Source organism: Paraburkholderia diazotrophica, assembly GCF_038900755.1.
GTDB lineage: Bacteria > Pseudomonadota > Gammaproteobacteria > Burkholderiales > Burkholderiaceae > Paraburkholderia > Paraburkholderia diazotrophica_A.
In genome coordinates, this window is the sequence record NZ_JBBPEN010000005.1 from 340,709 (window position 1) to 456,051 (window position 115,343).

The 115,343-nt window shown below is 64.9% G+C and carries 92 protein-coding genes, 2 tRNA genes, 2 pseudogenes and 1 riboswitch (2 of these 97 running past the window's edge); of the genes and pseudogenes, 50 read left to right on the plus strand and 46 right to left on the minus strand.

Features of this window, described 5'->3' with window-relative positions; translation table 11 throughout:
* The 3 genes in view from AABE10_RS18505 to AABE10_RS18515 are tightly spaced (each overlapping or abutting the next) and all read right to left on the minus strand, a layout consistent with a single transcriptional unit that may run on beyond the window.
* A protein-coding gene (locus tag AABE10_RS18505) for a glycosyltransferase family 4 protein (RefSeq protein WP_342934706.1) crosses the window boundary here: on the minus strand, positions 1 to 397 show its beginning. The gene continues 788 nt to the left of window position 1, outside the view; 397 of the gene's 1,185 nt are visible here — the first part of the coding sequence; it begins with the start codon at positions 395 to 397; its stop codon lies off the left edge, out of view.
* Positions 394 to 2,019, minus strand: a complete 1,626-nt coding sequence (locus AABE10_RS18510) for a hypothetical protein (RefSeq protein ID WP_342934707.1) — start codon at positions 2,017 to 2,019, stop codon at positions 394 to 396. Before AABE10_RS18510 ends, AABE10_RS18505 begins: the two co-directional genes overlap by 4 nt.
* The gene (locus tag AABE10_RS18515) at positions 2,019 to 2,552 is read right to left on the minus strand and encodes a GNAT family N-acetyltransferase (protein ID WP_342934708.1); all 534 of its coding nucleotides are present in this window, start codon (positions 2,550 to 2,552) and stop codon (positions 2,019 to 2,021) included. The genes AABE10_RS18510 and AABE10_RS18515 overlap by 1 nt, the downstream gene beginning before the upstream one ends.
* A gap of 274 nt (positions 2,553 to 2,826) precedes the next feature.
* Here AABE10_RS18515 and AABE10_RS18520 point away from each other — a divergent pair, with 274 nt between their 5' ends.
* The 12 genes from AABE10_RS18520 to AABE10_RS18575 all read left to right on the plus strand — a co-directional run bounded on the left by AABE10_RS18520 (position 2,827) and on the right by AABE10_RS18575 (position 19,261).
* Complete coding sequence (locus AABE10_RS18520) at positions 2,827 to 3,078, plus strand: acyl carrier protein (protein WP_152762274.1); 252 nt, start codon at positions 2,827 to 2,829, stop codon at positions 3,076 to 3,078.
* Positions 3,075 to 4,346 (plus strand): acyl-CoA dehydrogenase family protein, encoded by a 1,272-nt coding sequence (locus AABE10_RS18525; protein ID WP_342934709.1) that lies wholly within the window; start codon positions 3,075 to 3,077, stop codon positions 4,344 to 4,346. The genes AABE10_RS18520 and AABE10_RS18525 overlap by 4 nt, the downstream gene beginning before the upstream one ends.
* A 1-nt stretch (position 4,347) precedes the next feature.
* The gene (locus AABE10_RS18530; RefSeq protein WP_342934710.1) at positions 4,348 to 5,379 is read left to right on the plus strand and encodes an amino acid--[acyl-carrier-protein] ligase; all 1,032 of its coding nucleotides are present in this window, start codon (positions 4,348 to 4,350) and stop codon (positions 5,377 to 5,379) included.
* Between the two features lie 86 nt (positions 5,380 to 5,465).
* Complete coding sequence (locus AABE10_RS18535; RefSeq protein ID WP_342934903.1) at positions 5,466 to 6,419, plus strand: DUF1839 family protein; 954 nt, start codon at positions 5,466 to 5,468, stop codon at positions 6,417 to 6,419.
* Positions 6,420 to 6,480: 61 nt separating this feature from the next.
* On the plus strand, positions 6,481 to 9,117 hold the full coding sequence (locus tag AABE10_RS18540) for a glycosyl hydrolase 2 galactose-binding domain-containing protein (protein ID WP_342934711.1): 2,637 nt from the start codon (positions 6,481 to 6,483) through the stop codon (positions 9,115 to 9,117).
* 630 nt (positions 9,118 to 9,747) lie between these two features.
* A complete protein-coding gene (locus tag AABE10_RS18545) occupies positions 9,748 to 10,479 on the plus strand; it encodes a Crp/Fnr family transcriptional regulator (protein ID WP_090861816.1) in 732 nt (243 codons plus the stop codon).
* A gap of 14 nt (positions 10,480 to 10,493) precedes the next feature.
* A complete protein-coding gene (locus tag AABE10_RS18550; RefSeq protein ID WP_342934712.1) occupies positions 10,494 to 11,891 on the plus strand; it encodes an undecaprenyl-phosphate glucose phosphotransferase in 1,398 nt (465 codons plus the stop codon).
* Between the two features lie 20 nt (positions 11,892 to 11,911).
* Positions 11,912 to 12,853, plus strand: coding sequence for a glycosyltransferase family 2 protein (locus tag AABE10_RS18555; protein WP_342934713.1), 942 nt, complete (start codon positions 11,912 to 11,914; stop codon positions 12,851 to 12,853).
* A gap of 33 nt (positions 12,854 to 12,886) precedes the next feature.
* The gene (locus AABE10_RS18560; RefSeq protein ID WP_342934714.1) at positions 12,887 to 14,113 is read left to right on the plus strand and encodes a polysaccharide biosynthesis/export family protein; all 1,227 of its coding nucleotides are present in this window, start codon (positions 12,887 to 12,889) and stop codon (positions 14,111 to 14,113) included.
* A gap of 25 nt (positions 14,114 to 14,138) precedes the next feature.
* On the plus strand, positions 14,139 to 16,508 hold the full coding sequence (locus AABE10_RS18565) for a polysaccharide biosynthesis tyrosine autokinase (RefSeq protein WP_342934715.1): 2,370 nt from the start codon (positions 14,139 to 14,141) through the stop codon (positions 16,506 to 16,508).
* A 213-nt stretch (positions 16,509 to 16,721) separates the two neighbouring features.
* A complete protein-coding gene (locus tag AABE10_RS18570) occupies positions 16,722 to 17,891 on the plus strand; it encodes a glycosyltransferase family 4 protein (RefSeq protein ID WP_342934716.1) in 1,170 nt (389 codons plus the stop codon).
* 110 nt (positions 17,892 to 18,001) lie between these two features.
* A complete protein-coding gene (locus tag AABE10_RS18575; RefSeq protein WP_342934717.1) occupies positions 18,002 to 19,261 on the plus strand; it encodes a glycosyltransferase family 4 protein in 1,260 nt (419 codons plus the stop codon).
* Between the two features lie 149 nt (positions 19,262 to 19,410).
* Here the strand turns inward: AABE10_RS18575 and rpiA are convergent, their stop codons facing one another.
* From rpiA to rnr, 4 genes are all read right to left on the minus strand, one after another.
* Positions 19,411 to 20,106 (minus strand): ribose-5-phosphate isomerase RpiA, encoded by a 696-nt coding sequence (gene rpiA, locus AABE10_RS18580; RefSeq protein WP_342934718.1) that lies wholly within the window; start codon positions 20,104 to 20,106, stop codon positions 19,411 to 19,413.
* 127 nt (positions 20,107 to 20,233) lie between these two features.
* Positions 20,234 to 21,124 carry an N-acetylmuramoyl-L-alanine amidase gene (locus AABE10_RS18585; protein WP_342934719.1) on the minus strand — a complete coding sequence of 297 codons (891 nt, stop codon included), beginning with the start codon at positions 21,122 to 21,124 and terminating at the stop codon, positions 20,234 to 20,236.
* A 46-nt stretch (positions 21,125 to 21,170) separates the two neighbouring features.
* Entirely contained in the window at positions 21,171 to 21,914 is a 744-nt protein-coding gene (gene rlmB / locus AABE10_RS18590; RefSeq protein WP_342934720.1) for a 23S rRNA (guanosine(2251)-2'-O)-methyltransferase RlmB, read from the minus strand.
* A 118-nt stretch (positions 21,915 to 22,032) separates the two neighbouring features.
* Positions 22,033 to 24,489: a ribonuclease R gene (rnr, locus tag AABE10_RS18595; RefSeq protein ID WP_342934721.1), complete on the minus strand. Its 2,457-nt coding sequence runs from the start codon at positions 24,487 to 24,489 to the stop codon at positions 22,033 to 22,035.
* Between the two features lie 347 nt (positions 24,490 to 24,836).
* Between rnr and AABE10_RS18600 the strand changes: the two genes are divergently transcribed.
* The 11 genes from AABE10_RS18600 to AABE10_RS18650 all read left to right on the plus strand — a co-directional run bounded on the left by AABE10_RS18600 (position 24,837) and on the right by AABE10_RS18650 (position 39,681).
* A tRNA-Leu gene (locus AABE10_RS18600) sits at positions 24,837 to 24,923 on the plus strand.
* Positions 24,924 to 25,171: 248 nt separating this feature from the next.
* Positions 25,172 to 25,258: transfer RNA gene (locus tag AABE10_RS18605), tRNA-Leu, on the plus strand.
* A gap of 345 nt (positions 25,259 to 25,603) precedes the next feature.
* Complete coding sequence (locus tag AABE10_RS18610) at positions 25,604 to 26,803, plus strand: glycosyltransferase family 4 protein (protein WP_342934722.1); 1,200 nt, start codon at positions 25,604 to 25,606, stop codon at positions 26,801 to 26,803.
* A gap of 425 nt (positions 26,804 to 27,228) precedes the next feature.
* Complete coding sequence (locus AABE10_RS18615) at positions 27,229 to 28,452, plus strand: MFS transporter (protein ID WP_342934723.1); 1,224 nt, start codon at positions 27,229 to 27,231, stop codon at positions 28,450 to 28,452.
* Positions 28,453 to 28,732: 280 nt separating this feature from the next.
* The gene (locus tag AABE10_RS18620; RefSeq protein WP_342934724.1) at positions 28,733 to 29,662 is read left to right on the plus strand and encodes a TetR/AcrR family transcriptional regulator; all 930 of its coding nucleotides are present in this window, start codon (positions 28,733 to 28,735) and stop codon (positions 29,660 to 29,662) included.
* Between the two features lie 322 nt (positions 29,663 to 29,984).
* Positions 29,985 to 32,507, plus strand: coding sequence for an acyl-CoA dehydrogenase (locus AABE10_RS18625; RefSeq protein WP_342934725.1), 2,523 nt, complete (start codon positions 29,985 to 29,987; stop codon positions 32,505 to 32,507).
* A 163-nt stretch (positions 32,508 to 32,670) separates the two neighbouring features.
* Positions 32,671 to 34,146, plus strand: a complete 1,476-nt coding sequence (locus tag AABE10_RS18630) for a 3-oxoacyl-ACP reductase (protein WP_342934726.1) — start codon at positions 32,671 to 32,673, stop codon at positions 34,144 to 34,146.
* Positions 34,147 to 34,151: 5 nt separating this feature from the next.
* The gene (locus tag AABE10_RS18635; RefSeq protein ID WP_342934727.1) at positions 34,152 to 35,069 is read left to right on the plus strand and encodes a MaoC family dehydratase; all 918 of its coding nucleotides are present in this window, start codon (positions 34,152 to 34,154) and stop codon (positions 35,067 to 35,069) included.
* 278 nt (positions 35,070 to 35,347) lie between these two features.
* Positions 35,348 to 36,658, plus strand: coding sequence for an acetyl-CoA C-acetyltransferase (locus AABE10_RS18640; RefSeq protein WP_342934728.1), 1,311 nt, complete (start codon positions 35,348 to 35,350; stop codon positions 36,656 to 36,658).
* A 108-nt stretch (positions 36,659 to 36,766) separates the two neighbouring features.
* Positions 36,767 to 38,590: an AMP-binding protein gene (locus AABE10_RS18645; protein WP_342934729.1), complete on the plus strand. Its 1,824-nt coding sequence runs from the start codon at positions 36,767 to 36,769 to the stop codon at positions 38,588 to 38,590.
* A gap of 89 nt (positions 38,591 to 38,679) precedes the next feature.
* Positions 38,680 to 39,681: a DUF1571 domain-containing protein gene (locus AABE10_RS18650; RefSeq protein WP_428983348.1), complete on the plus strand. Its 1,002-nt coding sequence runs from the start codon at positions 38,680 to 38,682 to the stop codon at positions 39,679 to 39,681.
* Here AABE10_RS18650 and AABE10_RS18655 read toward each other — a convergent pair whose 3' ends face one another.
* From AABE10_RS18655 to AABE10_RS18680, 6 genes are all read right to left on the minus strand, one after another.
* Positions 39,682 to 40,086, minus strand: coding sequence for a hypothetical protein (locus tag AABE10_RS18655; protein ID WP_342934730.1), 405 nt, complete (start codon positions 40,084 to 40,086; stop codon positions 39,682 to 39,684).
* Between the two features lie 42 nt (positions 40,087 to 40,128).
* Positions 40,129 to 41,709: an FAD-binding oxidoreductase gene (locus AABE10_RS18660; RefSeq protein ID WP_342934731.1), complete on the minus strand. Its 1,581-nt coding sequence runs from the start codon at positions 41,707 to 41,709 to the stop codon at positions 40,129 to 40,131.
* A 135-nt stretch (positions 41,710 to 41,844) separates the two neighbouring features.
* Positions 41,845 to 42,384 (minus strand): hypothetical protein, encoded by a 540-nt coding sequence (locus tag AABE10_RS18665; protein ID WP_342934732.1) that lies wholly within the window; start codon positions 42,382 to 42,384, stop codon positions 41,845 to 41,847.
* A 268-nt stretch (positions 42,385 to 42,652) separates the two neighbouring features.
* On the minus strand, positions 42,653 to 43,453 hold the full coding sequence (locus AABE10_RS18670) for an anti-sigma factor (protein ID WP_342934733.1): 801 nt from the start codon (positions 43,451 to 43,453) through the stop codon (positions 42,653 to 42,655).
* Entirely contained in the window at positions 43,450 to 43,998 is a 549-nt protein-coding gene (locus AABE10_RS18675; RefSeq protein ID WP_342934734.1) for an RNA polymerase sigma factor, read from the minus strand. Before AABE10_RS18675 ends, AABE10_RS18670 begins: the two co-directional genes overlap by 4 nt.
* A 30-nt stretch (positions 43,999 to 44,028) precedes the next feature.
* On the minus strand, positions 44,029 to 44,178 hold the full coding sequence (locus AABE10_RS18680) for a hypothetical protein (RefSeq protein ID WP_342934735.1): 150 nt from the start codon (positions 44,176 to 44,178) through the stop codon (positions 44,029 to 44,031).
* A 467-nt stretch (positions 44,179 to 44,645) separates the two neighbouring features.
* On the opposite strand from AABE10_RS18680, the gene hfq reads away from it, so the two are divergent.
* A complete protein-coding gene (gene hfq / locus AABE10_RS18685; protein WP_342934736.1) occupies positions 44,646 to 45,086 on the plus strand; it encodes an RNA chaperone Hfq in 441 nt (146 codons plus the stop codon).
* A gap of 159 nt (positions 45,087 to 45,245) precedes the next feature.
* Here hfq and AABE10_RS18690 read toward each other — a convergent pair whose 3' ends face one another.
* On the minus strand, positions 45,246 to 45,482 hold the full coding sequence (locus AABE10_RS18690; protein WP_342934737.1) for a hypothetical protein: 237 nt from the start codon (positions 45,480 to 45,482) through the stop codon (positions 45,246 to 45,248).
* A 280-nt stretch (positions 45,483 to 45,762) separates the two neighbouring features.
* Between AABE10_RS18690 and AABE10_RS18695 the strand changes: the two genes are divergently transcribed.
* Entirely contained in the window at positions 45,763 to 45,933 is a 171-nt protein-coding gene (locus tag AABE10_RS18695; protein WP_342934738.1) for a hypothetical protein, read from the plus strand.
* A 288-nt stretch (positions 45,934 to 46,221) separates the two neighbouring features.
* Here the strand turns inward: AABE10_RS18695 and AABE10_RS18700 are convergent, their stop codons facing one another.
* Together AABE10_RS18700 and AABE10_RS18705 are read right to left on the minus strand one after the other, a co-directional pair.
* Positions 46,222 to 46,944 (minus strand): DUF2968 domain-containing protein, encoded by a 723-nt coding sequence (locus tag AABE10_RS18700; RefSeq protein WP_342934739.1) that lies wholly within the window; start codon positions 46,942 to 46,944, stop codon positions 46,222 to 46,224.
* A 159-nt stretch (positions 46,945 to 47,103) separates the two neighbouring features.
* Complete coding sequence (locus AABE10_RS18705; protein WP_428983349.1) at positions 47,104 to 47,643, minus strand: hypothetical protein; 540 nt, start codon at positions 47,641 to 47,643, stop codon at positions 47,104 to 47,106.
* Here AABE10_RS18705 and AABE10_RS18710 point away from each other — a divergent pair.
* A pseudogene (locus AABE10_RS18710) lies at positions 47,630 to 47,959 on the plus strand (ShlB/FhaC/HecB family hemolysin secretion/activation protein); the annotation flags it as partial. The gene AABE10_RS18705 and the pseudogene AABE10_RS18710 overlap by 14 nt on opposite strands.
* Positions 47,960 to 48,155: 196 nt before the next feature.
* Complete coding sequence (locus tag AABE10_RS18715; protein WP_342934740.1) at positions 48,156 to 48,641, plus strand: DUF2147 domain-containing protein; 486 nt, start codon at positions 48,156 to 48,158, stop codon at positions 48,639 to 48,641.
* A 118-nt stretch (positions 48,642 to 48,759) separates the two neighbouring features.
* Here AABE10_RS18715 and AABE10_RS18720 read toward each other — a convergent pair whose 3' ends face one another.
* The 6 genes from AABE10_RS18720 to typA all read right to left on the minus strand — a co-directional run bounded on the left by AABE10_RS18720 (position 48,760) and on the right by typA (position 58,615).
* The gene (locus AABE10_RS18720; RefSeq protein WP_342934741.1) at positions 48,760 to 49,221 is read right to left on the minus strand and encodes a transposase; all 462 of its coding nucleotides are present in this window, start codon (positions 49,219 to 49,221) and stop codon (positions 48,760 to 48,762) included.
* Between the two features lie 156 nt (positions 49,222 to 49,377).
* Positions 49,378 to 50,475: a cell division protein ZapE gene (gene zapE / locus AABE10_RS18725; protein WP_342934742.1), complete on the minus strand. Its 1,098-nt coding sequence runs from the start codon at positions 50,473 to 50,475 to the stop codon at positions 49,378 to 49,380.
* 96 nt (positions 50,476 to 50,571) lie between these two features.
* Positions 50,572 to 52,002 carry a dihydrolipoyl dehydrogenase gene (gene lpdA, locus AABE10_RS18730; RefSeq protein WP_342934743.1) on the minus strand — a complete coding sequence of 477 codons (1,431 nt, stop codon included), beginning with the start codon at positions 52,000 to 52,002 and terminating at the stop codon, positions 50,572 to 50,574.
* Positions 52,003 to 52,145: 143 nt separating this feature from the next.
* Positions 52,146 to 53,420: a 2-oxoglutarate dehydrogenase complex dihydrolipoyllysine-residue succinyltransferase gene (gene odhB, locus AABE10_RS18735; RefSeq protein ID WP_342934744.1), complete on the minus strand. Its 1,275-nt coding sequence runs from the start codon at positions 53,418 to 53,420 to the stop codon at positions 52,146 to 52,148.
* Between the two features lie 143 nt (positions 53,421 to 53,563).
* The gene (locus AABE10_RS18740) at positions 53,564 to 56,419 is read right to left on the minus strand and encodes a 2-oxoglutarate dehydrogenase E1 component (protein WP_342934745.1); all 2,856 of its coding nucleotides are present in this window, start codon (positions 56,417 to 56,419) and stop codon (positions 53,564 to 53,566) included.
* 369 nt (positions 56,420 to 56,788) lie between these two features.
* Positions 56,789 to 58,615, minus strand: coding sequence for a translational GTPase TypA (gene typA, locus AABE10_RS18745; RefSeq protein ID WP_342934746.1), 1,827 nt, complete (start codon positions 58,613 to 58,615; stop codon positions 56,789 to 56,791).
* A 311-nt stretch (positions 58,616 to 58,926) separates the two neighbouring features.
* Between typA and AABE10_RS18750 the strand changes: the two genes are divergently transcribed.
* The 4 genes from AABE10_RS18750 (at position 58,927) to AABE10_RS18765 (ending at position 63,925) form a co-directional block, all read left to right on the plus strand.
* The gene (locus AABE10_RS18750) at positions 58,927 to 59,442 is read left to right on the plus strand and encodes a MarR family winged helix-turn-helix transcriptional regulator (protein WP_342934747.1); all 516 of its coding nucleotides are present in this window, start codon (positions 58,927 to 58,929) and stop codon (positions 59,440 to 59,442) included.
* A gap of 58 nt (positions 59,443 to 59,500) precedes the next feature.
* Entirely contained in the window at positions 59,501 to 61,018 is a 1,518-nt protein-coding gene (locus AABE10_RS18755; protein ID WP_342934748.1) for an efflux transporter outer membrane subunit, read from the plus strand.
* Between the two features lie 82 nt (positions 61,019 to 61,100).
* The gene (locus tag AABE10_RS18760; RefSeq protein ID WP_342934749.1) at positions 61,101 to 62,321 is read left to right on the plus strand and encodes an EmrA/EmrK family multidrug efflux transporter periplasmic adaptor subunit; all 1,221 of its coding nucleotides are present in this window, start codon (positions 61,101 to 61,103) and stop codon (positions 62,319 to 62,321) included.
* A 38-nt stretch (positions 62,322 to 62,359) separates the two neighbouring features.
* Positions 62,360 to 63,925 (plus strand): DHA2 family efflux MFS transporter permease subunit, encoded by a 1,566-nt coding sequence (locus AABE10_RS18765; protein WP_342934750.1) that lies wholly within the window; start codon positions 62,360 to 62,362, stop codon positions 63,923 to 63,925.
* Between the two features lie 157 nt (positions 63,926 to 64,082).
* On the opposite strand, the gene truB is transcribed toward AABE10_RS18765, so the two are convergent.
* The 9 genes from truB to AABE10_RS18810 form a co-directional block, all read right to left on the minus strand.
* Entirely contained in the window at positions 64,083 to 65,012 is a 930-nt protein-coding gene (gene truB, locus AABE10_RS18770) for a tRNA pseudouridine(55) synthase TruB (RefSeq protein ID WP_342934751.1), read from the minus strand.
* A 24-nt stretch (positions 65,013 to 65,036) separates the two neighbouring features.
* The gene (gene rbfA / locus AABE10_RS18775) at positions 65,037 to 65,402 is read right to left on the minus strand and encodes a 30S ribosome-binding factor RbfA (RefSeq protein WP_087732733.1); all 366 of its coding nucleotides are present in this window, start codon (positions 65,400 to 65,402) and stop codon (positions 65,037 to 65,039) included.
* Positions 65,403 to 65,559: 157 nt separating this feature from the next.
* On the minus strand, positions 65,560 to 68,448 hold the full coding sequence (gene infB / locus AABE10_RS18780) for a translation initiation factor IF-2 (protein ID WP_342934752.1): 2,889 nt from the start codon (positions 68,446 to 68,448) through the stop codon (positions 65,560 to 65,562).
* 96 nt (positions 68,449 to 68,544) lie between these two features.
* Positions 68,545 to 70,020, minus strand: a complete 1,476-nt coding sequence (gene nusA, locus AABE10_RS18785) for a transcription termination factor NusA (protein WP_342934753.1) — start codon at positions 70,018 to 70,020, stop codon at positions 68,545 to 68,547.
* Positions 70,017 to 70,475, minus strand: a complete 459-nt coding sequence (rimP, locus tag AABE10_RS18790) for a ribosome maturation factor RimP (protein ID WP_342934754.1) — start codon at positions 70,473 to 70,475, stop codon at positions 70,017 to 70,019. The genes nusA and rimP overlap by 4 nt, the downstream gene beginning before the upstream one ends.
* Before the next feature lie 456 nt (positions 70,476 to 70,931).
* A complete protein-coding gene (gene rluB / locus AABE10_RS18795) occupies positions 70,932 to 72,692 on the minus strand; it encodes a 23S rRNA pseudouridine(2605) synthase RluB (RefSeq protein WP_342934755.1) in 1,761 nt (586 codons plus the stop codon).
* A 60-nt stretch (positions 72,693 to 72,752) separates the two neighbouring features.
* Positions 72,753 to 73,811 carry an SMC-Scp complex subunit ScpB gene (scpB, locus tag AABE10_RS18800; RefSeq protein WP_342934756.1) on the minus strand — a complete coding sequence of 353 codons (1,059 nt, stop codon included), beginning with the start codon at positions 73,809 to 73,811 and terminating at the stop codon, positions 72,753 to 72,755.
* 322 nt (positions 73,812 to 74,133) lie between these two features.
* Positions 74,134 to 75,321 carry a pyridoxal phosphate-dependent aminotransferase gene (locus AABE10_RS18805; protein WP_342934757.1) on the minus strand — a complete coding sequence of 396 codons (1,188 nt, stop codon included), beginning with the start codon at positions 75,319 to 75,321 and terminating at the stop codon, positions 74,134 to 74,136.
* Positions 75,322 to 75,411: 90 nt separating this feature from the next.
* Positions 75,412 to 76,314, minus strand: coding sequence for a LysR family transcriptional regulator (locus tag AABE10_RS18810; protein ID WP_342934758.1), 903 nt, complete (start codon positions 76,312 to 76,314; stop codon positions 75,412 to 75,414).
* A 421-nt stretch (positions 76,315 to 76,735) separates the two neighbouring features.
* Between AABE10_RS18810 and AABE10_RS18815 the strand changes: the two are divergent.
* Positions 76,736 to 77,131: pseudogene (locus tag AABE10_RS18815) on the plus strand (transposase); the annotation flags it as partial.
* A 410-nt stretch (positions 77,132 to 77,541) separates the two neighbouring features.
* Positions 77,542 to 77,814, plus strand: coding sequence for a hypothetical protein (locus tag AABE10_RS18820; RefSeq protein WP_342934759.1), 273 nt, complete (start codon positions 77,542 to 77,544; stop codon positions 77,812 to 77,814).
* Between the two features lie 352 nt (positions 77,815 to 78,166).
* Here AABE10_RS18820 and AABE10_RS18825 read toward each other — a convergent pair whose 3' ends face one another.
* On the minus strand, positions 78,167 to 78,481 hold the full coding sequence (locus AABE10_RS18825; RefSeq protein WP_342934760.1) for a hypothetical protein: 315 nt from the start codon (positions 78,479 to 78,481) through the stop codon (positions 78,167 to 78,169).
* A 251-nt stretch (positions 78,482 to 78,732) separates the two neighbouring features.
* Between AABE10_RS18825 and AABE10_RS18830 the strand changes: the two genes are divergently transcribed.
* The 3 genes from AABE10_RS18830 to AABE10_RS18840 all read left to right on the plus strand — a co-directional run bounded on the left by AABE10_RS18830 (position 78,733) and on the right by AABE10_RS18840 (position 80,578).
* Positions 78,733 to 79,464 (plus strand): YdcF family protein, encoded by a 732-nt coding sequence (locus tag AABE10_RS18830; RefSeq protein WP_428983350.1) that lies wholly within the window; start codon positions 78,733 to 78,735, stop codon positions 79,462 to 79,464.
* A 325-nt stretch (positions 79,465 to 79,789) separates the two neighbouring features.
* The gene (locus AABE10_RS18835; protein WP_342934762.1) at positions 79,790 to 80,029 is read left to right on the plus strand and encodes a hypothetical protein; all 240 of its coding nucleotides are present in this window, start codon (positions 79,790 to 79,792) and stop codon (positions 80,027 to 80,029) included.
* A 291-nt stretch (positions 80,030 to 80,320) separates the two neighbouring features.
* Complete coding sequence (locus AABE10_RS18840; RefSeq protein ID WP_152762150.1) at positions 80,321 to 80,578, plus strand: DNA-binding protein; 258 nt, start codon at positions 80,321 to 80,323, stop codon at positions 80,576 to 80,578.
* A 201-nt stretch (positions 80,579 to 80,779) separates the two neighbouring features.
* Here the strand turns inward: AABE10_RS18840 and AABE10_RS18845 are convergent, their stop codons facing one another.
* Complete coding sequence (locus AABE10_RS18845; RefSeq protein WP_342934763.1) at positions 80,780 to 81,070, minus strand: putative quinol monooxygenase; 291 nt, start codon at positions 81,068 to 81,070, stop codon at positions 80,780 to 80,782.
* Between the two features lie 325 nt (positions 81,071 to 81,395).
* Here AABE10_RS18845 and AABE10_RS18850 point away from each other — a divergent pair, with 325 nt between their 5' ends.
* A complete protein-coding gene (locus tag AABE10_RS18850) occupies positions 81,396 to 82,670 on the plus strand; it encodes an EAL domain-containing protein (protein ID WP_342934764.1) in 1,275 nt (424 codons plus the stop codon).
* Between the two features lie 87 nt (positions 82,671 to 82,757).
* Here AABE10_RS18850 and arfB read toward each other — a convergent pair whose 3' ends face one another.
* Positions 82,758 to 83,165, minus strand: a complete 408-nt coding sequence (gene arfB, locus AABE10_RS18855; protein WP_342934765.1) for an alternative ribosome rescue aminoacyl-tRNA hydrolase ArfB — start codon at positions 83,163 to 83,165, stop codon at positions 82,758 to 82,760.
* 231 nt (positions 83,166 to 83,396) lie between these two features.
* Here arfB and AABE10_RS18860 point away from each other — a divergent pair, with 231 nt between their 5' ends.
* A complete protein-coding gene (locus AABE10_RS18860; RefSeq protein WP_342934905.1) occupies positions 83,397 to 84,056 on the plus strand; it encodes a VC0807 family protein in 660 nt (219 codons plus the stop codon).
* 267 nt (positions 84,057 to 84,323) lie between these two features.
* Here AABE10_RS18860 and recD read toward each other — a convergent pair whose 3' ends face one another.
* From recD to recC, 3 genes are read right to left on the minus strand one after another with little or no spacing between them, the layout of a single operon-like run.
* Positions 84,324 to 86,348, minus strand: coding sequence for an exodeoxyribonuclease V subunit alpha (gene recD / locus AABE10_RS18865; RefSeq protein WP_342934766.1), 2,025 nt, complete (start codon positions 86,346 to 86,348; stop codon positions 84,324 to 84,326).
* Positions 86,345 to 90,073, minus strand: coding sequence for an exodeoxyribonuclease V subunit beta (gene recB, locus AABE10_RS18870; RefSeq protein ID WP_342934767.1), 3,729 nt, complete (start codon positions 90,071 to 90,073; stop codon positions 86,345 to 86,347). The genes recD and recB overlap by 4 nt, the downstream gene beginning before the upstream one ends.
* The gene (gene recC, locus AABE10_RS18875; protein WP_342934768.1) at positions 90,070 to 93,456 is read right to left on the minus strand and encodes an exodeoxyribonuclease V subunit gamma; all 3,387 of its coding nucleotides are present in this window, start codon (positions 93,454 to 93,456) and stop codon (positions 90,070 to 90,072) included. The genes recB and recC overlap by 4 nt, the downstream gene beginning before the upstream one ends.
* 224 nt (positions 93,457 to 93,680) lie before the next feature.
* Here recC and AABE10_RS18880 point away from each other — a divergent pair, with 224 nt between their 5' ends.
* A complete protein-coding gene (locus AABE10_RS18880) occupies positions 93,681 to 96,191 on the plus strand; it encodes an FUSC family protein (protein ID WP_342934769.1) in 2,511 nt (836 codons plus the stop codon).
* Positions 96,192 to 96,288: 97 nt separating this feature from the next.
* On the opposite strand, the gene AABE10_RS18885 is transcribed toward AABE10_RS18880, so the two are convergent.
* Complete coding sequence (locus AABE10_RS18885; RefSeq protein WP_342934770.1) at positions 96,289 to 96,492, minus strand: hypothetical protein; 204 nt, start codon at positions 96,490 to 96,492, stop codon at positions 96,289 to 96,291.
* 142 nt (positions 96,493 to 96,634) lie between these two features.
* Entirely contained in the window at positions 96,635 to 97,117 is a 483-nt protein-coding gene (locus tag AABE10_RS18890; protein ID WP_342934771.1) for an Lrp/AsnC family transcriptional regulator, read from the minus strand.
* A gap of 132 nt (positions 97,118 to 97,249) precedes the next feature.
* Here AABE10_RS18890 and AABE10_RS18895 point away from each other — a divergent pair, with 132 nt between their 5' ends.
* Positions 97,250 to 97,888, plus strand: a complete 639-nt coding sequence (locus tag AABE10_RS18895; protein WP_342934772.1) for a cysteine dioxygenase family protein — start codon at positions 97,250 to 97,252, stop codon at positions 97,886 to 97,888.
* An 86-nt stretch (positions 97,889 to 97,974) separates the two neighbouring features.
* On the opposite strand, the gene AABE10_RS18900 is transcribed toward AABE10_RS18895, so the two are convergent.
* The 4 genes from AABE10_RS18900 to AABE10_RS18915 form a co-directional block, all read right to left on the minus strand.
* The gene (locus AABE10_RS18900) at positions 97,975 to 100,611 is read right to left on the minus strand and encodes a mechanosensitive ion channel family protein (RefSeq protein ID WP_342934773.1); all 2,637 of its coding nucleotides are present in this window, start codon (positions 100,609 to 100,611) and stop codon (positions 97,975 to 97,977) included.
* A gap of 164 nt (positions 100,612 to 100,775) precedes the next feature.
* A complete protein-coding gene (locus AABE10_RS18905) occupies positions 100,776 to 101,420 on the minus strand; it encodes an NAD(P)-dependent oxidoreductase (protein ID WP_342934774.1) in 645 nt (214 codons plus the stop codon).
* Positions 101,421 to 101,515: 95 nt separating this feature from the next.
* Positions 101,516 to 101,974, minus strand: a complete 459-nt coding sequence (locus AABE10_RS18910) for an Rrf2 family transcriptional regulator (RefSeq protein WP_342934775.1) — start codon at positions 101,972 to 101,974, stop codon at positions 101,516 to 101,518.
* Between the two features lie 109 nt (positions 101,975 to 102,083).
* A complete protein-coding gene (locus AABE10_RS18915) occupies positions 102,084 to 102,557 on the minus strand; it encodes a hypothetical protein (RefSeq protein WP_428983351.1) in 474 nt (157 codons plus the stop codon).
* A gap of 180 nt (positions 102,558 to 102,737) precedes the next feature.
* On the opposite strand from AABE10_RS18915, the gene AABE10_RS18920 reads away from it, so the two are divergent.
* Positions 102,738 to 103,319, plus strand: coding sequence for a DJ-1/PfpI family protein (locus AABE10_RS18920; RefSeq protein WP_342934776.1), 582 nt, complete (start codon positions 102,738 to 102,740; stop codon positions 103,317 to 103,319).
* Positions 103,320 to 103,455: 136 nt separating this feature from the next.
* Positions 103,456 to 103,779, plus strand: coding sequence for a hypothetical protein (locus AABE10_RS18925; protein ID WP_342934777.1), 324 nt, complete (start codon positions 103,456 to 103,458; stop codon positions 103,777 to 103,779).
* Between the two features lie 22 nt (positions 103,780 to 103,801).
* Here the strand turns inward: AABE10_RS18925 and AABE10_RS18930 are convergent, their stop codons facing one another.
* Positions 103,802 to 105,460, minus strand: coding sequence for a sensor histidine kinase (locus tag AABE10_RS18930; RefSeq protein WP_342934778.1), 1,659 nt, complete (start codon positions 105,458 to 105,460; stop codon positions 103,802 to 103,804).
* 447 nt (positions 105,461 to 105,907) lie between these two features.
* Between AABE10_RS18930 and AABE10_RS18935 the strand changes: the two genes are divergently transcribed.
* From AABE10_RS18935 to AABE10_RS18950, 4 genes are all read left to right on the plus strand, one after another.
* A complete protein-coding gene (locus AABE10_RS18935) occupies positions 105,908 to 107,110 on the plus strand; it encodes an ammonium transporter (protein WP_342934779.1) in 1,203 nt (400 codons plus the stop codon).
* Between the two features lie 205 nt (positions 107,111 to 107,315).
* Positions 107,316 to 107,376, plus strand: a riboswitch (Fluoride riboswitch).
* Between the two features lie 74 nt (positions 107,377 to 107,450).
* Positions 107,451 to 107,831 carry a fluoride efflux transporter CrcB gene (crcB, locus tag AABE10_RS18940; protein WP_342934780.1) on the plus strand — a complete coding sequence of 127 codons (381 nt, stop codon included), beginning with the start codon at positions 107,451 to 107,453 and terminating at the stop codon, positions 107,829 to 107,831.
* Between the two features lie 206 nt (positions 107,832 to 108,037).
* Positions 108,038 to 108,289 carry a hypothetical protein gene (locus tag AABE10_RS18945; RefSeq protein ID WP_342934781.1) on the plus strand — a complete coding sequence of 84 codons (252 nt, stop codon included), beginning with the start codon at positions 108,038 to 108,040 and terminating at the stop codon, positions 108,287 to 108,289.
* A 14-nt stretch (positions 108,290 to 108,303) separates the two neighbouring features.
* Positions 108,304 to 108,570, plus strand: coding sequence for a hypothetical protein (locus AABE10_RS18950; protein ID WP_342934782.1), 267 nt, complete (start codon positions 108,304 to 108,306; stop codon positions 108,568 to 108,570).
* A gap of 26 nt (positions 108,571 to 108,596) precedes the next feature.
* On the opposite strand, the gene AABE10_RS18955 is transcribed toward AABE10_RS18950, so the two are convergent.
* Both AABE10_RS18955 and AABE10_RS18960 read right to left on the minus strand, forming a co-directional pair.
* Positions 108,597 to 109,262 carry a hypothetical protein gene (locus AABE10_RS18955; RefSeq protein WP_342934783.1) on the minus strand — a complete coding sequence of 222 codons (666 nt, stop codon included), beginning with the start codon at positions 109,260 to 109,262 and terminating at the stop codon, positions 108,597 to 108,599.
* A gap of 91 nt (positions 109,263 to 109,353) precedes the next feature.
* Positions 109,354 to 110,208 carry a CHAD domain-containing protein gene (locus AABE10_RS18960; protein ID WP_342934784.1) on the minus strand — a complete coding sequence of 285 codons (855 nt, stop codon included), beginning with the start codon at positions 110,206 to 110,208 and terminating at the stop codon, positions 109,354 to 109,356.
* 459 nt (positions 110,209 to 110,667) lie between these two features.
* Here AABE10_RS18960 and AABE10_RS18965 point away from each other — a divergent pair, with 459 nt between their 5' ends.
* From AABE10_RS18965 to AABE10_RS18980, 4 genes are all read left to right on the plus strand, one after another.
* Positions 110,668 to 111,135 (plus strand): PRC-barrel domain-containing protein, encoded by a 468-nt coding sequence (locus tag AABE10_RS18965; protein WP_342934785.1) that lies wholly within the window; start codon positions 110,668 to 110,670, stop codon positions 111,133 to 111,135.
* 569 nt (positions 111,136 to 111,704) lie between these two features.
* Complete coding sequence (locus AABE10_RS18970) at positions 111,705 to 112,541, plus strand: IclR family transcriptional regulator (protein WP_342934786.1); 837 nt, start codon at positions 111,705 to 111,707, stop codon at positions 112,539 to 112,541.
* Positions 112,542 to 113,165: 624 nt separating this feature from the next.
* Positions 113,166 to 114,596: an MdtA/MuxA family multidrug efflux RND transporter periplasmic adaptor subunit gene (locus tag AABE10_RS18975; RefSeq protein ID WP_342934787.1), complete on the plus strand. Its 1,431-nt coding sequence runs from the start codon at positions 113,166 to 113,168 to the stop codon at positions 114,594 to 114,596.
* Positions 114,597 to 114,611: 15 nt separating this feature from the next.
* Positions 114,612 to 115,343, plus strand: partial view of an MdtB/MuxB family multidrug efflux RND transporter permease subunit gene (locus AABE10_RS18980; RefSeq protein WP_342934788.1) — the beginning only. The gene runs 2,394 nt beyond the window's last position; the window shows 732 of its 3,126 coding nt (coding positions 1-732); it begins with the start codon at positions 114,612 to 114,614; its stop codon lies off the right edge, out of view.

Sequence of the window (115,343 nt, forward strand, 5' to 3'; positions counted from 1 at the left end):
TGAACATGACCTGATACGCGTCGTACGGACGGCGCCAGAAGCGAAACGGATAGTAGCCGCTGCGATACCAGCCGTCGTGAACGAAGTGAACCGAATTGACGTCGGCGCGCGCCCACGTGATGAAGCCGTTGACATGCACGATGTCGAATTCGTCGCGATGCGCGCGAATCCAGCGCGCGGTCTGCCATGCGAACGACTGGTACCGCAAGAGCCGCGTCCGCACGCGCGCTTCGGGCACGGGTACGAAACGCGCAAGCGTCTTCAGCTCCGGCGCGACGTGCGTCGCGAGCAGCGTCACGGCATGGCCCGCCGCCAGCGCCGCGCGCGCGATCTCGTAGTTGACGCGCCCCTGGCCGTCGTTCTTCGCGACGACGTGGGTCACGATCAGGATTCTCATAGCCTCACCTTGTACAGAGGTGTCGCGCCACCGCGCAGCGGCGCGCGCGGCCCTTGCGTGTACGGCCCTTGCGTGCGTGCCGTGCGCGCCATCGCTGCGGGAGGGGCCACGGATTCGGGCGTCCGCGCGGCGGCCTTTTTGGCCGCGTGCGCCGTGCGGCGCGCGTGACGCAGGCCGATCACGGGCAGCATCACGCCGATGAAATAGAACATGCCCGTCACACCGATCAGCGTGTTCGTCATCGTCATCATCGCGAAGATCGCGAGCGAGACGCCTGCCCCGCAGATCGCGAGGCGGTCTTTCGAGCGCACGATGCTCGCAAGAAACGCCCGCCACATCAGCATCAGAATGCCGCCGACATAGAGCAGCGAGCCGGGCCAGCCGAGCACCGTGGGTACTTCGAGAATGCCGCTGTCGACCGTCCCGGCGGGGGATGCCGCCTTGACCGGGTCAGACGAAAGCTTGGTGCCGAGCCCGGTCGAACCGAGACCGTCGCCGGAAATGTTCGAGAACGCCGTCGACAGCCAGGCTTCGTACAGCATCTGGCGCGACTGGAAGCTGTTGTCGTTGCTGATGTCGCTCATCGTCTGCATGCGTTTGAGCACGCCGTCCGACACCTGATCGAACATCATCACGGGCGAGCACAGCGCGGCGACGCCGACGACTGCGCACAGCAGCTTCAGGCGGCTCCTGCCGTCGAGCATCGCGACGGGATAGACCAGCCCGATCACGAGGCCGCCCCAACAGCTGCGCACCGACGTGAACAGCAGCGCGGACGCGGCCGACAGCATCATCGGAATACGCATGAACTCGCTTGAAGCAAGCGCTATCTGCAGCAGGTACATGATCGTGACGGCGAACGTGCCCGGCGCATTCATCGTGCTCCATACCCGCAAGCCGTAAGGCACCGGGTTGCCGAACGAGGAAATCTTGACCGAGATGATCCAGAACAGATCCCACGGCGGCACGACGACGTACTGGATCACGCCGTAGACGCCCATCACGAGTCCGCCATAGACGGCCGTTCTCAGCAGCACGCGCTGATAGTCCGGGTAATGCTGCCACGTGACGTTGAGATAGAACGCCACCAGCGGCGGAAACAGCCAGTTGACGAGCGTGTAGACGGCGGGCCCGAAGCCCGTCTGCGCGATGCCGACAATGAAGCCGTACGTGAGCCCGACCACGATCAGGATAAGCGGCGCGTTGCGGCGCTGGCCGAGCGTATTCGCGCTCGTGATCAGCGACAGGCCGCACAGCGCCACGGCGAGCAGCGGCGCCATCATGATGATGCTCTTGTCGCTGAACGAGCCGTTGACGAAATCGGCGAGACGCCGGATCCACGGCGAAAGAAAGAACAGCCAGCAGACGAATCCCACGTAATGCGGCGGCGACTTGCGATACAGCCAGTACGCGATCGCCAGCGAACCAAGCGGGAACAGAAACTCGACGGGCCGCGCCAGATGCACGGCGATCAGCACGATGCTGAATACAAACAGCGCGATGGGCGCCAGCACCGTCTTGCGCGGCGCGCGAACGCGCGCGGGCGCCCGCTTTTGCGGGGAACGCGGCGCCTCGCGCGGCACGCCGGGGGCGCGTCGCGTCGTCGGTGGCGACATCGCCATTACAGCAGCTCGAACGTGCTGCCGAACGCAACGCCGTGCCGCGCGCGGCGAGCGTCGCCCGATTGCGCGTGCTTCTGACGATGGCTGTACGACAGGCCGATATGCGGCGCGCCGTGCTCGAGGAACGGCCCTTCTGTCTTTCTGAAGCCGAACTGCTCGTAAAAGCTCTTGAGCCCCTCGGGCGCCGTCACCCGCACGGGACGCCCCGGCCAGCGCTGCGCAACGGCCTGCAGCGCGCGCTCGATGAGGATCTCGGCCGTGCCGTCGCCGCGCCGCCTCGGGCTCGTCATGATCTTGTCGATCACCACTTCGGGGTCTTCGTCGTCGCCCGGGCGCAGACGCGCATACGCGAGCACGGGCATCGGGCGCGACATGTCGTCCACGGCGAACACATGCAAGGCCTTCTCGTCATGGCCGTCCGCATCGAGACAGACGTGCGCCTGTTCGACGACGAACACTGCGCTGCGCGCGCGCATGACCAGATAAAGTTCGCGCGCAGTGAACTGTTCGAACTCGAGTGTTTTCCAGTTCATCATTACGTTTCCCCAGAACGTTTCGGGCGGCCGTCAAGCCCGTTGCCACGACGACACAGTACGCTGCGGACCCTTGTGTTTCCGTGCGGCAGCGCACCGACGTTGCTGCGTCGCAATCCGTTAAATACGGACAACCGGCGCGCTGGTCCGTCCCGCGCACGACTCTCGCTGACCGCGTGTCACAGGTGCATGCAAGCAGGTGAATGCAAGCGCGAACGCGCCGCCGGATTCGAAGCAACCCGCTCTCGCCAAAACACTCTGAGGGGCTCCGTTCATGAAAACAGCACTGCGACGCATTCTTTCCGAATCGGCACGGCTCGACGTACCCGCCGACACGCTTGCCGACGACGCGGACCTCTATGCAGCAGGCCTCTCGTCGCTCGCGACCGTGCATCTGATGCTCGCGATCGAAGACGAATTCGGCATCGAGATTCCGGACCGCATGCTCACGCGCCGGCTCTTTTCCAGCATCGATTCACTGGCGGCTGCCGTCACCGAACTGCAACTGGCAAAGGCGGCAGCATGAACGCGCCGCTGATGCAGGCAGAATCCGCCGCCGCGGCCGAAGCGTCGCAGGCGGACGCGGCAGCCGCGCTCGTCGCGATCGAACCGGAACCGGCCTGGCGCGCGGCCGCGCAGCGCGCCGCGCAGATCGCGGCGCAGCATGCCGACTCGGTCGATCGCGAAGCGCGCTTTCCTGTCGAGGCATTCGACGTGCTCCGGCGCGAGCGTCTGCTGTCCGCGATGGTGCCCGCGCGCTTCGGCGGCGCCGGACTGTCGCTCGCCGACGTGGCCGCGATCTGCGAGATCCTCGCGCAAGGCTGCGCGTCGACGGGGATGATCTACGCGATGCATCAGATCCAGGTCGCGTGCATCGAGGAACACGGCAGCGAGTCGGCGTGGCACCGGGATCTGCTCGCGCAGCTTGTCGAAAAGCAGTGGCTGCTCGCGTCCGCGACTTCGGAGGAGACGATCGGCGGCAATCTGCGCACGAGCGCGTGCGCCGTCGAAATCGATGGCGACATGTTCCGCATCGAGAAGCTCGCGCCCACGATCTCGTATGGCGCGCAGGCCGACGTGATTCTCGTGACGGCGCGCCGCACGGCGGAATCGGCGGCATCGGATCAGGTCATGATCGTCACGCTGCGCGACGAAACGCAGCTCGAAAAGCGCGGCGGCTGGGACTCGATGGGCATGCGCGGCACGTGCAGCGAGGGCTTCCGGCTCGTCGCCACGGGCCTCGCCGGACAGATTCTGCCGACGCCCTTCGCGATCATCGCCGACCAGACGATGCTGCCCGTATCGCATACGCTGTGGGCCTCGGTGTGGACGGGCATCGCCGCCGACGCCGTAAATCGCGCGAAGGCATTCTTCCGCGCGCAGACGCGCGGCAAGCCCGGTTTCGTGCCGCCGTCGGGCGTGCGTCTCGCGCAAGCCGTCGGGCTGCTGCAAATGATGCAGGCGCGCCTCTCGGTCGCGCTCGACGCCGCGCGCGCCGCGCATCAGACGAAGCTCGGCGCCTGCGAGGCCGATGCGCCGCTGTCCGCGATGCTCGGCTTCGCGTCCGACATGAATACGCTCAAGACCAGCATTTCGACGACGGCCCTTCAGGTCGTGCAGGAAGTGCTGCTGATCTGCGGGATGGCGGGCTACAAGAACGGCACCGAGTACAGCGTCGGGCGGCATCTGCGCGATCTGCATTCCGCGCCCCTGATGATCAACAACGACCGCATCGCGATGAACACGGCGAGCCTGCTGCTGGCGCAGCGTCCCGCCGCACCGGGGAGAGCCTGAGATGAACACGATGACCGATACGGCCGCGCTCACCGCCTCCGATGCGCAGGCCGCGGGGGCGGACCCGACGCTGCGCGAGCGCCTTCTCGCGAAGGGCATTCTGATCGACACGGGCGAAAACGGCCTGTATGGCCGCAGCCAGGTGTTCGAAGATGTCGTCGAGCGGTTGAACGTGGCGATCACGCATCTGGGCGCCGATCAGGACCCTGAAGCGCTGCGCTTTCCGCCCGCGATGCGCCGCACGGATTTCGAAGACAGCGAGTATCTGAAAAGCTTTCCGAATCTGGCAGGCACGATCCATTCGTTCTGCGGCACGGAAGCGGGCCAGCAGCGTCTGTTGCGCTGTCTCGACGACGCAATGAAGGAAAGCGACGACGACCGCGACACCGAATGGATGTCGCAGCAAAAGCCGACGCGCGTCGTGCTGACGCCCGCCGCCTGCTATCCGATCTATCCCGTGATGGCGCGGCGCGGCCCGCTGCCCGCCGGCGGCCGCACGATCGACGTGCTGTCGTATTGCTTCCGCCATGAGCCGTCGCTCGATCCCGCGCGCATGCAGATGTTCCGCCAGCGCGAGTACGTGCGCCTCGGCGACGCGCAACAGGTGATGGCGTTCCGCCAGATGTGGATCGAGCGCGGCTCGCTGCTGGTGTCGCTGCTCCAGTTGCCCGTCGATGTCGATCTCGCCAACGATCCGTTCTTCGGACGCGGCGGCAAGATCATCGCCGACAGCCAGCGCGCGCAGGCGTTGAAGTTCGAGCTGCTGATTCCCGTCGCGAATCCCGACAGCAAGACGGCCTGTCTGTCGTTCAACTATCACATGGATCACTTCGGCGCGATCTGGAAGATCGAATGCGAGGACGGATCGGTCGCGCATACGGGATGCGTGGGCTTCGGCATGGAGCGCATCACGCTCGCGCTCTTTCGCCATCACGGGCTCGACGTGAACGTGTGGCCCGACGACGTGCGCGCGCTGCTGTGGGGCGATACGAAGGCACGCGTCGAACAGGGTCTTGCAGGAGCGTGCGCATGAACCCGCCCGTCACGTCCGCGCTGACGGCCGTTGCCACGGGCGCTGCAACAGGTGCTGTCGCGGGCGCTTCCGATGCGCCCCGGCCAATGCGCAGCCATGCGTCGCATGCGCTGCATCAGGGCGAGCGCGTATGGCAGGAAACGAACTGCTACATCGACCTGTGGATCGAGCTGCTGCACGGCTTCGGCCTCGATCCGCGCGCCGCGTTCGCGTTCACGGTCACGCAGGATTTCGAAGGCGACCAGTTCACGTTCTTCAAGTTTCCGCTCGAAGACATCGAGCACCTGTATGGCACGCAGGTGCAGGAGCTGGCGATCTACGATTCGCTCGAAGACCGCGTGTTCGCGCAGACGCAGCGCGGACACACGGTGCTCGTCGAAGTCGACGGCTATTACCTGCCGAATACGCGCGCCACGTCGTATCGCCGCGAGCATCCGAAGACGACGATCGGCATCGATCATATCGATCCCGCCGCGCGCCGTCTCGGCTACTTCCACAACACGGGCTATCACACGCTCGACGGCGAGGACTACGACGGCGTGTTCCGCAAGCTGCCGCAGTTCGCGGGACAGCCCGACTATCTGTTCCCGTATGTCGAGTTCGCCAAGCAGGCGCGGCCCGCGCTGGAAGGCATGGCGCTCGCGCATGCATCGGCAGAGCTGCTGCGCGCGCATCTGGCGCGCAGGCCGCTGCGCAATCCCGTCAGCGAATGGCGCAAGGCGTTCCCCGCGCATCTCGAGATGCTGCTCGAGCGCGGCGAGCCTTTCTTCCATCCGTACTCGTTCAACCTGATGCGGCAGCTCGGGGCGAACTTCGAGTTCCTGTCGAAGTATCTGATCTGGCTGTCGGCGCAAGGCTTCGAGGTTCCGCAGCCGATCGCGGCGTCCGCGCAGAGAATCGCATCGGAAGCGATGGTGATGCAGTTCCGCCTCGTGCGCGCGATGGCGCGGGGCCGGCGCGACACCTGCGACGACTGCTTCGACGTGCTCGAAGCCGCTTACGAGCAGACCATCCCGCCGCTTGCGTCGCTGACGCTTTAACGGCTGCCGCGGCGAGCCGCGCGCCTCGGCGGGCGCGCTCGCCGCCTCAACGGAACACGCTGTGCGCGCCCTGCCAACCGACCTCCTGACGCTCGTGCCTCAAGGCGCGAGCGCCACTTCCACCCCCTCGGCCCACACGGGCGACGCCCTTCATGCATCCTGCTGGCCGCAGCCCCTCGCGCACGGCTGGCAATGCGTGACGACGACGCCCGGCGCATGCGCGACACCCGCCGACCTGCCCGAGTCGGGCTGGCTGCCCGCGCAGGTGCCCGGCACGGTCGCATCGGCATGGCGCGCGGCGGGCCTGCTCGACATCGAGCGCGCGCGCGCCTTCGCATACGACGATCACTGGTATCGCCTGCGGCTCGCGGGCCGTGGCGTGCAGCGCCTGCGCCTGCATGGACTCGCGACGCTCGCCGAAATCTGGCTCGACGGCGAACGGCTGCTCACGTCGGATTCGATGTTCGTCGCGCACGACATCGCGTTCGAACTGCACGAGGACGCGACGCTCGCGCTGTGCTTCCGCTCGCTCGCGCCCGCGCTCGGCGCGCGGCGCTCGCGCGCGCGCTGGCGGCCGCGTCTCGTCACGCCGCCAACGCTGCGCAACGTGCGCACCACGCTGCTCGGCTATATGCCGGGCTGGTGCCCGCAGGTGCAGCCTGTCGGTCCATGGCGCGCGATCGAGCTGCTCGGCAGCGCGCCGTTCGCGATCGATCGCGTCGACGTGAAAACCCGGCTCGACGGCGACGACGGCATCGTCACGCTGGCGCTCACGTTCGTGCATCCGCAGGCGCCCGATGCAATCGAAGCACGCGCATCGTTGATGTGCGCGGGCGTCGAGGCCCCGTTGCAATGGCGCGCCGGTCATCCGCGCGCGGACACGCCGGCGGACGCGTCAAAACGCACGCTGACGGGCTCGCTGCACATTCCGAAGGTGGAGCGCTGGTGGCCGCACACGCACGGCACGCCGAAGCTGCATGCGCTTGCCGTGCGGATCGGCGAGATGCAGGCCGATACGCAAACCGATACCCAGACCAATCCGCGCACCAACATGCAGATCGAACTGGGCCGCGTCGGCTTTCGCACGATCGACGTCACGCGCGGCGACGATGGCGAGGGCTTCGCGCTGAAGGTCAACGGTGTGCCCGTGTTTTGCCGCGGAGCGTGCTGGACGAGTGCCGACCTCGTCACGCTCGCCGGTTCGCCGCAACAGCTCGCGCGAGCGTTCGCACTCGTGCGCGAGTCGGGAATGAACATGCTGCGCGTGGCCGGCACGATGGTGTTCGAATCCGACGCGTTCTATCGTCTCGCGGACGAGCACGGCATCCTGATCTGGCAGGACTTCCCGTTCGCGAACTTCGACTATCCGAACGACGATGCCTTTACTGCAACCGTCGCGCGCGAAGCCACGCAGTTTCTCGCGCGCACGCGGCATGCCGCGTCGCTCGCGGTGCTGTGCGGCGGCAGCGAGATCGACCAGCAGGCGGCCATGTTCGGCCTGCCGGCTGCGCAGCGCGCGCAGCCGCTATTCACCGAACGGCTGCCCGCCATCGTCGCGACCGAGCGGCCCGACGTGCCCTACGTCGCGCATTCGCCGACGGGCGGCGCCTGGCCCTTCTCGACGCGCACGGGCATCACCCATTACTACGGCGTCGGCGCCTATCAGCGTCCGCTCGATGACGCGCGCCGCGCACAGGTCCGCTTCGCGGCCGAGTGCCTCGCCTTCGCGAACGTCCCCGACGACGCGACGCTGCACGATGCGCTCGGCACGATCCACACGCACGATCCGCGCTGGAAGAATGCGGTACCGCGCGACCCGGGCGCGGGCTGGGATTTTGACGACGTGCGCGATCACTATCTGCGCACGCTCTATGGCGTGCAACCTTCGCGGCTGCGCTACGACGACCCGCAGCGCTATCTCGATCTGTCGCGTGCCGTCGTCGCCGACCTTTTCGCCGACGTGTTCGTCGAATGGCGACGCGCGGGCTCGCCGTGCGGCGGCGCGCTCGTGTGGCAGCTGCAGGACCTTCGGGCAGGCGCGGGCTGGGGCGTGATCGATGCGACGGGCCGCCCTAAAAGCGCGTGGCATGCGCTCGCGGGCGTGCTGCAGCCCGTGCAGGCCGTCATCACCGACGAAGGGCTGAACGGCCTCGACGTGCATCTCATCAATGAGACAAATCAGGCGCTGGGCGTTCAGCTCGACATCGCTTGCCTGCGCGATGGCGCAGTCAGCGTCGCTCACGCGAGCCGCGCGCTGGAGTTGCCTGCGCGCCGCACCGAACGCATCGCCGCAGCGGATCTGCTCGGACAGTTCTTCGATTTCACGCACGCGTACCGCTTCGGCCCGCGCGCCCATGACGTGACCATCGTGACACTGCGCGATGCCGCGAGCGGCGCGGTGCTGTCCGAGGCTTTTCATGTGCCGGAGCGCAGCGCGCTCGAGCGGCACGATCTCGGCCTCACGGCGACGCCCGAAGCCTCGTCCGATGGCTGGCAGCTCGTGATCGAATCGCGCCGCTTCGCGCGCTTCGTCCATATCGTCGATTCGCACTTTCGCGCGCGGCGCGACTGGTTTCATCTCGCGCCGGGCCGGCCCGTGAGGGTTCCGCTGATCCCATTGCACGCAGGTGATACAAACCGGACACCCGATGGAGAAGTTCGCGCGATCAATGCATTGGACGCCGTCTACTACCGCTAAACGTTTTCGTCCCGCGGCAATAATCATCGCAATTCTTTTGACTGAAGTAATGGCGCCCCGCGCCGACACTTGCGCAGCGGGCGTTGGCTTTTGTCCGACACATTCGCGCCTTTAAAAAAAGCGGCTTTGATCAAAATCTCGATCAGTGCGCCAGCACACAAAAGGAACGGAACACATCTGAATCAAAACGCGTCCTATCCGGAAATCACTCATTAAAGGGCTTTCAGGCGTGAACACATTACTCGCATGCCTTTGTCGATATTTGCAACCCTCAATGAATCAGTGACTTACGATTCACAAGTTAATGCCGTTTCTCAAATCTTCTGAAAAATGCCATTGTGCAAATCTGAAACAAAACGATACGTTTTGCGGCGTGGGGTTTCATTATCTGCGTCGCTGCGCCGCATCAGTACTTGCTTTCAGGTCGATTGGCACAGTCCTCGCTAAATAGTCGGCGCAGTGATCACCAGCGTGAATGACAGAACTTGAACGGGCGCATTCGCGGATGGTTTGACGGGGCCGGTCTGTACGCTTCTTGCCGCGAGCCAGGCGGCAAACCAGAAAGAAGCACAGCGCCGGGTTAAAAAATAAGGGAGTCGTGCAGCGCGCGGCTTCTTGCGAGGACCGATCATGCTTACGCTTCAATCCGACCTGCACGGCAATCATTTGCTCGGCGCATTGCCATCCCATGAGTGGCAGGCCATTGCCCCTCACCTCGAACTCGTTCATCTGCGCACGGAACAACTGCTGTGCGATTCCGGCCAACGGATTCATCATGTCTACTTCCCGACCACGGCGATCATTTCGATGCTGTCGACGATGGAAGACGGCGGCTCCGTCGAGATCGCCGCGGTAGGCCGCGAAGGCATGACGGGCGTGCCCGTGCTCACGGGCGGCGAGACGATGCCGAACCGCGTTCAGGTGCAGTGCTCGGGATTCGCGTACCGGATGTCGGCACAGGCGCTGCGCCAGCACTTCGCGCGCTCCGATTTCCTGCGCCGCCTGATGCTGCTCTACATGCACGCGCTGCTCACGCAGGTCGCGCAGACGGCCGCCTGCAACCGCCATCATTCGTTGAGCAAACAGCTCTGCCGGTGGCTGCTGATCGAAGTCGACCGCGTCGCATCGGACGATCTCTCCGTCACGCAGCAACTGATTGCCGACATGCTCGGCGTGCGCCGCGAAGGCATCACGGAAGCGGCGGGCAAGCTGCACAACGACGGCCTGATCCATCACAGCCGCGGCCATATCCGCGTGCTGGACCGCAAGGGTCTCGAAGCCCGCGCATGCGAATGCTATGGCCTCGTGAAACGCGAATTCGACCGTCTGCTGCCGCGCCTGCATCAAGCAGAGACCGTGTGAGCTAAGGCTCCATTATGTTCAGGAACGTTGCGCGTTGCCTCGACGCGATCTTCGTGATTGCGGGCGCGCTCATCGCCCATTGGGCCCGCTTTCCCGCTTCGTACGAACTCGCGGACAACGAGAAGCTGCTGATCGCGTTCAATTGCGTGCTGGTGCTGCTGCTCTTTCCCGCGTTCGGCATCTACGAAACGTGGCGCGGAAAGCCGCTCGCCGTGATGCTCGGGCGCGTCGCGATGGCATGGCTCGTCGCGGTCGCGCTCGGGCTTGTCCTCGTGTTTACGCTGCACCGGATGGACGCCGTGTCGCGCCTCTGGTTCGGGTATGCGACGGTGATCTCCGGGGCGATGATTCTCGCGACGAAGTTCGGCGCGCATCTGGGATTGCGGATCGTCCGCCGGCGCGGGCTGAACTTTCGCACGGTCGCGCTGGTCGGCGCGCCCGGCTTTACCCGCACGCTGATGGCGCGCCTCGAGCGCGCGCCGCAGGCGGGGTTCAAGCCGGTGTGCCTGTTCGACACCAGCGCCGACATGGGCGACATCCTCGACACGGGCGAGCGAGCGCGCGCGGGACGGCTGCCGATGCTGCGCGACCTCGACGAGTTCGCGAAGAAGGTCCGCGACGAGCACATCAACGAGGTATGGCTCGCGTTGCCGCTTTCCGATGAGCATGTGATCTACCGGTTTCGCCGGACGTTCCAGCACGACTTCGTGAACTTGCGCTTCGTGCCCGACGTGCGCAGCCTGTCGCTGTTCAATCACGAGATCGTCAGCGTGGCCGGGCTGCCCACGATCAACCTCGATGCAACGCCCGTCTCCTCGATCCAGATGTGGCCGAAGCTGATATTCGATCGCCTGTTCGCGCTCGTCGTGCTCGTCGCGCTGGCGCCTGTCTTCGCGATTCTCGCGCTTGCCGTGCGGCTCAGTTCGCCGGGGCCCGTGTTCTTCACGCAGGAGCGCAAGGGCATCGACGGTCAGCCGTTCTCGATCTACAAGTTCCGTTCGATGACCGTGCATCACGAATCGCATGGACAACTGACACAGGCAGCGCGATTCGATGCGCGCGTGACGAAGATCGGCGCGTTCATGCGGCGCACGAGCCTCGATGAGCTGCCGCAATTCGTGAACGTGCTGCTCGGGCAAATGTCGGTGGTCGGGCCGCGCCCGCATGCGCTCGAACACGACGACCTCTACAAGGATCTGGTGTACGGCTACATGTCCCGGTATCGCATCAAGCCGGGCATCACCGGATGGGCGCAAGTGAACGGCTATCGCGGCAGTACCAGCAAGATCGAAAAAATGGAAGCGCGCGTGAAGTTCGACCTCTTCTATATCCACAACTGGTCGTTCTGGTTCGACATGCGCATCGTGATGATGACGATATTCAAGGGCTTTGTGGGCCACAACGCGTATTGAAAGAAGGTACGGGGTTCAACGTGAAAGTCTCTGTGGTCGTGCCGACGTATCGACGCGTAGGCGATCTCGCACGCTGCCTGGCCGCGCTCGACGCGCAGACGAGGCGGCCCGATCAGGTCGTGGTGATCGCGCGCGCCGACGATCGCCCGACGCTCGAATGGCTCGCGCGGCTCACGCGCGATGCCGGCACGCATCGCGGCATGCGCGTTGAAGTTGCGCACGTCACGGTCGCGGGCGTGGTAGCCGCGTACAACCGCGGCATCGAATCCGCAACGGGCGACATCGTCTGCTTCACCGACGACGATGCCGCGCCGCACGCCGACTGGATTGCGCGTATCGATGCCGCGTTTGCCGGGGATCGCGCGCTCGGCGGTATTGGCGGACGGGACATCGTTCACGAGCGCAACGCAGTTCTCACGGGGCAAAAGGAAGCGGTCGGTCTCGTGCGCTGGTACGGACGCGCGATCGGCAACCATCACATCGGTTGCGGCGCGCCGCGCGCCGTGCAGGTGCTCAAGGCCGTGAACATGGCGTTTCGCCGTGAAGCCATCGGCCCCGTGCGTTTCGACAAGCGTCTGCGCGGCAACGGCGCGCAGGTGCATTGCGAAATGGCTTTCTGTCTGGATGTAGTCCGGCGCGGATGGACGCTCGTCTACGACCCGGACCTGCTTGTCGAGCATTACCCGGCCGTGCGTGGCGACGAGGACCAGCGCCACATCTTCAATGCCACGGCTTTTTATAACGCGTCGTTCAACCTGCGGCTGATCATGTGCGAGCACCTGTCGTCGATCGGCCGTTGGGCATTCGTCGCCTACGTGACGCTCATCGGCAATCGCGCGGATCCCGGTCTCGTGCGCGCGCTGACGCTCGCGGCGGGCGGCGAAAGCATCACGCTTGCGTTGCGCAAATGGTGGGTCGGACTGCGTGCGATGCATCGCGCGTGGCACGAAGCCATCCGTTAGCGGAACGCCGGCACATACGGGGGAATTGCGATCATGACTATCAGAACATTGCTCGCGGGGCTGACCTGCCTGTCGTTGGGAGCGTGCGCGCTCGCGCCCGGACCGTTTCTCGATTCGGACCGGCTCGACACCAGCCGGCAGCCGCAGTACGCGGCGCCGAAGTACGAGGTCACGCCGATCGATATCGCTTACTTTGCTCAGGAGCGCGCGGCCGCGAAGCCTTCTGTCTGTCCGCTGAAGTGCCTCACGCCCGAGGAACGCGCCAGTTACGATTATCAGATCGGCGTCAACGACCAGTTGACCATCATCGTCTGGGACCATCCGGAACTGACAGGCGGCGGCGCCAATCTGCCGCCCATTCCGCAGGGCGCAGCGGGCGGCGCGACGCCGGGTAATCTGGCGTCTCCCCAGGGCAGCACGATAGCGGCGCTGTCGCCATCGACGGGCGGCGAAAGCGGCCTTGCCGTGCGCGTCGCGCGCGACGGCACGATCTTCTTCCCGCGCGCGGGCCGCGTAAAGGTACTCGGCAAGACGACGCGGCAAGTGCAGGAACTCTTGACGAAGGCGATCAGCAAGACCATTCGCGATCCGCAGATCGACGTGCGCGTGTCGGGCTTCAACAGCCAGATCGTGCAGGTGACGGGCAATGTCCGCAATCCGACGCCCGAATCGATCACCGATCTGCCGCTGTCCGTGCTCGACGCGATCAACCGCGCGGGCGGCGCGCAGGCGGACGCGGATCTGCAGGACGTCGGCATCACGCGCAACGGCGTGCGCTATCGCGTCGACGTCGCTTCGCTGCTCGAAACGGGCGACCCGAACCAGAACGTGATCCTGAAAGACGGCGATCTCGTCGACATCCCCGATCGCTCGAACAGCCGCGTGTTCGTGCTCGGCGAAGTCGCCAAGCCCACGTCGCTGCCGATGAACCGCGGGAAGCTCACACTCGCCGACGCGATCGCGGGCGTGAACAGTCTCGATGTACGCAACGCCGACCCCCGCTCGATCTACGTGATTCGCGGCGTCGACAAGTCACTGGGCACCGACAAGTCATCGGGTGTCGACAAGTCGTTGGCGCCCGATGTGTACAGGCTCGACATGACACAGGTCGACGCGATCATGTTGATGACGAAATTCGAACTGCAACCGAAGGACGTGGTGTACGTGCAAGTGGCGAGCGTCGCGCGCTTCAACCGCATCCTCGACACGATCACGCCGGCGCTGCAAACGCTCTTCTTCACGAAGGAACTGGCTCGCTGATCGTCGCCACGCGATGGAGAAAACAATGAGTACCTATGACATGATGGAAGACTCTCCGCCGGGCAACGACGAAGATGCGGTGATGCGCGATCTGCTGAGAATCATCATCGAGCAGATCTGGTGGGTCATCGGCATCGCGGCGCTGGTGATCGCGTGCTCGGTGCTCTACGCGCACATCCAGGTGCGCGTCTATTCGGCCGATGCGCTCGTGCAGGTCGATTCCGGCAACGGCGGTAATGCGGGCGGCGGCAATTCGAAGCTGGCGTCGCTCGTGCCGTCGGGCGGCATGCACACCGAGGCCGAAGTCGAGATCATGAAGAGCCGCGCGGTGGTCGAGCCCGTCGTCGAGCAGTTCAAGCTGAACTTCAGCGCGTGGCCGAACGCGATGCCGTTTCTCGGCAAGCTGACGTCGATGTTCGCGCGGCCTGGGCATCCCCTCGACGCGCTCTTCGGCATGCGCTCGTATGCGTGGGGCGGCGAGGTGTTCGCGGTCGATTCGCTCTCGGTTCCGAAGAACCTGGAAGGCGCGATGCTGACGGTGCGCGCGCTCGGCGACGGCCGCTATCAGCTGCTCGACCCGAACGGCGCAACGCTGCTGACGGGACAGGCCGGCACGCAGGCCGAGGCCAACGGCATCACGCTGAAGGTGACGAAGCTCGTCGCGCGTCCGGACACCGAGTTCCATGTGATGCGCTTCAATCAGCTCGACGCCGTCCTGGGGCTCGCCAACGGACTGCAAGTCACCGAGAAAGGTCACGACACGGGCATCGTGCAACTGGCGTACATGGGCACCGATCCGCGCCTGATCACGGCGATCACGAATGCCGTCGCCGCGTCCTACCTGAAGCACCGGCAAGAAAGCGCGCAGGAGGAAGCAAGCCACATGCTGTCGTTCCTCAACAGCGAAATGCCCCGTCTGCGCGAAGAGGTCACGCGCGCAGAGACAGCACTTTCCGAATACCAGCGCCGCAGCGGCTCGTTCCAGCCGACTCAGGAGGCGAGCATCTATCTGTCGGGCGGCATCGAGTACGAGAAGCAGATCGCGCAGTTGCGCATTGCGCGCGCGCAGCTTCTCACGCGCTTCACGGAAGACAGCCCGGAAGTGAAAACCGTCGACGCGCAGCTTTCGGCGATGACGCGCGAGCGCGGCCGCTTCGAGGATCAGTTCAAGACGCTGCCCGGCTCGGAGCGCGAAGCGATGTCGCTGCAACGTGACGCCAAGGTCGCCGAAGAAATCTACGTGCTGCTGCTCAACCGCATCCAGGAGCTGTCGATCACGCGCGCGGGCACGATGGGCAACGTGCATATCATCGACGAAGCGCTGGTGCCGTCGTCGCCCGTGCGTCCGAACCCTGCGCTGATCATCTCGGCGGGCACGGTGCTGGGCATTCTCGCCGGCATTCTGTTCGCGTTCTGCCGACGCACGTTCTTCCAGGGTATCGCCGACCCCGAGTTCGTCGAGCGGCGTTTTCAGTTGCCGATCTTCGGCGCGATCGCGATGAGCCAGCAGCAGTTGCGCGGCGACCGCATGCTGCTGTCCGGTTCGGCGAAGACATCGACGCTGCCGGGCGGCGATGCGCGCAAGTCGCCTGCGGGACTGACGCGCCTTGTGAAATCGTTCGCGCTGAAAACGGGCGCGCCCGTTCGCGAGCCTGTGAATACGCAGACCATCATTCCGTCGCCGTATGCTGCGACGCGCACGCTGCTGTCGAAGACACATCCGTTCGATATCGCCGTCGAAGGCCTGCGCGGCTTGCGCGCGTCGCTGCAATTCGGTCTGATCGATGCCGCGAACAGGATCGTCGCGTTCACGAGCCCTGCCCCTTCGGACGGCAAGAGCTTCCTGTGCGCCAATCTCGCGACGCTCTTCGCGGAGTCCGGCAAGCGCGTGCTGCTGATCGACGCCGACCTGCGGCGCGGACGTCTCGCGCACTACTTCGGACGCTCGCCCAGCGGCGGACTGACCGAACTGCTGACGGGCCAGGTCGATCTGAAAGTCGCGACGCGAGAAACGGGCGTGTCCGGTCTGCATTTCATCGCGGCGGGCGGCTATCCGCCGAATCCATCCGAGATCCTCACGTCGAACCGCTTTGCCGAGGTGCTCGATCTGTTGTCCGCGCAATTCGATCTCGTGATCGTCGATACCCCGCCGCTGCTCGCAGCCGCCGACGCAGCCATCATCTCGAACGTTGCGGGCGCCACCGTCCTCGTGATCCGCTCGGGCGCGCATACCGAGCGCGACATCCGCATATCGCTGAAGAAGCTGCGCCGCGCGCGTGCGCATGTGATCGGCGGCGTGATGAACGCGATTCCGCCGAAGCACAGCGGACGCTATGACGGCACCGAATACAAATATGCGTATACGGCGCTCGATATCAGCCACAAGCCGGACTAGCGTCAGCTGACCTTTCAGGTCTCCTGCAAACAGGCCGCGCATCTCGTCGTCCGACGAAATGCGCGGCCTGTTTCGTTGCGGACGCACTTTGCGTATTTGCATCTGGTGCACGCTGCGAGCGTGTCATGTGTGCTCGCCCGCACTTACGCGCGACCTGGAACCGGTTAATTTTTCTCAAAAGGCATCATGTGCGCTCAGCGAGGAGTCGCCATCATGAAAGTGGCTATCGTCCACGACTGGCTTGTCGTGTCCGGCGGTGCGGAAAAAGTACTGCAGCAGATCATCGAATGCTTCCCGGACGCCGACCTGTTCAGTCTGGTCGATTTTCTGGAGGACCGGTCGGTCGTGCGCGGCAAGTCCGTGCAGACGTCGTTCATCCAGAAGATGCCTTTCGCGCGGCGCCGCTATCGCGGCTATCTGCCGCTGATGCCGCTCGCGATCGAGCAGTTCGACCTGACCGCGTACGACCTCATCATCACCAGTTCCTATGCCGTCGCGAAGGGCGTGCTGGTCGGCCCGGACCAGACCCATGTGAGCTACGTGCATTCGCCGATCCGCTACGCGTGGGATCTGCAGCATCAATATCTGCGTGAAGCGCATCTGACGAGCGGCCCGCGTTCGTGGGCGGCTCGCGTGATGCTGCATCGTCTGCGCAACTGGGACGCACGCACCGCGAACGGCGTCGATCAGTTGATCGCCAATTCGCGCTTCGTCGCGCGGCGAATCATGAAGGCCTACCGGCGCGAGGCCGCCGTGGTGCCGCCGCCCGTCGACGTGCAGGCGTTCGAGATGCGCGCGAGCAAGGACGATTTCTATCTGACGGCTTCGCGGATGGTGCCGTACAAGCGGATGGACCTGATCGTCGAAGCGTTCGCGGCCACGCCCGAGCGGCGCCTCGTCGTGATAGGCGATGGTCCGCAGATGGCGGAGGTTCGCGCGAAGGCAAAGCCCAACATCACGATCATGGGCTATCAGCCGTTCGAAGTGCTGCGCGATCACATGCAGCGCGCCCGCGCGTTCGTATTCGCCGCCGAAGAGGACTTCGGGATTGCCGTCGTCGAAGCACAGGCATGCGGCACACCCGTGATCGCGTATGGCAAGGGCGGCGCGCTCGAAACGGTGATTCCGTATGGCGAGCCGCATCCGACGGGCGTGCACTTTCATGAACAGACGGTGGCTTCGATGCAAGCGGCCATTGCACTGTTCGAGAAGCACGACGCCGATATCACCGCGCAGGCGTGCCGCACGAATGCCGAGCGCTTTTCATCGGCGATCTTCCGGCGCGCGTTCATGATCGAAGTGATGCGAACGGTCGCCGCGCATGCGCAGCCCCAGCCGTTCGATCACGAAGCGGCGGACAGGCTGCGTCTGAAGGTCGGTTGAAGCGCGGTTGTCTCGATACCCCGCGCTGATGGGTGCCTGCGTGCGCCGTCCAACAGTGCCGCCGGAAAGCGCGGCAAATAATGACGCCACCACCTGTTTGCGCTTGCGAGATGACTCCCTCTGATCCGACTCACGCCGCCGTCATCGGCGACATCGTTGCGCAAGGCATCGCGCACGTCGAAACGCCGCATGCGGACGCGGCTTTCGGGAACACGTCACCCACTGTGCTATTCATCGATCAGAGCGGCGAACTCGGCGGCGCCGAATTCGCGCTGCTGCCGCTCGCGCGTCATTGGGCTTCGCGCGGCAAGGTGTTGCTGCTGTCGGATGGCCCGTTTCGCGAGCGCCTGGAAAGCGCGGGCGTATCCGTCGATGTGTCGGCTAACGCGCGTGTTTCCGGCGTGCGCCGCGACGCGCTCCGCTTCGCATGGTTAGGCGCGTTGCCTGCCATCGCTGGACAGGCGCTGTCGATCGCGCGCCAGGCTCGCCGTTACGATGTCGTGTTCCTCAACACGCAGAAAGCGCTCGTGCTGGGCGCGTTCGGCAAGCTGCTGCACGGGCGTCCCATCGTCTGGTATCTGCACGACATTCTGTCGCGCGCGCACTTCGGCCGGATGCAACTGGCCATCGTGCGCTGGCTCGCGCTGCATGCTGTCGATCACGTGATCGCCAACTCGCGCGCATCCGCCGATGCACTCGTTTCGCTGACGCTGCGTCCCGATTATCCCGTTCGCGTCGTGCACAACGGGATCGATGCGGCCGCCTTCTCGGTGTCCGATGCGCAAGACCGCGCGGCGCTGCGCCGACGTCTCGGCCTGCCGGAAGACGCATGGCTTGCCGGCCTGTTCGGGCGCCTCGCGCCCTGGAAAGGTCAACACGTCGCGCTGGCGGCGCTCGCGCAACTGCCCGGCGCGCATCTCGTGCTGGCGGGCGCGGCGCTCTTCGGCGAGCACGAATACGAGCGCGAACTGCATCGCCAGGCGCAAGCGCTGGGCGTCGCCAATCGCGTACACTTCGCGGGCTTCTGCGACGACGTTCCCGAGTGGATGAGCGCGATGGACGTGATCGTGCATACGTCGACGGAAGCGGAGCCGTTTGGACGCGTGATCGTCGAAGGCATGATGGCGGAACGCGCGGTCATTGCGACGGCGGCAGGCGGCGTGAAAGAGATCGTCACGCACGGAGAGAACGGATGGCTGGTCGAGCCGGGCAATGCCGACGAACTCGCCGCGGCGATGAGCGCATTGCGCGACGATCCGATGCTCGCACAACGACTCGCGGCGCAGGGACGCGCGGATGCGAAGCGGAATTTTTCGCTCGACGCGTATTTGCGGCAGATGTCTCGCGCGATCGGAGACGTTGCGCTTTGAGTTGTAGCGCGTTGCTGGCGAGTCGTGGGAGCGGCGCTGCCTCGCTCGAACGCGAGGCAGCGCGCGTGTCATGACCGCACTACGGGCGCATTATGGGCGCATCGCGTGCGCACCGTATGCGCACCGTATGCGTTATTCGTGCGTGCCGATCAGACTCGCGAATAGTCGATGGTCTCGACGCCCTTCTCCGTGCCGAGCAGGCACAGGTCCGCGCCGCGCGCGGCGAACAGACCCACCGTCACGACGCCGGGCCACGCGTTGATCCGCGCTTCGATCGCGCGCGGATCGCTGATCCGCAGCCCCTTCACGTCGATGATCTCGTTGCCGTTGTCGGTGATATAGGGCGAGCCGTCTTTCGTCACGCGCACGACGGGCACGCCGCCCATCGCCGTGATGCGTCGGCCGATCGCCGTGCGCGCCATCGGGACGACTTCGACGGGCAGCGGGAACTGGCCGAGCACATCGACGCGCTTGCTCGCGTCCGCGATGCACACGAATTTCTCCGACACCGACGCGACGATTTTTTCGCGCGTCAGCGCGCCGCCGCCGCCCTTGATCATCGCGCCGCCGTGATCGATTTCGTCGGCGCCGTCGATGTACACGGGCAGCGATTCGACGTCGTTCAGATCGAAAACCTGGATGCCGTGCGATTGCAGGCGCGCCGTCGTCGCGACGGAGCTGGACACGGCGCCGCGATAGCGCGACTTGTGCGCAGCCAGCGCATCGATGAAGCAGTTCGCTGTCGAGCCGGTCCCGACGCCGATTACAGCGCCTTCCGGTACGTTCGCGAGGACATAGTCGGCGGCAGACTGGCCGACCAGTTGCTTGAGTTCGTCTTGAGTCATGGTGAGGAAATGCCAACGCAGGCGGAAAAGCGCAAGTTTACCGGAGTCGGCGCGCGCGGCTGGATTTATTGCTTGCGTCTCGTGCGGGGTGTCGCGCGCGAGCACATCGCGCGCGACGTGCATTCGTTCATGGCGCCGGCCGGGCCGGTTCTGACGCCGCCTGAGGCATGTACTTGTCGAGCAAGGCCTGCGCGATCGCATCGGTTTGCGCGTCCGGATCGCCCGAATAGTCGGCGGGACGGAAGTGCATCTGGAAGGCGGCGAACACGCGGCGCGTCTTGTCGTCGAGCACGCCGTCCGTCGCGACTTCGTAGCCGTAGCGCGCGAGTTTCTGCTGGAGCGCGCGCACGTCGGCGCTCGCATGCGGATCGCGGCCCGCGAGCTCTTTCGCGACCGTCGCATCGTCCGGCCATGCGCCGATGCCCGCGTCGTACAACTGCTTCCACGGAAAGAGCGGACCCGGATCGATCTTGCGTTGGGGCGCGATATCGCTGTGGCCGACGACGCGCGTCGGCGGAATGCCGTAGCGCGTGACGATGTCCTTCGCGAGGCGGATCATCGCGTCGACCTGCTCAGGCGGATACGGTTGCCACGTGCGGCCTTGCGGCGTATCGATGGGGCCGACGTTCACGTTCTCGATGCCGATCGACGCGGCGTTCAGTTCCGTCGTGCCCTGCCAGTAGCTGAGGCCCGCATGCCATGCGCGCTGCGACTCGGGAACGAGCTGCCACACGATGGGCTCGCCGCTTCTCTCACGCGGATGATCCGGCACGACGTAGTGCGCGCTGACCTGCTCGTTCGTCAGCACATCGAGCGACTGCGCTTCGTCGATTTCGGTGTAGTGCATCACGAGGAAACGGATGCGGGTGTCGGCGTACTGCGCGTGGCGAGAGGTGTCGGCGTAGTAGGCGCCGCGGTCGACGATATTCGTCGTGCACGCGACGGTAACGAGCGCCGCGAGCGCAACGACGGCCGCGCGGCGAATGGTTTCGATCTGGAAAGCAGCGGGTCGATTCATGAGATCCGAACGCGACGGCCTCGGTCCTGGCTTCGCATCGTGACGGCTATTTCTTCACCGACCTCTGCCGCACGGCCTCGAACAGGCACACGCCCGAAGCGACGGAAACGTTCAGGCTCTCGACCGTGCCGGCCATCGGAACGTGCATCACTTCATCGCAGGTATCACGCGAGAGCCTGCGCATGCCCTCGCCTTCCGCGCCCATCACGAGCGCCACGGGACCATCGAGCTTCGTCTCGTACAACGAAGCCTTCGCATCGCCCGCCGTTCCGACGACCCACACGCCGGCATCCTTCAGCTCGCGCAACGCGCGCGCAAGATTCGTGACGGTGATGTACGGCACCGTATCGGCAGCGCCGCTCGCGACTTTCGCCGCCGTCGCGTTCAGGCCGACGGCCCGGTCGCGCGGCGCGATCACGGCATGCGCGCCCGCCGCATCCGCGACGCGCAGACACGCGCCGAGATTGTGCGGATCAGTGATGCCGTCGAGCACCAGCAGCAACGCCGGACCCTCGATCCCGTCGAGCAGTTCCGCCAGGTTCTGCGCGAGCGGCAAGTCCCCCGCGCGCGCGACGACACCCTGATGCCGCTCCGTATGCGCGAGGCCCCACAGGCGCGTTTCATCGGCGGCGATCAGACGCACGCCCGCCTCTTTCGCCACGGCGAGAAACTCGTTCATCCGGCGATCGCGGCGCGACTGGTCGTAAAAGATTTCTTCGACCGTCGATGGATCGTGACGCAAGCGTGCCGTCACCGCGTGAAAACCGTAGAGAACCTTGAGACGTGACATGACTGAAACAACCTTTGAATGAGCGCGCCCGGCGAAAACGTTTGAGGCGCGCCCGATGAGAACAGGCGCCGCGCGCAGTGAAAACGCGCGCGGCGTTACAACCGGCGTTACAACAGAATCAACGCTTCTTGCGCGCGGGCTTCGCGGACGACTTCGACGCCGGACGCTTCTTCGACGCGCCCGCCTTGCGCGCCGCGCGCGCTTCCTTCACGGCCGCCGTCTGCGCAGGCGCGGCCTTCTTGCGGCGCGCGCCGTCGACGGGCTCCGCGCGGTCGATGGAACGTACGCGCGGACCGCCGAGATCGCTCGCCTTCTCCGCCGACGTCGCGCGATGCGCCTGCGGCTTCACGGGCAGATCGCGCACGAGACGGAAATCGATCTTGCGCGCGTCGAGATCGACGCGGCTCACCTGCACGCGCACGCGATCCGACAAACGATAGCGAATGCCCGTGCGTTCGCCGCGCAGTTCGTTCTTGATCTCGTCATACTGGAAGTAATCGGAGCCGAGTTCCGTCACATGCACGAGCCCTTCGATAAAGAGCGCATCGAGCTGCACGAAGATGCCGAACGACGTCACGCCGCTCACCATGCCGCCATATTCTTCGCCGAGCTTGTCGCGCATGAAATAGCACTTGAGCCATGCTTCGACATCGCGCGATGCCTCATCGGCGCGGCGCTCGTTCGCCGAGCAGTGCAAGCCGAGTTCTTCCCAGATCGCCGTATTCGGACGACCGCGGCCGCCGCGCTTTTCGTCTTCGGCCTGCAGCGCGCGGGCGCGCGGCGACAGCGCCGTGTTCAGCTCGACGCCGTGCGGCGTCTTCGGCTCGTACTTGCGGCCCTGCAGGATCGCGTAGATCGCGCGGTGCGTGAGCAGATCGGGATAGCGGCGAATCGGGCTCGTGAAGTGCGCGTACGCCTCGTACGCGAGACCGAAGTGGCCGATGTTGTCCGGGCTGTAGACGGCCTGTTGCATCGAGCGCAGCAGCATCGTCTGCAGCATCTGCGCGTCGGGCCGCTCGCGGATGTGCGCCATCAGCGCCGCGTAGTCGCTCGCGTGCGGCGTGTCGCCGCCACCAAGCGTGAGGCCCATGCCGCGCAGGAACGTGCGCAGGTTTTCGAGGCGCTCCGCCGTCGGACCCGCGTGCACGCGATACAGCCCCGGATGCTTGTTGCGCTTCATGAAGTCCGCCGCGCAGACGTTCGCGGCCAGCATGCATTCCTCGATCAGCTTGTGCGCGTCGTTGCGGTGACGCGGCACGATCTGCTCGATCTTGCCCTGCGCATTGCAGACGATGTACGTCTCCGTCGTGTCGAAGTCGATTGCGCCGCGCTTCTGGCGCGCGGCGAACAGCGACTTGTAGACGCCATACAGATGCTGCAGTTGCGGCAGCAACGCGGCGCGGCGCGTGGCTTCCGGGCCCTTCGTGTTGGTGAGGATCGCGGCGACTTCCGTGTACGTGAGACGCGCGGCCGAATGCATCACGCCGGGATAGAACTGATACGCCTTGATCTCGCCGCGTGCGGTGATCACCATGTCGCACACGAGCACACAGCGGTCCACTTGCGGATTGAGCGAACAGAGACCGTTGGACAGCTTTTCCGGCAGCATCGGAATCACGCGGCGCGGGAAATACACCGACGTGCTGCGCTCGATCGCATCGACATCGAGGCCGCTGTCGGGCAGCACGTAATGCGACACGTCGGCGATCGCGACGATCAGGCGAAAGCCATCGCCGCGTCCGACCTTGATCGGCTCACAGTAGACGGCATCGTCGAAGTCGCGCGCGTCTTCGCCGTCGATCGTCACGAGCGGCACGTCGCGCAAGTCGACGCGATGCTTGATGTCGACGGGGCGCACTTCGTCCGGCAGCTTCGCGGCATCGTCGAGCGCGGCCTGACCGAACTCGTGCGGCACGCCGTACTTGCGCACGGCGATTTCGATTTCCATGCCGGGATCGTCGATATCGCCGAGCACTTCGACGACGCGCCCGAGCGGCTGCGAATGGCGGCTCGGAAAGTCGGTCAGCTCGACGACCACGACCTGCCCGACCTTCGCCTTCTTCGTGTTCTGCGTGATCAGGATGTCGTGGCCGATGCGCTTCTCTTCTGGCACGACGATCAGCGCGCCGTTCTCGTTGAGCAGGCGCCCGATCACGCGCTTGTTCGCGCGGTCCGTCACCTCGACGATGTGGCCTTCGGGCCGCCCGCGCCGGTCATAGCCGACGATGCGCGCAAGCACGCGATCGTTGTGCATGACCTTCTGCATTTCGCCCGTCGGCAGGAACAGATCGTCCTGGCCGTCGTCGCGGATCAGAAAACCGTAGCCGTCGCGATGGCCCTGCACGCGGCCCGCGACGAAGTTCGACGGATGGGTCAGCTGATAATGCCCGCGCTGATCGAGTCTGATCTGGCCATCGCGCTCCATCGCGGCGAGGCGCTTGAAGAACCCTTCGCGCTCCTGGCGCTTGATCGACAGTGCTTCGGCGATGTCGTTCGCGGCAAGCGGCGCTTCACTCGTGCGCAGCACGCCGAGGATTTCTTCGCGGCTTGGAATCGGATACGGATATTTGCTCAAGGGCTTGTCGATGATTGTTCTCGTTGCGTGGACGTCGGCGGGTGTGATGACGCTGCTCTATCTGACTGCAACCTGCACTCTTGACTGCGACTGCTCTTTCTGACGGAAGACGCCGGCGCGGCCCCGGTTGCCCGTCATGCGCGCGACGGGCCCATGCGCCGTGCCAGCTTTCTATTGCGGCGATTCTAACACCCGTCTTGCCCGCCACGCGCCGCCCAGCGGGCGATTGCGCGACATGCGCGCCGTGTGTTCATGCGCATCGCGCATGCCGCGCGGACGTTTTTGAGAAACGCTTGACACGACTCGTCGGCACGCTATAATCGCTGTCTCTGCTTCAAACGCACCTTGCCCAGGTGGCGGAATTGGTAGACGCACTAGGTTCAGGTCCTAGCGGTGGCAACACCGTGGAGGTTCGAGTCCTCTCTTGGGCACCAGATTCAAATGAAAGCCGCCTTCGGGCGGTTTTTCATTGTTGTGAGAGCAGCGCGTTGTGCTGCGGTTCCTGAACCGCGTGTAGCAAGCTGCGGAAGTTGCAGGTCGGTTGGTCGCCGGATCGCATCGAATCATTTCGATGCCGAGTCATTTGATGCGCGAACAACCAGGCGAAAAGATGAAGCGTTTTTCGAAATACCGATTGACACGCGGATTCTTCTCGCTACAATAGCGGTCTAGCTTGAGACGTGCCCAGGTGGCGGAATTGGTAGACGCACTAGGTTCAGGTCCTAGCGGTGGCAACACCGTGGAGGTTCGAGTCCTCTCCTGGGCACCACGTAATTGAAAAGGTCGGCAAATGCCGGCCTTTTTTCATTTCTGGCCCAGGAAGCAAAGCGCCTGCGCGCTTTGCGCGAGGAGTCGAAAGGCTGCGCTTGCAAGCGCAGCCGGGGTCGCGCTTGCGTGACCGAGTCCTCTCCTGGGCACCACGCTCTCGCAGCTAAAACAGATCACCCCGCAACGCGAACAGCCTGCGGGGTTTTTTGTTTTTGCGGCCGCTCATCGCACGCGACGATGACAGCCCCCCTCTCCCGCAAGAGCATGCGTGCGCTAGCAAACCGACCTCGCCCGGCGTTCACGCTTCAATGACGAACGAACCTGCGACCGCGTGGGGAACGGGAGGATGTCGATGCCGGCTGGGGCGAGAACCGTAGGTTTCCTGCTGAGGGCGATGTACTGCAACGACGGCGTATCGTCGCACGTCGAAACGCTGATACGGGCACTGGCTGCAAACGGCTGGAAGGTCGTCGTCATCAGCGGCCACGTTCACTACGACGCCCAATCGAAAATGCGCTACGACCGCATCCGGTCGATGGTCGCGCATTGGGAAATCATCGACGGGCTCAACACGATGCTGCCGTCGCCCGCGCATATCGCGCGTTGCTATCGCGTCATTCGCGCGTTCGACATCGCGATCCTGCACGGCCACGGATTTTCTTCGTTGCCTTGCGCAGCGCTGCTGCGTCTGCTGACGGGCGCCCAATGCCTCGCAACGTTTCATCCGTCGATACACAGCAGCCAGCCTCACGAGATTGCATCGCAGGCGCGCCGCCGCCAGCAATCGGTCAAATACCGGCTCCTGCTGAGCGCGACACGCCCGTTCGCGCTCATCGCAACCTCGCTTGAAATCAGCGACTGGCTGCGCGACGACGTCGGCATTTCCAGTCGCAAGGTCATGCACATTCCACTCGGCATCGATTCCGATACGTATCGGCTGCCGACGCCCGACGAACGACTCGCGGCACGCAGCGCCCTGCGCTTCGCCGACGACGAATGCATCCTCCTGCTCGCCGGCAGGCTATCGTGGAACAAAGGTCACGACCTGCTGATCGATGCGGCAAGGTCATTGAAATCGCGCCGCCCCGACGCGAAGTTCAGGGTCGTCTTCGTCGGCTCGGGCGATCAGGAGAGCGAGATCCGGCAGTACGCGCTACGGCACGCCGACACCGCGCATCTTTTCACTTTCATGGGCTTCGTCGAAGATCTCGCGGGCGTTTACTGGGCGAGCGATGTCTTCGTGCTGCCAAGCCGCTATGAAGGCTTCGGGCTGGTGGTCGCCGAGGCGATGTGTGCCGGTCTGCTGCCCGTGCGCACGCCGAGCGGCGGCGCGCGCGATCAGATCGTCGATGGCGAATCGGGCTTCATCACACCGTTCGACGACCCCGAATCGCTCGGACGCATACTCGAGCCGCTCGTATGCGACGCGCGACTTCGCGAGCGCGCCTCGGCGGTGGCGGCGCTACGCGGCCGCGCGCTTTTTTCCCAGGAAGGCATGGCGCAAAAGACAGCCGCCCTCTACGAGCGGCATCTCAAGTCTGTCTGACGCGATATACGCGGCAGGAAACCCTTGGCCGGAAACCCGCGGCAAGAAACTGAGCGCGAAACGGACACTGAAAAGGCCGGATTTCGGCCGAAAATTCCGCTTCGAAAATAATATTTCATTTCAAATCGCCTTCAATATTCTGACTATTAAATCATTCGATTCGCCTGTACACATTCATTGCTCCATTAATGACCGCATATCGGTCGCATATGCCAGGAATTACACCAATTCGACTGCCGCGTTGCATGCAGCCGCTTAATGGTCGGCGTACACTCGTTCGGAGCCTTCGCATACGGGGCGCGGGGTGCCGTGCAATTGCCCTTTGAATGGCATTGGGCGGCACGGAAATCGGAGACTGCAACCAGGTTGCATGAGACCAGAGCGAGCGTTAAAGCGCGACTCCGGTCGACAGGAGAACAATCGAAATGAGCTGGACTCGGGAACAGAGAAACGTCACGATTGCTGCATATCTAGGCTGGACCCTCGACGCATTCGATTTCTTTTTGATGGTCTTTATTCTGAAAGATATCGCGGCGGAATTTAATACGAAAATCCCGGAAGTCGCATTCGGCATTACGCTCACGCTGGCAATGCGCCCGCTCGGCGCGCTGATTTTCGGACGTCTCGCCGACAAGTTCGGCCGCCGTCCGACGCTGATGGTCAACATCGCGTGCTATTCGCTGCTCGAACTGCTGTCCGGCTTTTCGCCGAATCTCACGACGCTGCTCGTCCTGCGCGCCCTCTTCGGCATCGCGATGGGCGGCGAATGGGGCGTCGGCTCCGCGCTGACGATGGAGACCGTGCCCCCGAAAGCGCGCGGCTTCGTATCGGGCCTGCTGCAAGCGGGCTATCCGAGCGGCTATCTGCTGGCGTCGATCGTGTTCGGCGTGCTTTATCAATACATCGGCTGGCGCGGCATGTTCTTCGTCGGCGTGCTGCCCGCGCTGCTCGTCATGTACGTGCGCGCGCACGTGAAGGAATCGCCCGCGTGGGTCGCGATGGAAAAGCACGCGCGCCCCGGCCTGCTCGTTACGCTCAAGCGCAACTGGGTGCTGTCGATCTACGCGATCATCCTGATGACCGCCTTCAACTTCTTCTCGCACGGCACGCAGGATTTGTATCCGACCTTCCTTCGCGAGCAGCATCACTTCGATCCGCACACGGTGTCGCTGATCACGATCACGCTGAACATCGGCGCGATCGTCGGGGGTCTCGCGTTCGGCGCGTTCTCGGAGCGCATCGGCCGCCGCCGTGCGATCTTCATCGCCGCGCTGATCGCACTGCCCGTGCTGCCGCTGTGGGCGTTCTCGAGCACGGCCGTCGCGCTCGCGGCAGGCGCGTTCCTGATGCAGATCTCCGTGCAAGGCGCGTGGGGTGTAATCCCCGTGCATCTGAACGAGATCTCGCCCGACGAAATTCGCGCGACCTTCCCTGGACTCGTCTATCAGCTCGGCAACCTGCTCGCGTCAGTGAACGCGACGATGCAGGCGTCGTTTGCCGTCAGCAACAACAACAACTACGCGATGGCGATGGCCGTCGTCGCGGGCGTGGTGGCCGTCGTAATCGCTGTGCTGATTCTCTTCAGCCGCGAACGGCGCGGCATCGATATGACGCAATCCGCCGAACAGGTCACGGCAACGGCGCATTGAGCACCGCACGACAACGACACGCGACGTCACATAGGGGGCGCCGGGCGCCCCCGGCAACGCGGCGCCTACGAGGCCGCTCCGATACGAATCGGAGCGGCTTTTTTTGTCCGCGAAGTCCGCGAGGGATGCGCGCTCGGACGCTTTTTAGAGGAGTCCATCGACACTCATCTCTTGCCCGATCCCACACTCAATTTTTATCCTGAAAAGAACGCACGTTTCAAAATCGAAATTGAATCGATTGTTTGCGGCCGGCTAGAAAGCCGACACAGGGAGACGCAACATGGCAACTCGCACGACGAGCCGGCAGACCGGCGACACGAAATCGCGCATCCTCGACGCAGCCGAAACGCTCTTCATCGAAAGCGGCTACGAAGCGATGTCGTTGCGGCAGATCACATCGAAGGCCGAGGTCAATCTGGCCGCCGTTAACTATCACTTCGGCAGCAAGGAAGCGCTGATGCACGCGATGCTGTCGCGGCGTCTCGATCGGCTGAACCAGGAGCGGCTGAAGCTGCTCGACCGCTTCGACGCGCTGCTCGGCCCGCGCCTCACGTGCGAGCACGTGCTCGGCGCGATGTTCATTCCGGCGCTGCGCGTGTCGCGCGATACGCGCATCGGCGGCAAGGCGTTCCTGCGGCTGCTCGGCCGCGCGTACACCGATCCCTCTTCGTTCATCCGCGACTTTCTGGCCGCGCATTACGCGTCGGTATCCGAGCGCTTTTTCGAAGCGTTCCAGCGCGCGCTGCCGCATCTGCCTCGCGAGGAACTCGGCTGGCGTCTGCACTTCGCGATCGGCGCGCTGTCGGGCGTGCTCGCGCGCGCGGACACCGACAACCTCATCACCGAGTTCTCGCAAGGCAAGTCGATGAACGACCTGCAACTGATCGCGCGGCTTGCGTCGCTGATCGTGTCCGCGCTGAAGGCGCCGTTGCCCGACGCGAGCCAGCTCGCGACGTTCGCATCCGTGCTCGGCGACGCGGGCAGCGCCGACATCGCTTGCGATGCCGTCCGCGAAGCGCAAGCGGATGTCGCGGCGCACAGCGCGTCGCCAGACGATGTTCACACGCGGATGCCGACGCCCGGCACGCCACAGCACCCACCCATGCACGCCGAGCCCAACGCCGACACGCAACCTCATATCGAGCCGGCGCGCAGCAGCGAGCAAGCGGACGCGCACGATGCCGGCTCACGCTTTGCCGCGCACGGCTAACGTTGCGAATCATCCCTTGTGTGCGTGAATAGCGCGCGGGTGTCTCGCGCAGCGGGGCACGGGCTGGACGACAAACCCAGAGGCCGACAAATCAGCCGTCCGCTGCGCGCGACGACGCAAGGAACCGCTCGGGCACGCCGGCTGCAACGATAAGCACAGGTATCGGCGGACACACTCGCCGTGCATCGAACAACTCGAGAACAACGCAAGAGCACAACGCGAGAACACAACTCGAGAACAACGCGAACAACACGCGGAGCCGCCCGCGCAGCGCGGAGCGCGCCCGCAACCGGCGTCGTATCGTCGAACAGGAGGGGTCGTCATGTCGTGGTTCATCGTTGCGCTGATCGTCGCCGCCGGGGCGCTCGTCTACATCCGGGCGAGCGCGTCGTCGTGGCTCGCGTTCCTGATCGTATGGGTCGCGGCCGCGCGCCTGACGGGCGTAGCGGACACGCTCGCCACCACCTGCCTCGCGATCGTGCTGATCGCTCCCGCGCTCGTGCTGACGATCAGGCCGTTGCGCCGCGCGTGGGTGAGCCGGCGCGTGCTCGGCGTCTTCCGCAGGATTCTGCCCGACATGTCGCAGACCGAGCGCGACGCGATCGAAGCGGGCACCGTCTGGTGGGACGCCGCGCTCTTCTCGGGACGCCCTCACTGGGACACGCTGCTCGGCCACGGCCCGGCAAAGCTGACGGCGCAAGAGCAGGCGTTTCTCGACAACGAGTGCGAGCAGCTGTGCGATCTCGCGAACGACTGGGACACGACGGCCGTCTGGCAGGACCTGTCGCCGCAAGCCTGGCAGTTCATCAAGGACAAAGGCTTCCTCGGGATGATCATTCCGGCGCAATACGGCGGCAAAGGCTACTCCGCGTACGCGCATTCGCAGGTCATCATGAAGCTCGCCACGCGCTGCTCGGCGGCGGCCGTATCGGTGATGGTGCCGAACTCGCTCGGCCCCGCCGAACTGCTGCTGCACTACGGCACCGACGCTCAGAAGAATCACTATTTGCCGCGTCTCGCGCGCGGCGACGAAATCCCCTGCTTCGCGCTGACGAGCCCTTACGCGGGCTCCGACGCGGCGGCGATACCCGACATCGGCGTCGTTTGCAACGGCATGTTCGAAGGACGCGAGACGCTCGGCTTTCGCGTGACGTGGAGCAAGCGCTACATCACGCTCGGCCCCATCGCGACGGTGCTCGGCCTCGCGTTTCGCGCGCTCGATCCCGACCATCTGCTCGGCGGCGAAGACGAACCCGGCATCACGTGCGCGCTGATTCCGACGAGCCATCCGGGCGTGAACATCGGGCGCCGCCACTGGCCGTTGAACGCCGTGTTCCAGAACGGCCCGAACTGGGGCAACAATATGTTCATCCCGCTCGACTGGGTGATCGGCGGACGCGCTCAGGTCGGCAACGGCTGGCGCATGCTGATGGAATGCCTCGCGGCCGGTCGCGCGATCTCGCTGCCGTCGTCGAATGTGGGCATGTCGAAGGTCGCGGTGCGCGGGGTGGGCGCTTACGCGGCCGTGCGGCGGCAGTTCCGCACGTCGATCGGCCGGTTCGAAGGCGTGCAGGAAGCGCTCGGGCGCATGGGCGGCAATCTGTACGTGATGGACGCCGCGCGCCGCCTGTCCGCGCAGGCGGTCGATCTCGGCGAGAGGCCGTCGGTGATCTCGGCGATCTCGAAGTACCACATTACCGAGCGCAACCGCGAAGTGATCGATGACGGCATGGACGTCCTCGGCGGCAAGGGCATCTGCATGGGCCCGTCGAATTTCCTCGCGCGCGCGTATCAGCAGGTGCCCATCTCGATCACCGTCGAAGGCGCGAACATTCTCACGCGCTGCCTGATCATCTTCGGCCAGGGCGCGATACGCTGTCATCCGTATGTGCTCAAGGAAATGGCCGCGGCGCGCGAAGCAAACCATGAAGCGGACCATGAAGCGGGCAACGCAAAGGCGCTGCGCGATTTCGACGAAGCGCTTTTCGGGCACATCGGCTTTACGCTGTCGAACGTCGTGCGCTGTTTCGTCGATGGCGTGACGGGCGCCGCGCTGATCGCGAAGCCGCAGCGCGCGCATGCGCCGCTCGCCGGCTACTACCGCGCGGCGACGCGCGTGTCGACGATATTCGCGCTGCTCGCGGACGTGTCGATGTTCGTGCTCGGCGGCGACCTGAAGCGGCGCGAGCGCATCTCGGCCCGCCTGGGCGACGTGCTGTCGCAGCTCTACCTGATCTCCGCGACGCTCAAGCGTTTCGAAGACGAAGGCCGCGAGGCGAGCGATCTGCCGCTCGTGCGATGGGGCGTCGAAGATGCACTGCATCGCGCGCAAACAGCCCTCGACGGCGTGCTGCGCAACTATCCGAACCGCGTCGCCGCGGGCCTCGTGCGCGCGCTCGCGTTTCCGTTCGGCTTGCCGTATCGCGCGCCGTCCGATGCGCTCGGCAGCGCCGTCGCCGAGCTGATGCAGACGCCAGGCGCCGCGCGCGACCGGCTGCTCGCGGACTCGTATGTGCCGCATGTCGACGTCGACGCGCTCGGTTACGGCGAGCTGGCGTTCGCGCTCGCGCCGCGTGTCGCGCAGATCGAGCAGCGTCTGCGCGAAGCGATCCGGCACGGCCGCATCGATCCGCTTCCGCAAAGCCTCGCCGATCTGGTCCGCTGGACCGACGCGGCGCAGCAGCGCGGCTTCATCGACGAGGACGAGCGCAAGGTGCTCGACGACTACGCGCGCTTTGCGGCCGAGGTCGTGAAGGTCGACGATTTCCCGGCCGATTTCGGCATGCTCGCCGATCTCCAGCGGCGCAAGGACGCACTCGACAAGGCGACGCAGCTCGCCGCCTGATGCCACCCTCGTGCCACCTTGATGTCATGTCGATGGCATGTCGATGGCATCCTGATGGCCGTGCAATGAACGCGGGACGAATGCCCGATTCACCCCTGCTTGCGGCAAGTCACGCGCACCGTGCACACTGACGGCATCCGTCAGGCCAGGAGCCAACAACGCGATGAACGATTCCTACCTGAACTTCGTCAATTCGCCGCTGGGCGCGCGGGTCGCGCGCTCGCTACGGTTGCCGTTGCCCGAAGTGCTGCGCCGCTATCGCGCCGATGCGCCCGAATTCGACGGCATCGTTGCCATCGGCGCGGGGCCGTCCCCGCAACTGCTCGACGCGCTTGCCGGCGTGATCGCGCATATCGGCATGACGAGCGTCGCGCACGCGGGCGCGAGCGCGTGGGTGCCGCTCGCGAACCGCCACGGCCTGATGACGGGCCGCTTCGAACCCGCCGATCCCGCAGCGGGCTCGCAGGCTGGCTCACATGCGAGCTCACAGGCACGCGTGCGGGCGCTCCTGTTCGACGCGAGCGGCGTCGAGGATAGTGCGCAACTCGACACCCTGTACGCGTTCTTTCACGACGCGCTGCGCTCGCTCGACAAGTGCGGACGGATCGTCGTGCTGGGCCGCCCGCCCGAGGCCTGCGTGAGCCCGCGCCAATGGACGGCGCAGCGCGCGCTCGAAGGTGTGATGCGCTCGCTCGGCAAGGAAGCGCGGCGCGGCATCACGTCGAATCTGGTCTATGTAGCCGATGGTGCCAAAAGCAGCGCCAGGAGCAGCGCCGAAAATAACAACGACAGCAGCATCGAATCGACCTTGCGCTTCTTCCTGTCGCCGCGCTCGGCGTATGTGTCGGGCCAGGTCGTGCGGATCGGCACGGCGCCTTCCGCGCCCGGCGACGATTTCGACTGGACCCAGCCGCTCGCGGGCCAGCGGGCCGTCGTCACGGGCGCGGCGCGCGGCATCGGCGCGGCGATCGCGCACGTGCTCGCCGCGCAAGGCGCGCACGTGACGGGCATCGACGTGCCCGCCGCCACCGACGCGCTCGACGCCACGATGCGCCAGATCTCCGGCACGGCGCTGCCGTTCGACATCGCCTCGCCCGAAACGCCCGCGCAGATCGCGGCAGCGCTCGACGAGCTCGGCGTCGATGTGTTCGTGCACAACGCGGGCATTACGAAGGACAAGACCATCGCGAAGATGAGCGAACCCGCGTGGCGCAACGTGATCGACATCAATCTTTCCGCGCAGGAGCGCATCGACGACGCGCTGCTCGAAGCGGGCACGCTGCGCGACGGCGGACGCATCGTCTGCGTGTCGTCGATTGGCGGCATCGCGGGCAATGTCGGGCAGACGAACTACGCGGCATCGAAGGCAGGCGTGATCGGCCGCGTGCAGAGCATGGCGCCGCATCTGGCGAAACGGCGCATCACGATCAATGCCGTCGCGCCCGGCTTCATCGAAACGCAGATGACGGCGAAGATGCCGCTTGCGATCCGCGAGGCCGGCCGCCGGATGAACTCGATGAGCCAGGGCGGCCAGCCCGTCGATGTCGCGCAGACCATCGCGTGGCTCGCGCATCCGGGCTCGGCGGGCATCACGGGCCAGGTCGTGCGCGTGTGCGGCCAAAGCCTGATAGGAGCGTGACCGTCATGGCCCTGTTCGACTCCAGCCCGATGTTCGGCGCGCCGCGCCCGAAAACGGTCGTCCTGCCCGAATTGCCGCAGCCCGCGAAGCTGTATGCGCGCGCGCTGTCGGGCGTGGCCAAGCGCTTTCAGCGCAACCGTCCGACGGAGCTGCCCGCGCTGCGGCTCGTGCGCCCTGCCGTCACGCTCGATTCCGTCGCGATCGAGCGCTATGCGCGCGTCTGCGGCTTCTTTCCCGAGCAGGGCATTCCGTTCACGTATCCGCATCTGCTCGCGTTTCCGCTGCATCTGCTGTTGCTCACCGACCCGGCGTTTCCGTGGTCCGCGCCCGGCATCGTCCATCTCGCGAACAGCGTGCGCATGCGCCGCCCGCTCGCGTTCGACGACACGCTGCGCGTCGAAGTCGAATTCGGCGCGCGGCTGCGCCACGACAAAGGCCAGGCGTTCGTGATGCAGACGCGCATCTACCGGCGCGGCGAAGCCGTATGGGACGGCGACAGCGTGTACCTGAAGCGAGGCGTCGCGGCGAACGGCGATCCGCTGAGCCCGCTCGAAACCGATAGCAGCGCGCTCGCGCACAGCTCGCGCTGGCAGTTGCCCGCGCAACTGGGCCGCGACTACGCGCGCGCATCGGGCGACTACAACCCGATGCATCTGTCGATGCTTTCCGCAAGGGCGTTCGGCTTCCGGCGCGCTATCGCGCACGGCATGTGGACGTTGGCGCGCACGGCCGCCGCGCTGCAGCCGCCGAAGCGGCTCGCCGACGCGACGCTCGCGGGCGAATTCAGGGCGCCGATGCTGCTGCCCGGCGAAGCGTCGCTGTGGACGGCATCGCCGTCGCCGACTGCGCGCGAGTTCGAAGTGCGCGATCCGCAGAGCGGCAAGCCGCATCTGCGGGGCCGGTTCCAGTGGAATCTGCAATGAGGCGGCGGCCGTGCGGCGCAGACTGCGCAGAAGGCGCGCACGCGGCCCGCTCGGGCAAACCGCTCGGGCAAACCGCTCAGGCAAACCGCTCAGGCAAACCGCTCAGGCAAACCGCTCGGGCAAACCGCTCAGGGAAACCGCTCAAGCAAATCGATGACGCACGCAATCCGCCATCATGATGGAATCATCGCCCCGCCTGATTCGTTCTGAAGCAGGCGCCGGGTGTTTCATGCCGACCTGATCCGTCGCACAGACGGACGCGACCACGGAGCTTCCCGATGCCTCACCCGTCACAACCGCTTCCCGCCGCACGCCGCGTCGCGATACTGGGCGGCAATCGCATTCCGTTCGCGCGCGCGAATACCGCGTATGCGACGGCCTCGAACCAGGACATGCTGACTTTCACGCTGCAAGGTCTGATCGACCGCTACAACCTGCATGGCGAGCGCCTCGGCGAAGTTGCGGCGGGCGCCGTCATCAAGCATTCGCGCGACTTCAATCTGACGCGCGAAGCCGTGCTGTCGACGACGCTCGCGAAGGAAACGCCCGCGTATGACGTCCAGCAGGCGTGCGGCACGGGCCTCGAAGCGGCGATTCTCGTCGCCAACAAGATCGCGCTCGGGCAGATCGACGCGGGCATCGCGGGCGGCGTCGATACGACCTCCGATGCGCCCATCGGCGTCAACGAGCGGATGCGCAAGATTCTGCTCGAAGCGAATCGCGGCAGGTCGGCGGCACAACGCGTCGGCGCGCTGACGAAGCTGCGGCCCGGCATGTTCTTCAAGCCGCTGCTGCCGCGCAACAGCGAGCCGCGCACGGGGCTGTCGATGGGCGAGCATTGCGAGCGGATGGCCAAGCGCTGGGGCATTTCGCGCGAGGCACAAGACGTGCTCGCCTACGACAGCCACCGCAAGCTGACCGAGGCCTACGCGCGCGGCTTTCTGAACAACCTGATCACGCCGTATCGCGGACTCGCGCGCGACAACAATCTGCGCAGCGATCTGACGCTCGAAAAGCTGGCGTCGCTCAAGCCCGTGTTCGACCGCGACGCGGGCACGATGACGGCGGGCAACTCGACGCCGCTGACGGACGGCGCATCGGCCGTGCTGCTCGCGAGCGAAGAATGGGCGGCCGCGCGTGGGCTGCCCGTGCTCGCATGGCTGACGTGGTCCGAGACGGCCGCCGTCGATTTCTTCGACAAAAAGGAGGGCTTGCTGATGGCGCCCGCGTACGCCGTGCCGCGCATGCTGAAACGCGCGGGCCTGACGTTGCAGGACTTCGACTTCTACGAAATTCACGAGGCGTTTGCCGCGCAGGTGCTCTGCACGCTCGCGGCCTGGCAGGACGATGAGTACTGCCGCACGCAACTCGGACTCGAGGGCGCGCTCGGCGCGATCGATCGCGAGAAAATGAACGTGAACGGCGGATCGCTCGCGACAGGCCACCCGTTCGCCGCAACGGGCGCGCGCATCGTCGCAGGCCTCGCGAAGATGCTCGCGCAACTCGACAAGCCGGCAGGCACCGCGCGCGGCCTCATCTCAATCTGCGCGGCGGGCGGCCAGGGCGTCGTGGCAATCCTGGAGCGGTAGAATCGCGCTCCCGACCGTTGCCGCCCCATCGCCGACTAGCTTTGGCAACCCGAACGGTTCATGCACAACCTGCACACAACGACGACCAGAGACCCAGGAGACGCCACCATGACCGAGCCCACCGCTTCGCATTCCGCGCAGACGCAAACGCAGTCCGGGTCGCAGTCGCAATCCCAGTCGCCTTCACAGCCGTCGTCGCAGCCACCGACACAGACGCACGCCGCGCCGAACACCGACGGCATCTGGTTCGCGTCGTACTCGCCCGACGTGCCGCATGAGATCGACGCGTCGCAGTATGCGTCGCTCGTCGAGTTCTTCGACGATTGCACGACGCGCTTTCGCGAGCGCGTCGCCTATGTGAGCGTCGGCGAGAGCCTCACGTATGCGGAGCTTGCGCGCAAGGCGACGGCCTTCGCTTCGTACTTGCAGAGCATCGGCGTGAAGGCGGGCGAGCGCGTCGCGATCATGCTGCCGAACACGTTCCAATATCCCGTCGCGCTCTTCGGCGTGCTGAAGGCAGGCGCGATCGTCGTGAACGTGAATCCGCTGTACACGGTGCGCGAGCTGTCGCATCAGCTGAAGGACAGCGGCGCGCAGACGATCGTCGTGTTCGAGAACTTCGCGAAGACGGTCCAGGATTCGCTTGCGGGCACGCGCGTGCAGCACGTGATCGTCACCGGGCTCGGCGATCTGCTGAAGAACGGCCCGAACCTGAAAGGCAAGCTGATCAATTTCATGCTCAGGCACGTGAAGAAGCTCGTGCCCGCGTACGACCTGCCGCAAGCGGTTCAACTGCTCGATGCGCTCGCGACCGGCTACGCCCGGCCGCTCACGCCGATGCGGATCGCGCCCACGGACCTCGCGTTCCTGCAATACACGGGCGGCACGACGGGCGTCGCGAAGGGCGCGATGCTCACGCACCGCAACGTCGTCGCGAATCTGTTGCAGGCGAAGGTATGGGCCGAAAGCCAGCTCACCGACGACATCGAAACGGTGCTCACGCCGCTGCCGCTCTATCACATCTATTCGCTGACCGTGAACGCGATGATCTTCATGGGCCTCGGCGGACGCAACATCCTGATCGCGAATCCGCGCGATACGAAGCGCGTGATGAAGATCCTGAGCCACGAGACGTTCACGGGCATCACGGCCGTCAATACGCTCTACAACGCGTTCCTCGACGACGAGGATTTCCGCAAGCGCGACTTCTCGAAGCTCAAGCTCGCGATGGCGGGCGGCATGGCGATGCAGAAAGCCGTCGCCGACCGTTTTCGCGAAGTGACGGGCAAGCCGATCATCGAAGGCTACGGGCTCACGGAATGCTCGCCGATCGTATCGATGAATCCGGTGGATCTGAAGCACATGCGCGAATTCGACGGCTCGATCGGTCTGCCCGCGCCATCGACGCAAGTGCGCTTTCGCAAGGACGACGGCAGCTGGGCGAATATCGGCGAGGCGGGCGAGCTGTGCGTGAAGGGCCCGCAGGTGATGAAGGGCTACTGGAACCGGCCCGAGGAAACCGCGAAGGTGCTCGACGACGAAGGCTGGCTCGCGACGGGCGATATCGGCGTGATGGATTCGCGCGGCTATATCCGTCTGATCGATCGCAAGAAGGACATGATCCTCGTGTCGGGTTTCAACGTCTATCCGAACGAAATCGAGGACGTGATCGCGATGCACCCGGACGTGCGCGAAGTGGCCGCGATCGGCATTCCCGATGTCGCGCAGGGCGAGCGCGTGAAGGTGTTCGTCGTGCGTCGCAATCCGTCGCTCACGGAGGAACAGGTGATCGCGCATTGCCGCAAGAATCTGACGGGCTACAAGGTACCGAAGGTCGTCGAGTTCCGCGACGAGCTTCCGCAAACGAATGTCGGCAAGATCCTGCGGCGCGAGCTGCGCGATCAGGAACTGGAGAAGCTGAAATCATCGTGACGGCCTACGCGTGCCTTTGCGTGCCCTTGCGCGTCTGACTGCACGCGCATCCCGGGCCACGAAGCCGTCCGCGCTTTTTGGAGCGATGCATGCATCAACCGATGTTTGTGAAGAAACGCTCGCGCCGGACCCTTCGCGCCGCCCCTATTGCCTGCACGGTCTGCACTGTCTGCGCGCAGATGGCGGGCATCGCGGGCTTGGCCTTCGCGCAGGACAACAACTCGGCGGCACTGGCGCAGAATAACGCGGCGGCGCTGGCCCCGAACGCCCCGAACGGCCCGAGCGCCCCGAACGCCCCGCCGGTCGCGAGCGATACCGCCGCGCAAGTCGCGAAGCTGCCGCTCGAGCAGCAGGTCAAATGGCTGCGTCGCGCCGCGCAAAGCGGCGCGCTCGAACAGATGGACGATGCGCAACTCGTCGCGCTGTTCGAATCGTTCGATCCGCTGACCGTGCCGCGCTATATCGAGGAAGGCCCGAACGGCTATCCGTCGTACGAGTTCACAATGCTGCGCCAGGAGCGCATTCGCGGCGTATGGCCGCGCAAGCCCGACCATATGCTCGTGCGGCTCACGCGCGATCCGCTGCGCATCTACGGCAAATGGCTGCCGGGCGGTCCGCACTCGGGCCAGGAAATCATCTACGACGAGACGAGGCGCAGCGATGCGATGTACGGCCATCTCGGCGGCCTGTTCAACCTCATGCCGCTGTGGGCGTCGATCGACGGATCGCTGGCGCGCGCGCAGTCGAACCATCGCGTGCGCGATCTCGGCACCGAATTCATCGCGCAACAGTTTCTCGACGAAGGCAGAAAGTTCGCCGATGCCGGCATCACGCATCCCGCGCAGATCGACGTGAGGACGCTCGAAGGCGTGCGCGTCGTCGCGTTCACGTACGAGACGCCGACAGGCCAGCCCGAGTTCTATGCGAAGAAAGAAGTGCTCGGGCTCGATCTGCGGCACCCGTATTTCAGAATGGTCGAATCGTATGGCAACGATGGACAGATCTTCGAGCGCATCGTGTTCGTGACGATCACGCCGAAGACCTTCGAAGACATGGTGTTCGATCCGAAGAACCCGGAGTACAAGTTCTGATCACGTCGTCAGCGCGAAGGCGACGGCCGTGCTTCGTTGCTGTGCAGGCATCGATGCATGCGCTTGCGCGAGCACCGCGCCCGGTTGCAGCGCGAGACGCGCGAGCACGAAGAAATCGGCGGCGCGCGTGACGCCGATCAGCGTGAGCCGCCCGTCCGCCTCTGCCGCGCGAGGCGCGAGCGTTTCGTACCACAGCGCGGCGATATCGGCGTACGGCGCGTCGTTGATATCGAACGCGGGCAGACGCGCGCGCGCCGCATGCGCCGACAAGGCCGCGGATTCCGGCAAGCTCATATCGATCAGCGCGATATCGGCGAGCAGGCCATCGGCGTGAAACCACGACACGCCGCACGCCGCCGTCGCCGACAGCCATGCGCCCGCCGCGATGAATGTGCGGCGTTCCATGTCGACGCTACCTCCTTCTCTCGCGCGCGGCCATCGTGCCCATCACGTATAGCCGCGCCTGCCGCGAAACGCCTTCGGCCAGATGCCCTGCTTGCCCGGTGACAGAATGCCCACGGGATCGAGCGCATCCTTGATCGTCTCCGACAGCCGCAGCAGCGCGCCATCGTTGAAGTTGTAGCGCGCCGCCGCGAAGTCCATGTAGACGAGATGCGAGCGGTACTCGCCATAGCCCGCGCCGTGCGCATCGCTCATCCACGCGCGCAGCAGATCGCCGGCCTGCTCGCTTTGCCGCGCGTCGCTGTGATCGAAGATCGCCGCGGCGATGTGATGCAGATGCCGCTCGCCCGCCGTGAAGCCGCCGTAGTAATCGAAGCCGTATTCGTTCGCGCGCGCCTTCGCCATCGTGTACTGGCGCATCGCATCGCGCCCCGTCGCGGGACACACCGGCGAGAAATCGACGTGCGCGCCGCTGCCGCCGCGCCAGTCGAGCATCCGGAACGCCGTCATCGCCGGAATGCCGGCCAGATTGCGATCGCCGCCCGCTTCGGGCTCCGCGTTGCCGTCGTAGACCTTCGACATCATCCGCGCGCCCGGAATGCGGCCGAACGCGCGGCGCACGAGCGTCTCTTTCGCGTCGATCACTTCGCGCTCGCCGTACAGCGCGTAGTGCAGGTTCCAGCGGCCGATCTTCAGCGCGTCGGTCATCGACGCAATCGCGCTTTCCGGCATCACGCCCTTGCCCCGATACCACTGCGAACGCGGCCCGATGCCCGCCGCGCGCCGCAGCGCGCCTTCGATGACGGCATGATTGCCGATCGTGCCGTCGAGGCGCAGCGGCCTCAGCGTCTCCACGATGGCTTCGAGATCGTCATCGCGCTGAAACTGGATTTCGCCCAGCAGATACGCGTTCGGCGCAGGCATCAGCCAGACGCCCATCTTCGTGACGATGCCGTAGTTCGACTGCATGAACATCGGATCGAACGACGGTCCGTAACCATGCTTGAAGGCCTGCCACGACGTGCCGATCTCGATGCCGCCCATGCCCGTGCGCACGACGTCGCCATTCGCGAGCACGACCTCCATGCCGCACTGCGTCGCCGCGTGATCGCCGTAGGCCGTCGTGCCGAAGCCGCGCTCCAGCGTATTGCCGACGATGCTGCCCCAGCCCGCGGCGGGCGGGTCGACCCACAGCCGGTAGCCGTGCTCGCGCAGATGGTGATGCAGATCGAAGTAGCTGACGCCGGGCTCGACGAGCGCGTACGCCAGTTGCTCATCGACGGCGAGAATGCGGTTCATCCGTTGCAGGTCGAGCACCACCGATCCCGCGAGCCGGGGCGCCGCGCCGCCATATGCGAAATTGCGTCCCGTCGACACCGTCCACAGCGGAATGCGGTATTCGTTCGCGACGCGCAGGATCGCGCGGATCTCGTCGACGTTCGCGGGCAGCAGCGCCGCCGACGGCACGAACGACGCGGCGAGCGTGCCCGGCGCGAAAGGATCGGCGTAAGGCGCGAGACTCGCCGCCGATGACGCGACCTGCGTCGCGCCGACGATCGCTTCGAAGGCGGCGAGCGCGCGATCGAATGTCGCGGCGGAAACGTCCGGCGGCAGAGTGCGTGTCAAGGCGCCTCCATATGGCGTCGGCCATGCTGCGTTGAGTTCTGCGTCGAGTTCCGCGTCGAGCCAGGGTTGCTCCTGGCGGCATTCGGCGGAAGGCGCTCGACCGACGGCGCTCATGCGGCACGCGCGACGACGTGTTCAGCGTCCGTGCGCGCCGCCTCCTCCGTGCATGCCGCCCATGCCGCCCCATGCGTGCGATCCGCCGCCCGAGCCGTGCATGCCGCCTCCACCGTGGAATCCGCCATGTCCGATGAAACCGCCGTGCCCGTTGAAGCCGCCGCCCGGATGACCCCAATGCACGTGATGCATATGGTGAAAATGGTGGAAGTGGTCGACGAACACGAACGAGGCGCCGCCAACCACGACAGGCGGTCCCCAATACCACGGATCATAGTAAGGATAGGCCGGAACGGGATAGACGGCGGTCGTGTCCGTGCCGTTGCCCTGCTGGATCAGCCACGTGCCGTCCGGCTGCCTGCATGCGATGCCGCTGATCTGCTGCATCGTGCCGTCGATTTCCGCCTGGCCGACGACGGGCTGACAGACGGTGTCGCCCGCGTTGGTGTCGCTGGTGTTGTCGCCGAACTGCTCCTGCGCGGCGACGGGCTGCGCGGCGGGCACCGCGCAACCGGCGCACACGCACAACAGCGCGGCGCCGATTCCTGAAAAAGTACGCATGATTGATCCTGCTTCGACGGTGCGGTGTCGCGGCGCGCATCGCGCGCCGACGCCGTGAAGACCCCATCGATTCGCCTTGCAGGCAGATGACAAGCCACTCTTTCGCGCCCGTCGAAGCCGGCGGAACACGCGCCTGCATAACGACGTAAACGCACACGCGTGCGGCGCTATTCCTGCGCCGCCGGTTGAAGCGCGGGCCCTTTTGTTACCCGGTGTTTCGGCTATTTCCAGCAGGGACGGCGAAGCGGACAAAAGCCCCGCGCGTGCGCTACTGCCACGCCTCCGGACGCCCGCCGAGTTCGCCGCACACTTCGATCGCAATCGAACGCAGCTTGGCTTCCTCGATCGGGCCCGAGAGCGCGTAGCCCATGTGGTCGTTGATCCAGTAGAACGTGCGGCGATTGCCGTCACGGAACAGACGGAACGCGGTTTCGTCCCTGGGAATGCCCGTCACGTAGAGCGTCAGCCGCGCGCCGCTCTGGTTTTCGTACATGAACTGCGCGGCGGGCCCCGCCTCGCCCGGCAGCAGCCGCCCGCCGACGAGCGTATAGCCGTATTCCTGCAGCGACGGCACGGAAAGATGACGGTTGAGCCGCTTCGACAGCCATGTAATCAGATGCTCTTCCTCGCTCGCGGCGACTTCGACGGGATGCCGGCGCTCCGGCGTGTAGACCGCGTAGGCGATATCCGCGCGCCTCGCGAACGACATGATGTCGCCGTTGCCGCTGCCCGTCAGATGCGGCACGAGCGGGCCCAGCGCGAGAGCAAGCCCAGCGCCCGCGATCAGCCAGCACGCCGCGATGCCCACGCGCCGCCACCACGGCACGCGCGCGCGCAGCACGATCACCGGCGGCTCCTCGCGCTCGCTGTCGCCCGCGCCGCACAGCGCCTGCAATGCGGCCTTTTGCGCGCGCCACGACGCGACTTGCGCCGCCGCTTGCGGATCCTTCGCAAGATGTGCGTGCACGGCCGCGCGCTCGCTCTCCGGCAATTCGTTGTCGACGAATGCCGACAGCGCGCGCAGGTCGGGCGTGCCCGTGGAACCGGTCGAATGTTCGTCGTTGTTCATTGCCCGCTTCTCGCCCCGCTTCTCGTCCCGTTTCTGACGACTTTCAGCGACGGTGACTTGTGTTGCACTGGCCCTTCCGTCAACAGCGCCCGCATATGCTCGCGCGCGCGGGACAGCCGCGACATCACCGTGCCGATCGGCACGCCGAGCGCGGCCGACGCTTCCTGATAGCTCAACTCCTCCACGCACACGAGCAGCATCACTTCGCGCTGCTCGACGGGCAGACAATAAAGCGCGCGCTGCACGTCGCGCAACACCAGTCCGTCGACTTCGCCGTGCGGCGCTTCCAGATTGCGCCATGGCGCGCTCTCGTCGTCCACCGCGATCTCGCGGCGCACGCGCAACTGGTCGATGTAAAGGTGACGCAGGATCGTGAGCAGCCACGCGCGCAGATTGCTGTCGGGCCGGAACCCCTTCCATCGCGCGAGCGCGCGCTCGGCCGTATCCTGAACCAGATCGTCCGCCCAAGCTGGGTCACCCGTCAGTGCGCGCGCGTAGCGGCGCAACTGCGGGAGCCACGAAATCACCTCTGCTTCGAACTTCACCCGGCGCTAGCCGTCAAGCGAGCGCGCGCATCAATAGCCGCCGCTGCTGCCGCTCGTGCCGCTGTTGCTCGCGCCCGACGAATTCATGTCGCCGGTGGACTGACACGCGCTCAACGACAACGAAGCTAACCCTAGCGCCACGATCACGAATACGGCCGATACCAGTCTGGACACTTTCATGAAGACCCTCCTGTATGGACTACGCCACGCGTGACGCAGCCATGCGTTGAATGGACAAATCATGCGGAATCGCGCGATGCCGGCGGCGGATGCCGCAGCCTTGCGTGCGATGCCTGACTGATAAACGCTCACGACATGCGCTTTATTCCGAAGCATCGGCCATTTATTACCTGTTCGCCTTCGGTCTTGCTTCCGTCTTACCCCCGACCTTGCTCCGACGAACACGCCCAGCGCGCGGCGTGCTCGTTGCGCGGCATGTTCATTGCGCGCCGCAACGTTGGATGGCGCGCACTGCGAAGCAGGATTTCGTAACTCAACGTTACACATGGACTTTAGAGGATGCTTCCGCGCTCACAAGTGGTTATAGTGGGCGTCAGTCAGTTCGCGTTTGGCGCCCGTCGTGCCGGCCCGCGGCCACAACGGGTAAAATCCCCGGCGAACAACCGATTTTCTATACACAATTGTCCATGCCTCCCGCAGAATCGCATCCGCAAAACGACTTCATGAACGCGGCGCGCAAAGAACGCAAGCGCGTCGAAATTTACCTCGTCAACGGTATCCGGTTGACGGGCTGCATCGAGTCGTTCGATCAGTACCTGGTGATGCTGCGCACGCCCGTCGGGCTGCAAGGCATCTACAAGCGCGCCATTTCGACGATCCAGCTCGATACGGGCTCGCGTCCCGCGCCGCGCGCGGGCGGACGGCCGTCGCATGGCGAACACGCCGCGCGCGGACCGCACGGCGCGCGCGAGCATCGCGAGCCGCGCGAACAGCGCGAGCCGTATGGCGGCGCGCCGCAAGCGCCGTCGGACCGGTCGTCGTCGGACGGCCCGGTGGTTGTCACGCGCCGCCGACGTCTGTATGGCACGGGCAACGATCAGGGCAACAACGGCGGGAACGCCGAATAAGCGGCTCAGGCGGCCTGATAGGCCCGCCCGTAACCATGCTGCAATGCGCCGGCTCAATAACGGCGTGATAGCGGCTCAATTAACCACCGGACAAACGGTCAAACAGGTCGCCGAACACGCGACGACACGTCGAACCGGCGCGCGCGACGCGCCGGCATTTCACGCAACGGACGAGCCGGCGCCATCGGCCAGCTGCTTCAGCATCCTCTCGATCCGTACGCCCTGCGCGGTCAGCTCATAGCCGCCCTTCACTTCCAGCACCCTGCGACGCCAGTAACACGCGTTGAGCCGGCGCATCATCGGCTGACGCGTCGCCCATTCCAGATGCTGAAGTTCCGATTCGACGACGTGCGTCGCGTTCAGGCGCTGTCTACTGCGATATCCGTCCGCTTGCATGGGTCTCCCTTGCATGTCCGCCGCGACCGGCTCGCTGCGAGCGCCGCCGTCCCGATGCGCTAAGAACGAATCGTCAGGCGAGAAATTCCATCGGCCTGTATCGGATTGCCTTTTCTGCCTGTTGCCACTTCCTGACGCTTTTGCCGATCACGAATGACAGTGAGCGAGCGCGTCGAGCGAGCATGCGCATCGTCCTATGCCATCCGGCCAGGCGGTCGCATTCGCGCGATTGAGCTATTCTGATTGCTCGATACCGTCGTATGTCATAGCGGAGCACGTCATGCCGAACACGAAGCCGAAAGCACCTAAGCCAGCCGAGGAACCCCACACCATGGAAGAACGCCTCGACGAGGCGCTCGAAGAAACCTTTCCCGCAAGCGATCCCATTGCCGTCGATCCCGAAGAAGCCGACGAAGGAAGCCATCAGCGCAAGCAAAAGAAGTCGCGTTGAGCGGATGGTCGCCGTCAAACGGGAGCGAGCGGTCCGCAGCGCGCGGCAAAACCGCGCGCGCGGTCCAAGCGTTCAGGCAACGCCCGCCTTGGACACGTGAATGACCGCGTGCATGTGCATGTTTTTTCGCGAGGCTGATCCGCGCATGAGGCGTTAATGAGCCTCGAATGAGCCGTTAATGAGCCGCGAACAAGCCGTGAACGATCCGTGAACAATCTGCGAATGAATCCGTAAACAAGCCGCGAAGCGGTAGAAGGCCCACGCGGCTCGCACGAATGGCGTACCGAATCAGTGCGCAGGCAACCCGCTTTCGAGTTGCCGCTGCAGATCGCGCACCTGGCGCTGCGCGGCGCGCAGCTGTTCCTGCGCCTGCGCCTTTTGCTGTGCCAGCGAGGCCGCTTCCGCGCGGGTCTGCTGCTGCATGCTGTTGACGATGCTCTGCTGCTCGTGCGCGACATTCAGGTCGGCTTGCAGACGATTCGCGCGCTCCTGCGACAGCGCGACGAGGCGATCCGTATACGCCTTTTGCGCTTCAAGTCTCGTGCGGCGAATTTCGATGTCGGACAGTTGCGCCGTCTGACGCGCGAAGTCGCGATAGATCTGCTCGGCACGTGCGTCGTCCTGCGTCTTGATGACGCGCCAGAAGTTCTTCTGCTGGAACAGCGCGACGTAGTACGTCAACTCTTTCGCGTTGAACAGCAGGCTGGCCCCGTAGCTGCCGTTGTACGTCGTGCGCAATTCGGCCATGTCGCTGCCGTGGATCATCTGTTGCAGTTCCGCGACATTGCCCGTCGCGGACTGCTTCGCCTCGTCGGGCGTGAGTGCAAACGTTTGACTCGCCGACGCGGCGGGCGCTGCAGTCGTGCCCGCTTGCGTGACGACGGCGGTCGCTGCCGTGGCGGCAACTACCGCGCCGTTTTCCTCTGCAGCTTGCGCGTATGCCCCATAAACAGCCCCGAAAAGAATGCATGCCGACAGCGCAACGTGTCGAACTTTCGACTTCTGGTCCATGTGATTCTGCCCGTATCGTGTTGTAGTTTTGCAAAACCGGCTGATTATTACTCACTTTCGCCAGTTTCGGGTTCCTCCTTGAAAATCGGCTGCTTGCACATCTTCCTCCGTGGCACGTTGCGGCTAGTCCCGCGACAGCGCGCTGTGTCCTGGCGACGATTACGCGGCTGCGTTTGGCCATGTTCCGTTTGCTGCGGTCGACGAACATGCCCGCCGCACTCTCGTTGGGTACGGGTTGGCGCTGCACGCGATCGTCAGTAGCCGGCGGAGCCGCGCCGCGTCCCACGCGCCGATCTGCCGCATGCTCGTGCCGATCCATTCGGCGAGGTTGCGCAGCTTGCGCACGTTGCTGGGGAAGTACGTATAGGCGAAGGCGTCCGCGACGCCAGTACCGGGATCGGGCAATGTCGCGAGCCGCAGACGCCCACGACGGACGCGATGAACGCCTTCAGGCTCGCGCTCTTGCCGACGCCGCCCCGCTCTTGCACCGACGGTATCCCTTATGCGCCGACAGCGCCACAAGAGCGAGTCGAAGAGCCCGCCTGAGATCGCGCCGCCGTTCACCGCGATGTACGGTCCCTCTCCGTAGCGCAAATGTCTTTCGTGCACCTGCAGTTGCGCGATATGCTCCTTGCCGGCATCCGTTTCACCATGCCCGAGCCTCGGGTATCGCAGTCGGCGAATGATTTTGTTCGGCACGCAACGCTATCAGCCGGGCTGACACATCGGCGATTCGGGCTGGAACGCATCGTTCGAAACCAATCGCGCGGTCGGTCGCGCTGGGTTCATGTATCCGCGCACGCTCACGCCGTATATGTCGTTCGACATGGCGCGCGTCTATCCGCATACGGGTACGCCGCAACCGAACAGCTTGTCATACGTTGCGATCGGCTTTCGGCTCTCCGACGCAAAGTACTCTCTCTCTTTCCCCGGCGAAAGCGCTCAGCGCCGCGCCCATCGAAAGCGCGTCGCGCAGTCCGCGCATCAACGCGACGTCTCGTATCAGTTGAACTGACGGCGGCATCGCAACCATGAAGCGCTCGCAAACCGGCGGCTTCGAATAGAGGCTTCACTATCAAACGACGCGCACGCTTTCACGTATTCTGCGCTCTCCGACGCAGCACATTAAAGGCAGGCGCCGCCTCGCATCGATGTCCACATCGGCGCCGCGCGAGTCCCGATCGCGACGATTTTCAACAAGGAGGAAGACGATGACATCACTCACCCAGCGCGCGCGTTCCGCGTTCGGCAAGACGTTGAAACAGGCGGCCGTCGCGGGCGTGCTGCTCGGCGGCGCCGTCACGGCATTCGCGCAGGCCGACAGTCCCGTCGGCACATGGCAGACCATCGACGATCACACGGGCCAACCCAAGGCACTCGTGCAGATCACGCAGGACGCAAACGGCACGCTGAGCGGCAAGGTCATCAAGGGGCTCAATCCGAACGATCAGCCCGACCGCCGCTGCACCGCCTGCACGGACGCGCGCAAAGACCAGCTGATTCTGGGCATGACGATCATCAACGATATGAAAAAGGACGGCGACAACTGGGATGGCGGGCAGATTCTCGACCCGGAGAACGGCAAGCTCTACAAGTGCAAGATGCACGTCGAAGACGGCGGGCAAAAGCTCGTGGTGCGCGGCTATATCGGTGTATCGCTGCTGGGACGTTCGCAAACGTGGATCCGGCAGAACTGATGCAGTAGCGCGGCGCTTCGCTCCTGGTAGCGAAGCATGAACGCAAAAAAGCCGGCCTGGCGATCACTCTCTCCAGGCCGGCTTTTCGTTATCGCATGCGTTCAATTCATTGGATCCGTCAAGCCGCATTCATGAAGGGACTGGCGTAGTCGAATGCCAGCGGCGACGTTGCGGATGCGCACGGCGGCGGGAACAGTAGTGTGGCGGGCGTGATCGGCTGCGCCGTGGTTGCATCGTTTTCGGCTGCGGTGGCTGCGTTCGGCGCGTGGATGCGCATGCGTGCTTCCATCGTGTTGCACAGTTCACTGCCGGCATCGCCGAACAGCTGGTCCATTACACGTTTTAGCACGCCTGCCTTGTGCCATGCCTTGAATCGGCGGTGGCAGGTTTGATACGACGGGTATTTGCGCGGCATTGCGGACCAGGTGGCGCCGCTATAGATCACCCAGAGCACGCCATTGAGCACGGAGCGGGTGTTGGCGAGCGGACGGCCGCGCAACTCGGAACGCGGGCGCAGTTCCGGCAGCAGCGGCGCGACCTGGTGCCATTCTTCGTCGGTGATGTCACGGTAAGGGGTCATAGTTCCTCCTTCATCAAGGGTGCCTCGACGATATAGAGTTGACCCATTACCGGATATCAGACCAATCCGAATCCTGAAAATGCACGGCTAGCCGCTGCCGTAAGGGTCAGCGCGGGTTGCGCTATCCCAAACAGTACGCCGTTCGAAAGAAATCGATCAGGTGAGCGATGTATCGACGATCCGTCGCGGCGCATCCAGGTATTCCTGCGACTGCATCTCGACGATACGCGAGACCGTGCGAGTGAACTCGTTGGCCATCGGCCCTTCCGTGTAGAGCGCTTCGGGCTCCACGGCCGCCGACATCAGCAGCTTGACCTTGTGATCGTAAAAGACGTCGATGAGCCACGTGAATCGTCGCGCTTCCGACTGCATGCGCGGCGTCATCTGCGGGATGCCGGAAAGGATCACCGCGTGGAAGCGGCTTGCCAGTTCGAGGTAATCGTTCTGCGAGCGCGGGCCGCCGCACAGCGTCGAGAAATCGAACCAGACGACGCCGTCCGCGCGCCGCAGCGCCTTCAGCTCGCGCTTCTCGATATGCAGCAGCGGGCTTTCGTCGGGCACGGCCGCGAGCTTCGCGAACGCATCGCGCAGCGCCTTGTCGGCGGCGGCGCCGAGCGGCGTGTGATACACCTCGACCTGCGACAGCGTGCGCCTGCGGTAATCGATGCCGGCGTCGACATTGACCACGTCCAGCTTACTCTTGATCAGCTCGATCGCGGGCAGCAGACGGTCGCGATGCAGGCCGTCGGGATACAGCGTGTCGGGATCGTAGTTGGACGTCATCACGAACTGCACGCCGTTCGTGAACAGGCGGTCGAGCAGGCGATACAGGATCATCGCGTCCGCGATATCGGACACGTGGAACTCGTCGAAACAGATCAGCCGGTAGCGCTTCGCGATGCGCCGCGCGAGTTCGTCGAGCGGATCGGCCTGCCCCTTGAGTTCTTCGAGTTCGCGATGCACCTCTCGCATGAACTCGTGAAAATGCAGACGCGTCTTACGCACGAGTGGCACGACTGCGTAGAAGCTGTCCATCAGGAAGCTCTTTCCGCGCCCCACCCCGCCCCACATATAGACGCCCTTCGGCAGATCAGGGTGCATGATCAGCTTCATAAAGGCATTCGGACGACGCGCCTTATACGCAGTCCACTCTTCATAGCACCGCTGCAGACGATCGACGGCAGCGCGTTGCGCAGGATCGGATTCGTATCCCCGTGTCTGCAATTCCTGTTCGTAGTATTCGGTGACGTTCATTATGTGACGCAGCAATGAAGAAGGCGGGAGGGGTTGAACCCACCCGCCTTCGTCGTGATTCGCGTTTGCCCGGATAAGATTCCGGGCAGAAGCTTCTTACATATTCAGCGCGCGCTTGTCGACGGCGAGCGCCGCTTCACGCATCACTTCAGACAGCGACGGGTGCGGATGGCAGATACGGCCGATGTCTTCCGACGCAGCCTTGAACTCCATCGCCACCACGGCTTCGGCGATCAGATCCGACGCGTTCGCGGAGATGATATGCACGCCTAGCAGTTCGTCCGTCTTAGCGTCGGCGATCATCTTGACGAAACCATCCGCCTTGTTGATGCCGAGCGCGCGGCCGTTGGCCATGAACGGGAACTGGCCCGACTTGACCTCGCGGCCTTCCGCCTTCAGCTGCTGTTCCGTCTTGCCGACCCACGCGATTTCCGGTTCCGTGTAGATGACCCACGGAATGCAGTTGTAGTCGATGTGCGGCTTCTGGCCGTCGATGATCTCGGCCACCAGCACGCCTTCGTCCTCGGCCTTGTGCGCGAGCATCGGGCCGCGCACCACGTCGCCGATCGCGTACACGTTCGGCACCGACGTCGCGCAGTGGTCGTCCACGTCGATGAAGCCGCGCTCGTTTGCCTTCAGCCCGATCGCTTCGAGGCCCAGGTTGTCCGTGTTCGGCACGCGGCCGATCGACACGATCAGGCGGTCGGCGTCGAGCGTCTGCGCGTTGCCGTCCTTGTCCGTGTACGCAAGCGACACGTTGTTGCCGTTGTTCTTCACTTCGCCGACCTTCACGCCGACGTGAATGTCGAGGCCCTGCTTCTTGAACTGCTTGGCGGCTTCCTTCGCGAGCGCCTGGTCGGCGGCGCCGAGGAATTCCGGCAGCGCTTCGAGCACCGTCACGTCGGAACCCAGACGGCGCCACACCGAGCCCAGCTCGAGACCGATCACGCCAGCGCCGATCACGGCGAGCTTCTTCGGCACTTCGGTGAACGACAGTGCGCCTTCGTTGTCGGCAATGATCTTGTTGTCGACGGGGACGTTCGGCAGATGACGCGCCTTCGAGCCCGTCGCGATGATCACGTTCTTCGCCGTGACCACTTCCGTTTCGCCTTCGCCCGACACCTCGATCTGCACGCCGGCGTCCGTCTTGCCCGTGAACTTGCCGTGGCCCTTGAGCCACGTGATCTTGTTCTTGCGGAACAGGAACTCGATGCCCTTCGTCATCTTCTCGACGATGCCTTCCTTGCGGGCCAGCATCTTCGCGATATCGACCTTCACGTTTTCCACGCTGATGCCGTGGTCCGCGAGGTGATGCGACGCGTTCTCGAACTCTTCCGACGACGCGAGCAGCGCCTTCGACGGAATGCAGCCCACGTTCAGGCACGTGCCGCCCAGCTTCAGCGCGCCGGCCGGGTTCTTCCACTTCTCGATACAGGCAACCGTCTTGCCGAGCTGCGCGGCGCGAATGGCTGCGATATAGCCGCCGGGACCGGCACCGATCACGACGACGTCAAATTCTTTGGACATGACTATCCTTTTGATGACTAGCCGACGCGGCCGCGCTTCGCGGCGCGCGTGGCTTCAGGTACTGCGGAGATGCGAGAGGCCCTGTCCTCATATCGCGACGGCAGGCCGCGGTTTCAAGCCGCGGCCGCGTCGCGAGACAGGCATTACAGGTCGAGCAGCAGACGAGCCGGGTCTTCCAGCGCGTCCTTCATCGCGACCAGCGAGAGAACGGCTTCGCGGCCGTCGATGATACGGTGGTCGTACGACAGCGCCAGATAGTTCATCGGGCGGATCACGATCTGGCCGTTTTCGACAACGGCGCGTTCCTTCGTCGCGTGCACGCCGAGGATCGCCGACTGCGGCGGGTTGATGATCGGCGTCGACAGCATCGAGCCGAACACGCCGCCGTTCGAGATCGAGAACGTGCCGCCCGTCATTTCTTCGATCGACAGCTTGCCGTCACGTGCCTTCGCGCCGAATTCGGCGATCTTCTTCTCGATGTCGGCGAGGCTCATCTGATCCGCGTTGCGCAGGATCGGCACCACCAGACCGCGCGGCGAGCCGACTGCGATACCGATGTCGAAGTAGCCGTGATAGACGATGTCGTTGCCGTCGATCGACGCGTTCACCAGCGGGAACTTCTTCAGTGCGTGGACAGCCGCCTTCACGAAGAACGACATGAAGCCGAGCTTCACGCCGTGTTCCTTCTCGAACTTGTCCTTGTACTTGTTGCGCAGATCCATCACGGGCGCCATGTTCACTTCGTTGAACGTCGTGAGGATGGCGTTGGTCTGCTGCGACTCGAGCAGGCGCTCGGCGATACGCGCGCGCAGACGCGACATCGGCACGCGCTGTTCCGGACGGTCCTTCAGCCACTGCTCGGCCGATGCCGGCGCGCCGACTTGCGGCAGCGACGGCTTCGCGGCGCGCGCGGGCGCTGCTGCCGGTGCCGGCGCAGCCTTCGCAGCCGGTGCCGCGGCGCCTGCGCCCAGCACGTCCTGCTTCGTGATGCGGCCGTCGCGACCCGTGCCGGCGACGTCGCCTGCTGCGAGGCCCTTCTCAGCCATGATCTTCGTCGCAGCCGGCGATGCCGTCGCGCTTGCGCCCGCAGCCTGCGCGGGAGCGGCAGCCGCCGCTGCCGGCTCGGCTTGCGGAGCCGGCTTCACTTCGGCTTCGACGGCTGCTTCGCCCGGCTTGCCTTCCGTGTCGATCTTCGCGATCACTTCGTCGGCGACCACGATGTCGCCGTCGTTCTTGATGACTTGCGCGAGCACGCCCGCCGACGGGGCCGGCACTTCGAGCACGACCTTGTCGGTTTCGATTTCGATCAGGATTTCGTCCTGGGCGACGGCTTCGCCCGGCTTCTTCTTCCACTGCAGCATCGTCGCTTCCGAGACCGACTCGGACAGCTGGGGAACCTTGACTTCAACAATAGCCATTTGATTTCTCTGAATACGTATCGGATGACAACGAACCTTGTGCGAGCCGCGTCTGATTGGTGCGCGTGAATATCGCGCTTACATGGGTGTTTCAGACGCGGGGCGGGAAAGCGCTCAGCGCTTTCCCGGTTCGCTCTCTTTGGTTATTTAACGATGGTCGCGCCTTTCAGGCGGCCAAACGCGCCTTCGATCAGCGCCTTCTGCTGCTCGTAGTGCTTCGCGTAGTAGCCGACAGCCGGCGAGGCAGAAGCGGGACGGCCGCTGTACGCGAGCTTCTGTCCTTCCTTCATGCCTTCGTGCAGGTGATGCTCGATGTAGAACCACGGGCCCTGATTCTGCGGCTCGTCCTGCACCCACACCACTTCGGTTGCGTTGTCGTACTTCTTCAGTTCGGCTTCGAACTGCTTGTGCGCGAACGGATACAGCTGTTCGATACGGAAGATCGCGACGTCCTGCGCCTTCGCTTCGCGGCGATGCGCGACGAGGTCGTAGTACACGCGGCCCGAGCAGACCAGCACGCGCTTGACCTTCTTCGCGTCGATCGAGTCGTCCGTTTCGCCGAGCACCGGCTGGAACGATCCCTTCGCGAGTTCCGATAGATCCGACACGGCTTCCTTGTGCCGCAGCAGCGACTTCGGCGTAAAGACGATGAGCGGCTTGCGGAACAGGCGGATCATCTGACGGCGCAGCAGGTGGAAAATCTGCGCCGGCGTAGTCGGCTGGGCGACCTGCATGTTGTGGTCTGCGCACAGCTGCAGGAAGCGCTCGATACGCGCCGACGAGTGCTCCGGACCCTGGCCTTCGTAGCCGTGCGGCAGCAGCATCGTCAGGCCCGACACGCGGCCCCACTTCACTTCGCCCGACGAGATGAACTGGTCGATCACGACCTGCGCGCCGTTCACGAAGTCGCCGAACTGCGCTTCCCACGCGACGAACGTGTTCGGTTCAGCCGTCGAGTAGCCGTATTCGAAGCCGAGCACGGCTTCTTCCGACAGCACCGAGTCGATCACCGTGAACTTCGCCTGGTTTTCAGCGATGTTCTGCAGCGGAACGTACGTGCCACCGTCCCAGCGCTCGCGGTTCTGGTCGTGCAGCACCGCGTGACGGTGCGTGAACGTGCCGCGGCCCGAGTCCTGGCCCGTCAGACGCACGGCATAGCCCGATGCGACCAGCGATGCGAACGCCAGATGCTCGCCCATGCCCCAGTCGAGGGACGCCTCGCCACGGCCCATCGCGCGGCGATCGTTGATCACGCGCTCGACGAGCGGGTGCAGCTTGAAGCCTTCCGGAATCGTCGTGATGCGCTCGGCCAGACGCTTCAGCTCGGCGAGCGGCACGGCCGTGTCGGCGGCATCCGTCCACTTGCGGTTCAGGAACGGCACCCAGTCGACCGCGTACTTGCTCTTGTAGTTCGACAGGACGGGGTCGACCGTGTGGTGGCCTTCGTCCATCGCCTTGCGGTACGCCTTGACGAACTCATCGCCTTCCGTGGCGGTGATGACGCCCTGCTGCACCAGCTTTTCGGCGTACAGCGCGCGCGTGCCGGGGTGCTTCGCGATCGTCTTGTACATCAGCGGCTGCGTGACAGCCGGCGTGTCCTGCTCGTTGTGACCCAGCTTGCGGAAGCAGATGATGTCGAGCACGACATCCTTGTGGAACTGCATGCGGAAGTCGATGGCCAGTTGCGTCGCCAGCACGACGGCTTCCGGATCGTCGCCGTTCACGTGCAGAACGGGCGCCTCGATCATCTTGACGACGTCCGAGCAGTACAGCGTCGAACGCGCGTCGCGCGGATCGGACGTGGTGAAGCCGATCTGGTTGTTGATGACGATGTGCAGCGTGCCGTGCGTGCCGTAGCCGCGCGTCTGCGCGAGGTTCAGCGTTTCCATCACGACGCCCTGGCCTGCGAAGGCGGCGTCGCCGTGGATCTGCACGGGCAGCACCTGCAGGCCCTGCTCGTCGCCGCGGCGGTCCATGCGGGCCTTCGCCGAGCCTTCGACCACCGGGTTCACGATTTCGAGGTGCGACGGGTTGAACGCGAGCGACAGGTGAACCGGGCCGCCTTCCGTGGCGATATCCGACGAGAAGCCCTTGTGGTACTTCACGTCGCCTGCCGGCAGGTCGTCGACGTGCTTGCCTTCGAACTCGGCGAAGAGGTCCGCCGGCATCTTGCCCAGCGTGTTGACCAGCACGTTCAGACGGCCGCGGTGCGCCATGCCGATGACGATTTCCTGCACGCCGAGCTTGCCGGCGTGGTGCACGACTTCGTCCATCGACGCAATAAAGCTTTCGCCGCCTTCCAGCGAGAAGCGCTTCTGACCGACGTACTTGGTGTGCAGGAAGCGCTCGAGACCTTCAGACGCCGTCAGGCGGTTCAGGATGTGCTTCTTCTTCTCGTTCGAGAAGTTCGGCGTCGAGCGGATCGACTCGAGCTTCTCCTTCCACCAGCGCTTTTGCTCCGGATCGCTCAGGTACATGTACTCGGCGCCGATCGTGCCGCAGTACGTGTCGCGCAACGCCTTGACGATGTCACGCAGCGAAGCCTGCTCGAAACCGAAGTACAGGTTGTTCGTGTTGAACACCTGGTCCATGTCGGCTTCGGTGAAGTCGTAGAACGCGGGTTCGAGCTCGGGAATGTTCGGACGTTCGCGGCGCTTCAGGGGATCGAGGTTGGCCCATTGCGAGCCGAGGAAGCGATATGCGCCGATGAGGGACTGCACATAGACTTGCTTTCGCGCGGTGGTGAGATCTTCTCCGGCGACTCGCGGAAGGAACGCATTGGCCTTCGCGCGTTGAGCAAACGATTCGACGATCGGGCCGTGGGCCACATCGTTGGCTGCGGTGCCGTCCGATGCAGGGACGTTCTGCAATGCGTCGAAATAGTTGCGCCAGGTCTCGGGCACTGACGCGGGATTGTCGAGATATGCTTCGTACAACTCTTCTACGTACGGAGCGTTGCCGCCGAACAGATACGAGTTCGACTGGAATTGCTTCATCATTTTACGCTCACCTTTCTTCGAGCTTCTCGAGAAATAGCGGGTTACTGAACCTTCCGCGACACGGCCTGACCGTTTAGCGGATTGCGCGAATCAAGTCTTGCTTGGAAGGACCTAAAACTTGCATTCGCGGGAGCATATCACATAACCCATGGTTGATATAGGACAGCTCCCAATTGAAATCCCCGTCTGACGGGGCTCTGCGGCAAGTTTTATGCTTTCGCAACAGTCTTTGCCACACTGCGCAAGAATATTTTAAGCACATATTCGAATACCGTCCGACGAGGTGCCGCGCGCAATGCAAAAAGCCGCCCGAAGGCGGCTTTTTGGTTCTTTGCTGATGTCGAACGCATGCCCATAGGGCACGCGCGCTTAGCTGGCTGCTGCTTCTCGGCTCGCGCGGCGGCGCTCGTGTTCCTTCAGGTGGCGCTTGCGCAGACGGATGCTTTGCGGCGTCACTTCGACCAGTTCGTCGTCGTCGATGAATTCGACCGCGTATTCCAGCGACATCTGGATCGGCGGAACGAGACGCACGGCTTCATCGGTGCCCGACGCGCGCACGTTGGTCAGCTGCTTGCCCTTGATCGGGTTCACGACGAGGTCGTTGTCGCGGCTGTGAATGCCGATGATCATGCCTTCGTACAGTGCGTCGCCCGGCTTCACGAACATGCGGCCGCGATCCTGCAGCTTCCAGAGCGCGTAGGCGACAGCGGCGCCGTCGTCCTGGGAGATCAGCACGCCGTTGCGGCGTTCGCCGAGCGACCCCTCCTTCAGCGGCAGGTACTCGTCGAACACGTGGCTCATCAGCCCCGTGCCGCGCGTGAGCGTCATGAACTCGCCCTGGAAGCCGATCAGGCCACGCGCCGGGATGCGGTATTCCAGGCGCGTGCGGCCACGGCCGTCCGACGCCATGTCCAGCATTTCGCCCTTGCGACGGCCCAGTTCTTCCATCACGCCGCCCTGGTGCGAGTCTTCGACGTCGACCGTCAGCAGTTCGTACGGCTCGTGCTTCACGCCGTCGATTTCCTGCAGCACCACGCGCGGACGCGACACGGCCAGCTCATACCCTTCGCGGCGCATGTTCTCGACCAGAATCGTGAGATGCAGTTCGCCGCGACCCGACACTTCGAACACCGTTTCGTCGCCCGTGTCCTTCACCCGCAACGCGACGTTGTGGTTCAGCTCCTTCATCAGACGATCACGAATCTGGCGGCTCGTCACGAACTTGCCTTCCTTGCCCGCGAGCGGCGACGAGTTGACCAAAAAGTTCATCGTCAGCGTGGGTTCGTCGACGGTGATCATCGGCAGCGCTTCGGGATTGTCCGGCGCGCAGATCGTCGCGCCGATGCCGACGTCTTCGATGCCGTTGATCAGCACGATGTCGCCCGCTTGCGCTTCGTCGACCTGGACGCGCTCCAGGCCCTTGAACGACAGCACCTGGTTGATCTTGCGGTTCAGGATTTCGGCTTCCGGACCGAAGCGCAGCGCGACCTGCTGCCCTGGCCGGATGCGGCCACGCGTGATGCGGCCCACGCCGATACGGCCGACGTACGTCGAGTAGTCGAGCGACGTGATCTGCAGTTGCAGCGGACCGTCAGGATCGGCCGGGCGCACGGGCACGTGCTCGAGAATCGCTTCGAACAGCGGGCGCATGTCGCCGTCACGCACGCTCGGATCGAGACCGGCGTAGCCATTCAGGCCCGACGCGTAGACGACTGGGAAGTCGAGCTGCTCTTCCGTCGCGCCGAGCTTGTCGAACAGTTCGAACGTCTGGTTGATCACCCAATCGATGCGCGCGCCCGGACGGTCGATCTTGTTGACCACGACGATCGGCTTCAGGCCCAGCGCGAGCGCCTTCTTCGTGACGAAACGGGTTTGCGGCATCGGGCCTTCGACGGCGTCGACGAGCAGCAGCACCGAGTCGACCATCGACAGCACGCGCTCCACTTCGCCGCCGAAGTCGGCGTGGCCTGGGGTGTCGACGATATTGATGTGCGTGCCTTCGTATTCGACGGCGCAGTTCTTGGCGAGAATCGTGATGCCGCGCTCTTTTTCGATGTCGTTCGAGTCCATCACCCGTTCTGCGATCTGCTGGTTTTCGCGGAAGGTGCCGGACTGGCGGAGCAGCTGGTCGACGAGCGTGGTTTTGCCGTGGTCGACGTGAGCAATGATGGCGATGTTGCGGAGAGCGCGGGACATAGGAACCTGGAGACGCTGGATAGGAGTGGAGTGCGCCACCTGCCCAGCCACTTCGCCAAGCCCAAAGCGCACTTTTGGGAACCGAAGATTATAGCACGCGTCGGTGACGCGTTTCTGGCATTCCCCGATGGCGCGCCCCAATATCTCGGTAACACAACGCATCTGCCTGACCGCCCGCGACGCCGGCGAGCCTTCCGCCGACTTTCACCCAGCGCGAGATAGATCCTTGCCTAAGCTGTAATAACGCTTGCCGCGTCAATTAATCGATTCTACAATCGTGCATAGTCAACCATTGCAGTCGCACGAGAATCATGACCGAACCGTCCAACACGCCGTCGCCTGAGGTCAGCGAATACCAATTGGGCGAAAGCGTCGGCTATCTGATTTCGCGCGTGAAATCGGCGCTGTCGAACCTCGTGACGCAACGCACGATGGCCGAACTCGGCATCACCAGCCAGCAGGCCAGCGTGCTGTTCATGGTCGGGAGCGGCAAATGCCTGCTGGCGGCGGAGCTGGCGCGCGAGTATGGCATCGACGCGAGCGCGGTCACGCGCCTCGTCGATCGCCTCGAGAAACGCGGGCTGCTCACGCGGGTACGCAGCGACGAAGACCGGCGCGTCGTCCGGCTTGCGCTGACGGCCGAAGGCCACGCAATCGCCGCGCGCATGCCGGCTGTCTTCACGGGCGTGACGGAGAAGTTGCTATCCGGTTTCTCACCGGAGGAAACAGGATTCCTCAAGAGTCTTCTGAGGCGAGTCTTGGCAAATAGCTGTGAATTACTTGGCGAAAACCGTGACTCGGCAAGCAATGCCGATAGCAAATCGTAAGAAATTAGTTGCACCGTCCATTAAAGAAAAAATGCCATTACACGCAGAGAGTCCAGCGATGAAATTCCTGACGACGCGCGCGCGCGCATCGTCGTCCCGGGCGGCCGTCGCCGCCTTCGCGGCGCTGGCCCTGGCCGGCTGCGCGAACTACTTCGGTCTGAAGGACGACAAGCAGATCGCGCATAGCTCGCAGTTCGAGTCCGCGCAGAGCCTGCCCGCCGAAGGCGGCCAGTGGCCGACGCTCGACTGGGCAAATCAGTTCGGCGATTCCCAGTTGCCTCAGCTGATCTCGGAAGCACTCGAAGGTAATCCGTCGATCGCGCAGGCGCAGGCCCGCATCGCGAAGGCATCGTCCTATATCGAGTCGTCGAAATCGGCGCTGTATCCGAAGGTCGAAGGCAGCTACTCGTGGACGCGCGAGCTCTATTCGGCAAATGCCCTGTTCCCGCCGCCCTTTGGCGGCACGTGGTTCAGCGAAAACAATGTGCTCGCGAGCGCCTCTTGGGATCTCGACCTCTGGGGTAAGAACCGTGAGCGGCTCGGCCAGGCCGTTTCTCAGGAAAAAGCGGCCGAAGCGGACATGCAACAGGCTCGCGTGACGCTCGCCGCGTCCGTCGCGCGCACGTACAACTCGCTCGCCCAGCTCTATGCGCTGCGCGACATCGCCGAGCGCGAGATCAAGAACCGCCAGACGGTCGGCTCGATCACGAGCGGCCGTGTCGCCGCCGGTCTCGATACGAACGTCGAGCGCCAGACGGCGAACGGCAACATCGCGACCAGCCAGTCGAACCTCACCGAACTCGACGGCCAGATTACGACCACGCGCTACCAGCTCGGCGCGCTGCTCGGCAAGGGCCCGGACCGCGGCCTGCAAATCGCCAAGCCCGTGTTCAATCCGGGCGGCGCCGTCAAGCTGCCGGACAACGTGCCCGCCGATCTCGTTTCGCGCCGTCCCGACATCGTCGCCGCGCGCTGGCAGGTCGAAGCCGCGATGCACGACGTGAAGGAAGCGAAGGCCGAGTTCTTCCCGGACGTGAACCTCGCTGCCGCGTTCGGCTTCGACGCATTCGGCTGGAGCCGCTTCCTGACGTCATCGAGCCGCCAGATCCAGTTCGGCCCCGCGATCCATCTGCCCATCTTCGACGCCGGTGCGCTGCGCTCGCAACTGAAGGGGCGCTACGCCGACTTCGACCTGGACGTCGCGAATTACAACCAGACGCTGATCAACGCGCTGTCCGACGTGGCCACGCAGATTTCATCGATCCGCTCGATCGACCGGCAGCAAGGCGATGCGCAACGCGCGCTGGATGCGTCGACGAAGGCGTACGAACTCGCCGTGATCCGCTACAAGGCAGGACTCTCGCCGCAACTGCAGGTGCTGAACGCCGACGAGAACCGCCTCGCCGCGGAGCAGACGGTGACGAACCTGAAGATGCGCCGCCGCGACTTGCAGATCGCGCTGATCAAGGCGCTCGGCGGCGGCTTCGACGCGACGCAGACGGGCCTTGTTGTGCCGACGGATGTGCCCGCATCGTCGGCATCCGCATCCGCATCCGCGGCCCACGCGCCGAACTGAGCGCGCGAAGCGAGCAACCCACACGCACAGCACCTTGCGATCCGAATAAACGATACAGACTGACAGAATCCGGAGCCTATTCATGAGCACGCCCCAACAACCCGCTAACGCGCAGCCGGCCAGCAACGGCAAACGCAAGCGCATGATGACGCTGCTCGTCATCGTGATCCTGATTGCCGCGATCGCGTACGGCCTCTACTACTTCCTCGTCGCACGCTTCCACGAGGACACCGACGATGCGTACGTGAACGGCAACGTCGTGCAGATCACGCCGCAGGTCACGGGCACGGTGATCGCCGTGAACGCTGACGACACGCAAACCGTCAAGTCCGGCGATCCGCTCGTCGTGCTCGATCCCGCCGATTCGCGCATCGCGCTGCAAACGGCGGAAGCGAATCTTGGCCAGGTCGTGCGCCAGGTGCGCGGCCTCTACGCCGACGACAGCCAGTACCAGGCGCAAGTCGCCGTTCGTCAGGCCGATCTGTCGCGTGCCCAGGACGACTTGAAGCGCCGTATGACCGTCGCGCAAACGGGTGCCGTGTCGCAGGAAGAAATCTCGCACGCACGCGACGCCGTGAAGAGCGCGCAAGCCGCGCTCGACGCCTCTCAGCAGCAGCTTGCGTCCAACCGCGCGCTGACGGCCAACACGACGATCGCGAGCCACCCGAACGTGCAGGCGGCGGCCGCCAAGGTCCGCGACGCCTATTTGAACAACGCGCGCAACACGCTGCCCGCGCCCGTCACGGGCTACGTCGCGAAGCGCTCGGTGCAGGTCGGCCAGCGCGTGTCGCCGGGCAATCCGCTGATGGCGATCGTGCCGCTCAACGCCGTGTGGGTCGACGCGAACTTCAAGGAAGTGCAGTTGAAGCACATGCGCATCGGCCAGCCCGTCGAACTGACGGCGGACGTCTACGGCTCGTCGGTGAAGTATCACGGCAAGGTGGTCGGCTTCTCGGCGGGCACGGGCTCGGCGTTCTCGCTGCTGCCCGCGCAAAACGCGACGGGTAACTGGATCAAGGTCGTGCAGCGTCTGCCCGTGCGTATCGCGATCGATCCGCAGGAGCTCGAAAAGCATCCGCTGCGCATCGGCCTGTCGATGCAGGTCGACGTGAGCATCAAGGACGACACGGGCGGCGAGCTCGGCAGCGCACAGAACACGGTCTATCAGACCAACGTCTTCAACAAGTACGGCGACGAAGCGGACGCGGAAATCGCCCGCATCATCTCGGAAAACGCAGGCCCGAACGCCGGCGTGCAGCAGAAGGCGGCGTCCGGCTCGAAGGCCACGCCCAAGCTGATGTGAGCGGCGTCCATCTGCAAACAACAAGGTTCGAACAATAGATGGCTCAGGCTCAAGCGCACGTCCCTCATCCGCCGCTCGAGGGCGCGCAACTGGTGATCGGCACCATCGCGGTGTCGCTCGCCGTTTTCATGAACGTGCTGGACACGTCGATCGCGAACGTCTCGATTCCGTCGATTTCGGGCGACCTCGGCGTATCCGCCGATCAGGGCACGTGGGTGATCACGTCGTTCGCGGTCGCGAACGCGATCTCCGTGCCGCTGACGGGCTGGCTCACGGACCGCATCGGCCAGGTGCGGCTCTTCATGGCGTCGATCGTGCTGTTCGTGATCTCGTCGTGGATGTGCGGTCTCTCGCCGAATCTGCCGTTCCTGCTCGCGTCGCGCGTGCTCCAGGGCGCGGTCGCCGGTCCAATGATTCCGCTTTCGCAGACGCTGCTGCTCGCGAGCTATCCGCGCGCGAAGGCGCCGATGGCGCTCTCGATGTGGGCGATGACGACGCTGATCGCGCCCGTCGCCGGTCCGATTCTCGGCGGCTGGATCTCGGACAACATCTCGTGGCCGTGGATTTTCTACGTGAACATCCCCGTCGGCATCGTCGCCGCGGCCGCGACGTGGGCGATCTTCCGCAACCGCGATTCCGTCATCAAGAAAGCGCCGATCGACATCGTCGGGCTCGTGCTGCTGATCACGTGGGTCGGCTCGCTGCAGGTCATGCTCGACAAGGGCAAGGACCTCGACTGGTTCTCGTCGACGACGATCGTCGTGCTCGCGCTCACCGCGGTGATCGCGCTGGCGTTCTTCATCGTATGGGAGCTGACGGACAAGCATCCCGTCGTCGACCTGTCGCTCTTCAAGCTGCGCAATTTCACGGGCGGCACGGTGGCGCTCGCGATCGGCTACGGCCTGTACTTCGGCAATCTCGTGCTGCTGCCGCTCTGGCTGCAAACCGACATCGGCTACACGGCGACGGACGCCGGCCTTGTGATGGCGCCCGTCGGCGTGTTCGCGATCCTGCTGTCGCCGCTGACGGGCAAGATCCTGCCGCGCACCGATCCGCGCTATATCTCGACGGCGTCGTTTCTCGTGTTCGCGCTGTGCTTCTGGATGCGCTCGCGCTACACGACGGGCGTCGACACGTACTCGCTGATGCTGCCGACGCTGATTCAAGGCATCGGCATGGCGGGCTTCTTCATCCCGCTCGTGTCGATCACGCTGTCGGGTTTGCCGGGCAACCGGATTCCTGCCGCGTCCGGGCTGTCGAACTTCGTGCGGATCATGTGCGGCGGCATCGGCACGTCGATCTTCGAGACCGCATGGGACCATCGCTCGATCCTGCATCACGCGCAGTTGACCGAGCGCGCGAACGCGTACAACCCCGTGTTCGACCAGTCCGTCACGCAGATGGGCGGCGTCGGCTTGAACCAGGCGCAAGCGTACGGGCTCTTCAACTCGATGACGACACAGCAGGCCGCGCAACTCGGCGTGAATGACCTGTTCTATGTGTCGGCGGGAATCTTCGTTGCGCTAATCGCGCTGATCTGGGTCACGCGTCCCGAACGCGCGGCGAGCGGCGACGCGAGCGCAGCGGCTTCTGCGGCACATTGATTTTGCTGGTTGCGGGCTGACGCCCTGATTCGTCAGGGCATCGATCAGTTGGCAAGAAAAAAGGCGGTACCGCTCGATTGCGGTCCGCCTTTTTTGCTTCTTGCGCGGATTGTCTGTTCGCGGGCCTTGCTGCCGTCAGGCCGCTATTAGACCGCTATCAGGCCGTTACGATCAGGCGCTCGGGGGCAAGCACGCCCTCGCCCACTCTCGCCACGCCAAGCAGCTTGCCTTCGCTCGCATAGACACGCGTGCGGGCAGCGTGCAGCACATCGTCGCCGACGGAAAGGTCGGCAAGCCGCAAGCGCTGGCCGTGCAGGAAGCGACGCGTCGCTTCCGCATCGAGTTGCACCGACGGGAACGTCGACAGCAATGCATCGACAGGCTGCAGCCATGCGTCGCGCTCGCTTTCCGCCGCGTCGGACAGCGCGTCGAGCGTGACCGAATGCTCCAGCGTCAGTGCGCCGACGCCCGTACGCCGCAGCATCACCAGATGCGCGCCGCAGCCGAGCGCTTCGCCGATGTCCTCGGCCAGCGTGCGCACATAGGTGCCCTTGCTGCACGTCACGCGAAACGTCACGTCAGGCAGCGTGCACGCCACGAGTTCCAGCGCATGAATCGTCACCTGGCGCCCTTCGCGCTCGACGGTCTGCCCCGCGCGCGCATACTCGTACAACGGCTTGCCGTCGCGCTTGAGCGCCGAATACATCGGCGGCACCTGAACGATGTCGCCACGAAATTGCGCGAGCGCCTTCTCGACGGCGGGCTGGTCGCACGCTACGTCGCGCGTTTCGATCGCCTCGCCTTCAGCATCGCCCGTCGTCGTGCGTACGCCCAGGCGCATCGTCGCTTCGTAGGTCTTATCCGCGTAGAGCAGGTCTTGCGAAAACTTCGTCGCTTCACCGAAGCAAAGCGGCAAGAGTCCCGATGCGAGCGGGTCGAGCGTGCCCGTGTGGCCCGCCTTCTTCGCCAGATACAGACGCTTCGCGCGGATCAGCGCGTCGTTGCTCGACAGTCCCACTGGCTTGTCGAGCAGCAACACGCCATCGAGCGCGCGGCGCGGCACTTTGGGACGTGAATTGTGAGTCATATGCTCGCGTACCTCGACCTTCGATCAGTCGTCTTTCGCGCGCGTGGCGTTCGCCTCGTCGATCAGGCGCGACATTTCAACTGCTCGCTCGATCGTCTTGTCGTAGTGGAAATGCAGCGTCGGCACCGTGTGGATGTGCAGGCGCTTGAACAACAGGTTGTGCAAATGACCGGCCGCGTGATTGAGCGCGTCCTGCGTCTGGAGCGGATCGCCAGTCAGCGTCGTGAAGTAGACCTTCGCGTGCGCATAGTCAGGCGTCAACTCGACGCTCTGAAAAGTGACGATACCGATGCGGGGGTCTTTGACCTCGCGAATCAGTTCGGACAAATCGCGCTGAATCTGATCGGCGATCTGTACGTTGCGGTTGGGAGACGTACGTTTCTTAGGCATGGTGAATCCGTGATCCGGTGGCAATGTGTTCGCGCATTCGGCGGCAACGGGCCACGGACTCCAACGCAAACACGACAACAAAACATTCGATGCAAAAACAAAGGGGCGGGATTGGGCTCAAGCGCCCGCCCCGCCCCTCATGCGCTCGACGCCTGAATTACAGCGTACGCGCGACTTCCGTGACTTCGAAGACTTCGAACTGGTCGCCTTCCTGGATGTCGTTGAAGTTCTTCACCGACATACCGCATTCGAAGCCCTGGCGCACTTCCTTGACGTCGTCCTTGAAGCGCTTGAGCGAATCGAGCTCGCCCGTGTGGACCACGACGTTGTTGCGCAGCACGCGCACCGACGACGTACGCTTGACGAAACCGTCCGTGACCATACAGCCCGCCACCGTGCCGACCTTCGGCACCTTGAAGACCTGACGGACTTCGACCATGCCCGTGACGACTTCGCGCTTCTCCGGCGCCAGCATGCCCGACATCGCCGCCTTCACCTCATCCACTGCGTCATAGATGATGTTGTAGTAGCGGATGTCGATGCCGTTGGTCTCCGCCAGCTTGCGAGCCTGCGCGTCCGCGCGGGTGTTGAAGCCGATGATGACCGCCTTCGACGCCGTCGCCAGGTTGACGTCCGATTCGCTGATGCCGCCGACCGCGCTGTGCACGATCTGCACGCGCACTTCGTCCGTCGACAGCTTGAGCAGCGCCTGCACCAGCGCTTCCTGCGAACCCTGCACGTCGGCCTTGACGATGAGCGGCAGATGCTGCACTTCGCCTTCGCCCATCTGCTCGAGCATATTTTCGAGCTTCGCGGCCTGCTGCTTCGCGAGCTTCACGTCGCGGAACTTGCCCTGACGGAACAGCGCGATTTCGCGAGCCTTGCGGTCGTCCGGCATGACGATGACTTCTTCGCCCGCCGCCGGCACCTCCGACAGACCCTGTATTTCGACCGGGATCGACGGCCCCGCCGACTTGGTCGGCTTGCTGGTTTCGTCGAGCATCGCGCGCACGCGGCCGTAGGCGCTGCCTGCGAGCACGACGTCGCCGCGATTGAGCGTACCCGACTGGACGAGGATCGTTGCAACAGGACCCTTGCCCTTGTCGAGCTTCGCTTCGATCACGAGGCCCTTCGCCGGTGCTTCGACGGGTGCCTTCAGTTCCAGCACTTCGGCTTGCAACAGCACGTTTTCGAGCAGATCGTCGATACCCGCGCCCGTCTTCGCCGACACCGGAACGAACGGCGAATCGCCGCCGTATTCTTCCGGCACCACGCCTTCCGCGACGAGTTCCTGCTTCACGCGCTCCGGATTCGCTTCGGGCTTGTCGATCTTGTTGATCGCGACGACGAGGGGCACGCCGCCCGCCTTCGCGTGCGAGATCGCTTCCTTCGTCTGCGGCATCACGCCGTCATCGGCTGCGACGACGAGAATCACGATGTCGGTTGCCTTCGCACCACGCGCGCGCATGGCCGTGAACGCTTCGTGACCCGGCGTATCGAGGAACGTGATGACGCCACGCGGCGTTTCGACGTGATACGCGCCGATGTGCTGCGTAATGCCGCCCGCTTCGCCCGCCGCGACCTTCGCGCGACGGATGTAGTCGAGCAGCGAGGTCTTGCCGTGGTCGACGTGACCCATGACCGTGACGACGGGAGGACGCGGCAGTTGCGGCGCGTCCGAGGCATCGCCTTCGATCAGCATCGCTTCCGGATCGTCCAGCTTCGCCGCGACGGCATGGTGGCCCAGTTCCTCGACGACGATCATCGCCGTTTCCTGATCCAGCATCTGGTTGATCGTGACCATCTGGCCGAGCTTCATCATCACCTTGATGACTTCCGAAGCCTTCACCGACATCTTGTGAGCGAGGTCCGCGACCGTAATCGTTTCCGGAACGTGCACTTCACGCACGATCGGCTCGGTCGGCGCCTGGAATGTCGTGGCTTCCTGATGCTTGCCACGGCCCTTCGGACCGCCACGCCAGCCGCGATCGACGCCGCCGCTCGTGTCGCCGCGCGTCTTGATGCCGCGACGCTTCGCTGCGTCGTCCTGCCAGGTGCCGCTCTTGCCGCCCGCCTTCTTCTTGTCGCCAGCGGGACCCGCCGGCTGCGCAGTCGCAGCCGGTTGCGCCGCAGTTGCGGGCGCCGGCTTCTTCGCGGCCGGACGCGTCGACGTTTCGCCAGCGGGACGCGCCGGCTTGTGCAGCGTGCCCTTCGCTTCGGCGGGCTTGACCGCCTCGGCGGGCTTCGGTGCCGGTTCCGGCGCCTTCACTTGCGCCTTGCGCGGCGTGCTCATCATTTCGCGGATTGCGCGTGCTTCGGCCTCAGCCGCCGCGCGGCGCTTCGCGATTTCTTCCTGTTCGAGGCGTGCCTTCTCGGCCTGCTCGCGTGCAGCGTCTTCGGCCTTCTTCGCCGCTTCGCGCTGCGCCGCGCGTTCCGCCGCTGCGCGCTCTTCATCCTGCGATGCGCGCTCCTGCTCGGCCTGCTCGCGAGCCGCCGCTTCGGCCATGGCCGCTGCGCGCTTCTTCGCCGCTTCGTCTTCGGCACGGCGACGCTCCGCCTCGGCCGCCTGTTCGCGCTCCTGACGCTCGGCTTCTTCGCGCGCGAGACGCTCCTGGCGCTCTTTCAGCTCAAGCGCCTGCTTTTCGAGCAGTTCTGCTGCATGACGCGCTTCTTCCTCGCGACGCTGCAGTTCAAGATCTTCCGCTTCCTGACCGTTGCCCGCTACTTCCGCCTGCTCGGCCGCTTCATCGCGGCGGACGAACGTGCGCTTCTTGCGCACTTCGACCTGAATGGTGCGAGCTTTACCCGTGGCGTCGGACTGCTTGATTTCCGACGTATGCCGGCGCGTCAGCGTGATCTTGCGCTTGTCAGCATCGTTCGAGCCGTGCGACCTGCGCAAGTGGTCGAGCAGACGCGCCTTGTCCGTCTCGGACAAGGCATCGTCTTCACTCGCTTTCTGGACGCCCGCCGCCTGCAGCTGCTCGAGCAGCACGCCTGCAGGCATTTTCAGTTCCGCGGCAAATTGGGCTACGTTGTTACTCGCCATTCATTCCTCTTAGTGCAAGGACCGATTCCTTGCGGTTAGCATCGGGTCATGCAGCCTTGCGGCCGCGATCAGATCAGTGGTTCATGGTCATGGATCTCATTGAAACCAGTGTTCACGGGCTTTCATGATCAACGCCTTCGCAGCGTCCTCATTCATGCCCGTCATCTCGACCAGCTCGTCGACAGCCAGCTCTGCCAGTTCGTCGCGCGTCTGGATCTGATGTTCAGCCAGCTTCGCGAGCAGGTCGGCATCCATGCCTTCCAGGCTCTTCAGGTCGAGCGCAACGCCCTCGACCTTCTCCTCGTTTGCAATCGCCATCGTCAACAGTGCGTCACGAGCGCGATTACGCAGTTCGTGAACCGTGTCTTCGTCGAATGCTTCGATTTCGAGCATCTCGTTGAGCGGCACGTACGCAATCTCTTCGAGACTCGTGAAACCTTCGTCGATGAGGATGTCGGCGACTTCCTCGTCGACATCGAGACGAGCCATGAACAGGTCGCGCAGTACGCTGCGTTCCTGGTTCTGCTTCTGCGCAGACTCGTCCGGCGTCATGATGTTGATCTGCCAGCCGGTGAGCTCGCTGGCAAGACGCACGTTCTGGCCACTGCGGCCGATAGCGACAGCCAGTTCGTTCTCGTCGACGACGACGTCCATCGAATGCTTTTCTTCATCGACGACGATCGACTGGACGGCTGCCGGCGCGAGCGCGCCGATCACAAACTGGGCGGGATCTTCCGACCATAGCACGATGTCGACGTTTTCGCCACCGAGCTCGTTGCGCACGGCCTGCACGCGCGAGCCGCGAATGCCGACGCAGGTGCCGATGGGATCGATGCGCTTGTCGTAAGCGACAACGCCGATCTTCGCGCGCACGCCGGGATCGCGTGCCGCCGCCTTGATTTCCAGCAGGCCTTGCTCGATTTCCGGCACTTCCATTTCGAAGAGCTTCATCAGGAACTCGGGCGCCGTGCGCGACAGCTCGATCTGCGGGCCGCGCGCAGTACGATCGACCTTCGCGATATAGGCGCGCACGCGGTCGCCCACACGCAGGTTTTCTTTCGGAATCAGCTGGTCGCGGCGCAGCAGCGCTTCGACGCGGCCCGATTCGACGATGAAGTTGCCTTTGTCGAGACGCTTGACGGTGCCCGTCATGATGTTTTCGCCGCGCTCGAGGAAGTCGTTCAGGATCTGCTCGCGTTCCGCGTCGCGCACCTTCTGCAGGATCACCTGCTTGGCGGCCTGCGCGCCGATGCGACCGAATTCGATCGACGGCACGGGCTCTTCCAGGAAGTCGTCGATCTGCGCGTCGGGCTTCTGCTCGCGCGCTTCGAACAAGAGGATTTCCTGATCCGGCTCCTGCAGGCCCGCTTCGTCCGGCACGACTTTCCAGCGACGGAACGTCTCGTGCTCGCCGCTTTCACGGTCGATATGGACGCGAATGTCCGCGTCTTCGTCGAAGAGTTTCTTGGATGCAGACGCGAGCGCCGCCTCGAGCGCGGCAAAAACCACGTCCTTGTCGACATTTTTTTCGCGTGCCAGCGCATCCACCAGCATCAACACTTCGCGACTCATTGTTTGCGGCTCCTAAAGTCAACTTTCGGAACGAGGCGTGCCTTGTCGATATCCGCGAGCGTGAAATCCAGCATCGCGGCGCCTTCCTTCCCTTCAAATTCCAGACCGATCGTTTCGCCTGCGGGTGCATGCAGAATGCCCCGGTACGATTTCCGTCCGTCCAATGGTTTTTTCAATGTGATGACCGCCTCGCTGCCTGCGAAGCGTTCGAAGTCCGCCAGTTTCTTCAGCGGGCGGTCAAGACCCGGCGACGATACTTCAAGCCGCTCGTAATCGATATTTTCGACCGTCAGAACGTGCTGGAGCTGACGGGTAACTTTTTCGCAGTCTTCGATCGCGATGCCATCGGGCTGGTCGATATACACGCACAGCATGCCGCGCCCGGTGCGCTCGAGATCAACGAGCTCGTAGCCGAGGCCCACGACCGTGGTTTCAATCAGTTCCGTCAGTTGCACAGTGCTGCCCTCTAAGATGTTCGCGCTGCAAGCCTTTGCGATACACCCGCGGGCTGCGCGCCAAGCCGGCGCACGTTCGTGCTACCCGAGATGCCGACCAACGTAAGAACTGAGCGGCAAAAAAAAAATGGGCGAAACGCCCATCATCTTATTGCCGGTGGTCGCACCTGAGCCGCACATGAAACCGCACGCCCAGTGACTTCGTGATTGTAGCCATTTTTCAGGACAAACGCAAACCACCGGCGGGCTCGCCAAGCGCATTTGCGGCTGAATTCGCCGCAATCAAGGATCAAAGCTGGGACTTTTCGGCAGTTTGCGCGGGTTTGCGCCGGCGCTCGAAGCAGCTTGAATGCGTCTGCAAACGGTAGAGCTAAATCAAGACACAAAAACTGCCACGCCATCGCAGCGTCGCGGCAGACGGCTCGAGCCCGAGACCGCCCCGCAGCGCCGTGCCGATCAGCGTCCGCGCGAGCGGTTGCGCGGCGCGCCGCCGCTGCGGTTACCGCCGGCGTTCGGGTTGCCGCCGGCGCGATTGCCGTTGTTAGCGCGGTTGCCGTTCGGCGCGCGATTGCCGCCGCGCTTCGCGTTGCCGCCCGCTGCTGCCCGGTTGCCAGACGGCGCGCGATTGCCGTCGACGTCGCGGCCATCCCGGCCACCACGACCACGCCCTTCGCGATTGCCGTTCGTGTTGCCCAATCCACCCAAGCCGGAATTCAACGCGCTGAATGCGCCCGGCGCCTTGCCGCGACGACCCTGCCCGCCGCGCGGCTGCTGATCGAAGCGGCCATGCGACATCAGCACCGGCTCGCGGTTGATGAAGCCCATCGACGTCTGCATCGGATCGGGCTGACGACGCTCCGGCTCGTTGCGGCGGCCGCCGCTCTTCTCCTCGGTTGGCGCCTTCAGGCCAACCGACGCCATCAGGCTGCGCACCTGATTGTCCTCGAGTTCTTCCCAGCGGCCACGCTTCAGGCCGCGCGGCAGCTGGATCGGGCCGTGACGCGTGCGGATCAGCCGGCTGACCATCAGGCCGACGGCCTCGAACATGCGGCGCACTTCGCGGTTGCGCCCTTCGGCGAGCGCGACGTGATACCAGTGATTCGTGCCTTCGCCGCCGCCATCGCGGATGCGCAGGAAGTTCGCCGGACCGTCGTCCAGCTCGACGCCGTGCAACAGCTTTTGCCGGTTGCCTTCCGTCAATTCGCCGACGACGCGTACCGCATATTCACGCTCGACGCTGTAGCGCGGATGCATGAAGCGGTTGGCCAGATCGCCCGACGTGGTGAGCATCAGCAAGCCTTCCGTATTGAAGTCCAGACGCCCGACGGCGAGCCACTTTGCCGTCTTCATCGGCGGCAGCTTGTCGAACACGGAAGGACGGCCTTCGGGATCCGCGTGGCTGACGATTTCGCCCGTCGGCTTGTGATACAGCAGCACGCGCGGCGGCTTGTTCTGCAGCTTGCGCTTGACGGGCTTGCCGTTGATGCGCACGAGGTCGGTCGGCATGATGCGCTGACCGATGTGCGCCGGCTCGCCGTTCACCGACACACGGCCCGCGACGATCAGCTCTTCCATCTCGCGACGCGAGCCCATGCCCGCTTCGGCGAGCACTTTGTGCAGCTTCGGCGCGTCGTCGTCCGGGGCCAGCACGCGCTTGGGCGCGGCGGCGCGGCCACGGCGCAGCATCGGCGCGCGCACGCCGCCCGTCGTCGAGTTGTCGGCATCGAACGCCGGCGACGTCACATACGCGAACAGGTCATCCTGCTTGTCACCTTCTGCGGCCGCTGCAGGCGCCACGGCGCTACCGCCGCCGCGATTCTTGCGCTGGCCGCCTTGCTGCCCGCCCTGCTTGCCGCCCGCGCGGCGGCCGCCTTGGGCGCCCTGACCGCCGTGCCCCTTCGCGCCCGCGTCCTTGCGCGGCGTGCGCACCTGTGCGACGACTTCGCCGTCGGGCGGCGCTTCCGCCGCGACGGGCGCCGGCTGCGCGTCGGCGGCTTCTGCCGTCTTCGCCTTCGAGCCGGCGCGGCGACGCGCGATCAGGCTGCGCGGACCCCGGCGCAGGCCGCGGCGTGGACGCTCTTCGCCTTCGGCGTCGGGCGCCTGCGCGGGCCGCTCGCTGTCGGCCGCCGATACTTGCGCCCTACGCGTCTCGTCGGGGCGCGCGGCGGCAACGGCGCGCTCGGATTCGGGCGAATCGGTGTCGTGGATGTCTGTCAAAACAACCTCAAAATGTCTGGTCGCGCGCCCGTTGCGGGCGCGCCAAAAGGTACGGTTACGTCAGGCGCTGCGCGACTCGGCTTCGTCGTCGGTCAGCTCGCCTGCGTCCTGGGCGGTGTCGCGGCGATCGTGCCGATCGTCATGCACCGCGTGAGTCTGGTCTGTTCCAGCCGGATTGGCGCGTTGCGCGTGCCCGGTCTCGTTATGCAATTCGCGCGTGTCTTCGTGTTCATCTTCCGACTGCGCGGCAGATCCGGCCTGGTGAGCCGGCTCCATTTCATGCGCCGCCTGTGCGGCGCTCTGCTGTTCGGTGGACGGCAACACGTCCGCTTGCCCGATGTCGCTTTTGGCCTCGTCGGGCGCGGCGTCTTGCGTGCCTTGCGTTACGCCGTGCATTGCATGCGCTTCGTCAGCGGGCTCCAATTGGTCGCCGGCTTGCCCGGCTTGGGCCCCGGCTTCGGCGGCACCGGCGGGTTCCGCTGCTTCCGATGCAGCATGACCCGTGCCATCGACGTCGCCCACATCCGCCGCGACGCTCTCCGCACCCGCTTCGCCGTCGGCGAATTCGATCGCGTGCTGCGCGAGCAGATCCATGTTCGACTGGGCCGACGGATCGTCGAGCGGCGGCAGTTCTTCGAGCGACTTCAGGCCAAGGTCGTCGAGGAAAGAACGCGTCGTCGCATACAGTGCGGGGCGCCCCGGCACATCGCGATGACCGATCACTTCGATCCAGCCGCGGTCTTCGAGCTGCTTGACGACCTGCGTGTTCACGGTCACGCCGCGAATTTCTTCGATATCGCCGCGCGTGACAGGCTGTCGGTACGCGATGATCGCGAGCGTCTCGAGCACCGCGCGCGAGTACTTCGGCGGCTTCTCGGGATTCAGGCGGTCGAGATACGTGCGCATCGCCGGCTTGCTCTGAAAACGCCAGCCGGAAGCGAGTCCGACGAGTTCGACACCCCGTCCGGACCAGTCCTGCTTCAGGTCTTCAAGCAACGTGCGAACCGTGTCTGCCGACACGTCGTCGGCAAAGAGCTTACGCAAATCACCGATCTTCAACGGCTCCTGCGCGCAGATCAAGGCAGTCTCGAGGACGATCTTCGCCTCTTGGGTATTCATGCAGCTAGGTCAGACCCTGTGGTCAAAGAACCGGATCAAACAGACGATGTGGAACTGAAGACGCGCTCGCCCGATTTTGATCGGTCATATTGATGGGAGCACGCACCGGGGGGAGGCGAAACAGGCATCGAGCCAAACCCAGCCGGACGACGGAGCAGCGAAATTCCGCGAGGGAACCGCGTGACTGGCTGCCATATTACGCAAAAACAATCGGTGCGTAAAGACGAAATCCAAACTGCACCTTAATCGGCATACTGCGCCGCGCATCACGGTGCGAGGCACCGCTCCGTTGCGCCGCCCCGCGTACAACCTATCGATGCGCTCAATGGCGCGCGAGGTAGCCCCTGAGCCGTTCGACGCCAGCATCGAGACGCGCCGTATCGCACGCGTAACACCAGCGCACGAAGCCCTCTCCTTCCGGGCCGAACGCGCTGCCCGGCGCAAGGCCGAGCCCCGCCTCGCGCACGAGCGCCTTGCACAGATCGAGGCTGCGCGAAGCACCCGGCAACGAGAAGAACACGTACATCGCGCCGGGCGGCGCTTTCACGTCGACGCCCGGCAGCGCCGACAATGCCCCAACCAGATGATCGCGCGACGTCCTCAGCTCACCGACCAGTTCCTGCGTGAACTGGCCGCCCTGCTCGATGGCGGCGATGCCCGCGTGCTGCACGAACGCCGGCGCACACGAAGTGTTGTACTCGACGAGCTTGCCGAAATCGTCCATCAGCGACGCCGGCGCGACGATCCACCCGAGCCGCCAGCCCGTCATCAGCCATGCCTTCGAAAACGAGTTCACGCAAATCACGCGTTCGTCCCGGCCCGCGAGGTCGAGGAACGACGGCGCGCTTTGCCCCGGCTCGCCCGCGTAATAGAGACGTTCGTAGACCTCGTCGGCGACGATCCAGATGCCCAGGCGCCGGCAATGCTCGAGTACGGCGCGCTGTTCGTCGCGGCTCATCACCCAGCCGGTCGGATTGTTCGGCGAGTTCAGCATCAGCAGCTTCGTGTCCGGCGTGAGCGCCGCGAGCAGCCGCTCCAGATCGAGTTGCCAGCCATTCGCACCGTAGCCGAGCGACACCGTTTCGACGTGCGCACCGAGAATCTTCGGAATCTCGACGAGATTCGGCCACAGCGGCGTCACGGCCACCACGCGGTCGCCCGAACCGACCACCAGCTGCGCGGCCAGCATCAGCGCGTTGACGCCCGCGCTCGTGACGGCCACATGCTCGACCGATGTCGGCCCGTGAAGCGCGCTCACGTAGCGGGCAAGCGTCTCGCGCAACGGCGCAATGCCGAGGTTGTGCGTGTAGAACGTCGCGCCGGACGCGAGCGCCGCGCTCGCGGCATCGCGGATGAACGGCGGCGTCACGCGGTCCGATTCGCCGAACCAGAACGGCAGCACGTCCGGCACGCCGAAGCCGGCATTCGCGACTTCGCGGATCTGCGACGCGCGCAGCGAGCGCACGGCATCGCGTGCATTGGGGAACTGGGGCAAATCGGTTTCGCTCATCGAAGATCCCGGCGGGTCGGTGAAAAATGGCAGTGTAGCGTGTCGCAAAAATGCGCGGCCGGGAGCCCGGCAATGCGGCCGCGCCCGCGCTCAGCGCAAGTCCTCGGTGCGGCCCGGCACCTGATGGATCAGGTTCCACACGGCATCGGCGGCTGGGGACAGCGAGCGGTCACGCCGCCGCACCAGCTCGACGGTCCGCTCGGCGCGCGGCACGAGCGGGCGAGTGACCAGCGACGACCCCGCCGGCAACGGCATCGCGAGCCACGGCAGCACGCTCACGCCGATGCCCTCCTGCACCAGTCCATACACCGTCGACGGATGGCCGAGTTCCTGCACGACGTTGGCGCCGACGCCGTACTCCTCCAGCGCGGCATCGATGATCGGCCGGCTGCCCGACGCATGGTCGAGCAACACGAGACGCTCGCCTTCCAGCTCGCGCCACGCCACCTCGCTGCGCCCCGCAAGCGGATGATCGTCGCGCGAGACAAGGCAAAACGAATCGGTCATCAGCGCCTCGGCGATCAGATCGTCGGCGGACACGGGGCCGATGATCACGCCGAAATCCACCTCGCCCGACTTGACCTTGCGCACCACGTCGCTCTGCACGTCGTCGCGCAAGCCGAGCGTGACGAACGGATACTGCTTGCCGCAAGCCGCGACGATCTGCGGCATCAGCCGGCAAGCGATCGTCGGGCTGGCGGCCACCATCACGCGGCCGCGCCGCTGCTCGCCGATCTCGCGAATTTCGCGCAGCGCATCGTCGAGATCGCCTAGCAGCCGCGACACGCTCGCGACCAGATTGCCGCCGACGTCGGTGAGCTGGACCTCCCGCGTGGTCCGGTCGATCAGCTTCAGGCCGATTTCCGCTTCCAGCTCACGCACGCACCGGCTCACGGCCGACTGCGTCAGCCCGATTTCGCTCCCCGCCCGGCTGAAGCTCTGCAGCCGCGCCACTTCGATGAACACGCGCAGTTGACGCAGCGTCACATTCATCTCTTCCTCTCATGAATAATGTCGTTTGATGCCGATTTTATGACTTGCGACGCATTTACGCATCGCCTGTTTCGCGTCGCTGCAATGCAGCAGGAACGCGCAAACGCACGCGGGGCGGGCCTGGTTGCACAAGATTGGTGATTGTCCCGATTTGCTGGATGGGTTTTTTGGATTCTCATACGGGCCAGGCTAACGCCCGTAACGGCTTGATGCGGCGGGGCTTCGAGGCTGTTGGGTGAAAGATGGCACGCTTCGTGCGTTTCCCCTTGCACAGGAGTCGGCGCCGATTCGGACTGGCGAAAGAAGCGGTTCGCAACGGTACAGGCCGGCTCTCCGCCGGCGCCCGATATGGATTCGGGTGCATGAAGAGTGCGCAGCGCGGGGCAGCGCACCGGAGTTAGCTTCGCTGAGGTGAAACATGATGGTGTTCGACGATTTGAGAGACAACGAGTGGGCGCTGGTCGAGGCGTTGTTCTGTGCGGAGCCGGCACGGAGTGAACGCCGTGGTCGACCACGCGTCGAAGCTCGCGCGGTAGTCAACGCCGTGTTGTGGGTTTTGTCGACGGGAGAAGGCTGGTCCAAGCTGCCGGGCCGCTACCCGTCGCCGCCGACGTGCCGTCGCCGCTTCGACGAATGGCAAGCCGACGGCACGCTCGCCGAAATAGTCAAGCGGCTGGGCACGAGCGGTCGCGAAATTTCGTTGCGCGGACGCATTGGCGCAACGGCGGCCAAACCGCCGGCACCGCCGAGCCGCGACCGTCTGCGCGGCGCGTTCTGGACCAATCCGGAATCCTGGCGCGCGCCCGTCAAGATGGCCTGACGCAGCAAACTACGCCACCGGGCGCCCCTTTGGGCGCCCGGTGCGTTTCTGGGACCGTGCGTTAGCCCAATTCGTCCGTCGTCTCCCGTTCCGAACTGAAAACGACGCGTTGAGCGATCGGCGGCGCCGCACGTCCATCCGCTCATCACGCTTCGCCCTTTCGCCGACCGCTCAACAGCCGCGCCGCGGATCTTTCCACCCGTTACCGCGGGCCTTCGCCCAGCGTCGCAGTTCGCAACGTTCTGCACGCGCGCGCCCTTGCCGCACGCCGATTGCCGTTTTGCGGCCTGCATACCTTCCGTGACGGGACGAAACATCCATTTACTTTTATTTACAGCACGCTTTCGCAGCGCGGCATACCGTACAAGTATGCAAACAAGCCCCGACTGGCTTGTCGGGAGTTGATCATGAGGCCAATGTCACTGCGTTTCTGCGGCATGGTCGCTTCAGTGATTGCCGCGACCGCGTTCGCGCAGCAGCGCCCGCAGCAGGATTGGAACTGGCGGCCGGAACAGCCGGCCACGCTTCAGGCGTGGCAGCAGACGGAAGTGCGTAATCAGGGGTTCACGCCGCCCTCGCCGCGCGGGGACTTGCGCGGCGATATCGCCAGCAATGTGCGCGCGCGGCCCGACGTGCAGCGAGACGAACCCACGCAACGGCGGGCGACGGACGCGCACTAGCCCGGTTGCGAACACGGGGATTGCCTTGCCGCGGCGCCGCTTTTGCAGCAACGGCGATGAAGATATGCGAAATCGGGAACCACCTGCCAGGTCGCCAGTCTCACAAATGCCATAAGCACAGCGTGGCAGAAGTAATTCCGGTACGCCCGTATCCTCGCGATACGGGCTTTTTTTCGTCCGATGCTTCTGTAGAGCCGCTCGGCGCGGATGCCGCGCGACGCCGTCAAGGCATGCGCAAAGAAAGTGTCAACAGGTGGAAATGGCGGCGACATGCCCTCGACGCGCCCCGCATGACGCGTTTTCCGCACGCCGCACTGTCATGGTGAGCGCGCGTCCTGCAAGAGCCCGTCGTCTAGACGGTAGCTGCCTTCTCTCCGGCGACCGCGCCGGCAAAAACGTAGTTGCGCATGCGGCGCGCGTCCCAGTCGAGCGAACGCTCGTCGCGGGCGAGCCGCGCAAATTCGGAGCGGCCACGTTCGGTCAGCACCGCGATGTCCACGGGAGCATGGAAACCCGGCGCGGGAGCGACTGTCCGTTGGCGAACGGTGTCCATCATGCCAAGCGAACGCAGATATTCAAAAACGCCTGGGCGCTTGGCCCATGGCACCTGACGGTATTGCGCCCGTCGCAGCGCCTCAAGTACGGCTTCGTTGGAATAAGTGGTCATCTCACTTCTTTCTTTAAGTGCAGCCATGACTTATTTGTTCGCGACACAATGGCGCGTCTGTCGACGCGCGCATCGCGGATGGCCGGAGATTTCCCCCGTAGGTCCGCGATTGCGGCATTGGCCGCCGTTTTTTTCGGTCCCCGTGTGAACGCCGTGCTAGCGTTCTGCTTCCGACTGGCGGCGATGCGACCGTATCGGTGCGATGGCCCGCGGGTGGAAATGTCCGAATACCATACGTTACCCCAATAAAATTGATTCTCTTAACTTTATTGCTGCTTTTTTTTGCAGCTTTCGTGCTGCTTCGCAGCGCACGCACGATAATCGGCGCGGCAGCGATTGCGTTCTACTGGGCGCTCGGCTCGGGCTGGCTGGCCCAACCGCTGCTCGACCTCGCCCAACGCGGCGCACCGCCCGCCGGACAGACGGTTGCCCCTGCAACGTATGCGCCCCATACGGCGATCGTGCTGCTCGGCACGGGCACCATCCATGACCACGACGGCAAGCTCGTTCCGCCCAGGGACGCCTACGCCCGTATCGACAAGAGCGCCGACCTCTACGCCCGCTGCAAGCAGGTCAGTCCCGTTTGTCACGTGATCGTAAGCGGCGGCAATCCGCAGGAGCACGAGGCGACGGAAGCCGACACCTACCTGCCCTACCTGCTGCGCGACCAGGTGCCGCGCGGCGACATCATCCTCGAGAACCGCAGCCTGACGACCTACGAAAACGCGCGCAACGTCAAAGCGATTCTGCACGACGGATATTACGGTTCGTTGATTCTCGTCACATCCGCCTATCACATGCCACGGGCGCTGCTCAACTTTCACCGTTTCGGGATGCAGCCGCTGCCCGTCGTGTCGAACACCCGCCACGCGAAGCTCGGCTTTTTGCCGCGCGGCGAAAATCTGTTCGACGCGGAAATCGCGCTGCACGAGCTGGTCGGCCTTGCGCAGTTCCGTGTCTACCGCGAGATCGGCTGGTTCTGATCGCGGGCAACTGACAGGCGCGCCGCGATTTGCTTAGCTATCCGATTGAATTTTTTGAGCGGATCGAAAAATCGTCGGCGCAACACATGAGCGGGAAAATCTGACTTGTCGAGACGAATGCGGCGAACCGAAGCACAATACGTTTGATGCGCAATGGCTTCTGGGAAGCGGCTCCGTGACGACGGCGGGTCGATGTAACGAAACGTAACCGTCTGTGAATTCTGTTACAGACAATACGCTGGATCAAACATTGCTGGCTAGAATGCACTGTCGTTCCAACGGACAGCCATACTCGGGTCCACAACCACTCTCTACGGAGGCAGCGATGAAGAAAGTGTCCCTGGCAATCCTGGTTTCCCTTTCGGCACTGACGGGCGCGGCGTACGCGCAGCAGGACCAGGGGGTGACGATGAGCACCGATCCGGCGAAGGCCGCCGACGTCGAACAGCGCGCGCAAGAACTGCAGTCGAAGCAGCAGGCAATGGAAAGCGCGCCGCCTGCGCCGATGTCGAAGCATCACAAGGGCTCGATGCATCACAAGAAGCAGGCTGCGCCGGCAGAGTAAGCCACCGCAGCAAACCCTCGCAGCAGGCTCTTGCAGTTACGCTCCATGCGCCGCCGCACGCGGCAACTGCGTGGTGGAGCGCGTGTCGTGCGCCTGCTGCGTCGCTCGATGCGTAAGCTCGAACACAAGCCGAAGCCGTCCCGCACGGCCTCGGCTTTTTCATTGCTCCAGCGCCCTTTTCGCGACCGGCCGACCGCGCAGCGCGTGTCGCGGGATCCGCGCTGACGGTATGCTAAAGTCGCGCACCGAATGACCCACCCAACCCGTGCGCACCCTGGTGCGGAGGACAGAATGAGCAACATCCAGCTGGACATCGAATGGACTGAAGCAGCATCCCGCAAGATCGAAAAACTCATGCCGCGCGGCAGCCAGGAGGCGTTCCTTGCGCTACCGCCCGTCGAGTGCCTACCGATGGAAGGCGATGTGCTGTTTCTCGGACCGGCCGGCAAGCAGCAGCCGTTCATCGTCGCGGAACGTCAGTACCATCACGATGGCGACGCCGACTGGACCATCATCCTGATCCTCGACGTGCCGCATTCGACGCATTGATCACATTGAGCCTCATGCGCGCGCCGGCGAAAAAGGCATGGTCAGCATGAAGGCCGTATGACCACGCGAAGCGCACGAAAACGAAACGCGCATGCAGAAGCCGCAAGCATCCACGGTGGTGGTGCGAACGTCAGCATGCTCGAGCCCGGCAACGGCATTGCCGGGCTTTTCTGTTTCCGCGTCGCCCGCTACCCTTGCGTTTCACGCGATCTTCGACACGATGCGCAACTCCGCGTACTCGATCCAGTCCGCCGACGCCTTCCTGTACGCGTCGATATGCGCGGACTTCGCATGCGCAGCGAGCGCCTCCTCGCTTTCCCATCGCTCGAAGAAGATGAAACGGCGCGGCTCGCGCAGATCGCGGTGCAAGTCGTACTGCAATGCGCCGCGTTCCTTGCGCGTCGGCCCGACGATACCTTCGAGCGCCTTGCGCAATTGCTCCTCGTGCCCCGGCTTCGCCACCGAGATCGCCACCACCGCGATTTCCGACATGCTGGACTCCACTTTTGAGAAATCAGCAGCATAACGCCGCTGCCATAAATGCACCGTTTCGCCGCGCCAACATCAAGACGAAACCGCACAGACTCTCACTCCGTCTGTGATTACCCGAACATTCATTACGCATGCGAACTGCTAGACTGATTCGACAAACTGGACTGCATCTGAGCTGCACAACTAAGCGGAGTCGCGCGTGACGGTCATTGATCCGACTGCCTTCGGGCCCGCCCTCCATTGCGCCGAAGTTGCGCATGCCTGCCGCGGACATGCCGCCTCGTCCGGGCGCGCGCCGCACGCTGCATAGGACACATCTGCCGTCATGCCAAACGTCGACGATACGACGCTCCCTGGCCTCCTGCAGCATATGGTGCAGGACGAAGCCGGATGGGCCGCGCCGTGGCGAACCATCACGTTGCGCAGCGTCTTTCAGCCGGTCGTCTCGGTGACGCATCAGCGCGTGGTCGGCTATGAAGCGCTGCTGCGCGCCTTCGATCCCGTCGGCCATCCGATCTCGCCCGCCGTGCTATTTTCGGGCACCCGCTCGACGGCCGACGCGCGCGCGCTCGACCGGCTCGCGCGCTGCCTGCATGTCGCGAACTTCATGGCGCAAGGCATCGAAACGGGCTGGCTGTTCCTCAACACGCGTCCGCAGGTGTTCGAGACGGGCTGGCCGCAGCGGCCGTTCATCGACGAGCTGTCCGAGCATTTCGGACTGCCGCAGGAACGCATCGTGATCGAAGTGCTCGAGCAGCCCGCCGACGACGAGTCCGCTGTCGCCAGCATGCTCGCGGCATCGCAGCCGCGCGAGTTCCTGATCGCAATCGACGACTTCGGCACGGGCTTTTCGAACTTCGATCGCGTGTGGCGCTTCAGGCCGGACATCGTGAAGCTCGACCGCTCGCTGGTTGCGCGCGCGGGCCGCCAGGACAACGACAATTCGCTGATCGGCCACCTGATCAACATGCTGCATCAGTCGGGCACGCTGGTGCTGGCCGAGGGCGTCGAGACGGAAGACGAACTGATGACGCTGATGCAGGCCGACGTCGATTTCGTCCAGGGTTACTGGTTCGGTCATCCGAAAGCGTCGATACAGGCGGCGAACGCGCGCGTGCCCGAACTGATCGATGAGATGTGGCAGCGCTTCGCGAGCTTCGAGCGCACGCACTCGCGCTATCAGCGTCCGGGCTTCGAGGGCTTTACGGAAGCGGTGCTCGCGGGCGCGAACGTGTACATGCAGACGGGCGATCTCGCGCAGGCCGCGCAACCCGTTTTTCTCGTGCCCGACGCGCGCCGCGCGTTCATACTGAGCGACCGCGGCGAACAGCTGGAGCCGTCGATCGCCGCTTGCGGCACGCCGCCTCCGCCGGCGCGGCTTGCGCCGCTCGTGCCCGACACGCGCAACAACTGGTCGCGGCGCGCCTACTTCAAGCATGCGCTCGCGGCGCCGGGACGCGTCGCGGTGATGGGGCCGCACTGCTCGCTGATGGACGGCCGGGATTGCTACACAGCCGCCGTGACCGTCGAGCGCGACGGCGTCACGCGCGTGTTCTGTGTCGACTTTCTGCCCGAGCTGCGCAACGCAAGTCCTGTCTGAAGGATCGGCCGGTTCCACGAGGCGGTTTTCAACGGCGAGACTAACCGCGCGCAACTTGCGCGCCGCGGGCCATCCGTTGCATATGTGCTACTCGTGCTCGATGCGTCGCCTTGCCGCCTTCACATTGCCGCGCTTCGCCTTGCTTTCCAGCCGGCGCTCCTTCGATGCGCGCGTCGGACGCGTCGCGACGCGTGCCTTGCGGGTGACGCTCACGCTGTCGATCAGCGCGTCGAGCCGCGCGAGCGCCGCCGCGCGGTTCATTTCCTGGGTCCGGTATTCCTGTGCCTTGATGATGACGACCCCATCGCGCGTCAGCCGATGGTCCTGCAACGCGAGCAGACGCATCTTCAGCACGTCGGGCAGCGACGACGCGCGCACGTCGAAGCGCAGATGGATCGCGCTCGACACCTTGTTGACGTTCTGCCCGCCCGCGCCCTGCGCGCGCACGGCCGTCAGTTCGATTTCGTTCGGCGGGATCGGATAGCGTGAAGTCATGTCAAATGGTCGGACGGTGCGAAATAAGTGTACGGGCTATGCTGTATCGTGTACCGGCTATGCTGTATCAGACGAACCGAATGTGCCGCGCGGCATGCACGCTCGCCGTACGCACAGCGCATTTGTTTCCGCGTTCGTTTCCGCGTACGTTTCCGCATTTGCTTGCGCATTTGCCTCAATCCGCCGATCTCGCCAATACTGACATCTCTAGCTGACAGGCCAAACATCGTGATGAAGATGCGCCCCGCGCAGATGCTGGAACTGGTGGTCAACCTGCTGCTGCCCTGGGTCACGTATCGCCTCGCGCAGCCGTACTGGGGCGAGACGGGTGGCCTGATCGCCTCCGCCGTGCCGCCCGTCATCTGGAGCGTCGTCGAGCTCGTGCGCTTTAGGCGCGTCGATGCGCTTGCCCTGATGGTGCTGCTCGGCATCGTGCTGTCGATCGGCGCGATGGCGCTGGGCGGCGACTCACGCGTGCTGCTGATGCGCGAGTCGCTGGTGTCCGGCGCGATCGGCGCGGCGTTTCTGCTGTCGCTGCTGCTTCGCCGGCCGATTATCTTCTACCTGACACGCGCCTTCGTGGCCCGCGAAATGACGAACGGCGCCGCGCACGTCGACATGCTGTGGCGCGAGCGGCCCGCTTTCGCTCGCGCGTTGCGGGTGCTGACGGTCACATGGGGCGTCGGCCTGATCAGCGAAACCTCGCTGCGCATCTGGATGGCGTGGCACTGGCCGATCGAGCGCGTGCTGGTGGTGTCGCCCGTGATCGGCTACGTGATTTTCGGCGGCCTGATGGTCTGGACGTTCTGGTATCGGCGAACGATGCGCGACCTTGCGAGCCAGGCGCCGGAACCCGAAGCACAGCCGTCGCGCGGGACGGCCGCGAACTGAGCGGCCGACCGGTGCACGCCTTATTTGCTTCGCGGCTTCCCCGTTTGCTCTGCGGCTTCATCGCTTGCCTCGCGGCTTCCTCGGTTGCTTCGCGGCTTCCCCGTTCGCTTCGCGGCTTCCCCGTTCGCTTCGCGGCTTCCTCGTTTGCTTCGCGGCTTCCTCGTTTGCCTCGCGGCCTCGTCTACTTCTCGCCTGCCTCGTTTGCCTCGCGGCGTCCACGTCTGCCTCGCGCGCACCTCCAATTCCTCGCGCCTTCCACGTTTCGAATCAGCAACCGCCTCCTTGCGCCGCTTCGGCGATCCGAGCAGCCAGGCCCGAGTCGCGCTGCGTCGGCGTTGCGATTGCGCGCATCAGCACCGTGCGCGAGCCGATCACCTCGACCCGCTCGCGCGCCCGCGTGATCGCCGTATAGACGAGTTCCCGCGACAGCACGCGGCTGAACGTCGAAGGCAGCATCAGCACCGCATGATCGAACTCCGACCCTTGCGACTTGTGGACCGTCAGCGCGAACGCCGTATCGTGCGGCGGCAACGCAGCGGGCGACACCGCGCGCAAGCTGCCGTCCGCGCCACGGAAGTACACGCGCAGCGAGCCATCCGCGCCCGGCAGCGCGATGCCGATATCGCCGTTGAAGAGACCCAGCGCGTAGTCGTTGCGCGTCACCATGACCGGACGGCCCGCGAACCATTGCGCGCCCGCCGTCAGCGGCACGCGCGCGGCACGGCGCACCTGAGCCGCCATCGCTGCATTCATCTGATCGACGCCACGCGCCCCGAGACGCGTCGCGCACAGAATGCGAAAGCGGTTGAGCGCGTCGAACAGCGCAAGCGGTTGCGGAGCCGTGCCGGATGCCGCTTCGCCGAGCGTCGCGGCAAGCGCGTCCGCATACGGCGCGAAACCGGCGGCAAGCCGCTGGATCGTGCGCTCCGAAGGCGCCGCGTCCATGTCCACGTGCAATGTCGCCGCGCAATGCCCAGCGGGATCGGTCTCCAGCACGTCGAGCGCGGCCTGCGCGTCGCCGCGCCGGATCGCGACAGACAGCCGGCCGATCGCCGATTCCAGCCCAAAGCGATAGTTGCGCTCGAGCCAGACGACGCAATCGGCCAGCGGCGCGGGCCGCGACTGCGCGTCGCTCATTGCGTCCGACGGCGCGCCGAACAGATCGTCGGCGAATGGCGGCGCATCGCTGCACTGCGTATCGCTACGCGCGCTGGACAACGCCGCGCGCAACCGGCTTTGGTCGATGCCCAGCGCCGTCGCAACCGCGCCGACGCCTTCGTCGCTGAACGCCGGCTGCGCACTCAGTTCGGCGAAGACGGCGCCCGCCTCGACGGCCGCCAGTTGATCCTTATCGCCGAGCATCACGAGATGCGTCTCTCGCGCAAGCGCATCGAACAGATGCGTGGCCATCGCGACGTCGATCATCGACGCCTCGTCGATCACGATCACGTCATAAGGCAACGGATTATCGCGATGATGCCTGAAGCGCCCGTCCGGCCCCGTGCCCAGCAAACGATGCAGCGTGAACGACGTTTGCGGCAGATGCGCCGCGAGCTCCGGCGGCAGCGAGCCGGCGCGCGCGAGCAACGCTTCCTGCATGCGCTGCGCGGCCTTGCCCGTCGGCGCAGCGAGCGCGATGCGCAGATCGGCGCGCGCATCCAGCAGACACGCAAGCACGCCGACGACAGTCGTGGTCTTGCCCGTGCCCGGCCCGCCGCTGACGATCGTGAGCCGCCCGGACAGCGCCATCACGGCAGCCACGCGCTGCCAGTCGATCTCGTCGTCCCGAGGCTCTCCGAAATAACGCAGCAGTCTTTCGCGCAACGCGTGCGGCGACGCGCTGCGCGAAACGGGATCGGCCTGGTGCGCTTCGCCGCGCGGCGCGTGCGCATGACTGACAAGTGACTGCGCGAGCCGCCGCTCGTAGTCGTAGTAACGCGCGAGATAAAGCCGCCCCTCCTGATCGACGACGAGCGGCCGCAACGCCTGCGCCGTCGCCTTGCCGTCGCTTGCAACACCGGTTGCGAGCAGCGCGGCGCGCACGTCGTCGGCGTTCGCATCGTAGCGCTGCGCAAGCTCGTCGAGCGACACGCACACGTGCCCTTCCGACGTCGCGCGGCTCGCGGCGAATGCGGCGCGAGCGGCCCAGCGCACGCCGTCCGCCGACGCGCGACCGCGCTGCGCGAGCGCGCTCACCCGCCGCGCGAAGCCTTCGGCGAGCGCCGTGCTGAAATCCGCGTGCGCGGGCACGTTCACTTCGACGTCGGGCAATGGCTGATCGAATGTGCTCATGCCGTGCCTCCGTCCATCAATGCGTCGAGCGCGGCGACGAGCGCGTACTCCGGCCGTCGCGCATGCACGCCCGCCGTGTGGTCCGCGTCGCGCCATGCCGGACGCACGCCGCGCACGAACAGATACAGATAGCCGCCGATATGTTTGTCGTACTCATAGCCGGCGAGCCGCACGCGCAGATACCGATGCAGCGCGACGACATAAAGGAGCGCCTGCAGGTGATAGGCGTGACTCGTCATCGCTTCGTCGAGCGGCGTGGCGGCGTAGTCCTCGCGCGTATCGCCGAGATGGTTCGACTTCCAGTCGATCACCCAGTAGCGCCCCTGATGCTCGACGATCATGTCGATGAACCCCTTCACATAGCCGCGCAGCATGCCGGGCTCCAGCGCGACATCGGGGAAGCCGTGCTCAGCAAGCAGCGCGCGCAGCGCCGGAAAATCCAGCGATGCCGCGGAAAACAGAAACTCCAGTTCGTTGAGCCGGCGCTTCGGATCGAGCGACGCGAGCGTCATGCCCGGCACGAGTTCCGTGCTCACGACGTCGCCGAGCAGACGATGCATCATCGCCGGCAGACGTTGCGCGAGTTCGGGCGTGGCGGGCGCGGGCCTTTCGCGCAGGGCCTGCTTAATCGCATCGGGCCACTTGCTGCGATCGGAGAAATCCGCGAGCTCGAACATCTTGTGCAGACATTCGCCCGCCGCCGCGCCGCGCGGGAACGCGAGGATATCGTCGGGCGCGAGTTCGACGGGAGCCGGTGCCGCATCGAATGCGCTTGCGTGCGGCGGCGCCGGAACATCGGCCAGTTCGTCGTGATCGGGACGCGCCTCGTCGTTCGCCGCCGTCGTTTCTTCGGCGCGCGAACCGGCCGCGATCAGCGAGCTGAAACTCGCCATACGCCACGCGTCGCGCAGCGTGCGCCGGTTCGTGCGAGCACGCATCAGCGCCGAGCCGTCGGCGATGCTTTCCAGTGGCACGCGGCGCCCGACGGCGGGCAGCGCGCCGACGGCCACGGAGCCGCCCGCGAGCGCCTGCCAATGCTGATAGATCGCATTTTCGTCGAGTGGCTTCGCCAGCCATTCGTCGAAGTCGCGCCCGCTGCCCGCGACGAGCCAGTTCAACACGCCGCGCGCCGACTCCTTCGCCGAGTTGTGCGACAGATACGAGCCCGCCACCAGGTAGCAGCGATACACGGCGCGCGTCAACGCGACGTAAACGAGGCGCGCGCGCTCGGCCGCCTGCTCTCGCGTGGCCTGGCGGCTCGCGTAGTCCTTCTGCTCGTCGTCGCAGCCGTAGTGAAGCACGGCCGCGCCATCGTCGTCGTGATATTCGCGCGCATCAGGCAAGCCCGACGACGGCGGCTCGCGCATGCCGCCGTCGTTGAGAAACGGACAGAACACGACCGCGTATTCGAGGCCTTTCGACTTGTGCACGGTGACGATCTGCACGAGATTTCGGTCCGATTCGAGCCGCAGTTGCGCCTCTTCGCCGCCCCCTGCGCCGCCCGCGCGTTGGGCGGCCAGCCAGCGCAGCGTCGGCGCGATGCCAGGCTGCGTCGCGGCGCGCGCCTGCACGAGTTCGGCGAGATGGTTGACGTTGGTGAGCCGCCGCTCGCCTTCCACACCCGCGACGACGCGCTGCGCGACGTTCAGTTCGCGCATCAGCGTGCGCCACATCACGGCGAAGCCGCGCTCATGCCATAGCATCCGATAGCGCGAAAAGCGCTCGACCCAGCTCATCGCATCGACGGATTGCGCGGCATCGCCCGAGGCGGGCGCGCTGTGGTCGAGATGCTCGAGTCGCCACAGCGAAGCGGCGTCGAGCCCAAACCAGTCCGTCGCGAGCGCGGCCCGCAAGCGGCGCAAGTCGCCGGGCGTATCGACGGCGGCCAGCACGCGTTCGATCTGCTCGGCGTCGAGCGATTCGAACACGGACGCCTGCGCCAGTTCGACGCTGCCCACGCCCCACGCGGACAACTCGCGTTTGATCAGACTGCCCTGCTTGTGGGTCTGCACGAGCACTGCGATATTGCCGGGCGCAAGCGGCTTGTCGCCGATCGTCACGTTGCCGTCGCGCGCGCCGCGCAACAGACGCACGATTTCCGCCGCGCACGCTTCGCTCGCCGCGCGCTGCGCGTCGCGCTTGGTCCGCGCCGCATCGCCGGGCGGCAGCATCCAGACGCGGAAGTCGCCATCATCGGGTCCGCCGCGATCGACGAACGGCGCCCGCTGACGCTCGCCCGCGCGCACGGGGTGATAGTCGAGCCCTTCGAGCACGAATGCCTGGGGGTTCGCCTCGAAGAAGCGATTGCACGCGTCGACGATGGGCGCCGTCGAACGCTGGTTGACGGCAAGCGTATAGCGCGCCGACGCCTTGGCGCGCGCCGCGAGATACGTGTGCAGATCGGCCGCGCGAAAACTGTAGATCGCCTGCTTCGGATCGCCGACGAGAAAGAGCGGTCCGGCTGGCGCGAAGATGCGATTGAAGATCGCGAACTGCAACGGGTCGGTATCCTGGAACTCGTCGATCAACGCAGCGGGATAGCGCGCGCGCAACGCGTCCGCGAGCCAGACGTGCGTGGCGAGCGCACGATGCAGGTTCGACAGCAGATCGTCGAAAGACACGACGCGCCGCGTGCGCTTTCGCGCCGCCAGTTCACGCGGCGCATAGTCGAGCCACTTCTGCACGAGACGAAGCCAGCGCGTGTGCTGCGCCGCTTCGGCCGCGACGGCGGCGGCCGCGAGTTCGTCGGCGGTAGCGAAGAACGGATGCGCGGGCGGCTCGAAATCCTTCTTCGTGCCCTTCGTCAGCGCGCTGGCCGTCAGCTTCAGCGCGGCTTTCGGCGGCGCGGCGTGACAGTCGTCCTGCGCAAAGTAGTCGTTCCACGCGGCAATTGCGGCGGCGATGGCGTCGGGCTTGTGCGACGTCTGTTTCAGACGCGCTTGCGTCTCATCGAGCAGACGCACGACGTTGTCGCGCTCGTCGCGCCACATTGCCCACGCTGCGTCGAAGCGCTCGCGCGCCCCGTCCGACGCGTCCGTTTCCGGCTCGTCTATTGCATCTGTCTGGCCCCAGCGCAGTTGCGCGAGCGGCTTCTTCAGACGCCGCGCGAGCTGTTCATCGAGCGACGCGGGGCCCGCGCGCCGTTCGACCAGCCACGCCGCGAACGAAGGATGCGCCGCGGCGACGCGTTCCACCTGCTCGCGCCAGAAATCGGCCGCGAGTTCGAAACGCAAAGCGGCATCGTCGGCTTCCATCTCGAATGCGAACGGCATCGCGGCTGCAAACGGCGCTTCCTGCAACGCACGCTGGCAGAACGCGTGAATCGTGTGAATCGCGGCCTGATCGAACGTGCGCAGCGCGCGGCGCACTACCTTCGCAGCCGCTTCGAGATCGACGCCGCGCGCTTCGGAAAGCGTCGTTTCGAAAAGCCGCGCGATGAACGGATCGCCGCCGTCGGCGCCCGTTTCGATCGCGCGCTGCACTTCGGCGAGACGGCCCCGAATGCGCTCATGCAGTTCCGCCGTGGCAGCCTTCGTAAAGGTTACGACGAGAATCTGATCGGCGCTCAGATTCTTCTCCAGCAACAGCCGCACGTAGAGCGCGCAAATGTTCCATGTCTTACCCGTGCCCGCCGACGCCTCGATCTGATTGACGCCATCAAGATCGCAAGCGAACACATCGAGTTCTTGCGCCGCGGGTGCATGCATCCAGGCTGCGCCGCTCATGATGCGCTCCTCAGATGCGCGACCAGCGGCTTGAAGACCACCGACGCCAACGTTCCGAACGGTTCGTCGAGCGTCAGACGCGTGCCCCGGAACGCGGTGCGCAACGCGGCATCGTCGGATTCGGCGCGCACGCGGTCGCTTGCCCACGCGCTCTGCGCGACGGAGTCGCTGTCGCTGATCTTCGCCCACGCGCTCTTCGGAAAGAAGCGCAGCGGAAACGCGCGCCCTGCCCGGTATAGCGCGGCAAGCGGCGCAAGCTGATCGAGCGGCTTGTCGACGGGCGCGAGTTCGAACGACTCGCCGCTCGCGTGCCACACGGTGCGCCGCGGGCCCTCGGGCAACGCCGCGCAATAGACGAGATGAGAGAGCCACGCGGCCAGGTAGTCGCGCGCGCTAGGTCTTGCGTAGCGGAAAATGACTTGCCCCGTTTCAGTCAGCAGATTGAGCGTGCCTTGCAGTTGCAGCAGGCCTTCCGAGCGTTCGCGCAGCGGCGTGTCGAATGCGCCGAAGAGCGCGACGTCGCCCGTATCGGGCCAGCGCGCGTCGATGTCGAGCGCGAACGGCAAGCGCGTGACGCCCGACGCCACTTCGCGCCGCACGCGCTCGGCGAGCCCCCGCAACGCCGACAGCTCGCGCGCGCGCCACACGGCGCCCGTCGCGCCGCCGGGCAGTTCGGGGCTCGCTTCGGCGACCCGGCGCGCGCGCGCCAATGCATCGTCGCCGGCAGTCGCGTCGAGCAGCGCGGGCAGCAAGCGTTCGGCGAGTGCATCGCGGCCCGCGAAGTCGAGCTCGAACGGTTCCATGTCGAGCAGTTCGCCTTGCGCATCGGAGAGCACGATGCCAAGCCGGTCGCGCAACAGCGCGCGCGCTGGATGCCGCCAGAAACGCTTGAAATCGTCGAACGCGACAGGCTGGTTGCGTTCGCCCCGCTCGGCCGGCAGCGGCGCAGCGAAGAACGGTGACGTCGCGTCGCGTGCCGGCGCAGCCAGCAACGCCGCCAGTTCTGCGCGGTCGGGGTCGTAGGTGAACAAGCCACTCTTCGTACCGCTCTTCGCATCGAAGTATTCGGATGCGAACGGCTGCAACGGATGTTCGACAATGAACGCGCGGCGCGCTGCGTCGAGGTCGGCGGGCGATGCATCCTCTTCGCACGACACGCGCGCGAGGTGATCCAGCAGTTCATCGACAAGCGCAGCGGGCGGCAACGGCGCGTTGTCGCGAATGCTTCGCCCCGTGTACGCGATCAATAGACGGTCTTGCGCGGCAAGCAGCAGATCGAGAAACAGATTGCGCTCGTCGTCGCGTCGCTGCCGGTCGCCCGCCTTGCCGAACTCGGCCATCAGGTCGAATTCGTCGGCGCGCGCGAGACTCGGCAACACGCCGTCGTCCATGCCCAGCATGCAGACGATTCTGAACGGCAAACCACGCAGACTCGTCAACGATGAGAACGTCACGCTGCCCCACGGTACGCCGCCGCGCGCCGGGTCGTCGAGCGCTTCGGATAGCGCAGTGCGCACCACAGCCGCGGGCAGCGCGATATCGCCGGCACCCGCGCGCATCGCTTCGCTCATTTTGTCGATTGCGTCTCGCACGGTGGCAAGAGTGTCCGCAAAGTCGACGCCGCCATCGAAGCAACGGCCGAGCACTTCGAGCAAAAGCTGCGTCCATTCGTCGGGCGTCATGTTGTCGGCGCAACGGCGCGCGAACGCGTCGACGTCGTCGACGAAGCTCGCGAGGCGCCCGAGCAGTTCCGCGTCGGAGCCATCGGCGCCTTCGACGGGCAGCCACGCATCCACCGGCTCGCCGCCTTCGGGCATCGCGTAGCCGAGAAAGAGCCGCGTGAGCGCGTCGGCGAACGTGTGCCGCGCGACGGGAACGGCGCTGTCGGCGGGCGTGACGGGCGCGAGGCCGCGCCGCGCGCCTGCTGCCGCGAGCCATTCCTGAACGTCTTCGAGCGCCGCTGCGTCGATGCCATAGCGCGCGGCGATCGCATCGACGCGCAGCCATTCGATTAGTTCCGGCGCGCCGACATTGCGTTCTGGCAGCGCGAGCCAGTCGAGCAGCACGCGCGCGACGGGGTTCGCCTGCGAAGGCGGCAAGCCCGTAACGCGATACGGAATGCGCCGTGTATCTCCCGTGGGCGCCGTGCCGAACACGGCATCGATCAGCGGCCCGGCTGCGCCGAGATCGGGGAACGTGACGAGCACGTCCGAAGGCTGCAGATCGTCGAACTCGTCGAACCAGCCCAGCAGCCGGTCGTGCAGCACCTCGAGCTGCCGCGCGAGGCTATGGCACACATGCACTTCGATGCCGCGCTCTCGCGGCTTCGGGTCGAGATCGCGTTCGCTGCGCAAATCGAGCATGCCGTTCTGCACCGCGGCGAGCCACGTGGGCGCGGCATTTTCCGCGAAATACGAAGCCTCGCCGGATGCCGCGCTCTCGGTCAACTCGTGCAGCATGTGCAGTTGCGCCTGCGTCTGCCGTCCCCATTCGGCGAGCAGCGGATGACCGACCTCCTGATAGTCGAGCTGGCCTGCAACGTCGAGCGCCTGCACGCGGCCTTCGCTGACGATATCGAACCAGAACTCACGGCATGGATTCATCGCGTACAGCCGCACGTCGATCCAGCGCGACAACTCGCGCAGCAACGCGATGTGCAGCGGCGGCATGCTCGGCAGCGCGAACACGCTGACAGACTCAGGCCATTTAGCTTTCGCGATCCCATCGAGATCGAGCGAGCGCACTTCGTCGAGGAAGCGATACGCGGGCGGCGTGGCGGCATCCGCGGAAGGCGCGCTGCCCGACACTTCACTGAGCAGCGAGCGCCACAGCGCGGCCTGCCAGCGCTCGTCTTCGCGCGCAGCGGCACTCGCGCCGACGAGGCGCGGGCCCGTATCGTCGACCGCGCCGCTCGCGAAGATCGAGCCGCCCTTCTGCCATTGCAGCAGCCACTCGGGACGATAGGTCAGATAGTGGTCGAGTACCGTCGCGACGCGGCGCGCAAGCTCATAACGCATCGGCGCATCGGCGGCATCGAGATAGCTGCGCAGACGCGGCGACGCGTTCCAGGGACGCGCTTCATCCGCGTCGCCAAGCAAGCGGTAGCAGCGCCACACGAGCCGGTCCGGCGCGAACGGCGAGCGCGGCGGCACTTCGATCACGCCACCGATCTGAGTCCACAGCCATTGCGCAAGATAGCCGAAGTCGATGTTCGCGCACACGCCCTGACGCGCGGCAATGTCCAGTTCGAGCCGCCGCCGCACGGCCGCGCTCGGCACGATCACAGGCTGCGCGGTCCATACACTCGACGGCGCCTGAGCAAGCCCGTCGAGCAGCGCATCGACGAGCACATCGTACCGGTTCGAATAGAAAAGCTGGAGCATAAAGCCTGTGCGAAGAAGCGGCTGCGCGCTCGCGTGCAGCTCGCATATGGAAGAGCCGACAGCATAACAAACGCATTCGACGCAACGAAACCTGGCCGTTCGGACGATGGTCCGGGCATGGGCAAATCAGTTAGACTCGACGGCAGTTCGGGCTCGGATGAAGCCCGTGAGGCCCGCCCTCATCTGCTTCAATCAACATTCGGACACGAGATATCAGGCAGTCGATGCGCTATTCAGTCGAAATCAAAAAGTTTCTGTATAGCCAGTACTTCTACGGCGGCTTGCGCATTGCGGTCGGCATTTCGCTGCCGGCCGTCCTTTGCCTGATCGTCTTTCATAACCGGGAACTCGGCTTCACGATCGCGACGGGCGCGCTCGGCGCCTGTGTGGTCGACATGCCCGGTCCGCTCAAGTACAAGCACAACGAGATGCTCGCGTGCAGCGTGATCGGCTTTCTGGCCGCGCTGGCCACGGGGCTCGCCACCGTCAGTTCGATCGCGCTGTGGTGCACCGTCGTGCCGCTCACGTTCGTGCTGTCGCTGATCGTCGTCTATGGCAACCGCTGGCCGCAGATCAGCTTCGCGACGCTCTTCATGATGATCATGACGCTCGAAGAGCATTTCACGCCGTTGCAGGCGCTCGTCAACGCGTCGTGGATACTCGTCGGCGGCCTGTGGTTCACGTACTGGTCGACGCTTGTGAGCCACTGGATGTTGTACCGGATCGAGCAACAGGCACTCGCCGAAAGCGTGTTCGCGCTCGCCGACTATCTGCTCGCGCGCGCGAACTTCTATGATCTCGGCAACGACCTCGACGAGTGCTATCGCAACCTCGTCGCGAAGCAGATCGATGCCGTCGCGATGCAGGATGCCGCGCGCGACATCGTGCTGCGCAACCTGCCCAAGCTCAGAAGCGGCCAGCTCGAGCCGCGCCGCGCGACGCTTTTCAATCTGTTCATCCATATCGTCGATCTGCACGAGCAGTTCGTCGGCGCGCATACCGATTACCCGCTCGTGCGCAACACGTTCGGCGGCTCGGACCTGCTGATCTTCTATCGCGATCTGATTCGCAAGGCCGCGTTGGATCTCGAGGACATCGGCCTCGCCGTGCTGCAAAACGAGCCACCGCGCGCGCGGATCAGCGTGAAGGCTGAATTGCGCGCGATCGAATATGAAATCGAGCTGATGCGCAAGCAGGATCTGCCCGCGAAGAACCCGGAGGCGTATTCGGCTGTCTCCGCTACGTTCCGGCGCATCTGGAGCGCGACGCGTCTGATCGACAAGATGCGCAAGAACCTCGCGAACGAGGAAAGCGCGAAGGAAACCGAGCTGCGCATCGACCAGGCGCTCACGCGCTTCGTATCGAGCCGGCGCGTGCCGTTCGGCTCGATCTTCTCGAATCTCACGATGGCGTCGCCGAGCTTCCGGCATGCGCTGCGCGTGACGATCGCCGTGGCCATCGGATTCTGGCTCGGGCGCCTTTTGCCGCTCACGAACGCGTACTGGATCGTGATGACGACCGTCATCATCCTGAAGCCCGGCTATTCGCTCACCAAGCAGCGCAACGGGCAGCGTATCGTCGGCACGCTGATCGGCTGCGCGGCGAGCATCGCGCTCATCTTCAGCGTAAAGGAGCCGCATATTCTGCTCGTCGTGATGTTCGCGTCGATGGTGATGAGCTACAGCCTGCTGCTCTTCAACTACACGGCGAGCGTCGTGTTCACGTCGTCGTATGTGCTCCTGATGTTCCATCTGCTCGCGCCGGGCAGCCTGCATATCATCGGCGAGCGGGCGATCGACACCGTCGTCGGCTGCGCAATCGCAATCGCGGCAAGCCATCTGTTCCCGTACTGGGAGTACCGGCTGATGGGCAAGCTCGTGAACAACATGATCGCGGCGATGCGCAGCTATCTGGAAGCGAGCTGGTGGTGGAGCGGCAAGCCGGCCTCGGCCGTCGCCGCGCCCGCCGCGCTGACGGAAGCGGCAGCACTCGCGCCCGCTGTGGCGATGGCGGAAGTCGCAGCCGGCGGTGCGCCGGTGCATATCGCGCCGGTGGTAGCGAAAGCCGATGCGCGATCGGCGGCAGCGCAAGCCGATGCGCGACCGACGACGGCGACGGCGACGGCTCAATCGTCCACGCCGACGCCGGACACGGGAGCCAACGCCGCACCGGCAAGCACGGCCTCGACGACAGCAGCGAAGACATCGGCGCCGACGCCCGCGGCCGCAGCGGCGGCGAGCGCGCTCGATCGCGACTATCGTTATCGGCTGGCACGCAAGAACGTGCATGTCGCCTTCGCCAATCTCGGCCAAGCGTTCCAGCGGATGATGCTGGAGCCCAAGTCCGCGCAGAAGTTCGTGCCGGAACTGAACGATCTGCTCGTGCGCTCACACGTGCTCGCATCGCAGATCACGGCCGCGGCGCCGTTGCTGCGCACGTCGTCGCAGCAGATGGGCGGCCCGTCGCATCAGCCGCTGCAACGCGCGCTGACGGTGATCCGCGAAAACCTCACGCAAGCGGAAGAAGGCAGCGCGCCGCCCGCCGATCAGGCCGACATCACGAAGCAGTTGACGCGTGAACTCGATGCGATGGTCGTCGAAGCGGAGCGCGCGCCCGACTACTCCGCCGATGCAGTGCACGAACTGAAACTGCTCTCGCATCAGTGCAAACAGATGCTGGCGGCGTCGTTTCTGATCCGCAAGGACGCGAGCGTGATCCGGCTGCCGGAGAACTGACGCTGTGTTTGCGTCGCTTGTTGCATCGTTTATTGCGTGGCGGGTTGCGATACGGGTTCCAAGGCGCCGGTTCGCCCCCCCCCCGGGTCGCAACCCTTTACTGCGATGCGCCCTTGGCGGCATCCACGGCGGACGCTGCCGCCGATAGCGCCGACGTCGACGAACTGGAGGGATTGTCGCGCTCGTACTCGTGCTTTTCGGAGATCGCGTTGTAAAGAATTGTCGCGATCACGAGCAACACGACGACGACGATGAACACGGCAATGCCAAGCGTCGGGTTTTTCTTGCGCGGATCGTTCATGAGTCTGGCTCTGCTTGCTGGTTGATTCGACGAAGCGGGCATTCTACGACGAAGCACCTTGCGCGCGGCTTGCGGTTCGCCGCGCACGCTCACTGCGCTACCGACTGACGCGCATGCGTGATGCCCGATGAATCAGCGCCCTTCAGCGCCCTTCAGCGACCACGGCAGCACGCACCGGCAGCGCCGTCGAATACTTGATCTGCTCCATCGCGAAGCTCGAACTCACGTCGTAGAGCGGCACCGCGCGGATCAGCTGCTTGTAGACGCGATCGTAATCGTCGATATCCGAAACGACGACGCGCAGCAGGTAGTCGGTCTCGCCGCTCATCCGATAGACCTCGACCACTTCCGGAATATCCTGCACCGCGCGCGTGAAAGTTTGCGCCCAGGCCTCGGTGTGCTGGTTCGTCCGAACGGCAACGAACACCGTCGTACCGACCCCGAGCTTGCGCGGATCGCACAGCGCGACCTGCGCGCGGATCACCCCCGCTTCCTTGAGTCGCTGCACCCGCTTCCAGCACGGCGTCTGGGACAGATTCACCCGCGCCGCGAGTTCCGCGATCGGCATCGTCGCATCGTCCTGAAGCAGTTCGAGCAGCCGCCGATCAATGATGTCCATTCCCATCTTTGCACCTGGATAGAAAATTATTCTATTTCTCGTCAAAACGAGGGAATTATATGAAAACCGTTTCTCCGCGCAAATCGGTATAAATGTTGGCAGTAGCGTTCTCTAAAAACAACGTCTGCGGAGCCTTTCATGAACCACACAACCGGCTCGAGCACACTCGAGCGTTCGTTGACCCAGGCCATGCCCGTATCGTTCTCTCATGCGGCATCGCCCGATTGCGGGATCGCGCGCCTATGCGTGGCCCTCGATGCAGCCTTCGACACGTGCGACGACGCGCAAGATCCGTCGCTGCATGCAAGTTTTGCACGCGGCGTGCGTGCGGCCCTGGCCGAAGCCGCCGCCGATCCCGCGCTGCTCAGCGACGCGCAGCGCGAAGGCGCGGCCAATGGTTATCGGCGGCATCTGCTCGCCGCCGATCCGCTCGGCCGCTACGCGATCGCCGCGCTCGTCTGGATGCCCGGCCAGGCAAGCCCGGTTCACGCGCATCATACGTGGTGCGGATACGCGGTGATCGACGGCACGTTGACGGAGACCGTCTACGAATGGAACCCGGCCTGCGAATGCGCGACGCCGTTGCGCGACCAGATGCGCAAGCCGGGCGCGGTATCGTTCACACGCTCGGGACACACGGGCATCCATCGGCTCGGCAACAGCAGCGGCACAGCCGCCGTGTCGCTGCACATCTACGGCGTGCCCGGCGAACGGATCGCGAGCCACGTGAACGACATCGTGCGCATCGCCGATAGCGCGCAGGCCCTTCTCGCCTGAAGCGCGCGCGCTGCATCGCCTGTCGAAAAGAAAGGCGTCACGCGTGACGCCTTTCCATCTTTTCCATCGTCAACCCGACTCCCCGCTCAGGTCTTACCGCCGTCGCGCGCGGTCGGAATCTGCGGCGGCACGAACTCCGTTTGTCCCGTTGACGGCGGCGCCGGCCGCGGCTCGTGCGACACGTCTCGCGCAGGCGCCATCGCGCTCGTCTGCTTCGATCTGAACGGCGTCGTCGTGCCCGTCGCGGCTTCGCGCTCGCGAGCCGCATGCCGCACGGCCTCTTCGTTCATCAGCGCCTCGCCTTCCGCATCGTCGCGCGACGAATGAATGCGCATCTGCGGCACGGGAATCTCGATACCCGCCTCGTCCATCTTGCGCTTGACGCGCAGATTGAACGCGCGCGCAACGCTCCATTGCTGCAGCGGCCGTGTCTTGATCTGCCCTTTGACCACCATCCAGTTCGGATCGAAACGGTCCAGGCCCCATACTTCGACGGGCCCGAGCATCTCGCGCCGGTAGCGGAAATCGGCCATCAGGTCCGCGCCGACTGCGCGTATCAGTTGCGTCACCTGATCGACGTCCGCCGAGAACGGCACGCGCACCTCGAACACCGCGTACGCAAAATCGCGCGACAGGTTCTTCACGATCTTGATCTGCGAAAACGGTATCGCGTGAATCGCGCCCTGGCCGTCGCGCAGCCGCACGGTGCGGATCGACAGATACTCGACGGTGCCCGCATGGCCACCGTCGATGTCGATCCAGTCGCCGACCGAAATCGTGTCCTCGATGATGATGAAAAGGCCCGTAATCAGATCGCTCACCAGCGACTGCGCGCCGAAGCCGATCGCCAGACCGATCACGCCCGCACCCGCGAGCAGCGGCGTCACGTTGATGCCGAGATTGGCCGCCGTGACGATGCCCGCGATCGTCAGGATCGTCACGAACAGCACGTTGCGCACGAGCGGCAGCATCGTGCGCGCGCGCATGCTCGGATTTTTCGACCTGTTGCGCGGACCGCTCGGATTGACGGCTTCCTGAATGGCCGTGTCGATCAGAATCCACACGAGCCACGACACGAACAGCGTGATCAGGATCGCCGTCAGCGCGTGCGCGATGCCGCGCGCCGTCACGCTCTCTTCGACGATCTGCGCAAGCGATACGTCCCACAGACGCGACGCGAACTCGAAGTACGCGAGCCAGATGAAGAGCGTCAGCAACGTGCCGACAAAGCGCAACAGGCGCGTCAGATACGGCGAGCGCCGCCGCCGGCGCGCGTTGCGCGGCCGCGTCACGCGCAGCACGATGGCCGACAGGAAAAACGCCAGCACGAGCAGCAGCGCCGTCACGACGGAGATCTGCAGCACGTTCTCGCCGCTGCCGATGCCGCCGATCGTCGCGATCACCGATGCCGTCGCGAGCACGAGCATCGGCACGTGCCACAGCGACGCGAGCACGTCGAATGCATCGGTCGCGGCCTTGTGGTCGTGCCGCTGTTCGTATGCGCGGTTGCGGATCAGATGCGCGACGGGCCGGCGGAACGCGAGCGCGAAATACGCGGTCAGCGCGGCCGCCGTCATGTTCGACACTGTCGATACCAGCGCGGCGAGATTCGTGCCCAGTTCGTGCGCGACGTCGTAATTGACGGCGGCATCGCCGAGCGCGCTGCAGATGCCGATCACGAACAGCAGCCGGCGCGCCTGTTCGATCAGCAGGCGCACGGCCGCGCGTCGATGGCCCGAGCCGAACAGCGAGAACATGATCAGGCAGATCGCCGAGAACACCGCGCCCGCGACGATCGCATACGCGATCACCATCGCGATCGTGCGGCCCAGCGAATTGGGCATCGCGCGCACGAACATCAGCGCGGCGACGAACGCGATGATCCACGGCCCGACACGACGCAGCGCGAAGATCAGCAGATCGCGCGTAGTCGGATTCGCATCGAGCCGCACCACGATGCCGAACCGCTCATGCACCCTGCGCTGAACGTAGATGAGACCGGCCGCGCACGCGCCCCAGCCTGCCAGCACCGCGAACATGTTCAGCAGCAAACGGCCGAAGTGCTCGCGCCCCTGACTCGTGACGATCGTGTAGATCTCGTTGGCCGCCGCGTTGAAGCGGCCGGACCAGTAGTCGAGCGGCGAGCGGCCCTGATGCACGTCCGATTCGAACGACGCGATGCCCGCCGCGATAGCGCCGAGCAGCCCGGGGTTCGGCTGTGCGGCCGCAGCAGGCGCGACGTTTTTTGTTGCATCGCGCAGTTTCTTCAGTTGTGCGACGAGTGCCGTGCGCTGGCGGTCGTTGTCGAGCGTGGTGATCACGCTGTCGAGCGATTTCGTCATCTCGGCCTGGCTCGCCGGCGACGGCGCCGACGCAGCATCCGCCGCCGAAGCGCTCGACGCGGGCGCCGCCGACGACACCGTCGCGCTATTGATCAGGCTTTGCAGCGCGGGAATCATCGGCGTGCCGCTGGCCGGGCCCGCAGCGTACGCAACGCCCGGCAACGCGACGCATGCGCCCGCGAGTGCGATCGTGATCGATCCGCAAACGCCATACACAAGCGAGCGCAAGCGAAGCCGAACGCACGCGAAATCGCACATGAGGCCGGACAGGCGCTCGCGCGACAAAATACGGAAAACAAAGTAAAAGACGGCGTCAATCGCCAGAAGCCCGCCGCATAACGGCGCAGCCCGCGATTCACGCCGCGCAAGGCATGACTTCATGGCAATCCGTGACAGAACGGGAAAGACGCCAAGTTTAGCGGGTGTCGTCGAGGGAAACCTTCCCGATGCGTAACCGAATGTTAGTGCACTTGCGCGACGTCGTCAGACGCGCTCCGGCACGCGGCGTGCAGTTCGCGCGCGTGCCGGCCGATGTTTCGAAGCCCTCAGTACCCGACCGTCGCGAGCTCATGAACGAAACGGCCTTGCTCCAGCTCGTCGACGAACGCGATCGCGTAGTCTTCCGCCGAAATGCTGCTGTTGCCCTGCGCGTCGACGATCAGCGATCCCGCGCCTGTGCGGAACGTGCCCTTGCGCGCGCCCGGCGCGATGAGCGCGGCGGGCGCGAAGAAGGTCCAGTCGAGATCGCTGGCACGCAGGATAGGTAGCGCGTCGCGGTGCGCGAGCGCGATCGCCTTGTAGGCGTCCGGAAAGCCTTCGCTATCGACGAGCTGCTTGCCGGGCGCCACTTCCAGCGAGCCCGCGCCGCCCACCACGACGAGACGCCTGATGCCCGCTTCGCGCGTGCCGTCGACGAGCGCGCGCGTCGCCTTGCCGATCAGCGCGACGTCATCCATCGGCGGCGCATACGCGCTCGCGACGACATCGTGCCCGCGCGCCGCTGCCGCCACGCTCGCCGCATCCGTCACGTCGGCCTGCACGGCCTTCAGGTTCGCGACGTCCGCCGGCACGCGCGCCGGATTGCGCGCAAACGCCGTCACCTGATGCCCGCGACGCGCCGCCTCCGCCGCGATGCGCGAGCCGATCATGCCCGTTGCGCCAAACAGCGCGATCTTCAGTGTCTTGCTCATGTCGATAGTCCTTTCGTTAAATGTAACTTGATTGATTACATATTTCGTTAAAAAAATCGGGGCTCGGCCCCTTGTTTGCAGCGTTCGGCTTGGGTTCAGCCGCCCGCGGCTTTTCGCTTGCGTTCGCGCGATCGTTCGGCACGCACGACGTCGGCTGTCGCGTCCGCCAGCGTGCGCGACGCGAGCGACGACTCGAGCGCCTGCTGCGCATCGTCGATGACACTCGTCAACACCGTCTGGATGTTGCGGCCGACCATGCATGCGGGGTTCGGCGTCTCGCGATGCATCGCGAACAGTTGCGCGTCGTCGACGGCGTGATAGACGTCGAGCAGCGTGATGTCGCGCGGCTCCCGCGCAAGCAGTGCGCCGCCGCCCGCGCCCAGTTGCGACGTGGTGAGGCCCGCTTCGGCCAACATCGCGAGCAACCGGCGGATCAGCACGGGATTCGTGTTCACGCTCCCCGCGATCATCTCCGACGACAACGGCACGCCCTGCTGCAACGACAGCAACGCGAGCACATGAACCGCAAAAGCAAATCGGCTACTCGTATTCACAGCGGTAGATCATCCGATGCGCGTCGAGCGCGCGCGCATTTACGCACCGTCCTGATCGACGATATGTAATCATGATAGTTACACTTGCCGGTCCCGGTCAAGCGCGGGCTCATTTGTCCATCTGTTTCTGCGCGTCGCTGCCGCTGTCGGTGGACGACGACTGCGAGTTCGCCGACGTTTCGCTCGACCATTGCTGGAGCTTGCGTCCCGCCGTCTCGAGTCCGGCGCCCGTCGAGCTCATCGCCTTCGCGACGGCCGCGTTCGTCGCACTGGCCGCGCCTTGCAGATTGGCTTGCGCCTGCGACGCGAGATCGCTCGGATCGATCTTGATCGATGGACCGGATGCGGCCGCGTCAAGGTTCTGCTGCGCCGTCGCCTTTGCGGCATCGACCTGCTGGCCGACGTAGCTCGCCGCCTGATCGAGCTTCTGGCTGGCCTGCTGCCCGATATTGTTGAGGCCCGACGACGTCTGGCCTGCGGACGCATCGTTCTTCTGGCACGCGGTGAGGCCCGCGAGCAGCATGGCGGCGAACAGCGTCGAACGGACGAGCGGACGGCGTGAGATGGATTTGATCGTTGTCATCGTTGCGTAATAAGCCGCGTCGAGCGGCCTCGTGATGCGAAAACGCCTCAATGATACGCCGTTGCGTGTCACCGACTCCGTTCGCGATGGGCCATCGGGCGACCGTTCGCGGTGTTGTCAAATGTGCTGGAGTAGACTGGCCGACGTTCGACGTATTCCCTCAACCACAGGAGGCATGCGATGGCAGCAAAGAAGATTCTGTTCCTCACGGGCGACTTCGCCGAGGATTACGAAACGATGGTGCCATTTCAGGCGCTTCAGGCGGTCGGCCATACCGTCGATGCGGTCTGCCCCGGCAAGCGCGCCGGCGAGCGCGTGAAGACAGCGATCCACGATTTCGAGGGCGACCAGACGTACTCCGAGAAGCCCGGCCATCAGTTCACGCTAAACGCCGCATTCGACGACATCGACGCGTCGCAATACGATGCGCTCGCGATCGCGGGCGGACGCGCGCCGGAATATCTGCGCCTCGACGCGAAAGTGATCGATCTCGTGCGCCACTTCGCGCATGGCAACAAGCCGATCGCGGCGATCTGCCACGCCGCGCAGTTGCTGGCTGCCGCCGACGTGATTCGCGGCAAACGCATCTCTGCCTATCCGGCGTGCGCGCCGGAAGTGAAACTGGCGGGCGGCGATTACGCGGACATTCCCATCGACGCGGCCGTCACCGATGCGAATTTCGTCACCGCGCCCGCGTGGCCCGCGCATCCGGAATGGCTGCGGCAGTTCCTCGTCCTGCTCGGCACGCGCATCGAACTTTGATGTGCCTCGATGGCCGGGTTCGCGCCCGGCCCGGCGCGCGGCACGCCGCCGCTCACCGTCCAGATTGAGACTTCTCCGATATGCGCTGTGCGTAGCGCCCCTTAAAGTCGCAGGTTGACTTTAAAAGGGCTCTATCATGGATCTCACTAATTGGGTGATCATTCTCGCAGTCGCGCTGATCTCGCTGACGTTCTTCTGCTCGCGCGCGCCCGCCAGCTGGTCGATCGAAAACCGCGCGCGGCGCTTCACAGGCACGCGTTTGCTCGCACAGGCCGTGTTGTCGTTCTGGGCTGCGCTGCTCGTCGTCGTACGCGGGCTGTTCGCGCTGGGCGCCGGTGTCCTCCACGTCGCGCCTTCGTTCATTCTGGCGGGCGCGCTGCTGCTGATCGCGGCCAGCTGCTACTGGTCGATTCGCGGCAGCAAGCTCCTCAGGCCGCGCCGGCTGTTTTCGGCGACCTGACGTTCACTCCCTCCGCTCCGAGCTATCGGGCTTCTGCCCGCAGCGCCTGCACGGCGCCCGAGAGCGCGACGTCTTGCGGCTCTTCGTCCGACGTCGCCGGGGCGGCGTCCGGCAACGCCACATAGAACGTCGTTCCGACGTCTTCCGTCGATTCCGCCCACACGCGCCCGCCGTGCCGCTCGACCATCCGGCGGACGAGCGCGAGACCGATTCCCTCACCCGCCGCGACATTGCCGTGCAGCCGCCGAAACGCGTTGAACAGACGCGGCATCGCGATGTCGGGAATGCCGCGTCCGTTGTCCTTCACATAGAAGATCCGCAGCGTCTGCACGCCGGGCGGCGCGATCATCGCGCCGATCGCGACGACGCCCGCGCGCGCCGGGCTCAGATAGTTGATCGCATTGCCGATCAGGTTCGCGAAGATCTGCTCGAGCGCGGTCGGGTCGCCCCACACGGGCGGCAGCGTCTGCACGACGATGCGCGCGCCGCGGTCGCGGATCGTCGCCTGCATGGCGTCGATCACGCGCTGCACGATGTCGCGCACGTCGACCTGCTGCCGTCGATACTCGACGCGGCCGACGCGCGACAGCCGCAGCAGCGCGTCGATGATATGCGATGCGCGCAGCACCGCCGTCTGGAGAAAATGCAGCGCTTCGCCGACGTCTTCGTCGATCAGCTGCTCGACATGCTCGCGCTGCCGCCGCGTCAGTGACGACTGCCGCACGGCCGCGCGCACGTCGTCGCATGCATGGATCAGTTCCTTCGAGAAACCCTGCAGATTCACGAGCGGCGCACGCAGATCGTGCGACACGCTGTAGATGAAGGTCTCGTTCTCCTGCGTCTGCTGGCGCAGCGTTTCGTTGGTCTGCACGAGCTCGGCGGCCTGGCGGCTCAGATCGGACCGAAAACGCGCCTGCTGGCGCTCCGATTCGAGCAGCCTTCGGCTGGTCTCGTGCAGCATCAGGTCGAGCCGCGCGATCTCGTCGCTACCCGGCGTGAGCGGCGCGAGCGGCTCGTTGCTCGCGAGGCGGCTCGCGTTGTCCGACAGCAGCGCGAGCCGACCGCGCACGCCGCGCGCGAACATCCAGAACGCTATTGCGACGAACACGAGCGAGCTGACCACCGCCGCGACGATCAGCGACTGCTGCCGCGAACGCGCCTCCGCGGCCGCCGCCGAGCGCACCGAATCGAGACGCCGCTCCTCTGCCTGGAACTCGGCGACCTGCGAACGGAAGCGGTCGAGCGCGTCGGTCACGGCGAGCTCGCGAAAGCGTTGCAGCACATCGCGCCGGCGTCCCGAGCGGATCAGATCCTGCACGCGATCCGACCATTGGCGATACGCCTGCACGGACTGGCGTATCTGCACCGCGCGCTCGACCTGCGCCGGGTTATCGGAGACAAGTTCGGCGAGCTGGTCGATGCGCCGGTCGACGTCCATCCACAGCGTGACGGGCGTGGCGATATCGCGCGCGCCGCTCACGACGGCGCCGCGCAGCCGCACCGATTCCAGCAGCACAGGCGCCAGAATATTCGCCGTCCGACGCAGCACCTCCTGGCTGTGCATGCTCCACCGTTCGGCCTGATCGGCGTCCGACTGCGCCTTCAGCAGCCCCGACAGCAGCGCGAGTTCGAATACGGCGGGTATCGCGATCAGCAGCAGCCCTTTGGTGGTAAGTCTCATGCGCGCGCCGAAAGAGTCGGAAGCCGGCGGGTCGCGCCGGGGACGGCACATTATGTCGGCGATCGGTTCCGATGACAAAAGGCCATCTAGCCAGGATGCGCCGCGAGTCGGGTGCAAATGCGGGCGGCATCTGCGCATGCGGCGGCGTACGATTTTTGTGCGACTTGCCGCGCGTCGCGCCCGTTATGAAATCGTAGGGAATTATCAAGCGAACTATAGGAATGCGCACATTTTTGGGTTCGTCCGATGCCCTGTTTCGGATCAATTGCACACAGACGGTGCTCGCACCGTCCGAATCATCAGGTAACCCGTTCCCACGAATCACCTCACAGAATCCTCTCGTCCCATTCCGGTGCGGTTGCGCACCGGCAGAACGCGTGTGCGCCTCGCTTTGGCCCGCTTCTTGCGTTCGATGCCCGCTTTTTGCGCATCGCAGGATCCCTACCGATGGATAGTCTGAAAACCGGCACCGATACCCTCTTCCTGCTGCTCGGCGCGGCCATGGTGCTCGCGATGCACGCGGGGTTCGCGTTCCTGGAACTGGGCACGGTCCGTAAGAAAAACCAGGTCAACGCGCTCGTGAAAATTCTCGTCGACTTCTCGGTGTCGACCATCGCTTACTTCTTCATCGGCTACACAATCGCCTACGGCGTCCAGTTCTACGGCAGCGCCGAGACGCTTGCCGCGCACAACGGCTACGCGCTCGTGCGCTTCTTCTTCCTGCTGACCTTCGCGGCGGCGATTCCAGCGATCGTCTCGGGCGGTATCGCCGAGCGCTCGAAGTTCAACCCGCAACTGTTCGCGACCTTCGTGCTGGTGGGATTCATCTATCCGTTCTTCGAAGGGATCGTGTGGAACGACCGCTTCGGCATCCAGTCGTGGCTCACGCACGCGCTGGGCGCGCCGTTCCACGACTTCGCGGGCTCGGTGGTGGTACACGCGTTCGGCGGCTGGGTCGCGCTGCCGGCCGTGATGCTGCTCGGCGCGCGGCATGGCCGCTATACGCGCGACGGACGCATCGCCGCGCATCCGCCGTCGAACATTCCGTTTCTCGCGCTCGGCGCGTGGGTGCTGGCCGTCGGCTGGTTCGGCTTCAACGTGATGAGCGCGCAGACCATCGACAAGATCAGCGGCCTCGTCGCCGTCAATTCGCTGATGGCGATGGTCGGCGGCACGCTCACCGCGTGGCTCGCGGGCCGCAACGACCCGGGCTTCACGTACAACGGCCCGCTCGCGGGACTGGTCGCAGTGTGCGCCGGCTCGGACGTGATGCATCCGCTCGGCGCGCTGGTGACGGGCGCCGTCGCGGGCGTGCTGTTCGTCCAGATGTTCACGATCGTCCAGAACCGCTGGCGCATCGACGACGTGCTCGGCGTCTGGCCGCTGCACGGTCTGTGCGGCGCGTGGGGCGGCATCGCGGCGGGCATCTTCGGCCAGCATGCGCTGGGTGGCCTGGGCGGCGTGTCACTCGTCGCGCAGGTGATCGGCACGCTGGGCGGCGTCGTGTTCGCGACGCTGGGCGGCACGATCGTCTACGGCGCGATCCGGATGAGCGTCGGACTGCGGATCGACCAGGAAAACGAGTTCAACGGCGCCGACCTCTCGATCCACAAGATCACGTCGACGCCGGAGCGCGAGACGGTCGGCTGAGCCGCGCGACATCGGGCCGACATTCATTGGCCGCCGAACAGCAGAAGGAAAACGCACGGCGTGCGCCGCATCGCCAGGGGCACAGCGCGGGCCGCATGCGCGCTGACGGCGTCCTCGCTTCTGGTGTAACCTCGCGATGCTGGCGCGCGGCCCGCCCCTTCGGGCCGCTGACCCTTCATACAACGCGCGCGCCGGTGTTAGACTTGCGCGCGCCGGAGATGGCATTCTCCTAAACCGCCCTCGTGGCTGATGATGCCTGCTTCGCCCGGATCACTGCGGACGTTGCAGCCTCACGCCCCGCCGCAGCCGGTTTGTCGACGTTCGGCTTTCCAGGCTTCCCATGTATCTGTCCATTCTTGCCGTCGGCATCGGCGGCGCACTCGGTTCGCTGTTTCGCTGGTTTCTCGGTCTGCGTCTCAACGCGCTCTTTCCCGCGCTGCCGCTCGGCACGCTCGCGGCGAACGTGATCGCCGGCTACATCATCGGCGTCGCGGTCGCCCACTTCGGACGCAATCCGCAGATCGCGCCTGAATGGCGTCTCTTCATCATCACCGGTCTGATGGGCGGGCTGTCGACGTTCTCGACTTTCTCAGCCGAAGTGGTCCAGCACTTGCAACAAGGACGGCTGAACTGGGCCGCTGGCGAGATCGCGATTCACGTGACAGCTTCCGTGATCGCGACCGTGCTCGGCATCGCGACGGTGGCGGTCGTCGCGCGCTGAGCGAAGCACGCTGCCGCGTCGCCGCCAACGGCGATGACAGACATCCGCCCTTCACCAAAAGATCACGGACGATCGCCGCCGCGCACGTTTCGCGCGGCTGTATCATCGGCGTCATATGCGGCGGGCAATGTGATGCCGGACACGCCTGACGTCGGCGACATCGGCGCCGCGTTCGAACGCGTACATACCCACGTCAGCCGGAGACCATGAAGTACAGATATCTATCGCGTCGGTCGTACTACCCGCTGCGGCGCAGCGCGGAGGAACTGTCGTTTGCCTTTTCGGTGCTGCTCACGCAGCCGCTCAGCCGGCGCGAAGCGGCGGTGCGGTTCGAAACGCTGTGGAACGAAGTCAACGATGCGGCACAGTCGTGCGTCGACAGCGACGCCGCGTTTTCGTATATCGCGCTGCTGCACAGGATGGATCGGCGCTGGCGGTTCCTGCCATCGATGAACTAGCAGGCGAGGCGATCGTGTCCTCCGATCAGTCCGGCGACATGCAGACGAGCCCGCCCGCGCGGGCCCCCCGCTCCGCCGAAGCGATCGAAAAAGACTTTCTTGATCTGATGATGTCCGGCATTCCCGCGGATATCGCGCGCGACAAGTTCGAGCGCCTGTGGGACGAGACGAACGCCCTGGCCGCGTCATGGATGATGACGGATCGAGGGCGTCCTTATATTGCGCTGCTCAAGCGCATGCACTCGGCTTTCGCCGGGCACTATCCGCGCGATGCGGGATAGCGGCGGCGCGTGCGGCCGCCGCATGATTACGATTTGGCGGGACGCCCCGTCTTGACCGTTTCGAGTTCCTGCACGGCCGCGATCAGCCGCTTCGCAGGCGAGACGGCGAGCAGGTTCAAACCCGCGCGCAGCAATTCGCTCTTCTTCACGGGGAGCCCCGCATCGAGGCAGCGCTGCTTGAGTTCGGCAATCTTCGCGTAGTCCGACTTCGGCATCGTGAAGCTGTCGCGGACGACTTTTTCCTTTTCCTTCTTCACGCGCGGCTTCTTCTCCGCGGCGGCGGGCGCCGCTTTCGCCTTCGGCGGCTTCGCTGCCTTTGGCGCTTTTGCCGCCGCCCCGGCGGCCCCGACCGTCTGCGCAGGCTTGGCGGCCTTTACCAGCTTGGTCGGCTTGGTCGGCTTGGTCGGCTTCGTATGCTTCGTTGCGCTCGCCGGCTTCGTCGTCCTGGTCGCCTTGGTTGTGTTCGTCGCCTTCGCGGCCTTGCTCTTCGGCGCGGCCTTCGGTGCCTGCGCTTGCGTCGATGCTGCTTCCGGCGCGCTCGCGGCCGCCTTTGCATCCGGCGATGTGTTGTTCGCGTCCGACGCGCGCGACGCCTTCACAGACGGCCTCTTCGCTTCAGCGGACGGTTCCTTCGCGCTCCTCGGGAAGTGGAAGGCCTTCTTCGTGGGTTCCTTGATTCGTGGCGTGCTCATGTCGATTCCTCGTTAACGGTATAAACAGTATATACGGTTTCGAAGGCGCGACTTCCGCCCTCGCGCGCCCGATGCGCAGACGCAACGGACGCTACGATTTGCGCAGCAGCCGCACGGCTTCGCGCTGACGATGCCTGCGCCGTTCGTTCAGATACGCGAGCGCCGCGCTGGCGTCCTGCTCGTCGACGAAAAGACCCGTGTTGTCGCGCAACAGCGCGACGCTTGCGATCACGTCGTTGAGTTCGCCGAAGCACTGCTGCAGTTTCTTCAGGTGCGCGAGCGTGTGTCCGTATCCGTCGTCGAGCATTGGCCCGAAAAACTCGAGCAGATAGCGAACCTTCTTCCCCGCCTTGCGCACATCATGAAGCGCCTCGTAGTCGAAGCGCTTCGCGTGCGACGCGCCGCGCAGCGTCTTGCGCAGCGAGCGTTCAGCGGCGCGCACGCGCTTCGCGGCGAACTTCTGCAGCGCATGTCGTTCCGGCACGGCGTTCAATTCCTTCGACGTGCTCGCAAGCGCATCGCGCAGCGCGTTGTGGATATTGGCATCGATGAGCGTCTTGCGGCTCATCGCGAGCGCCTGCTCGCGTGCTTCGCGCAGACACGCGGGCACGTCGCGGGGAGTGTCCTCGTCGCCGGCGAGCAGTTCGAGGAGGATGTCCCAGTCGCGCGTTCGGCCCGCCGCGTCAGCCAGATTGCGATACAGCGCGCGCTGCCGTGCGTTTTCTTCCTTGTCGAGCAGCGGCCGGTACGCCCACCACAGCGAGCGCAAGCGCCGCAGCGCGACGCGCAGCTGATGCAGGGATTCGGGAGAAGCGCCGGCGTGGATGGAGTCGACGCGCGCGAGCGCTTCGTCGATGAGGGGTGTCGCCAGCGCGGAGAACGTCGACTCGGCATGTGGCTCTTCGCCCGGCACCGCGACGTCGTGGACGCGATCGTCGTGTTTCATGTGGCCTCGTATCGGGAGCGACAACAAGATGACTTGTGATGCATCCACCGATGCAAATAACATCATACGCCTTCGATATCGCGTCAAAAGCAACGCGTTACCGGGAGCTGCAACCAGGCGCGCCGCGACAGATCGCGCTTCATGAGCCATCGACGCGTGACGTCGCCAGTCTGCGTAGAACATGCCGTCGCTGGCCGCAGGCTACCGTCGATAGCGTTGCGTGCGCGGTCGGCGATGTAACGCGACGCGCGTGAGTCTGTCAGCTTGACACTGGCGCTTGAAGTTTTTGCAGCCGCCACATTCGACCCGCACCGATGTGCGCCGTCGACGGCGGCTTCGAGTTTGGTGCCGCCGCGTTCGTGACAATGCACGCGCGCCCACATTCGTCCTCATGTGAAAAGCGCTCGCGGGCACGCCGGATGCGCATCGCATCCCGTGGACTTTTCCAGGGAGGAAATCATGACCACGCTAGACCCGAAAATGAACCCGGCGCAAGCCGGCGCAGGCATCGTCGGCGGTGGAGTCGGCGAAGGTCCGGGGCCTGAAGTGATGGCCGCGGCCACGCTGGATGGCAACAAAGTCGTCTCGTCGGATGGCGAACACGTCGGCAAGATTTCGGACATCATGCTCGACGTGCGCAGCGGACGCATCGCGTACGCGGTGCTGTCGGAAGGCGGTTTCCTCGGCATGGGCAGCAATCTGCACGCAATCCCGTGGAGCGCGCTGACGCTCGATACGGACCAGAAAGTTTTCCGCGTCGACATCACCGCGCAGCGGATCAAGGACGAACCGGGCTTCGACAAGGACCACTGGCCGTCGATGGCCGACGAAACCTGGGGCACGCAGATGCACAAGTACTACAACCGCGATCCGTACTGGACCACGACCTCGGTCGATCCGACGGCGACGCGCGACCCCGGGCTCTGACACGCGCTCCCGGGTAGCGCGGCTTGACGGGCGCTGACGCCCTGCCGGCGGCAGTCGAGCAGACTGCCGCCGCGTCGTTTACGGATGCGCGCCATGACGGCAACTCGCATCCAACGTATATTGCGAGCAAACGACAACCGACCGGCCGGACAAAAAAAAGGCGCCATGTTGCCATGGCGCCTTCAAAAAGTTCTAGCCATTCCGAGGGCCGTGCTAGAACCTGAGAGACGGTACTGAAGAAATTCTGGCTTCGAAGGTCGCTGCGAAGCGAGCCGAACCGGGCCGACGCCGACACGCGCACTGGTTGCACGCGCAATGATGTATGGGCGATGTGCGCGCGTGCCCACCTTTTCCGGTTTCGAAATATAGTTCCATTTTTTATGGTAATGCTGACTAAGTCAAGCAAAATTTAAACGGCTCGACAGGCCTGCATCTTACAATCCGATACAATGAATGGTCGTACGAAAAAAGGACTTAGGCCTTGCTGAGAGAAGGCTGAGCGCGACCTGGAAGCATCTGACTCTCCGCGCGCGTTCAACTATAGTGAAATAACGTTTCATAAAAACCACATGAACCAGTCATCGACGCGTGCGTCCGCCACCGATCCGTTGAAGGAAAAAGATGGCTCCGGCGACGAGGTCACAGCGCTCGCGCGCGGCCTGACCGTGCTCCGGCGCATTGCCGCCGCCGACGCGCCGCTCTCCAATCGCGAGCTGACGGAACTGACGGGCATTCCGAAGCCGACCGTCTCGCGGATCACCGCGACGCTCGTCAGCGCAGGTTTTCTGTTTCGCCTGCCCGACAGCGAGCGCTTCGTGCTCACGTCGTCGGTGCTCGAACTAAGCAATGGTTTCCTGCGCAACTTCGATATCCGCGCGCGCTCGCGGCCCTTCCTGATCGAACTGGCTGAACGCACGTCGCTATCGGTGCATCTCGCCGTGCGCGACCGGCTCGACATGGTCGTCATCGATGCGATCAAGCCGCGCTCCGCCGTGCTGGTGTCGCGCCTCGAGGTCGGCTCGCGGATGGACCTGAGCCGCACGGCCGTCGGCCGCGCGTATCTCGCCGCGCTCTCCGAAACGGATCGCCAAGGTCTGCTGACAGGCCTGCAGGCCGCGGCCGGCGACGAGTGGGGGCACATCAGCAGCCGCCTCGACGCGGCGCTACAGGAAACGGCCGCCCAGGGCTTCGCGATCGCGACGGGCGAATGGTATGAGGGGCTCAACGCGATCGCAGCCGGCTTCATCGGACCGTCGGGCGAGCGCTACGCGGTCAATTGCGGCGGCTCCGCGCATCAGTGCCCACGCGACTGGCTCGTGTCGCGCGCGGCGCCCATGCTGCTCGAAACGATCGAAAAGATCGTCCACGAAATCGGCGGCACGCCGGGCCGCCGTCTCGACGATTGAGCTTCGCGCGGCGCGAGACGTCGACTTGCGCCTGCATCGACTCGCCCCGCCCTCCCCGCCGATGCACCCGTCGCTGCGCTGCGTTGCGCGACATTCGGCTACGCCAGGCTTTCAATTTACCGAACCGTATGTAACGGTCGTAATCCGCCGAAAAATACGCCGCTGGACTGTAACTCGGCCGGGGACGTAGCATCATGCTTTCCCGCGCGCCGACGCTCGGTGCGGCCGGTTTCGGCGCGGCCGGCCACGATGCCTGTCATGTGCAACGCGACGCGCATCGGCAACGGCCAGCCCAGTCGAAGCGGCCATCGGACCGGCCATTCGTTGCAGCAGCGCAAGCGCTGCCGCGGCAACGCGACGTCGGACGCACTGCGGGCAAAAGCACGGCCATCAGGGAGGAGCCGTCAATCATGTCGACAACGCGTCGGGCCGCGAGCGCGGCTGCCGTCATCGTCACGCCATGGTCATCTCGATGAGCCACGCATCGCGTAGCATCGCGCAGACACACGCAAGCACCACCGCAAACACAAGCGCGAGCGCAACGGCCCGCGCGCGGCAAGCGGGGGTTCTCGCGCCGCGCATCGCACGTTTGCTTCAATTCACGCCAGCCATTTGATCGAACCGATGGACGAACAAAAAAATCAGCCAGAATCTTCACGCAACGCCGGTCCGTCCAGCCCTCCTCCCGGACACGAACCCGGACCCGGCGCCGTCAAGCGGCATCGCGGCCGCACGATCGCGCTGATCGCCGCCGTCGTGATCGTCGCGGCGATCGTGCTGGCGCGCTGGCATCCGTGGAACAGGAGCGACGCCGGCGCGAGCGCGGCAGCGGGCGCGAGCGGCGCGCAGGCGGCGCGCGGCGGACGCCGGGGCGGCGGCGCGGCAGGCGCGAACCAGGCGCAGCCCGTCCACGTGGCCGCTGTCGCGCAAGGCGAAATGCCCGTCGTGCTGAACGCGCTCGGCACTGTCACGCCGCTTGCGAACGTCACGGTGCGCACGCAACTGTCGGGCACGTTGCAGACCGTCGCGTTCCAGGAAGGCCAGATGGTCAAGCAAGGCGATCTGCTCGCACAGGTCGATCCGCGCCCGTATCAGATCAGTCTCGCCAACGCTGAAGGGACGCTTGCCAAGGACATGGCGCTCCTGCAAACCGCCCGCATCGACCTGAAGCGCTATCAGACGCTGCTGTCGCAAGACTCGATCGCGAGCCAGCAGGTCGATACGCAGGCGTCGCTCGTGAGGCAGTACGAAGGCCAGGTCAAGTCCGACCAGGCGAACATCGACACCTTCAAGCTCGATCTCGTCTATGCGCGCATCACGGCGCCCGTGTCGGGGCGCGTCGGCCTGCGCCAGGTCGATCCCGGCAACTACGTGACGCCGGGCGATACGAACGGCGTCGTCGTCATCACGCAACTGCAGCCGATCAGCGTGATTTTCACGACCTCGGAAGACAATTTGCCTTCCATCCTCAAGCAGTTGCACGCAGGCACGAAGATGTCGGTGACGGCGTACGACCGCAGCAATACGACGTCGCTCGAAGCGGGCTATCTCGAAACCGTCGACAACCAGATCGACACGACGACGGGCACCGTGAAGCTGCGCGCGACGTTCCAGAACAACGAAGGCCTGCTGTTTCCGAACCAGTTCGTCAATACGCGGCTGCTCGTCAACGTGGTGAAGAACGCCATCATCGTGCCGACGTCGGCCGTGCTCAACGGCTCGATGGGGTCGTTCGTCTATGTCGTGAAGCCGGACAACACAGTGACGGTGCGCCCCGTGAAGGTCGGTCCCGTCGACGGCGAGCACACCAGCATCGCGTCGGGCCTGCAAGTCGGCGAGCGCGTCGTGACGGATGGCTCGGACCGCCTGAAGGAAGGCGCGAAGATCACCATTCCGGCCGATCGTCCGCGTGGCGCATCGGGCGCCTCCGATGCTCAGGGCGCATCGGCTGCCCGCGCCGGATCGGGCGCATCGGGTGCAGCGGCCGCATCGGGTGCAGCCGGCGCATCGGGCGCGCATCGTCACCGGCACGCGTCGCAGACGTCGGCGGAATAAGGTACTGGCTTCCGCATGAATCCATCCCGCGCCTTTATCCTGCGCCCGGTCGGCACCGCCCTTCTGATGGCGGCGATCCTGCTGGTCGGTCTCGTCGCGCTGCGCTTTCTGCCGCTGTCCGCGCTGCCCGAAGTCGATTACCCGACCATCCAGGTGCAGACGTTCTATCCGGGCGCGAGCCCCGACGTGATGACGTCGTCGGTGACGGCGCCGCTCGAGCGCCAGTTCGGGCAGATGCCGTCGCTGAACCAGATGTCGTCGCAAAGCTCGGCGGGCTCGTCGATCATCACGCTGCAGTTCAGTCTCGACCTGCCCCTCGACATCGCCGAGCAGGAGGTCCAGGCCGCGATCAACGCGGCGGGCAACCTGCTGCCGTCGGACCTGCCCGCGCCCCCGATCTACGCGAAGGTCAATCCCGCCGACGCGCCCATCATCACGCTCGCGATCACGTCGAAGTCGATGCCCCTCACGCAGGTTCAGGACATCGCCGATACGCGCCTCGCGCAGAAGATCTCGCAGGTCGCGGGCGTCGGCCTCGTGAGCCTGTCGGGCGGCCAGCGACCCGCCGTGCGCATCCAGGCGAACCCGCGCGCGCTCGCGTCGTATGGCCTCAATCTCGACGATCTGCGCACGACGATCTCGAACCTCAACGTCAACACGCCGAAGGGCAACTTCGACGGCCCGACGCGCGCGTACACGATCAACGCGAACGACCAGCTGACGGACGCCGACGCGTACAAGAGCGCC

Bases quoted from the DNA above. Each gene is read 5' to 3' on its own strand.
- AABE10_RS18510 (WP_342934707.1), bottom strand. From the start codon at position 2,019: ATGGCGATGTCGCCACCGACGACGCGACGCGCCCCCGGCGTGCCGCGC.
- AABE10_RS18515 (WP_342934708.1), bottom strand. From the start codon at position 2,552: ATGAACTGGAAAACACTCGAGTTCGAACAGTTCACTGCGCGCGAACTT.
- AABE10_RS18520 (WP_152762274.1), top strand. From the start codon at position 2,827: ATGAAAACAGCACTGCGACGCATTCTTTCCGAATCGGCACGGCTCGAC.
- AABE10_RS18525 (WP_342934709.1), top strand. From the start codon at position 3,075: ATGAACGCGCCGCTGATGCAGGCAGAATCCGCCGCCGCGGCCGAAGCG.
- AABE10_RS18530 (WP_342934710.1), top strand. From the start codon at position 4,348: ATGAACACGATGACCGATACGGCCGCGCTCACCGCCTCCGATGCGCAG.
- AABE10_RS18535 (WP_342934903.1), top strand. From the start codon at position 5,466: ATGCGCAGCCATGCGTCGCATGCGCTGCATCAGGGCGAGCGCGTATGG.
- AABE10_RS18545 (WP_090861816.1), top strand. From the start codon at position 9,748: ATGCTTACGCTTCAATCCGACCTGCACGGCAATCATTTGCTCGGCGCA.
- AABE10_RS18550 (WP_342934712.1), top strand. From the start codon at position 10,494: ATGTTCAGGAACGTTGCGCGTTGCCTCGACGCGATCTTCGTGATTGCG.
- AABE10_RS18560 (WP_342934714.1), top strand. From the start codon at position 12,887: ATGACTATCAGAACATTGCTCGCGGGGCTGACCTGCCTGTCGTTGGGA.
- AABE10_RS18565 (WP_342934715.1), top strand. From the start codon at position 14,139: ATGAGTACCTATGACATGATGGAAGACTCTCCGCCGGGCAACGACGAA.
- AABE10_RS18570 (WP_342934716.1), top strand. From the start codon at position 16,722: ATGAAAGTGGCTATCGTCCACGACTGGCTTGTCGTGTCCGGCGGTGCG.
- AABE10_RS18575 (WP_342934717.1), top strand. From the start codon at position 18,002: ATGACTCCCTCTGATCCGACTCACGCCGCCGTCATCGGCGACATCGTT.
- rpiA (WP_342934718.1), bottom strand. From the start codon at position 20,106: ATGACTCAAGACGAACTCAAGCAACTGGTCGGCCAGTCTGCCGCCGAC.
- AABE10_RS18585 (WP_342934719.1), bottom strand. From the start codon at position 21,124: ATGAATCGACCCGCTGCTTTCCAGATCGAAACCATTCGCCGCGCGGCC.
- rlmB (WP_342934720.1), bottom strand. From the start codon at position 21,914: ATGTCACGTCTCAAGGTTCTCTACGGTTTTCACGCGGTGACGGCACGC.
- AABE10_RS18610 (WP_342934722.1), top strand. From the start codon at position 25,604: ATGTCGATGCCGGCTGGGGCGAGAACCGTAGGTTTCCTGCTGAGGGCG.
- AABE10_RS18615 (WP_342934723.1), top strand. From the start codon at position 27,229: ATGAGCTGGACTCGGGAACAGAGAAACGTCACGATTGCTGCATATCTA.
- AABE10_RS18620 (WP_342934724.1), top strand. From the start codon at position 28,733: ATGGCAACTCGCACGACGAGCCGGCAGACCGGCGACACGAAATCGCGC.
- AABE10_RS18625 (WP_342934725.1), top strand. From the start codon at position 29,985: ATGTCGTGGTTCATCGTTGCGCTGATCGTCGCCGCCGGGGCGCTCGTC.
- AABE10_RS18630 (WP_342934726.1), top strand. From the start codon at position 32,671: ATGAACGATTCCTACCTGAACTTCGTCAATTCGCCGCTGGGCGCGCGG.
- AABE10_RS18635 (WP_342934727.1), top strand. From the start codon at position 34,152: ATGGCCCTGTTCGACTCCAGCCCGATGTTCGGCGCGCCGCGCCCGAAA.
- AABE10_RS18640 (WP_342934728.1), top strand. From the start codon at position 35,348: ATGCCTCACCCGTCACAACCGCTTCCCGCCGCACGCCGCGTCGCGATA.
- AABE10_RS18645 (WP_342934729.1), top strand. From the start codon at position 36,767: ATGACCGAGCCCACCGCTTCGCATTCCGCGCAGACGCAAACGCAGTCC.
- AABE10_RS18650 (WP_428983348.1), top strand. From the start codon at position 38,680: ATGCATCAACCGATGTTTGTGAAGAAACGCTCGCGCCGGACCCTTCGC.
- AABE10_RS18655 (WP_342934730.1), bottom strand. From the start codon at position 40,086: ATGGAACGCCGCACATTCATCGCGGCGGGCGCATGGCTGTCGGCGACG.
- AABE10_RS18665 (WP_342934732.1), bottom strand. From the start codon at position 42,384: ATGCGTACTTTTTCAGGAATCGGCGCCGCGCTGTTGTGCGTGTGCGCC.
- AABE10_RS18670 (WP_342934733.1), bottom strand. From the start codon at position 43,453: ATGAACAACGACGAACATTCGACCGGTTCCACGGGCACGCCCGACCTG.
- AABE10_RS18680 (WP_342934735.1), bottom strand. From the start codon at position 44,178: ATGAAAGTGTCCAGACTGGTATCGGCCGTATTCGTGATCGTGGCGCTA.
- hfq (WP_342934736.1), top strand. From the start codon at position 44,646: ATGCCTCCCGCAGAATCGCATCCGCAAAACGACTTCATGAACGCGGCG.
- AABE10_RS18690 (WP_342934737.1), bottom strand. From the start codon at position 45,482: ATGCAAGCGGACGGATATCGCAGTAGACAGCGCCTGAACGCGACGCAC.
- AABE10_RS18695 (WP_342934738.1), top strand. From the start codon at position 45,763: ATGCCGAACACGAAGCCGAAAGCACCTAAGCCAGCCGAGGAACCCCAC.
- AABE10_RS18700 (WP_342934739.1), bottom strand. From the start codon at position 46,944: ATGGACCAGAAGTCGAAAGTTCGACACGTTGCGCTGTCGGCATGCATT.
- AABE10_RS18715 (WP_342934740.1), top strand. From the start codon at position 48,156: ATGACATCACTCACCCAGCGCGCGCGTTCCGCGTTCGGCAAGACGTTG.
- AABE10_RS18720 (WP_342934741.1), bottom strand. From the start codon at position 49,221: ATGACCCCTTACCGTGACATCACCGACGAAGAATGGCACCAGGTCGCG.
- zapE (WP_342934742.1), bottom strand. From the start codon at position 50,475: ATGAACGTCACCGAATACTACGAACAGGAATTGCAGACACGGGGATAC.
- lpdA (WP_342934743.1), bottom strand. From the start codon at position 52,002: ATGTCCAAAGAATTTGACGTCGTCGTGATCGGTGCCGGTCCCGGCGGC.
- odhB (WP_342934744.1), bottom strand. From the start codon at position 53,420: ATGGCTATTGTTGAAGTCAAGGTTCCCCAGCTGTCCGAGTCGGTCTCG.
- AABE10_RS18740 (WP_342934745.1), bottom strand. From the start codon at position 56,419: ATGATGAAGCAATTCCAGTCGAACTCGTATCTGTTCGGCGGCAACGCT.
- typA (WP_342934746.1), bottom strand. From the start codon at position 58,615: ATGTCCCGCGCTCTCCGCAACATCGCCATCATTGCTCACGTCGACCAC.
- AABE10_RS18750 (WP_342934747.1), top strand. From the start codon at position 58,927: ATGACCGAACCGTCCAACACGCCGTCGCCTGAGGTCAGCGAATACCAA.
- AABE10_RS18755 (WP_342934748.1), top strand. From the start codon at position 59,501: ATGAAATTCCTGACGACGCGCGCGCGCGCATCGTCGTCCCGGGCGGCC.
- AABE10_RS18760 (WP_342934749.1), top strand. From the start codon at position 61,101: ATGAGCACGCCCCAACAACCCGCTAACGCGCAGCCGGCCAGCAACGGC.
- AABE10_RS18765 (WP_342934750.1), top strand. From the start codon at position 62,360: ATGGCTCAGGCTCAAGCGCACGTCCCTCATCCGCCGCTCGAGGGCGCG.
- truB (WP_342934751.1), bottom strand. From the start codon at position 65,012: ATGACTCACAATTCACGTCCCAAAGTGCCGCGCCGCGCGCTCGATGGC.
- rbfA (WP_087732733.1), bottom strand. From the start codon at position 65,402: ATGCCTAAGAAACGTACGTCTCCCAACCGCAACGTACAGATCGCCGAT.
- infB (WP_342934752.1), bottom strand. From the start codon at position 68,448: ATGGCGAGTAACAACGTAGCCCAATTTGCCGCGGAACTGAAAATGCCT.
- nusA (WP_342934753.1), bottom strand. From the start codon at position 70,020: ATGAGTCGCGAAGTGTTGATGCTGGTGGATGCGCTGGCACGCGAAAAA.
- scpB (WP_342934756.1), bottom strand. From the start codon at position 73,811: ATGAATACCCAAGAGGCGAAGATCGTCCTCGAGACTGCCTTGATCTGC.
- AABE10_RS18805 (WP_342934757.1), bottom strand. From the start codon at position 75,321: ATGAGCGAAACCGATTTGCCCCAGTTCCCCAATGCACGCGATGCCGTG.
- AABE10_RS18810 (WP_342934758.1), bottom strand. From the start codon at position 76,314: ATGAATGTGACGCTGCGTCAACTGCGCGTGTTCATCGAAGTGGCGCGG.
- AABE10_RS18820 (WP_342934759.1), top strand. From the start codon at position 77,542: ATGAGGCCAATGTCACTGCGTTTCTGCGGCATGGTCGCTTCAGTGATT.
- AABE10_RS18825 (WP_342934760.1), bottom strand. From the start codon at position 78,481: ATGACCACTTATTCCAACGAAGCCGTACTTGAGGCGCTGCGACGGGCG.
- AABE10_RS18835 (WP_342934762.1), top strand. From the start codon at position 79,790: ATGAAGAAAGTGTCCCTGGCAATCCTGGTTTCCCTTTCGGCACTGACG.
- AABE10_RS18840 (WP_152762150.1), top strand. From the start codon at position 80,321: ATGAGCAACATCCAGCTGGACATCGAATGGACTGAAGCAGCATCCCGC.
- AABE10_RS18845 (WP_342934763.1), bottom strand. From the start codon at position 81,070: ATGTCGGAAATCGCGGTGGTGGCGATCTCGGTGGCGAAGCCGGGGCAC.
- AABE10_RS18850 (WP_342934764.1), top strand. From the start codon at position 81,396: ATGCCAAACGTCGACGATACGACGCTCCCTGGCCTCCTGCAGCATATG.
- arfB (WP_342934765.1), bottom strand. From the start codon at position 83,165: ATGACTTCACGCTATCCGATCCCGCCGAACGAAATCGAACTGACGGCC.
- AABE10_RS18860 (WP_342934905.1), top strand. From the start codon at position 83,397: ATGAAGATGCGCCCCGCGCAGATGCTGGAACTGGTGGTCAACCTGCTG.
- recD (WP_342934766.1), bottom strand. From the start codon at position 86,348: ATGAGCACATTCGATCAGCCATTGCCCGACGTCGAAGTGAACGTGCCC.
- recB (WP_342934767.1), bottom strand. From the start codon at position 90,073: ATGAGCGGCGCAGCCTGGATGCATGCACCCGCGGCGCAAGAACTCGAT.
- recC (WP_342934768.1), bottom strand. From the start codon at position 93,456: ATGCTCCAGCTTTTCTATTCGAACCGGTACGATGTGCTCGTCGATGCG.
- AABE10_RS18880 (WP_342934769.1), top strand. From the start codon at position 93,681: ATGCGCTATTCAGTCGAAATCAAAAAGTTTCTGTATAGCCAGTACTTC.
- AABE10_RS18885 (WP_342934770.1), bottom strand. From the start codon at position 96,492: ATGAACGATCCGCGCAAGAAAAACCCGACGCTTGGCATTGCCGTGTTC.
- AABE10_RS18890 (WP_342934771.1), bottom strand. From the start codon at position 97,117: ATGGGAATGGACATCATTGATCGGCGGCTGCTCGAACTGCTTCAGGAC.
- AABE10_RS18895 (WP_342934772.1), top strand. From the start codon at position 97,250: ATGAACCACACAACCGGCTCGAGCACACTCGAGCGTTCGTTGACCCAG.
- AABE10_RS18900 (WP_342934773.1), bottom strand. From the start codon at position 100,611: ATGAAGTCATGCCTTGCGCGGCGTGAATCGCGGGCTGCGCCGTTATGC.
- AABE10_RS18905 (WP_342934774.1), bottom strand. From the start codon at position 101,420: ATGAGCAAGACACTGAAGATCGCGCTGTTTGGCGCAACGGGCATGATC.
- AABE10_RS18915 (WP_428983351.1), bottom strand. From the start codon at position 102,557: ATGACAACGATCAAATCCATCTCACGCCGTCCGCTCGTCCGTTCGACG.
- AABE10_RS18920 (WP_342934776.1), top strand. From the start codon at position 102,738: ATGGCAGCAAAGAAGATTCTGTTCCTCACGGGCGACTTCGCCGAGGAT.
- AABE10_RS18925 (WP_342934777.1), top strand. From the start codon at position 103,456: ATGGATCTCACTAATTGGGTGATCATTCTCGCAGTCGCGCTGATCTCG.
- AABE10_RS18930 (WP_342934778.1), bottom strand. From the start codon at position 105,460: ATGAGACTTACCACCAAAGGGCTGCTGCTGATCGCGATACCCGCCGTA.
- AABE10_RS18935 (WP_342934779.1), top strand. From the start codon at position 105,908: ATGGATAGTCTGAAAACCGGCACCGATACCCTCTTCCTGCTGCTCGGC.
- crcB (WP_342934780.1), top strand. From the start codon at position 107,451: ATGTATCTGTCCATTCTTGCCGTCGGCATCGGCGGCGCACTCGGTTCG.
- AABE10_RS18945 (WP_342934781.1), top strand. From the start codon at position 108,038: ATGAAGTACAGATATCTATCGCGTCGGTCGTACTACCCGCTGCGGCGC.
- AABE10_RS18955 (WP_342934783.1), bottom strand. From the start codon at position 109,262: ATGAGCACGCCACGAATCAAGGAACCCACGAAGAAGGCCTTCCACTTC.
- AABE10_RS18960 (WP_342934784.1), bottom strand. From the start codon at position 110,208: ATGAAACACGACGATCGCGTCCACGACGTCGCGGTGCCGGGCGAAGAG.
- AABE10_RS18965 (WP_342934785.1), top strand. From the start codon at position 110,668: ATGACCACGCTAGACCCGAAAATGAACCCGGCGCAAGCCGGCGCAGGC.
- AABE10_RS18970 (WP_342934786.1), top strand. From the start codon at position 111,705: ATGAACCAGTCATCGACGCGTGCGTCCGCCACCGATCCGTTGAAGGAA.
- AABE10_RS18975 (WP_342934787.1), top strand. From the start codon at position 113,166: ATGGACGAACAAAAAAATCAGCCAGAATCTTCACGCAACGCCGGTCCG.